This is a genomic window from Bacillus sp. FSL K6-1338 (assembly GCF_038006965.1).
In the GTDB taxonomy this organism is placed as follows: Bacteria; Bacillota; Bacilli; order Bacillales; family Bacillaceae_G; genus Bacillus_A; species Bacillus_A thuringiensis_S.
Genome location: NZ_JBBOWI010000002.1, coordinates 230687 through 346029 on the forward strand (window position 1 = coordinate 230687; position 115343 = coordinate 346029).

Sequence of the window (115343 nt, forward strand, 5' to 3'; positions counted from 1 at the left end):
TTTTTTCTACCTTGTTAAATGGGGCGGAACTATATGTATTAAGTGATGAACAGCGCTATTCAACTGTCGAATATGCTCAAGCCATTCAAGAAACTCAAGCAACTATTTCTGACTTACCAACAGTATTTTTCAATGAATTATCAACTTCATTAACTAAACTGGATAGCGAAAAGATACGTTCTTTAAGATTTATAATAATGGGAGGGGAAGCTGCATCAACAAATGCCATTAGAAGTTGGCAAAATACTTTTAAAAACCAAGTACAGCTGGTAAATGAGTATGGCCCTACTGAAGCAACCGTTTCAGCAATGTATTATTTCATACCAGTTTTAGAAGGCGACAATAATCTTTTAGGAAGCATACCAATTGGTATTCCTATTTCTAATACAAAGGTTCATATATTGAATTCATATATGCAACATTGTCCGGTAGGGGCTATGGGTGAATTATATATTGAAAGTTTAGGATTGGCTCAAGGGTATTGGAAGCAGGAAGAAAAAACAAAACAGGCATTTATTTCAAACCCATTTTCAGAAGACAATAGTAAAAGATTATATCGAACAGGTGATTTAGCAAGGTGGTTACCAAATGGAAATATAGAATTTATGGGGAGAAAAGATAAGCAGGTTAAAATTAGAGGGCACAGAATTGAATTAGGTGAAATAGAAGATGCAATGTTACAACTTGAGGGGATAAGTCAGGCTGTAGTAACACAAACGGAAGATGGAATGTTACTGCAAGCTTATTATAAAACAGTGGACGGTATAGGGATAGAGAAAAATAAGTTAGCTTTACATTTATCAAATGTATTGCCAGAATATATGGTCCCTAAATATTACTCTCATGTGTTAGAAATACCAATAACGGCGAACGGTAAAATTGATTTTGAAAAGCTGCCAAAAATAGAGTTTGGTTATGAGCAAAAAGATGAGTGTAAACTTAAACCTCAAACTAAAGTGCAAAAAGACATTGCAAAGGTATGGTCTGAAGTTCTAAACATAAAATCTATAGGTTTAAAAGATGATTTCTTTAATTTGGGTGGACATTCTTTAAAAGTTATGCCGGCATTAGTCAAATTAAAACCGTTATACCCTAACTTGAAAATTCAAGATTTCTTTAAGTATAGAACAATAGAAAAATTAGCCTCTCATATTGAAGAGATGGAAGGCATGTCGTCCAAGAAAGAGAAAAATATGAATGTAGCATGTATGGAAAATGAAACGAAAACGACTCCTGTTTATGAAAGAACTAAATTAGAAGAATGTGAGTTAGATCTGGTGAATTATCCAAACACAATTTTCCTTACAGGGGCAACAGGATATTTAGGAGCACATATTTTAGAACGATTATTACAGTTGCCATCTACGACTATTTACTGTTTAGTAAGAAAAAATGAGGATCAAGTAATTGGTGCAAAGTTAAAAGAAAGAATGGAGTTTTATTTCGGTAAAGAAATCCTTCAAAAGTTGAAGGAGAGAGTAGAATTAATTGAAGGAGATTTATCTTTGATGAATCTAGGTCTAGATTCAAAGCAAATGGACCATTTAAAGAATAGGGTAGAGTCAATCATACATTGTGGTGGAGAAGTTAGACATTATGGAGAACGTGAGCATTTTCAAAAGGTAAATGTTCAGTCTACAAAATACTTATTGGAATTAGCTAAGAACACAAATGCACGTTTTCATTATATATCGACTTTAAGTGTAGTAGGTCAGGCTGAAAGCGATCCAAAAGAATTTGAATTCTCTGAGTCTAATTTTGATAGAGGGCAAAATTTAGATAATCTGTACCTAGAAAGTAAGTTTCAAGGCGAGAAAATGGTCAGAGAAGCAATGGAAAAAGGAGTTCGTGCCACAATATACCGTGTGGGGAATTTAGTGGGTAACTCTAAAACAGGTAAATTTCAATACAATATTAATGAAAACGCATTTTATAGATTATTAAAAGGGATATGTCTATCTAGCATAGCTCCTGACGTCAATACGTATGTAGATTTAACGCCTGTAGACTATGGAAGTTTAGCTATTACTGAATTATCTTATAAGGCCAATACAGTAAATAAAACCATGCATATTTGTAATCCAAATCAGCTTAAATGGGACCAATTTATTAATAGTTTACAAGCTTTTGGATACGATATCCTGTTAATGAAACAAGAGAAGTATATAGAGAAGTTTTTTAATACGAATCTAACTACTGATGAACAGAAAGCTTTAGAGCTCATAATGCCTTTATTAGAATCTGTAGAAGAGCTATCAGTAGCTATACCATCTTGTTTATACACGCAAGGATATTTGAAGAATGTACATTGTTTAGAGCCAAATCAAGAGTATATCAATTTGTTATTAAATTATGCTATGAGTATAGAGTATTTACCATTAATTAAAGAACCAATACTGTTGTAGTATACTCTATCTATTTTGAGCAAAAGAAGGGTTTCACTTCGAAACTTTTTATTTAAAAATCTTAATTATTTGATTACAAAAAATAAAAGATTGTATAGCGGAGAAGTAATAATGAAAAAGAACCTGTTTTCTATGGAAAACAGGTTCTTTTTTTGGGGTAAAGATAACTTAGGGATACGGAAAAAATCCTTCCCAGTATGATTGGGATCGCACTATCGAGAATATAAATATGCAATTATGCATATTTATATTGAATATTTTTAATAATTTTAAAATCTAATATATAATTAAAAAGTTTTTAATGAATTGATAAGGAGATGCGAGTATGAAGAAAGTCATAGGACTTATAGTATCATTATTTTTATTATTCTCTACCTATGCACCAACATTTACAGAAGCAGCCGAAGTTTTAAATAAAGTAGGCTGGGTGAAGGAAAATGAGAATTGGTACTATTATCAAAAAGATGGAAGTAAGCAAATAGATAACATTATTTTAGATGGAATAGAGTATTCCTTTTTTAAAGATGGGAGGCTATTCCAAGGGAGAAAACAGGTAGGAAAAGACGATTTATATTATAGTGAGCCTGGTAAATTAAAGACTGGATGGAGTTTTTCTGCAACTTCATGGAGCTATTTAAAAGATGGGAAGTATGTAACAGGAACATTTACCTATCAAGGAAAACCATTTGAAATTAATAAGTACGGGGATATGGAAAAAGGATGGATTACTCTTCGTTCTGCTGTTAAAAGAATCTATCCAAAGCCAGAAACAAAATTTCTATTTAAATCTAAACCTGTAAAGGATGGGGATGTCTTAGAGGTCATTTCAAAGCAGGGGTTATGGTATCAGGTTAAATATCAAGGAGAAGTCGGTTATGTTCGGATATTTGAATCTGTTGTAATTGGTGAATCACCAGTTCGTTCATGGGATGTAACAAAAGAAGCAACGAATTTGTCTCATTTTATGATAACGGAGTATCATAAAGATCCTGAAAAATACTTTCCACCCAATATTCAAAAGAAATTTGATAAACAACTAGATAGTGATTTAGCTCTTCTTGCGAATGGATTAAAATGGATTGATCAATTAAAAGAAGCACTCTATTTAGATAATAAACAAGGATGGGTACAAGAAGAAGGGAAATGGACGTATTATAAAAAAGATGGGCAAAGAATAACTGGTTTCCAAGCAATTGATGGGAAACGTTATTATTTTGGTACTGATGGTTTTATGCAAACGGGATGGTTACATACAAATGGATCAGATTATTATCTGGGAACCGATGGTGTGATGCAAACAGGAGTCCAACATATTGACGGGAAAATCTATTACTTTAGTCCGTTAGGTTCTGTACAGTCAGGATTTACAAATGTTGAGGGGAAACCATATTATTTTGATGCTTCTCATGAATCAAAAAATGGTTGGATGAAGCAAGAATTTAATTGGTATTTACTACAGCCTTCAGGTGCATTACAAACAGGAGATTTTACATATAAAGATAAGAAATTCTCCTTTAATCAAGATGGAGAAATGGTTAAAGGATGGGTTACATTAGAATCCCTTGTTAAAAAAGTATATCCTGAGCCAGATTTAAGAAAAGCATTACGTGCAAAACGTGTGAATAAGGGTGAAGTGATAGAAGTAACTGGGAAAGTCGGTTCTTGGTATGAGGTTAATTATCAAGGAGAAAAAGGATATGTACGTATTCATGATGCTATTATCTTTGATCAGGAGGCTAAAAGTCCACTTACTTTGCTTGATGGGAAAGTAAAGATATTTGAAGGTGTATTAGATTATTTAAAAAGTGACGAACCATTCATAAATAACACGATTAAAATTTTAGAAGAATCAGAACAAGGGTTGTTAGATGCTGCAGAGAACTGGGAAAGTATTTCTAGGAACGTAAACAACGCAAAGCAAGATGTACAGTATAAAATGAAAGTGATTAAAGAATCACATGATAAATTGCAAGAATTAGTGAATGCAATGAAAGGTGACATTAAAAATTTAACGGTCACTCAAAGAAAAGAGCTATTTAAACTGCTTGGAAATACGAAAGAAGATGCTCTAGCGTATGGAAAAGAGTGGATGGGGTTTAGTGCTGATGTATATGTATCTATCCTGCAATATTATACATCCCTATATCAAAGCTATGCTTGGTATTATCAAACATTAGATGTGGTTGCGGGTAAAGCACTTGAAACCCAAAATGAGATTAATAAAAATATTCTTCAAATTGAGGAAAATCATCGTAAGTTAGCAGAAGGGCTTTCAGGTGTCGTTAAAGATTTAGGACCAGTTGTAGATAGTTCGATTCGTCTAAAACATTCTGTAGATATAGCGAAACCTGCTATGGAGGAACTTGTACAAGTAACAAGAAAAAACGCTCCAATCATTGCGAAAGACTTACAAGCATTGGATGCGAAAGTCCCAGGATTCTTCACAGATTTCAATATGGGAATAGATCTTGCAAATACATTTATGGACTCCGCTAATAAAATAGCAAGTCATAAAATTGATATACCTGCTGGAAGTATTGGCAGTATTGATTTAACAAATGCTTTCCGTGATTTTGGTGTTACTCCAGAAAAAATGAGAGAGCTTGAACAAGCTGATCGAGATACGACTAAATTCATGAATGTCACATTGGATGCATGGCCAATTATTAATGTGCCAAAAGAAATTATTCAATTGGTACAAGGCCATGAAATGGGCGAAAAAGACAAATACAAACCATCTGATTACGCCATTGGTGTTGCATCAGTACTAACAGGTGGGACTGTAAAAACTGTAAAAACTATCGGAAAGGTAGTTGGTACTGTTGAGGATATTGAAAAGAAAGCGAAAAATCTTGAGAAGGCTGCGAAGAATACAAAACATGAAGTGAAAATATTAGGAAGAGGTTCTACTGGTAGAACAACAGCTAATTCATTAGAAGAGCAACTTGCAATGAAAGAAGTTAAATCCAATCCGCAAGGAATAGTTTTAACGAGAATACCAATGACAGATCCTCGTTGGCCTAAAGAAGACGGATGGGTGAAAATGGCGCATAATGTAAATGGTGTAGAAATTCATTATGTTAAAAATACTAGAACAGGCGAATTTGATGATTTTAAGTTTAAAAATTAATTATTTGTTGATAGGAGCTTGTATATGAAGGTAATGTGTATAAAAAATTCAGGAGATACATTTTCAGAGGGTTTATTAAAACAAGGATATAATCCAGACTCGATTATAAATTTAGAAATCCAAAAAGAATATGTGGTTTATGGTATTAGTTCACTGAATGGAGAATTAGACTATCTAATCTTAGGTGAAAATGAAAACTTGCCTTCATGGTACCCAGCCGAATTATTTGAAGTATCTAATCCTTTACAACCTTTAGAATGGTATTTTGCGGATCATAAACATAGTAAAGCGACAACAATAGAATATATATGGGGTTATAAAGAATTAGCTTTAAATGATAGACATGCTCTTGGTTTAATGGAAAGAGAGAATAAAGATATTGAAATATTTTTAAAGCGTAAAGCTGAAATTGATGAATTTGAGGAATTGTAATAGTAAAGGAATGGATTAACTTATAAAAAACGTAGGAATTAAATATTTCTACGTTTTTTTGTACATAACATTTAAATAAACACCTTATTTTTTGAAAAAATTGAAGGATCAAATGGAGGAAAAATCTCAAGCAAATGCTTACTGATTGTGAAAGATTGCGCTTATATCAAGATACCAAATACATTATGAGTATCTACCTTAATAGAGATTATCTCATCGTATGATAATTTTCCACTTAATCTACCCGTATATTCCATTGAAATAATAGAACTATACGGGTGACCTTATTCTTGAATCATTTTTTGAGAGCCTTATTCAGATACTCTAGTAATTAAAAATAATAATATTTAAAATTGATTAAATGACAAAAGGTTTTTGATTATCAAAAGTTGGATTACTCTTTCCAATATCAAGAAGGTTTGGAGATTGATCTGGCGGCATGGCTTCTAAAATTTTTCTGTGGAATTTTTGGTAGTTCCCTTCAAATACCCCACTTCTCCATACTGATAATAAAGTTGCAGTGAATAATCCATTAAAAGCTCCATCTGCTGAAAGCTGATTGTCTTGGCAACCAGATATTAATTTAACCGAGCACTTTAATTCATTGTCATTTCTTTCATTAACTTGAGCCTTTCTTTCATGATAAATACTTCTATTTTTTTCAAAGGTTTTAGTTCTAATACCTAGCGGCATATATCGATAGGCTACATGTTTTACTGGATCAATATTGGAGAAATTATATAAATCGTAATGTTGAGCTTTAGTTATCGATCCACTATGACAAGAATCTGATAAGACAACAATTCTTACACCTTCCTTAAAAAGATGCCAAAGTGCATGAATTTCATCGTCTAGGAATTGACCATCATATAAACACCAAGTTTCGTCAAAACCGTCGGCTTCATCATTTTGTTGATCAGGAACACGCCCACCGTGTCCAGAATAAGAAAGGAAAAAAATATCTCCACTTTCTAAAGATGATGCTGCTTTTTTAACTTCATTAACAAAATTATCTATTGTAGCATTGGTTGTTAAGAGCGTAGAGGTATTATCATAACGTAATGATTTTGCAATTAATCCCATATCTTCAGCATCTGCTTCACAGGCAACTAAGTCTCCACTCCATCCTGAATAATGTTGTGGATCAACTGAATTTAATCCAATATGTAACGAGAATCCTTTAGGCACTTTATTCGACCTCCATTTATTAAAAAATTCCATACGGATATCTTATCCATTATTACTGAAGATATTCAGCTAAAAGTGACTTTTATAAATCAAAACGCTTAAGTTGTAATTTTTCATAGCCGTTCAGTTTTACGCTGATTGTTTTTTTATAGATATGTGCTTTTATCAATTCTTTTACTCTCACTTGCTATTTTATCAAGATTGTCATAATAAAGTCGTCTCTTTCGGGGAAGTTATGATTGTGATTGATCTACATACCAAATACAACACAAAGGTACTAAAGGTGAAAGCAAAGAGTAATGATTTATGTGAAACCAATCTAAATAGTGAAGAAATACGGACAGGGTTTATCCATTTACCATCAGGCCCCAGAGAAGTAAAATACTCGGTCGTTGACGGTCTTGCCATCTTTGAAGGTGATATTGTTCTTGGAACTGTGGCAGAAATGGAAACCCGGTCTAAAACCAAGGGGGTCGGCATCACAGGTGACCAATTCCGCTGGCCAAACGGAGTTATACCTTTTACTATTGATTCAAGTCTTCCCAATCAGCAACGTGTAACTGATGCTATTTCTCATTGGGAAAATCGAACTTTCATAAGATTTGTGCGACGAACCACGGAAACCAACTATGTTACCTTCAGACTAAGCGACAGTTGTTCATCTCGCATAGGGATGCAAGGAGGGGAACAATTCATAAACCTTGGCAACGATTGCAGTACAGGAAATGTTATTCATGAAATTGGCCATACAGTGGGCTTGTTCCACGAACAAAGTCGAGAGGACAGAAATAACTTTGTTAGAATTAACTGGGCTAACATAGAGACTGGAAAGGAGGGTAACTTTAATCAAGAAATACCAGTATCCGATGACTATGGCCCATATGACTATGGTTCAATAATGCATTATGGTACACATTTCTTTTCAAAAAACAACTTACCAACAATCGAGCCTTTAACACCTGGGGTTACCATTGGGCAGAGAAATGGGCTTAGTGATGGTGACGTAGCTACTGTTAACATGATGTATGGCCGGATGACAGAGTCTCAAATAGCAACTGTGTCCCGATTTACTGATCACCTCGATGTATTTTGGATTGGAAAAAACGGAGAGGTGTCGAGTACCTGGTGGGATAAAAATTTAAATAATGGTCGTTGGTTCAGTCCGTTTAACATTGCTCCAGCTGGAAGCGCTCAACAGGGGGCTGTGGCTACCGTATCCCGATTTGCTGATCACCTCGATGTATTTTGGATTGGAAAAAACGGAGAGGTGATGAGTACCTGGTGGGATAAAAATTTAAATAATGGACGTTGGTTCAGTCCATTTTCCATTGCTCCAGCTGGAAGCGCTCAACAGGGGGCCGTGGCTGCCGTCTCCCGATTTGCTGATCACCTTGATGTATTTTGGATTGGAAAAAAAGGAGAGGTGTCGAGTACCTGGTGGAATAAAAATTTAAATAATGGACGTTGGTTCAGTCCGTTTAACATTGCTCCAGCTGGAAGCGCCCAACCAGGAGCTGTGGCTGCCGTCTCCCGATTTGCTGATCACCTTGATGTATTTTGGATTGGAAAAAAAGGAGAGGTGGCAAGTACCTGGTGGGATAAAAATTTAAATAATGGACGTTGGTTCAGTCCATTTTCCATTGCTCCAGCTGGAAGTACAAGGGAATTTTCTGAATTAGCAAGAGAACAAAAAAAGTAAGTGTTAATGTTGATGAAGAGCTTTTAGATTTTGGTAATCAAGATTTTGTAGTTGAAGACTTAACTATTCCATTTTGGCAGGGTAATGAAAAAACACAATTAGATTTAAGAAAAGAATGAAACTTTTAATTTCCCGACTGAAAAAAGTAAATATATGATTGTGGTTGACCTTCTTATCGAATAAGTTAGTTAAATATTAACTAACGGTGCTTTAGTGAAAGAAGAATTTATTGATTTTAAGATTGAGATCATATTTTCGTTACTCAATTATAGGGCGCTTTAATGGAGCAACGAAAAAAGCCTAATTTAGATATTATCCCCTTTAGGTAGACAGTGTGAAAAAGACCATGTATACACATGGATGTTACACTATTACTTGGAGGGGATTTTTCATGGCCAAAAAAGGTACAACATTTAATACATACTCAAATGAGATAAAGTTATCAGCAGTTCAAAGTTATTTAAACGGTGAGGGAAGCTGCGATATGATAGCGGAGAAATATCAGATTAGAAGCTCTACACAACTTGAAAATTGGGTGAAAAAGTATAAAGAATGTGGTGAAATTACAGATACTCGTGGAAAAAATAGTGAAATGAAAGGTATACCGAACCCTTTAAAAGGCAAGCGGATTCATTTTAAAACTGTTGAAGAAGAGCGTGACTACTATAAGGCTCAGGTTGAATATTTAAAAAAGCAGTATCCAAATCTGTAAATGGAGGCGTACTAAAATATAAAGAACGATATCATATCATTGAATTACTAAAGAGAAAATATCCTATTATAATATGTCTTACTAATTTTGCAAATGTACATCGCTCAAGTTACTATAAGTGGGTTCATACAAAAAGTGTGAACAACACGCGACTAGAATCTGATAAACGATTAAAAAAGGTAATTCAATCTATTCATGTAAGCACAAAGAATATGGTTATGCACGTATGAAAATCGCTTTACAAGAAGAGGGTTATTTTATAAATCACAAAAAAGTATATCGATTAATGAGTAAGCTTAACATTCAGTCTATTATTCGGAGGAAGCGTCGCTTCTTTAAAGGGAATTATTCTAATACTTTTCCAAATGTTTTAAACCGTGAATTCAAAGATCGCCAGCAAAATGAAGCGCTTGTTACAGACATTACCTACCTACGATTTCAAGAGGGCTTCCGCTATCTTTCTGTTGTACAGGATATTTATAATAACGAAGTTGTTTCTTGGAAAATTTCCAAGCGTAATGATAATGAACTTGTATTAGATACAATTGAAATGTTGGCACAAAAAAAGAGATGTGCGTGGAACCATTCTCCATTCAGATCAGGGATTCCAGTACACATCTCATGCCTACAACAAACGACTTTTAGATTTAGGTATCATTGGCAGCCACTCTCGCAAAGGAAACTGCCATGATAATGCCTGTATCGAGTCATTTTTCTTCCATTTTAAATCGGAGCTGTTATATTTGAATTATTTTAAAACAGAAGCGGATTTAATACAAGCAATTGAAGAATATATTTACTTTTATAACTATAAACGTTTTCAAAAACGACTCAACCATCGAGCTCCGATAGAATATCGAATCTCGATGGCTGCTTAGTCTTTTTAATACTGTCTACTTGACAGGGATAAGACAATTTCTAAATTTTAATGAGAAATTGGGCTTTTTATATTTACTTATAGTGCAAAATAACTCCTAAAGTCACAGACTAATAATATCAAGGAAAGAATTTCTTCTCAATAGGGTACACTCTTTGGATACTTATTTCATAGTAAAGCAAAAAGCACCCACCATGGGTGTTTTTAAATTTATATATGTTTGTACTTGAACCGTTTTTTAATTCTTAACAATAAAATAGAATTTAAAAAGCGAAAATTATGAAATAAATCCACTCATTATACTAATGAATTGGCCAATCTTAGCTGCAACTTGGGAGCCATGAACGCCCATTGAGTTAATATCAGTTAAAGCCGCTTTTTCCCGTCTAAGAAGGGAGGGTTTTACAGCTACACCTTGCTCTATATTTTGTGCTACTTCTTCAACAAAATCTAAAGTATTCTCTTTAAGATCTGAGTTCTCTATAGATATCTCTTTTAGTAATTCTATTTAGTAGAACATTCCCCCGTATAGCATGATTATTTAGTCCTGATTCCATGCGTTTGAAGTTAAGATATATTGAAAAGATCCTATTAAGGATTCTTGTCAATTTCTCATTAGTTTTCAGTTTATTCGGAAATTTGTCGGTTTTAATTTTACAGTTTAGTGAAATAGTGGGTTTGAAGATAATATAAAGCGTCTGCAGGACAATAGTTATGGGTATAAGATGAAAATATTGTATGTGCATAGCGAAACATAACGGAAGGATAAACAGTACTGTAGCATATAGAACTTATTGGGTCTGTCTTAGGAGTCGTACAATGCATAATTGTAAGTCAGCAATCCTAGAAATAAGTTTGCCTTCGGTAGGAAGCGTTCCACTAACGATGTTCATACTCAATATTTTTTTAAAACGTTTGAAGGAATTTAGTTTATGTATATAACTTTATGAAGAATATTAAATCTGTAGCATATGTAATTCCTCTGGAATGAATTCACTTATAGATCCTCATCTAAACTAAAAAATTTCGTATATAACTTCATTTATGTTTAATGATTAAAAGCTCACCATAGATGATTTATAGAGAATGCAATTATAAATGCAAGAAAATCTAATTTAAAATTGAAAATTCGTTCTATTTTGGTTAGATATGGAATAAATGAATTTTATTTCTCAATATTCACTGTATGTCACTTTTTTGTTTTTTTCTATATGATATTGGAAAAAGTATGCTTAATTTTATGACATAAATCCCCTACATAATTATTACTCTACAAATTAATTTCTTAAAGAAAACTTCTTGTGAATATGTTACTAACTACATAAATTGTAATATTAACAGAATTATTACCAAAGTATTAGGTTTTTAGAATGAAAAATGAGTGCTCAAAATATCATTGAAATCCAGGAATAGAAATCGTAATTAAAATTTTTTGTTTTCTGTCAGGTATGTAAATCACTTTAGCTACTTTATGGGTAATTTCATGTGTTTTTTCTTTTGCTTAAGTTTATGAAATAAGAGTATTAGCGCTAAATATTGTAGCTAAGAGTATGTAAAGCATAGAAAATCCGAATTAAACAAAATAGGAGGAAAGTGAAAATGAAGCATCAAGATGATAGTAAAACTGGTTTGGAAATAGCGATTATTGGAATGGCAGGTAAATTTCCAGGTGCAAATGAAATAAACCAATTCTGGGATAACCTAAAAAATGGTGTTGATTCAATTTCTACATTTACTGAAGACGAGTTAATTAAAGAAGGTGTTAATTTAGATGTTTTACAACATCCTAATTTTGTGAAAGCAAAAGGGTATTTGGAGGAAGTAGAGTATTTTGACGAATCCTTTTTTGCTTATACACCTAGAGAAGCGAAAATAATGGATCCCCAAATCCGTATGTTACAGGAAACAACATGGGAAGCATTAGAGATGGCAGGCTATAATCCATTTGATTATGAAGGATTAATAGGGTTATATGTAGGAGCATCTACTAATTTTAATTGGATGAAGCACACGCCATTATTAAACAGTGATAGTGTGGTTGAGTTTTCAGAGGCAGGTACTCTTTCCTATAAAGACGCAATTTCAACGCTTACATCCTATAAGCTGGGACTTAAGGGACCGAGTTTTACATTGTATACAGCTTGCTCTACATCTCTTTTGAGCATTCATCTTGCATGTAGATCATTGTTAACTGGAGAATGCTCTATTGCAGCTGCAGGTGGAGTATCTATAACGTATCCTAAAAAGAATGGTTATAAATACCATGAAGGAATGACAAGTTCACCTGATGGCAAAGTACGTACTTTTGATGCAGAAGCCCAGGGTGCAGTTTTTAGTGATGGTGTAGGTATGGTAATACTGAAGAGATTAGAAGATGCAATTGCTGATGGGGATACAATCTATGGTGTAATTAAGGGATCAGCAGCAAATAATGATGGAGGTCGAAAAGTAGGCTATACTGCTCCGAGTGTTGAGGGACAGGCTGAAGTAATACAAGCAGCACATAGTTTTGCTGAAGTTGATCCTTCTACTATTAGTTATGTAGAAACGCATGGGACAGCAACGCCATTAGGCGACTCTATTGAAGTAGAGGCTCTAAAGAGAGCGTTTCAAGATGTGGACAAGAAATCTTTCTGTGCAATTGGTTCTGTTAAGAGTAATGTAGGTCATTTAGATACAGCTGCAGGGGTGACGGGACTTATAAAGACAGTTTTATCTATGAGACATAAACAGCTCCCGCCAACTTTAAATGTGAAGCGCCCTAACTCGAAAATTGATTTTATAGATAGCCCATTCTATATCAATACTGATTTGGTGAATTGGCAAAGTGAAGATAATGATCTTCTTCGAGCAGGTGTGAGTGCTTTCGGATATGGTGGAACTAACGTTCATATTGTATTAGAAGAAGCGCCTAAAGTTAAAAGTTCTGCTTCTACTAGAGAAAAAAAGTTAATGGTTCTTTCTGCTAGATCAAAAGAAGCTTTAAATAATGCTACAGTAAATATGGTTCAATATCTGGAATCTAATAAAGATGTTGAATTAGCAGATGTAGCATACACATTGCAAACTGGCCGTCGACCATTTCCGTATAGAAGAGCGGTCTTATGTAAGGATATAGATAGCGCCATAGACAATTTAAAAACAGTTAAAGATTTTCACGTAAAAACGCAAGAAAATCCAGATTTGATATTTGTGTTACCTAGCGAATACTCATCAATTATTGAGAATGTAAAAGAACTATACCAAAAGGAACCATTATTCTTACAAGTATTTGAGCGTAATATGACTGATGCCCAAATGTATACTGGAAAAGCATTGAAAGAAGCATTCTTTAAAGGAACAGATGATAGCTTGGTTGAAGATTTAACCTTCTTCGTCTGCTTGCAATCGATTATTGATGTATTAATTGAATGTGATGTACGTCCTTCTAACGTTATTGGTACAGGCCTAGCTGGAATGGTTTCAGATATTTATAATAAATCTCTTAAGCCAGAAGATGTCCTGAATCAATTAGTTGAGAACTATACAGAGTTACAGACAGAATGGACGCATGGAGAAAAAGTAGAACTTCTAACACAAGTTAAGGATGTAGATCCTAATTCTGTGATTGTACATATTGGAGAGTTGTTAAATTCTGAAATTAATAATAATCAGATTATTTTACGAAACGACTTGTTAGAGGTATTGGGACAAGCGTGGGAATTAGGGGTAGAAATTAATTGGAGTAAACTGTATGAAGAGGAATATAGTTTACGTATTGCCTTACCAACTTATCCTTTTGAGAAAAAACGATATTGGATAGATCCAGCTGAACAGCAAAATATAACTAATAGTGAAGAAACATCGATAAAGAAACGTTCTAATATAGCTGAGTGGTTCTATACTCCAGGTTGGATGGAAAAAGAAATTGTAGATGTAACTAAAGAATCTGCTAAAAGTTGGTTGTTATTTTTAGACAATGAGCATATAGGCTTAGCTCTTAAAGAAAAGCTTGAAAGAGATGGACATCGTGTTATAACAGTCGGTGTGGGTCCTTCATATAAAAAGATTAGTTTAAATGAATTTACAATATGCCCTACTGAACAAGAAGATTATTATCAGTTATTTAACGAGCTACAAAAACAAGAGTGTTTACCAGAAGAGATTGTTCACCTATGGAATGTGGATAATAAGGATTTAGGTATCAAGACCTTAGATACTGGATTCTATTCATTAATATCACTTGCAAAGACAATTAGTAAATTTAATTTACTTTATCCTATCAATATAAATGTTATGACGAATAATATGCAAAAAGTAGTAGGAGACGAGTCTATTATTGCAGAAAAATCTACTCTTTTGGCTCCTATAAAAGTATTTCCGCAAGAGTATCCAAATATTAGATGCCGTAGTGTAGATTTTATGTTGTCTGATAATGAAGAAGCATTAATATCAAACTTATATTCTGAAATTCAAACGGACATTATTGACACTGTAATAGCAATTCGAGATAACATTCGTTACATTCGAATTTATGAGCCTATACCTGATGAAAAAGTAAGTGAAATGCTAGTAATAAATGAAAATGAATCAGCTTCAAAAATACAGAATATTCGATCGGAAGGGGTTTATTTAATTACTGGTGGAATGGGAGGAGTAGGCCTTAAATTAGCAGAATATTTGGCGCGTACAGTAAAGGCTAAACTAATATTAGTTAGTAGAACAGCTCTTCCTGATCGTGAAGAATGGGATCAAATTCTTCAATCACAGATTGAAAATGAACAATTATGTCAACGTATTAACCATATTCAGAAGTTGGAGTCATTGGGAGCAAAAGTAATGACAGCTGTTGCAGATGTAGCTGATGAAGAGCAGATGAGAAACGTGATTCATCAGGCTGAGGCTAATTTTGGACACATAAATGGGGTAATTCATGCAGCAGGTGTCTTACGTGTTAAATCAGCTCAGTGTCCAATGGAAAAGATAAGTAGGATTGAATGTGAAGAGCAATTTCTTCCTAAAGTACATGGTGTGCTAGTTCTTGATAAGTTATTGAGTAATTATGATCTTGATTTTTGTTATCTTGTTTCATCACTTTCACCTATTTTGGGTGGATTAGGTTTTGTGGCCTATTCAGCAGCAAACCTTTACTTAGATAGTTTTTCAGACAAAGTGAGTAATACATCTAATAATCGATGGACCAGTATTAACTGGGGAGATTGGCAGTATACGGGAGCTCAACAGGTTAATAAAATATTCAATGCTCAAAGTATAGAAGCACTTGAAATGACATCTGAGGAAGGACAAAAAACATTCCAATGTGTGCTTGGTTTAAGTGGTTTAAATCAGGTAATTATTTCTTCAGGAGATTTAAATAAACGTTTTGATCAATGGATTAATCTGAATTCTCGTAAACGAATTTCTGAATTGGAAACTCAAACGAAAACGAGAGATAAGTTCAGAACTCAAGATGAAGTAGAGGAAATAATTATAGGAATTTGGAAAGAGTTTTACAGTGTTGATACTGTAAATGTAAATGAAAATTTCTTTGATCTTGGTGCAACTTCACTTCATATAATTCAAATTCATGAGAGATTAATTAATAGATTAGAAAAACAGATTTCAATTGGAGTTATGTTTGAGTATCCAAGTATTCGTTCTTTAGCGAGATACTTAAGTGGAGATAAGCAAAAGAATCAAGTTAAACATACAAAACGTTTTAATCGAAAAACGAAAGAAGATAACGATATTGCAATTATAGGAATAGATGGACGTTTTCCTGGAGCACAGAATGTAAATGAATTCTGGAATAATATAAAGTCTGGAACAGAGTCTATTCAATTCTTTACAGATGAAGAGTTAATTGAATCTGGTGTGAATCCTATGGAAGTAAAAAACCCTAATTATGTTAAAGCGAAAGGGTATTTAGAAGGAACTGATAATTTTGATGCTCCATTCTTTGATTATACACCTCAAGATGCATCTTTAATGGATCCGCAACTACGAGTATTTCATGAATGTGCGTGGTCTGCCCTTGAACATGCTGGATATAATATCGAGACATACCCGGGCCTAATTGGTGTATATAGTGGGGCATCTCCTAACTTATATTGGCAAGTGTTATCTACTCTTTCAGAGGCAAATGAACCAGCTGGGCAATTTTTAATTTCATTACTTAACGACAAAGACTCGCTTAGTACTCAAATTTCTTACAAATTTAACCTTAAAGGACCAAGTATGAATATCTTTACGGGATGTTCAACATCATTGGTGGCTATTCATAATGCAAGCCAAGCATTATTACAGGGGCATTGTGATATTGCTATAGCTGGAGGAATTACATTAACTCAACCTGAAAAAGCAGGTTATACCTACCAAGAAGGAATGCTATTTTCTTCAGATGGTCATTGTCGTCCTTTTGATGAAAATGCAAATGGAATGCTTTTTGGAGACGGTGTTGGGATTGTTGTTCTGAAGCCTTTACAGGAAGCTATAAATGATGGGGATACTATACATGCAGTAATAAAAGGAACGGCGATTAATAATGATGGGAATCGGAAAATTGGTTACACTGCACCTAGTGTAGAGGGCCAAGTAGAAGTTATTAAAATGGCGCAACATGAAGCAAATGTAGAACCTGAGTCCATTTCCTATATTGAAACACACGGAACTGCTACTAAACTAGGAGATACCATTGAGATCAAGGCGCTTAGTGAAGTGTTTAACACTAATGAAAAACAATCTGTACCAATTGGATCTGTTAAAGCAAATGTAGGCCATCTAAATGCAGCGTCTGGTGTTGCTGGTCTAATTAAAACGGTCTTTGCGATGAAAGATCAGGTTCTTCCGCCAAGTGTGAATTTCACAAAACCAAACACGCAAATTGGATTTGAAAAGACACCTTTTTATGTAAATCAACAATTAAATGAGTGGAAAGAGGATAATAAACCATTACGTGCAGGTGTTAGTTCATTTGGTATTGGTGGTACAAATGCACATATTATTTTGGAGGAGGCACCAAAGCTTGAAGCAACCTCAAATAGTAGACCATACCAGATGTTAATGATTTCGGCAAAATCGAAAGATGCTTTGGATCGTATGACTTTGAATTTAGGAAATCACCTTGAACAGAATCCTCATTTGAATTTGGCAGACGCTAGTTATACATTACAAATTGGACGTAAGGAATTCAAGCATAGGAGAGCTTTAGTTTGTTCCAGTACTCAAGAAGGAATTGAACAATTAAACCAGCCAGACGGAAGAAGAGTACAATATGCAAATATAAAAGAGGAACATCCTAAAATCAACTTCCTGTTTTCTGGGAACGGATCGCAATATGTAAACATGGGGTTAGAATTATACGAACAAGAGGCAATTTTCCGTGAAGCTATGGATGAATGCTTTGCAATCCTTCAATCTGTTACGAATGTAAACATGAAAGAAGTGTTATACCCAACTACTTTCAGTATTGATGAGGCAACGGAAAAATTGAAAATAATGGAATTTAGTCAACCAATTCTTTTCGCGTTTGAATACTCAGTTGCGAAACTATTAATGGGTTGGGGAATTAAACCTGAAGCAATGATTGGATATTCATTTGGCGAATATGTGGCTGCTTGTTTAGCAGAAGTATTTACTTTGGAAGATGCATTTAAATTAGTTGTAAAAAGAGGTCAGCTAATGAGTAGTCTTCCTGCAGGGGTAATGCTTAGTGTTCCGCTTCCAGAAGAGGAATTAATTCATTTAATTAATTCTTTTGAAAAAGAATATCAACATACCATTTCCTTAGCGGTAGTTAATGGTCCAGCTTGTATAGTTTCTGGGACAGAAGAAGCAATTGTAGATTTTGAAAATGAATTAAAGAAAAAGCGTTTAATGTGTATGCGAGTAACAATAGAAGGAGCAGCACATTCACACGAACTGGATTCAATTCTGGACGAGTATGCTTCCTATGTTAGTACATTGACACTTAGAGAACCTAAAATACCTTATTTATCAAACTTGACTGGTACTTGGATACGACCTGAAGAAGCAACAAACCCAGTTTATTGGGTAAAACATATGCGTGGAACTGTTCGATTCTCTGATGGAATTCAAGAGTTGAATAGCGACAATACAAGTCTATTCATAGAGATTGGTCCTGGAAATGACCTTAGTAGGCTTACTAGTCGCCTTTTAGACTATGAAAATGGTAATGAAAGAATATTTAATACGGTTCGATCTGTTCAACAAGATGTATCAGATATGTATTTCTTATTTAGTCACATCACTCGAATGTGGGTAACAGGTATTTCTATAGATTGGGAACAATTTTATAAAGATGAGAAGAGAAGACGTATCCCATTACCAATGTATTCTTTCAATAAAATATCTTATAAATTACAAGGTAATCCGTATGATTTAGGTCAAAAGCTTAATAGTAAGCAATCTAAAATTAGTAAGAATAACAACATTTCTGAATGGTTCTATACACCGCAATGGAAAAGTTCTACATTGTTTGAACCAAATCATGATGTGAATGAGACATGGATTGTTTTTGTGGATCAAGAAGGATTAGGTAATGAAATAGTTAAGGACTTATTAAATAAGGGGGAGAGAGTAGTTACAGTAGAACCTGGCTTTGCTTTTAATAAGGAGAATAACGATCGTTTCATTATAAATCCTGAAGAACGTACAGATTACGTTAAGTTATTGGATGACGTACAGGAAATATGTGGTTTACCTACAAGAATAGTTCATATGTGGGGAATTACGGATGAGGAAAGACAAGCCTCAATTGAATATGTAAATAGTAAACAAAACTTAGGATTCTATTCAATTTTTTACTTAACTCAGGCACTAGGAGACAAGAATATCTCTGATTCAATCTCAATTCGAATTATTACAAATGGTGTTCAACAAGTGATTGGTGATGAAGAATTAATTCCAGAAAAATCAACTGTACTTGGAACGTCATTAGTTGTTCCACAAGAGTATTCTTATCTTTCTTGTTCAAGTGTTGATGTTGTTTTACCTCTAAACAAAGAATGGAAGAGCAGGTTAATAAATCAATTAGTAGAAGAATGTCTTTCAAATACGAATGATAAGATGATTGCTTATCGAGGAAATAAAAGATTTGTTCAAACTTACGAGCCTTTACAACTAGAACAGCCAGCTAAAGAGAAACTGCCGTTACGAAAAAATGGAGTTTACCTTATTACAGGAGGACTCGGAGGTATTGGTACAATTCTTGCGAAACACTTGGCTCAAACTGTACAAGCCAACTTAGTTCTTCTTACACGTACAGGTCTGCCAAATCGTGATGAGTGGGATATGCATTTGAAGGAAAATACGATGTATTCGGACAGAATTCGTAAAGTTTTAGAGATAGAAGAAACGGGATCTAAAGTTTATGTACTTGCTGCTGATGTTACAGATCAATCACAACTATACGAAGCAATTCATAAGGCAGAACAAGAATTTGGAAAGATTAATGGTGTAATTCATGGTGCAGGTATTCTTGGTGGAAAGACTTTTAATTTAATTCAGGAACTTGAAAAAGAGGACTGTGAGGAACAATTTTCTGCAAAAATTTATGGTCTTCTTAATTTAGAAGAGTGTTTACGAAATAAAGATTTAGATTTTTGTGTTCTAATGTCTTCAATTTCAGCGGTCTTAGGTGGATTAGGTTATGTATCATATGCTGCTTCAAATATATACATGGATGTTTTTGCACAATATATAAATCGTTATTCCAACCTGCCTTGGATAAGTGTCAATTGGAGTGATTGGAAATACTGGGAAGATGAAGAAAAAGATATGCAGATAGGTGCAAGTGTACATGAATTATCTATGACACCTGAAGAAGGAGTTCAGGCTTTTAATATAGCACTGTCATGGAAACAAGGGGAAGTACTGATTCATTCTCCAGGAGAACTGCAAGCGCGTATTGATCAATGGGTGTTATTAAATTCTTTCAATGATGAGAAGGAAGAAGAATTAGATTCTACGTTATACCATTCTAGACCACAACTCTTGACTGAGTATGTAGCACCTCGTAATGAGGTAGAAGAAAAGCTTTCAAAAATTTGGAGAAATATATTTAAAGTTTCAGAAGTTGGTGTTCATGATGATCTTCTGGAACTAGGTGGAGATTCACTTAAGGCTATTACTATTGTTTCAAAAATTCATAAAGAGTTTAATGTTGAAGTTCCTATTAAAGAGCTCTTTACTCTATCAAATATTGAGAAACTAGCAAATTATATTTCAAGGGCAGATAAGAGTGAATTTGATGTTATTGTTCCAGCTGAACCTAAATCTCATTATCAGCTTTCTTCAGCTCAGAAGAGATTTTATGTATTACACCGATTGTATCCAGAAAGTACAGCTTATAATGATACTTCCGTTATTCTTTTAAATGGAAAATTAAACATTGAACGTTTAGAAAAGGCGTTCACTCAATTAATTAAGCGTCATGAGATATTTAGAACTACTATTGAAATGAAAAATGATAAACCGGTACAAATTATTCATGATCATGCTGATTTCCATATTACTCAAATTGAGGGCTTTGAATCTGAAGTGGAACAAATAATTAATGAATTTATTCGCCCATTTAATTTTAATAATGCTCCATATTTCCGTGTAGGGTTAATTAGATTGGAAGAACAAAAACATATTTTAATTATTGATTTACATCATATAGTAACCGATGGAGTTTCCTATGATATTTTTGTTAGAGATCTATTTGCGCTTTACTCAGGAGAGAAATTACCAAACTTAAAAATACAGTATAAGGATTACTCAGAATGGCAGCAGAGTGAAAAAGAAAAAGAAACTGCTCTCAAACATGAACAGTATTGGCTAGATCAATTTAAAGATGGTGTACCTGTCTTGAATATGCCTACTGATTATACAAGACCTGAAATATTAGATCTAAAAGGTAGTAAAATAACCTTTACTATTGATTCAAATGTTACCAAGAAAATTAAGCGTTTATTAGCAAAAGAAGAAACTACATTATATACGCTAATGCTCTCTGTATATAATATTTTGCTAGGTAAATATACTGGCCAAGAGGATGTTGTTATTGGTTCACCAATTACTGGTCGCCCGCATGCGGATTTACAAGATATTATAGGAGTATTTGTAAACATGTTAGGAATAAGGAACTATCCAAGAGCTGAACAAAGGTTTACTCAATTCCTATTTGAAGTAAAAGAGCAGGTCTTACAAGCATTTGAACATCAAAAATGTCAATATGAGGACCTGGTTAATCAATTAGGACTTCAGGGCACGTATAATAGGAACCCACTTTTCGATGTTTCATTTGTTATGCAAAATATGGATGCAGATCATATGTTTATCGATGGTTTAGAACTAAGGACATATGATCACGACTTTAAGCGCGCACAAATGGATTTATTGCTAAGAGTGGTTGAATTGGAAGATACAATTGAACTGACTATGGAATATGCAACCTCTTTATATACTAGGGATACGGTTCAAAAGTTATGTGAGCGTTATGTTGAGATTTTTGAACAAATTGTAGATCATCCTGAAATTTTATTAAAAGATATTTCATTTAAACAAGAAATTCAAGAACTGCAACCAGTTAAGGTATCAGTAGATTTTGGGGATTTTAACTTTTAATTGATTATTGTCAGGAGTGAGTAACTATGGTTGAACGAATAGCAAATAAAGATAAAGTAATTGCCGCAAATGAACGAATAAAGGAAAGAGAATTTTGGTTAGAAAACTTATCAGGGGAACTGGCTGACTGCCATTTCCCTTATGATTACCGGACATCAAACAAACAGGTGAATTTATCAAATGTTAACATAAAACTAAAAGAGGAATTGTCCGAGAAGATTTTAAAGTTAGCAAATGGATCAGATCTTCAGTTGCACATGATTCTTACTGCTGGACTTACCTTGCTGTTAAATAAATATACTAGATTGCAAGATATATGCATTGGTACACCTGTTTTAAAACAAGACAGTGATACTAACCTTATTAATACTTTGTTAGTTTTAAGACATGGTCTTGAGGAACATATGACATTTAGACAAATTCTCCAGCATGTTAGTACAGTAATGGTTAATGCTTTAGAACATCAAAATTTCCCATTGGAAAGTTTACAACCGGTTTTGAGTAACTACCTTCCAGAGGGGCGTAATTATCCGTTCCGTACTGCAATTTTGCTAGAGGAAATTCAAGATTTAAATTATTTAAGTGAGAGCAATGCTGAGATTATATTCTCTTTCCGTCAAGTAAATGGGTGTATAGAAGTTGATATGTATTTTAATGAGCATCTATACAAAACATCTACTGTTATGCGATTTGGTCATCATTTTATAGACTTGTTAGAGCAAGCTTTACTACAACCGAATACACCGCATATAGAGTTAGATTGGGTTAGTGATAATGATGTAAGAGAGTTAATTACATTTAATCAAACTGAGTTAGATTACCCGCATCATTTAACGGTGATACAGTTATTTGAAGAACAAGTCATGCATAATCCAAATAAGCTTGCTGTTTCTGATGACAAAAGAGAAATAACATACGCTCAATTAAAAGAAAAGGTAGATCTGGTTGCCAGTTCTCTACATAAAAAAGGAATTGGAAAAGGACACATTGTTGGCCTTATGATGGACCGATCAATTGATGCAGTAATTGCATTGCTAGGTATTTTAAAAAGTGGGGCTGCTTATTTACCTATTAACATATATTTGCCGTATAAAAGGATAGAGGCAATGCTAAAAGAATGTAAATCTCCACTTTGTATAGTAAAACCCGAAGTTATTAGTGAAGATTTTACAAGGGAAATCCAGGATTGTAGTATGGTAAGTTTTAATGAACTACTTGAAACAGAATTGGTTAGTTTCCCTTCAGTAAGTACACCTTACAATTTGGCATATGTTATTTTTACCTCTGGAACAACAGGTAATCCTAAAGGAATTATGGTTGAAAATCGTAGTGTTGTAAATTTAATATTCGGGTTAAAAAATGAAATATATGATAAATATAGTTCCTCTATGCGAATCGGGTTAGTTTCACCTTTTGAGTTTGATGCTTCAGTACAAAACATGTTTGGTGCGCTTTTATTAGGAAATAGTTTATTTATAGTACCAGAGGAAGCAAGAACTGATGGGCAGAAGCTAATGAATTTTTATCAAGAAAAGCAAATAAATATCGCGGATGGAACGCCGATGCATCTTCGATTATTAACTAATTTTATAGATGAAAAAATAGAATATTCATTTAAACATTTTATTATTGCTGGAGAGGAATTACCACCGAAATTAGCGCGGAAATTCCTTGGTTTATTTAATAAGAACTGCCAACCTAATTTAACAAATGCTTATGGACCTACGGAGACTACTGTAGATTCTACATGTTATCATGTTCAGCACGATAAGTTAGAACTTATGAATCAATTACCAATAGGACGACCTCTAGCCAATCAAAAAGTTTATATTATGGGTGATAACCAACAGTTACAACCCGTTGGAATTCCTGGAGAGTTGTGTATTTCAGGAGAAGGGCTAGCAAGAGGGTATTTAAATCAACCTAAGTTAACTATGGACAAATTTGTTCCTATACAAATCACCAAAACAGGTTCTTCTATTATAGATGACAAGGTATATCGTACTGGAGACTTGGCTCGCTGGTTACCAGATGGAAACCTTGAATATTTAGGCCGTATGGACGATCAAGTCAAAATTCGTGGATTACGAATTGAATTGGGAGAAATAGAAAAGCAACTATTACGATATCCTGAAATTGGTGAAGCTATTGTAATTACACGTAAAAAAGAGGGAGAAGATACTCCGGTTTTATGTGCATATGTTGTTATGAATTCTTCAGCTAAAGTAGAAGAGGTACGCCAATTCCTTAGAGAGTATTTACCTTTTTATATGATTCCTGCATACATCATCCCGATTGAGCAGTTTCCAATCTCATCAAACGGTAAAATAGATCGGAAAGCTCTTCCAGATCCAATTTGGGAGCAATCCACAGCTTTATTTATTGAACCACGTAATGAAATTGAACAAATGCTCTCTGAGATATGGAAAGTAGTACTTGGAATAGAGAAAATAGGTGTGAATGATAACTTTTTCGAATTAGGAGGTAATTCATTACAAATTACTTCTGTTGTTTCACACATATATAAACGTTTAGGTGTAGATGTACCTATACGTGAAATGTTTCAAAGGCCTACAATTATGCTATTAGCGGATTATATAGAGAAATATGAAGGGAAGAAAAATTATTCTCAAATTGAGATCGTACCTGATACAGAATTTTATCAAGCTTCTTCCTCACAAAAAAGATTATATATATTAAACCGCTTTGCTGGAATAGGAACTGCCTACAATATACCAGGTGCAATGTTAATAGAAGGTGAGTTTGATTTTATAAAGGCAGAACAATGTGTCAAAGAATTAGTGGAACGTCATGAATCATTAAGAACTTCATTCCAATTTATTAAAGGTGAACCAGTTCAATTTATTCATGATAGTTTAGATATTAGAATTGAACATTTATATAAATCTGATAGATCAACAATTGAAGAGTTAATACAGGAATTTGTTCGTCCTTTTCAGTTAGATAGGGCTCCACTTATGCGCGTCGGTTTAATGAAATTAGAATTCAATCAATACCTGTTACTTTTTGATCTTCATCACATAATAGCAGATGGAGTATCTTTAGCGAAGTTAGAAAAAGAGTTTATAGATTTATATTCAGGCAAAGCCTTAGAGCCTATAAAAATACAATACAAAGATTATGCCAATTGGCAAACCAACCGTTTACATGATGAAGGGCTGAAAGAAATTGAAGAGTATTGGGTAGATAAGTTTAAAGGTGAGTTACCAATTCTTATGTTCCCAACCGATAAGCCACGTGGGCTAAATCAAACTTTTGAAGGTGATAGATTAGTATTCCATCTAACACCTGAACTTTCTAATAAATTAAAATCCTTTGCGGATGAAAGAGAAGCTACTTTATATATGGTACTTCTTTCGTCACTAAATATAGTATTGCATGTGTATACGCAACAGGAAGATATTATAGTAGGTTCTCCAATTGCAGGAAGAATTCATCATGACCTTGAGCCTATCATAGGTATGTTTGTAAATACTCTACCTATGAGAAATCATCCTAAAGCGGAAAAGACGATAATTCAATTCTTAAATGAAGTAAAAGAAAATGCGCTAGAAGCATTTCAATATCAAGAATACCCATTTGATGAGTTAGTAAATAAGTTAGACATGGCTTATCATACTAATCGAAATCCTGTATTTGATGTCATGTTAGTAATGCAGAATATCGGAAGAACATCAGAAAAAATAAAAGATATTACATTTAAATCATACGAAATTAAGCATCAAGCTTCAAAGGTAGATATGAGTATAGAAGTATTTCCGGAAGAAGAGGGTCTGCGATTAGAATTGGAATACGCGACAGGACTATATTATCCGCAAACTATAGAGCGGTTTATGATGCATTTTATAAATACGCTAGAGTGGATGGTAGCTAATCCTGAAGCGAAAATTGAAGAGGTTAATGTTTTAAGTAAAAGTGAATCCACAAGGATGTTAAATGAACTTAATAATACAAAATTAGATTTTACTCAGGGTAAATTAGTTCATCAATTTTTTGAGGATCAGGTTGAAAATAAACCAGAAGAAATCGCAGTTATTTCAAATGATATACCGTACAGTTATTCGTATATCAATAATCGAGCAAACCAGCTTGCTCGTATTCTTAGACAAAAAGGTGTAGATCAGGAAACTAAAATTGGTATCGTTGTGGAAAGATCCGTAGAAATGATTATAGCTATATTTGCTGCGCTAAAATCTGGAGCTGCATATGTACCAATTGATCCTGAATATCCAAAGCGTCGAATGGAACATATTTTAGAGGATTGTAATCCTCAATTTGTACTTACAGAATCTAAATACGTAGGTGAAATTCCATTTGTAGGAGAGATTATTGATTTAAAGCAAGAAAATTTGTACGTTGGTGATACAAGCAACCTGGAGGTTACTGGAAAACCAAATAACTTAGCTTATATTTTATACACTTCCGGTTCTACAGGTAGACCAAAAGGAGTCATGATTGAACATTGTAGTATTGTGAATTTCTTATTTTCAATGTCTCATTTATATCCTATGGATGAATCAGATACGTATTTACTGAAGACACCTTATATATTTGATGTATCTGTTCTAGAGTTGTTTGGGTGGACCATAGTAGGTAGTAAATTAGTAATAATGGACAATGGGGAACATCGAAACCCAAGAGCAATTTTAAGAACTATAGATAAATATGATGTGAAATTATTAAATTTTGTACCGTCTATGTTTAGAGCTTTCGTAAATACACTTAATAATGAAAATTGCCAGGTTTTAAATAAAGTGAAGTATATATTACTTGCGGGTGAAGCTTTGACACATGAGGTGGTTAATAAGTTTAAAAAGCATCGACTATCGACTCAAATAGAAAATATGTATGGTCCTACTGAGGCGACAGTTATCGCAAGTACGTTTTCACTTCAAGAAAGTGAAAACTATAATACTATTCCTATTGGAAAGCCTATTCCGAATGTAAGGCTTTATATACTTAATCAAAAACAGAGACTTCAGCCTATTGGCGCGGTAGGAGAGCTGTATATTGCGGGAGAAGGGCTTGCAAGAGGATATGTAAATCAAATGAGATTAACTGAAGAAAAGTTTTTACCAGACCCATTTGTAAAAGGGGAGAAAATGTACAGGACAGGAGATCTTTCACGCTGGTTACCTGATGGGAATATAGAATTCCTCGGTAGAAATGATGAACAATTAAAAATTAGAGGATATCGAATTGAGCCAGGGGAAATTTTAGATGCTTTATCTTCACATCATGCAATTAAAGAAGCAGTGATAGTAGACATTCAAGATGAAGATGGGCAGAAAAAACTTGTAGCTTATTTCGTAGCAAAATCACTTGTATCCATTTCTGATTTGAAATTGCATCTTGCGAAATTAGTTCCGAGTTATATGATACCTACTTTCTTTGTTGAAGTTGAAAACATACCATTAACACCAAGTGGAAAGGTTGATCGACATTCCTTACCTTCACCTAGATCTTTACCTAAGAATGAGGAGGAGAGTATGATGTCTCCTAGTAATGAGTTAGAATCTCGTTTGGTTGAAATATGGAAAAGTATATTGAAGATTGAAGCTGTCGGTGTAGAGGATGATTTCTTTGACTTAGGAGGAAATTCTCTACTAGCTATTGAGCTTGATCTTGCTTTAGAAAACGAGAATCTTAATACGGACGACTTAGTCGCATATACAAAACGCAATATTAAACAACTAGCTGCTTATATAGCAGAAAAGAAAAAAAATTAGTATTACTTCATATTGTAAACACGACTTTTAAGAGTTTAAATTTACACTTGCTATACTGTGGGATTAAAGGAGCTTTCCCTCTTAGCTTTCTAGAATGTTAGTGTTTATTCTGGTGACTATGAGTTAGGGAATTCTCCTCCCTATTATAGAATGATTAAAATAAAAAAGTGATTCGAGAAATAAGATTCTTTATATGAAATACGTTAATAATAATGGATAGCTTTTTAAAGAAGATATACATATCTCTGTCAACTTAGTATAGAGAAATAACCAAATTACAATAGTTTTTCCTGTTGGTAAAAATATAGAGGTGAGTAAATGGGAAATTATACTTCTTCAATCTTATATGATGTAGAGCCTTGTAAAAGTTCTGAACAGAATTGTATTGATGATGTAATTGCTACGTTAGCTAATTGGTTTAAGCGTAAACATTATTTAATGTACGCTAGATTATGGGATTTTGGTTTTTCTCCTGTCGATAATGGAAATCTAGGGGATGGTTTATATACAGAGTCTGGTTATTTTGTAAGTGATTTAGAAAAATATCATGGTATAAAAAGTACTATATTTGATACAGATTCATCCGATGAAGGATTTGAAATTATATTAGAACAATTATACTCGGGATTTCCTGTGGTGGTAACCATGAATGCATACTGGCTTCCTTGGGATGAGAATTATCTAAAAAATCATATTGTTCATTCATTTGTTATTGTAGGATATGAGCCCGAAGAAGACTGTTTAATTATTACCGATCCATATTTTATGGTTAAAAATGCACAACTTTCAACAGAACTTTTTTATAAGGGTTATCAAAAAGTAAGTACTTTAAAAGTTACTGAAGATGAAATCACAGACATACAATCGATTACAACCGATTTGTCAAATTGGATAAAACATATAAAAGATGAAAAACATATTTTTTCACAAATGCACCTTTTTGCTACGAAACTAATAAGTAGGTTTGATTTAAATAAAGAGACAGATGGATATTTAGACTTTAATGATGTTCCGTTATTCTCACATTTAGGTCAAGTTGTAGATGGCCGAGTAAAGTTTTCAAAAATGCTTTCGTTTCTTGGTGAGCGTTATCACTCGGACTTCCAAACTATCGCTGAATCTATGAAGACAGCAGCTGCCAATTGGGGAGTAATTCGTGGATCATTGATAAAAATGCACTTAACAAAATCAGTAACTAAAGAAGGAATAGTAAACATTTCAGATAAAATTCACCATGCTGCAGAATACGAGCAAAATTTAGCTGAACAAATAATGATATTTCTTTTTTCTGTTATAGAAGGTAATACAAAGAATGTAATTATAGATTCTTCTCCATCGATGGAGACTACTAATTATGTAAAACCACTCGATGATATGGAGAGAAAGCTAGTTGATATATGGAAAGAAGTTATAGGTAATCCTTGTATTGGTGTGGAAGATAATTTTTTCGCACTTGGTGGTCATTCCCTTCATGCTACTGTAATCAACGCTAAAATATGGAAAGAATTTAATGTGCAATTATCATTAGCAAATCTTTTTGAGTATCCAACAATAAGCACTTTAAGTCATTTTATTAAAAATTCAAAAGAAAATAGGTTGCAAGATATAGAAATAGTACCGGAATCTGAGGTATACCCGGTTTCATCGACTCAAAAAAGAATGATGTTATTACAAGAGATGGATGGGGCACAGATGACATACAATGTACCAAGTTGTTTTATTCTTAAAGGAATGGTGGACCGGAAAAGGATAGAATTAGTCTTTGAAAAGCTTATTAAACGCCATGAAATACTCAGAACACAGTTTGAGTGGCAGGGAGATCAGTTAGTACAGAGAGTATTAGAACAGGTAACATTTGAGCTAGAAATGATAAAGGTAGAGTATAAAGAATGGTTGCAACCATTTAATCTTTCTAAGGTTCCGTTAATGCGGGCTGGACTAAAGGAGTTAAAAGATAATAGTTATTTACTTGTAATTGACCTTCATCACATCATAACAGATGGCGTGTCTTTAAGTATATTTATGCATGATTTTAAGGCCCTATATGCTGGGGAAACATTGCCGGAAAATCGTTTGCAATATAAAGATTATGCTGTGTGGGAACAAAAATTATTATCTTCTAAAGAATTTGATATCCATGAGAAATACTGGGAAGAATTATTCTCAGGGGATATACCAGTTGTTGAATTACCATATGATCGAGGTCGACCACCTGTAAAGAGTTTTGAGGGTGAACAATATAATTTCCAAGTAAACAAGGAAATTACTCGGAAAATAAAAAAAATAGCACTAGAAACTGATACGACACCTTTTATGTTACTTATGGCTACCTTCACTATTTTTCTGTACAAGCATGGGGAACAAAAGGATGTCATTATAGGATCACCAGTTGCAGGTAGGCCGCATGCTGATCTGTTACCTCTTATGGGGTTGTTTGTAAATACAATTGCATTACGTTATCAAATAAATCCAGATCAATCTTTTATTAATCACTTGAAAAAAGTGAAAAACGATACGTTAGAAGCTTTCGAACATCAGGTGTATCCATTTGATCAGTTAGTGGAAAAATTAGATCTTTCTAGAGACTTAAGCCGAAGTGCTTTATTTGATGTCATGTTTGTATTACAAAATTCGGATGAAAAACATACAGTTGTGGATGGATTAGAAATTAGCACGGAAACAAACACAGATACACTAACAAGTAAGTTTGATTTAACTCTTATTGCTGAAGAAAATAAAGATATATATGAATTCGCTTTTGAATATGCTACATCTTTATTTGATAAATCAACAATAGTAGAATTTGGACGGCGATTTAACCTTCTATTAGAAGAAATAACAACTCATCCTAATGTTAGTCTAAAAGATATTCAAATGTTAACAAGTGAGGAAAAAGAACTTGTTTTATCTGCGACTCAGGAGAAAGAAAAAATAAAAATAGAGACTGATTTTAATTGGGATATAGGTTAATTGATTTCCCAGGTCTCAGAAGGAGTAATTACATGGATAATCATGAAAAAATACGTCAATACATTAAAAAAAATCTTATTATTTTTAATGCAGAGGAAACTATTGTTGCTAATGATGACAACATATTTGAAAAAGGTTATGTAAATTCGCTCTTTGCTATGCAAATGTTAAATTTCATAGAAACGGAGTTTGATATAGTAGTAGATAATGATGAACTTGATATTATTAACTTTTCTACTATTAATAATATGGTTGATCTAATTAACAAAAAGAAGAATGGGAATTTCACAGTATGAGTAATGCAGAAGAGATTCTGGGAGTAGTTGATGAGTTTGCGGAAAAGAAGCTTCGGCCTCGAGCAAGTGAGTTTGAAAGTAATGAAGAGCTTCCCTATGATGTGATACAAGAAATCTCAAGTTATGGTGTATTGGGTGCAACGATACCAAAAGAATATGGTGGGCTTTCTCTTGATTCTTTAGATTATGGTCGTCTTACTGAAATCATTGGTAAAGCTTGTAATTCGGTTCGTGAATTACTTACAGTTCATGTATCTTTAGTAGGGGAGTCAATTAAAAGGTGGGGGACTGAAGAGCAAAAGAGAAAATGGTTGCCTGAGATGGCAAAGGGGAACCTATTATTTTCATTTGCCCTAACTGAGCCAGAGGTTGGTTCTGATGCAAAAGCTGTTGGAACTTCTTATAAACAAGTTAATGATCATTTTATTCTTAATGGGCACAAAAAATGGATTTCTTTTGCTGACATTGCGGATTGTTTTTTAGTTTTTGCGTCTAGTGAGGGAAAAGTTAGCGCTTTTATTGTTGAACGGTCAATGACGGGTGTTTCTACAAATAAAATGAGTAAACTGTTAGCAAGTAATTCCTCGCATATAGCTGAGATTCATTTGCAAGATGTAAAGGTACCAGCTGAAAATTTGTTAGGACCAATTGGGGGTGGATGGAGTTATGTAGTTAACACAGCTCTTGATCATGGTAGATATAGTATTGCCTGGGCGGGAGTAGCCATTGCTCAAGAAGCACTAGAAGCAATGGTAGCTTATTCAAGAAGAAGAAAACAAGGAAATAAATATATATGTGAATATGAAGCAATTCAAACAATTTTAGCAGAAGCAAGTGTAAATATAAAAGCAGCTCGTTCGTTATGCCAAGAGGCTGGGAAAAAGCGTCAGGATAGACATACTGATGCTGTAATTGAAACAACCATTGCAAAATATTTTGCCTCAAAGATGGCTATGAAGGTAGCCACAGACGCTGTCCAAGTGTTTGGTGGAAACGGGTTTTCAAGAGAATATCCTGTTGAGCGTTTATTTAGGGAAGCAAAGGTTTTAGAAATTATTGAAGGTACCTCGCAGGTACTTCAGCCAATTATTGCGCAGCATGCACTTCACACTTGTTCTCAAAAGGGAGGACTTTTAAGAATATGATTTATGAATTGGTAAAAGAAAAGGATGAATTCAAACAAATATCACCACTTCTCGTTGATTATAAGAACCATCCAATACTTAATGGTATAGCTCATGGTTACAATAAGGGACATATTTATGTGGATAATCCTAATAACCCTAGATGTGCACTTGTATGGGCAGAACAAGAAATTTTTTATTTATTAGGTGATCCTACAAGTAATTTTGTTTCAAGGCTACCAACTTTTATTAAAGAAGTAATTGCACCTGAGGCTCAGCAGATAGGGGATGACTTTTTTCAGGTTGAATTATTACCCGAATCAAAATGGAAACAGGTTGTCGAGGAACAATTGCAAATGTTTATTCCTAAACCTTACACTCGAGTAACATTTACTTTTGATCCGGAGTCTTATAATAAGTTATCTAAACCTAATATGCCTGATGAGGTAACGGTGGAACGTATTACAATCGACATGTTATCAGATAAAAAGTTCGCAATGGTACGGGATGATATTGTTGATTTTTGGGAGTCAACTCAGGATTTCATCCGAAATGGATTTGGTTATGTAGTAATGGTACATGAACAAGTTGTAACTAGTTGCTTATCGGTTTTTGCAACAGATACTGATGTGGAAATTGGAATTAATACTTATGATTTATTCCAGCGAGGTAAAGGGTATGCTTGGTTGGCTGCAAGAGCATTCTTGGATGACTGTTTAAAACAAGGAAGAACACCACATTGGAAGACAGAGGATTTTCGTATTCCATCTATTAAACTAGCGGGAAAAGTTGGATTCACAAATCTTCAAACCTATACAGCTTATGTGTTTCCTTATAACGAATTAGATAATTTCGTTTTTACCGCATACCATCAACTAAGATACTATTCAGATTTTAATAAAGCTAGTGAGTTTGTACAAAAAGCTCGTACTATAGGAGATTTAAATGCATGGCATCACTTTTTACTTTCATGTGGTTATTCATTAATTGATAGAATCGATCTTTCGTTAAAGCATATGAATCTTGCACTGGATTTAGGATGGAATGATGTATCAGATATTCGCTATGTAGTTGATTTAGTGAATTTAAGAAAAACTGAAGAGGGACGAGCTTTATTAGATAGAGTTGAAGATAGCTTAAGATGAAAAAAAGGGAGATAAAAAGATGAATATTGTATTTATGTTTCCTGGCGTAGGATCCCATTATTCTGGAATGGGTAAGTACCTTTATGAAAACTTCCCTGTAGCACGTGAGATATTTGAAGAAGCAAGTGACACTCTAAAAATAGACATGGCTTCCCTTTGTATGGAGAAGATATACAAAGCTGACCTTGAAAAGTTACAAAATTCACAGACTGCTTTAGTAACAACTAGCATGGCAGCTTTTCGAGTTTTTGAACAGGAAATAGGCAATAAACCAGAGGCAATGATTGGATATTCTTTGGGAGAATATACAGCTCTATGTGCTTCTGGAGCAATTGCATTTTCAGATACCTTAAAATTAGTACAAGAACGTAGTACGATTTTGAGTAGCTATGCATTGACTATAGATGGAACTATGGCATGGGTTAACAATCTTCCTCCAAAAATTGTTGAAGGTATTTGTTCAGAATTGTTAACCAAGGGACAGGAAGTATATATATCGGCTTATGACACTCCAAATAAAACATCAATTTCTGGTACAAACTCTGCGGTTCAGTTAGCTTGTGAAATGGTAGTAGAGCATGGGGGAATTGCAATCCCCCTTAAATTAAGTGGGCCATTTCATTCTCCTATGATGCAACCTGCTGCTGAAAAATATAAGAGTGTACTAGAAAATATAGATATGAAACAGCCATTAGTACCTGTCATAGCGAATCATGATAGTTCAATGTATAAAGGTGTAGAAAATATAAGAGAAAACCTTTACTTACAATTAATAAAGTCTGTGAAATGGTTGGACATGATTCACTATCTAATGAATCAAGGGTCTATGAAAGCTATTGAAATGGGACCAAAGGAAGTCTTGAAGTATCTTCTGCAAGCTATTAACCCTGCTATATCGACATTTAATTATGAAAGGGAGAAAGATATCCTAAATACAAAAAATTCTTTTACATTACAAGAATCTGATTATGAAGAAGTTATATCAGGGTGTTTAACTGTAGTTGTAAGTACAAAAAATTATAATACAGATTTAAGTGATTATCAGAAAAAGGTAGTACTCCCATTTCAAAAGGTCCAAAGTCAATTGGAAGAAAAAATTAATTCGGGGTATTCAGTGGAGAAAAGTGATGTAGAAGAAGCAATCCAAATGATGAAAACAGCACTTACTGAAAAACAGATTAAAGAGAGAGAACAAAAACGTTACCTGCAAAGAGTTCTTCAATGTAAAAGTTTTTAGATATAAATTATAAATATATTAAGGGAGCGATGATGGATAAATGTTCAAGAAAATTGGTATTGTAGGTGCTGGAACAATGGGGATCGGCATGGCAGTAGATTTAGTACTGCATGGTCTAGAAACGGTATTAATTGATGTTACAGAAGAGCAGTTAGAAATAGCGGAAGAGAAAATATTAGAGACAGTTCGCTTTGCTCCTCTAATTAATAAAGCATTTCCTAGAATGCATAAGGAAGAAGTACTTTCGTTAATAAGTAGCTCTACTAATCTTGATGAAGTGGCTGAATGTGATTATATAGTAGAAAATGTTCCAGAAAACTGGCAAATTAAAGAGCCGATCTATAGAAGATTAGATGAGATATGTAAAAAGGATACAATTTTTGGAGTCAATACGTCTTGTATCTCAATAACAAAAGTAGGAGGAGTAACAAAGCGTCCAGATAAAATAATAGGAATGCATTTTATGAATCCGGTATATATGAAACCATCTATAGAAGTTATTAGAGGGTATTTAACTTCAGATGAAACGGTCGAAAAAGCTCAATCTTTCCTCAAACAATTAGATAAAGATGCAATTGTGGTTAATGATCAGACTGGGTTTGTTTCTAACCGTATCTCCCACTTATTCATGAATGAATCGGCTTGGGTCGTAATGGATGGTGTAGCAACACCTAAACAGGTAGACGATATATTTAAAAAATGCTTTGGACACACAATGGGTCCATTAGAAACAGCAGATTTAATTGGGTTAGATACAGTATTACATTCTTTGAATGTACTTTATGAGGAATATCAAGATCCAAAGTTTAGATGTTGTCCATTACTTAAAAAGATGGTGGATGCAGGTGAATGTGGTAGAAAGAGTGGTAAAGGTTTTTACGCTTATTAAAATTAAAAATTACAAATAGGGGTGTATAAAATGCAAGATAAAAATTTAGAACAAATTATTCATATGTATATTCAAGATCATGTAGGTATTGAATTTAATGATGATACTGAGATTTTTGAAGAAGGATTAGTTAATTCTTTATTTGCAATCCAATTGATGACTTTTCTTGAAAAAGAATTTGCCATAAAGGTAACTATGGATGACTTAGATATGGATAACTATAAGTCTGTAAATTCTATTGGTAATTTTATAAGAAATAAGCAAATGGTTCGGTAATGGACATGAAACAATACTTAGAGCCATCTCAATATAAAATGTATCAGAATTTTTCGGATTTTGTTTGTGAATATATAGAACCTCATGCTAATAGTTGGGAGATTGAACAAGGCATTCCATCAGACATAATAAAGACTTGTGCTAAAAATGGTTATTTAGGTGGAACACTTCCAGCGGAGTATGGTGGATTAGAATGGGATTATGTAACGTATGGGTTATTTACTGAAGCGATAGCAAGAGGTAGTGTCTCTCTTTCGGGATTATTTAATGTCCATACGATGGTAACAGAAACGATTTTAAAATGGGGAACAGAAAATCAGAAAAATCAGTGGTTACCATTACTTGCATCTGGTAATCAAATAGCTGCATTAGCTCTTACTGAACCTGGAGCAGGATCAGATTTAAATATGATTAAAACGAACTTCGATCAACACGGGGATAAATTAATCCTTAATGGAGTGAAGAAGTGGATCACTTTTGGTGCAGCTGCTGATGTGTTTTTGGTATTTGGAAAACTAAATGGTGAACAACCAATTGCCTGTTTAGTACCAAAAGATAGTGTGGGTGTAAATGTTACTCATATAAGAGACATGCTTGGATTTAAAGCTGCATATTTGGCAGAAATTGAATTCAATAATGTAGAAATACCTTTAGAAAATATCATTGGTAGACCAGGATTTGCTTTTACTTACCTTGCACCGTATGCTTTAGAATTTGGGCGTATTTCAATTGCCTTTGCTGCTCTTGGTGTATTACGTACTTGTTTAGAAATATGTGGGAATCATGTATTACATAGAAGTGCATTTGGTAACTCTCTAATTGATCATGGCATGATTTCACATATGATTACGGATATGGGAGTAGATTTAGAAGCTTCTATACTACTTAGTTTAGAAGCTTGTAAGGCCAAAAATGAGCATCGAGCTGATGCTACTGAAAAGATTATGATTGCAAAATATTTTGCATCGCGCTCAGGTACAAGGCATTCAACGAATGCTGTACAGATTATGGGAGCACTTGGTTGTAATGATAATTATTCAATATCAAGGTGCTTTAGAGATTCTAAAACAATGGAGATCGTTGAGGGGAGTAATCAGATTCATCAGCTATTACTTGGTAAGGGATTTGCTAAAAAAGCGAAACGTGCCATTGAAAAAATACCTGTAACAAAAGGAGTGATACAACCCGGATGAGTACATGTATACAGAAGCTGTTTGAAGAACAAGTAGTCCGTACGCCAGATGAGGTTGCTGTTATCTTTAAAAAAGAAACATTAACCTATAAGGAATTAAATGAAAAAAGTAACCAATTAGCTCGTCTTTTACGTGAAGGTGGAGTTGGTCCAGATACAGTTGTAGGTATTATGGTAGAGCGATCTATCGAAATGGTTGTCGGAATTTTCGGGATATTGAAAGCGGGCGGAGCATATCTTCCGCTTTCCCCGAATCATCCATCATCACGATTACAATTCATTATAGAAGATAGCGGTGCTAAATTAATACTTACGCAAAAGCAAATCCTACATCGTTTTCAAGATAGTTTGAAAGCTGATATGTTGGCTTTAGATTCGATTTCCTATGAAGGAAAGAGTCAAAATCTAGAGTGTATTAACAAACCCTCTGATCTTGTGTACGTAATATACACTTCCGGTTCAACCGGGAAACCTAAGGGTGTTATGATTGAGCATTCGGCCTTAATAAATCGAATTGAGTGGATGCAAGAGGCTTATCCAATTAGTTCAAAGGATACTATATTACAAAAGACCCCTTATACATTTGATGTATCCGTATGGGAGATGTTCTGGTGGGCCATAGTTGGAGCCAAAGTATGTATTCTTGCGCCGGGGATGGAGAAGTTTCCACAGGCTATTATTGAGACAACTGAAAGTAATGACGTGACAATCATGCATTTTGTACCATCTATGTTAAGTGCATTTTTACACTATCTTGATGTGACAGGTGAAACTAACCGAATAAAATCGTTGAAACAAGTATTTGTTAGTGGTGAGGCACTACTGTCTCAACATATAAACCGTTTTAACAAGCTGCTAAATTTCTCTAATGGTACACTTCTTACTAATCTGTACGGACCTACTGAAGCAACCATTGATGTGACTGCTTATGATTGTCCGACACATGAGATTACAGAAGGGAGCGTTCCAATAGGGCGACCAATTAAGAATATTGAGATGTTTGTTGTTGATAAATATGGTAATAAACTTCCGGAAGGCCATATAGGAGAATTATGTATCTCAGGTATAGGATTAGCACGTGGATATGTAAATAGGCCGCAATTAACGGCAGAAAAGTTTGTACAATATTCCCTTGATACCCGTATATATAAAACCGGTGACTTAGCTTTAATAAGATCGGATGGAAATATTGAGTTTCATGGAAGAATTGATTTTCAAGTTAAAGTTAATGGGCTTCGTATTGAGTTAGGAGAAATAGAATCGTGTTTAATGTCTTGTGAAGGAGTTTTACAATGTGCGGTAATTGTAAGACAAGAATCTGAGATGGTAGTTAAGTTAATAGCTTTCTATGAGTCAGAAAATGATATTGAGTTAGAGAGGTTAAAAAAATATCTACGCTTATTTTTACCAGATTATATGATACCTAACAGTTTTGTACGTGTAAATGAAATGCCATTAACGGATAGCGGAAAGATAGATAGAAAAGTACTTGCCTTATTAGGTTCCGATAAATATTCCCACCATACCACACTTGTAGGAGGTTCTGTTAATGAGGAAAGCAGTAAAGATTCATAAAGAAGATATTGAAGATGTAATCGCCCTTACACCAGTGCAGGAAGGTATTCTTTATCATTATTTGAAAGAACCCGAAGGAAAGCTATATCATGAAGAACTTCGACTTTGCTTAACTGGAAAAATTAATATTCCAAAGTTTGAAGAGGCGTGGAATTATGTAACGCGGGAAAATGAAATGCTGCGTACAATTTTTCGATGGGAAAAAGTTAAACAACCTGTACAACTTATACTAAAAGAGCATACTCCGAACATTATTTATAGTGATGGCAAAGTATCTAATGATACAGAAAGCTTTGATTTACAAACAGTTCCCTTTTCTATCGAACTGTGCCATTTGAACGAAGGCGAATATGAAATGGTTTTACGTCATCATCATATTTTGTTTGATGGTTGGAGTAATAGTATTATTTTACAAGAGTTTATTAAGGTATATCGAGAGTTAATAAAGGGAGATGTACCATCATCTATAAATAAAAAGAAATTTAAAGAATATATACTATGGCAACAAAAACAAGATAAATCAAAACAAAGGCTTTTTTGGGAACAATATTTAAATGGATTAATTGAACAAATAAATTTATCCAATAAAAATTCTAATCAACTAAAAAAAGCAAAAACATATGTAAAAGAGATAGATAAAGAGCGAAGTGATAGATTTCGAAGTTTTGCAAGTAATCAAGGTGTAACATTGGCTACATTATTCTATACAGCCTGGGGTCTATTATTACAAAGGTACAAAAATTCAGAGGACGTAATATTCGGTACAACAGTATCTGGGCGTTCAATTCCAATGCACGGTCTGAGTGAAATGGTAGGTTTATTTATAAATACACCACCACTTCGTGTAAGTGCTGATGGGAGAATGACTGTTTCAGATCTTTTACAAAGAATTCAAAGTGATGTCCAAAGAAGAACTGAATATGAAACGACTCCAATTGTTGATTTAAACGTGTCATTTGACACTATTATGGTAGTTGAGAATTATCCTCTTGATATAGAAAAGCTGAAAGAAATTGATGAAAGTGTAAGAATTTCAGGTTATGAAGTAAATGAAATGACCAACTATGATTTAACCGTCTCAATAGAGTGTTTCGATTCTATTAAACTTGCAATGATGTGGCCTGAAGATGTATTTGATGAATCCATTATTACCAGTATAACTAACCATTTTATACAGCTATTAGATTCAATGCTTTTAGATGAAGGACAACCAATACAAACTCTTAAAATGTTAGATGAGGCAGAAGAAAAGTTTTTGCTTCAAGGTGGTCAAAATCAAAGTGCTACATTCCCACACACAACACTTCATCAATTAATTGAGATGCAAGCTGAAAAGCATCCTGAGAGAGTGGCACTTATATTTGAGAATAGTGAGATGACTTATGGAGAGTTGAATGAGCGTGCGGATAAAGTGGCATTTGCTCTTCTAAAAGAAGGTGTAACTTTAGATTCTCCAGTAGCTGTAATGTTGGATTACTCATTTAATATGATTATCTCTCTACTTGGTATTTTAAAAGCAGGTGGGGCTTATGTTCCAATCGATCCTGATTATCCTCAGGAACGAATTGATTTTATTCTTCAAGATAGTGGTTCGAATGTAATAATAACCTCAAATTTATTTGAGGATAAAGTTAAATTTGATAGCACAAAGCTTTTTATTGAAGAACTCAATGAGACACCTATGCAAGATTTCGAGAGAGTAGATGTTGCCCCAAATAATTTAGCATATGTCATTTATACTTCTGGAACAACAGGACGTCCTAAAGGGGTTATGATTGAACATAGTAATGTAATACAACTTGTCATGCATCAACCAAATAGTTTTAAATTCTCTAGTGATGATGTGTGGTTACTATTTCATTCTTTCTGTTTTGATATGTCAGTTTGGGAGATATTTGGATCACTTACTTATGGTGGACGTCTTGTCCTGGCAACAAAAGAAACAATCCGTGATACGTATAAACTTGCCCAGTTGATTGCAGATGAGGGAGTAACGGTATTGAATCAAACTCCATCTGCATTCTATGTTTTTCAACAAGTAGTTGAAGAGATGCCTAAACTTGCTTTTAAAATTAGGTTAATTACATTTGGAGGGGAAATGCTGAAGCCAGGTTTACTGCAAAGTTGGTTTAAGCGTTCACCTAATACGGTCATAGTAAATATGTATGGAATAACTGAGACGACAGTACATGTTACTTATAAGGAAATTGGAGAAAAAGAAATGCACAGTAATCTTAGTGCTATAGGCGTGCCTCTTCCTACGTATTCGTGCTATGTATTTGACAAACATATGAATCCTACACCTAAGGGAATGCAAGGGGAACTTTATGTTGGAGGGTATGGAGTTGCGCGGGGATATCTAAATCGTCCTGAACTAAACAGTGAACGTTTTATACAGAATCCTTATAATCCAAGTGAAAGATTATATAGATCAGGAGATTTAGTCCGTATTCTTGAAAATGGCGAAATGGAGTATATAGGTCGTAGTGATCATCAAGTGAAGATACGTGGTTATCGAATTGAAACAGGAGAAATAGAACATCATTTACAACAGCATGCGGATGTGAAGGAAGCGGTAGTTTTATCTATTGCTTTTGGAGAGGAACAAGAACTGTGTGCTTATATACTAACTGATCAAGATATATCTCAAAATGAATTACGTTATTATCTTACTGACAAAATACCTTCGTATATGATACCTATGTATTTTGTACTTTTAAGTGAAATGCCATTAACTACGAATGGAAAAGTTAATCGTCGTGCTTTACCTAAGCCTACTAAGTTAGTACAACCAAATGATTTACTAGATGAGCTTGAAACAACGGTAGCTGATGTTTGGAAGGAAGTTTTGGGGGTAGAAAAAGTAGGGTTGTATGATAATTTCTTTGATGTTGGAGGGAACTCCTTAAAAATGGTTCGATTGTTTTCTCGTTTACGAAGCAAGTTTGAAAAAGAACTTACAATGCCTATGTTATTCCGATACCCAACGGTTCATGATCAAGCTTCCTACTTTAGAAGTGATAATGCTATGGAACACCAACCTGAAGAAGTTAAGAAAGAAAATCTTTTATCTATGAATAAAAATGATGTAGCAGTGGTTGGTATGGCGGTTCGTATGCCAGGCGCTTCTAATCTTAAGCAATTCTGGTCAAATTTAGAACAAGGGATAGAATCCATTCGAACATTTACAGATGAAGAGCTTAGTGAGATGGGCATACCAAAAGAAGTGATTCAAAAGCCTAATTATATAAAATCTAAAGGGTATTTAGAAGATGTAGATGCATTTGATAATGAATTTTTTGATTACAGTCTAAAAGAAGCTGAAATGATGGATCCACAACTGCGTATACTTCATGAATGCGCATGGGAAGCACTAGAACAAGCAGGTGAGGTTAATTCTTCTCATATGAATACAGGAGTTTATGTTGGAGGATCACCAAATTTCCACTGGCTTCGTTCTATTGCTAGTGAATCTTCTAATACATTAGAAGATTTCCAAGCAATGTTGTTAAACGAAAAAGATTTCTTTGCTACTCGATTGGCTTATAAATTAAATCTAAAAGGACCAGCGATTACAGTACAAACTGCTTGTTCTACCTCCTTAGTTGCTATTCAAAACGCATGGGCAGATCTTATCGATGGACGATGCGATATAGCTTTGGCCGGGGGAGTAAGTATAACTTATCCAACAAAAACAGGATATTTATATGAAGATGGTATGATTTTCTCACCAGATGGTCATTGTCGAGCTTTTGATAAGGATGCTCAAGGAACAGTGGGTGGAAATGGTGCTGGAATTGTAGTACTGAAAAGGTTGGAGGACGCTCTTCGAGATGGAAATTTAATACATGGAGTTATTAAAGGAGCTGCAGTAAACAATGATGGGTCCAATAAGGCTGGATTTACAGCGCCAGGGGTTGATGGACAAGCTGCTGTTATAAAATCGGCTCATGAAATAGCTGGTGTTAAGCCTGAAGAAATCTCATATATAGAAACTCATGGGACTGGTACGCAACTAGGTGATCCTATAGAAGTAGAAGCATTGAAGTTAGCTTTTGGTAAGCAAGAACCAGGTAGAGTTTTAATTGGATCAGTGAAGACGAACATTGGACATTTAGATGCTGCAGCAGGAGTTGGAGGATTTATAAAGACGGTCTTAGCTTTGAAAAACAAGAAAATTCCGCCGAGCCTTCATTATAATAACCCAAACCCTAGCATTGATTTTGGAAAAAATCCGTTTCGTGTAAATACGGAACTTATCCCATGGAAAGAAGAGGTAAGAAGAGCAGGTGTTAGTTCGTTTGGGATGGGTGGAACTAATGCACATATAGTGTTAGAGTCTGTTCCTGACAATGCTAAGAATTTTGAAAAACAATCTTGGAACTTATTAACTGTTTCAGCAAAAACAGAGGAATCCTTAGATAAAGCTACTAACGGTCTATTATTGCATTTGAAGGAGAATCCAGAGATATCACTATCTGATACAGCTTATACATTACAAAAAGGTCGTCGTGAATTTCCATATAGAACTGCTGTAGTTGCTAATGGATTAGAGGATGCCATAGAAAAACTTGGTGATACGGGACTAGAGAAAACAAACGCAATGGAGAGTAGACCTTTAGCCTTTCTTTTTTCAGGTCAAGGATCACAGTATATCAATATGGGTAGAGATTTATATGAAAATGAACCTGTATTTCGTGAACACGTTGATCAAGGTTTAGCCTTACTCTCAAATTGGTTAGATATAGACATGAAAAATATTTTGTATCCTACAAAGGAGACAGAGGATAAAGCAACTGAACAGTTAAATAGAACTTCAATGACGCAACCTCTACTATTCACTATTGAATATGCATTAGCCAAGCTTCTAATGAATTGGGGAGTTTATCCAAGGGTCATGTTTGGCCATAGTATTGGTGAGTTTGTAGCAGCTTGTTTAGCAGAAGTAATGTCTTATGAAGATGCATTACATTTAGTAATGATTAGAGGGAAGTTAATGAATAGCGTACCAGAAGGCGCTATGCTAAGTGTAAATTTATCTGTTGAAGAATTAAAAACCTATATAACAGAGGATGTAGATATAGCAGCTATAAATTCCTCTCAACATTCAGTAATTTCTGGTACTGTACTTTCAATCAATAAGATTGAGGAATTACTTTTAAATCATGGAGTAAAGACAACGCGTCTATTTACTTCGCATGCTTTCCATTCTCGAATGATGGATGAAGTTCTAGATGCATTTGAGCAAGCTGTAGGAAATATAAAATTATCAAGTCCTAAAATACCTTATATATCTAATGTTACAGGTGAAATGATTACAGCAAATCAAGCCACATCACCTTCTTATTGGGCACAGCATCTACGAAGTACTGTTCAATTTTCAAAGGGATTATCTGAAATTTTTCATTTGAAAAATGTAATTTGCCTTGAGATTGGCCCAGGTAATGCATTATCAACTTTTGTATTAAAACATTTAAATAGAAGTAAAGATCAATTGGCTTTAAACATGTTACGTCATCCTCTGGATAAATCAAATGACTTCGAGCATTTATGCAAGCAAATGGGACGGTTATGGATGCAAGGTGGAACTATAAATTGGAATACTTTTAATAACAGTGAGAATAAAAGGTTATTAGATTTACCAACGTATCCTTTCATGAAAAAACGATTTAAAGCTGATCCATTTTTTAATACTCAATCTCAGAGTTTAACTCAGGAAACAAGAGGCCATAATAAACAGGCTAATATTAAAGACTGGTTTTATTTGCCTTCTTGGGAACGCAAAACATTAAAATCTATACAAATAAAGAAAGAACAAAAATATAAATGGCTTATTTTCAATGATCATCTAAATCGATTCAATCGACTGATAGAAAAATTAAAAAGAGAAGGTCATGATGTAATTGAAGTTAAAACAGGTGGTATTTTCTCTGAAAAATCCGACGGTTTATATACGATATGTCCATCTCAAAAAATGCATTATGAAATGCTATTTTCAGAATTAGAACAAAAAGATTTATTACCAAATAAGATTATACATGCTTGGAGCTTTAATCCAGTTAATGAGGTTATTCTCGATCAAGAGAGAATTGAACGATCAATGGATGAAGGATATTATTCGTTACTTTATATTGCACAAGCAATTGGGAAAATTAATTATGAGGGAGCATTACAGTTAAACATTTTTACTGACCGTATGTTTGAAGTTACAGGTACAGAGCTGAACTTAAAGCCAGAACAAGCTACAATTCTAGGCTTTTCAAAAATATGCAATCTTGAGTTTCAAAATATAAAATGTCGTACCATTGATATGGATACAGATTCTCAACAAATGTTTGAAGAAGCGGGTTTAATGGAGAGTTTTGTGGATTCTACTGATATAGTTATAGCTTATCGAGGACGTCATCGATGGGCGCAAACGATTATTCAAAGTCCTTTTGAGGAAGAAGATGTAGAAATTGATAGATTACGAGAGAGTGGCGTCTATCTAATTACTGGTGGACTTGGTGGAATTGGATTTGAAATTGCAAAAGATTTAGCTAATAGAGTACCAAATGTCAAACTTATATTGATTGGCCGCTCAGAGTTCCCACCTCGTAATCAATGGGAACAGTACCTAGAAAATAAAGACGAGCGTGTAAGCCGAGTTATTTCTGATTTGTTGACAATGGAGTCTCAAGGTGCAGAATACATGATCCTAAGTGCTGATGTTTCCAATCAAGATGATATGAAACAGGCAATTGAAAAGGCTAAATCTCGTTTTGGTTCTATTAATGGCGTAATTCATGCAGCAGGTGTTGCTGATTATCTAGGTATTATGATGAATCGGGAAAAAGAATCTAATAATAAAATTTTAGCTCCGAAAATTAAAGGTACACTAGTGCTCGATGCTTTATTAAAAGATGAACCAATTGATTTCTTCGTATTATGTTCATCAATTGGTAATGTGGCGTATCATATGAAATTTGGTCAGAGTGGTTATAATGCAGCGAATGAATTTTTAGATGCATTTGCGTTTTATAAGCGGGCTCATGATGGAGTGTTCACTGTAGCTATTAACTGGCCAGATTGGCAAGAGGTGGGTATGTCACTTAAGTCTGCTGAAATATGGGCAAAGCAATTTAATATGGATATGGAAAGTGTATTACATGATGGTGTAACTGTAGAAGAGGGCTTAAAGGTATTCCGTAGTATTATCAATAGAAATCAACAACAAGTTGTGGTTTCTCCAATAGATTTACATTGGAAACTTTTAAATGGTGCCAACTATTATAATGAACTATTGGAAAAAGGAAGTAAGAATAGATTAAAGCAGAATCGTTCAGATGTTTCAACAACATATAGACCACCAACTAATGAAATTGAACAACAATTATACGAATTATTAAAAGATATGTTTGGAATCGAAGAAATAGGAATCTACGATAATTTCTTCGATCTAGGAATGAGTTCTTTAGATCTTGTTCGTATTAATGTGAAATTAAAAGAGGCCTTTAAACGAGACTTACCTATAGTTGTTCTTTATGAGCATACGTCAATTAAATCTCTTGCTAAATATTTAAGTAATCAAGAAGTAAATAACAATTTAACAAATAAAAAAGAGCTATTGAAAGCGAAATCGGTTATGGAAAATACATTATCTGCTTTAAAAAGTAGAAAGTAGTAAAGGGAGGGGAACAACATGATTAATAAAGAAGTAGTTCCGTCAAAAGTTGAGTTTTGCTGGGGATTACCTGTTATTCCAACACCACAAACAAAAGAACTTCTAGAGGAATATGTTAATCAAGCTAAAAGAGCTGAGAATAATAACTTTGACTCGGTATTGGTTTCGATTGCACCAACATCTGTTGATCCAATGATAGCAGCGTCTATGATTGGAATGAATACGGAGTTTGTAAAGATTTTGGTTGCGCAAAATACAAACCAGATGCTTCCTACCGTAACAGCAAAAGCATTGAATACTTTAAATAGTTTAATTGGTAATCGTGCAGATATTAACATTGTAACTGGAAGTGCCTCGCTTGTCCTTGCGCGTGATGGATTACCAGAACCGCACCATGTTCGATATGCTAGGACAAAAGAATATATTGAGCTGTTACAACAATTAAGACGAGGAGTAACTAGCTATAAAGGTGAGTTTTATCAAGTAGAAAATACTGATATTTATCCAAAGGAAGATCTCTCTCGAAGTGCCCGCTACTTTGTAGCGGGGTCCTCCGAGGAGGCAATGAGAGTAGCTGCAGAGTATGGTGATGCTTATATACTTTATGCAACAGACCGCAAAAGTCTTAGAGAACACTATCAAACAGTTAATAATTACGCTAAGCAATATGGGCGCGAGAAAATTCCAGGTGCTATTTTAGTAGACATCATTGCTCGTGAGACTTCAGAAGAAGCATATGAAGAGGCATATGAATTACTTGAGAGAACACCAGCAGCCTTAAAGAGAATGACTAAGCTATTTTTAGATAATGCAGATTCTGTTGGACTTCGCCGATACAAAGATTTAATTACAAAAGATAGTATGTGGATAGATGATCATCTTTGGGGAGGTCTAAGTTTAGTTAACCCATCTAATTCAATTTCTATAGTTGGTAGCTATGAGGAAGTCATCTCGACGTTAACTGATTTTTGGGAAATAGGGGCAAATTATTTTCTTATTACTTCTCAGATTAGTGAGCATGAAATTGAACGTATTGGTCAAAATGTTGTGCAACCATTTAAAAAGAAAATTGAAAAGTTAATCCAAGTTAACTAAAAGAGGGCTAAAAATATGAAGTTAAACATATGGTTGAAGTTTATCATTTTAATGACCTTAATAGTACTCCCTTATCGACAGGTGGAAGCACAGGAAACGGTACAGTTTAATGAGAAGAAAATACAGAAGCATATAGAAGAACAAATATCTCAAGCGGGTATTCCTGGACTTTCAGTAGTAATTGTAAAAGGAAATGAAACGATTTATAAGAAGAATTATGGCTATGCCGATACAAACAAAAAACGTCAAGTTACGAATGAGACGCTTTTCGAGCTAGGTTCTACTTCAAAAGCTTTTACGGCATTAGCTGTATTGCAGCTAGAAAAAGAAGGGAAAATTAAACTTAGTGATTCTTTAACTAAATATGTTTCATGGTTTGAAATGGAGTATAAAGGCAAACCTTATGAAATTACACTTTATGACTTATTACACCATACTAGTGGAATACCGGAAAAGGCCATTGGATATATTCCTATAACCAATGGCAAAGATTCTATTGAGAAAACGATTAGGAATGTTATGCCAATAGGACTAAACCGAGAGCCGGGTAGCAGTTTTGAATATTCTACGGTTAACTACGATCTATTAGGCTTAGTAATCGAGAAGGCAACTAATCAATCATTTGAAAGATATGTTCAAGATCATGTGCTATCAAAGTTGGATCTATTGAGTACATACGCTGGACGTGAGATGGCCCCATTAGATAACATGGCCCAAGGTTACAAGCGTAATTTCTTACAATCATTACCCTATGACGCTCCTAATTATAGGGGGAATACACCGGCTGGATATTTTATTTCAAATATAAATGATATGGAAAGATGGTTAAAATTACAGCTTGGGGTTGAAAAGCCTAGGATGTTTCCGGAGGAATTGATTAACGATTCTCATAAAGCGAATAGAAAGGTTGCCCCAGATAGCAATGGAGCTTCATATGCAGCTGGATGGGAGGTCTATCAAAGTGGTGGAGGGGAAATTTCACATGGTGGAAGTAACCCAAATTATTCATCGTATATTGGTTTCCGTGATGAGGAACAGATAGGGGTCGTAGTATTAGCAAATCTGAATAGTAATTACACTTACTATATCGGTAGCAGTCTTTTAAATATGATGATAGATAAAGAAGTTAAACCGTTACTCTATGATGAATATAAGAAAACGGATCAAATAGGAACAGCCTTATTTGTGATCTCATCTTTGTGTTTACTAACTTTATTGGTCATGTTATTTCATTTAATCAGGGAGATTATTTTTAGAAAAAGAAAATTTATATTACCAACGGGAAAAAAATGGTTACATATGGTATTAGTTGTTGCGATATATGGGCTAATGATTTATGCACTCTATCAACTACCAAATCTCTTGTTTGGAGGGCTTCCGTGGGCATTTATAAAAGTTTGGGCTCCTTCAACTGTTGTACTTGCAATATATGCAATTGCTGGGGTGGGTTTGGCCTATGTTATCCATACATTCTTAAATCTTTGTTTTCCAAGACAAAAGGGAAAGTCGCTTTTGACTTTAATTGTTTTGGGATTAATATCAGGATTTGGTAATGCCTTTCTCATTTTTGTGATTAATGAAACGTTTGTTAGAGCAAATAATTTGGAAAATGGCTTGTTATTTTACTTTGTACTTGGAATCGTTATGTATGTCTTTTCACAACGTATTATTAGAACTAGCATTGTATCGTATACAAACGAGCTAGTTTATGAAAAAAGGATGGAATTAACAGATAAGTTGTTACAGACTCCTTATTACAAATTGGAGTTGATTGAGAAGGGACGAATAGAGGCGACATTAAATAACGATACGGAAGTTATCTCTCGTTCTCTCAATCTATTAGTTACTGCTGGAACAAGTTTATTAACGTTACTGTTTTGTTTTCTCTATCTTGGTGTAATGAATATGTATGCCTTTTTACTATCCTTGTGTATCATCTTTATTACTGCAGGGGTATATTCTCTGATCGGACGACAAGCAGATAAAGTTTGGAATGAAACAAGAGATATTCAGAATGTATATTTCCGTTTGATTGGTGATCTAAGGCATGGTTTCAAAGAGCTTAGGCTTCATACTGGAAAACGAAACGATTTTCGAGAAGTTATGAATGAAAGCTGTAATAACTATCGTGTTAAACGAACGATAGGAGATATTAAATTTGCAAATGTGTTTGTTCTGGGAGAACTATTATTCATTTTTGTTATTGGTATTGTAGTTTTCGTATTTCCAGAAATTTTTGTTAATATGCCAAAAGAGACGATAAGTAACTATGTAATTGTTTTTCTGTATATGACAGGTCCAGTTAATGAAATACTGGGCGGTATCCCTCAGCTCGTAAATGTACGTATTTCTTGGCAACGTATTCAACAAATGGTGAAGAGTGTAGATCATATAAAGGCAAATGAGCAAATTGCAACAACAAAAGAGTACTTAGATGTGCCAATTTGTTTGCAGCTACAAAATGTAAGTTATAAGTATAAGAATAAAGATGGAGATTTTACTGGTTTTGGTATTGGTCCAATAGACATGGAATTTAATTCTGGAGAAATAGTCTTTATTGCTGGTGGTAATGGGAGTGGAAAATCTACTTTATCAAAACTGATTACTGGGTTATATGAACCTAATGAAGGTAACGTTTTATTAAATGGAAAAGAAATAGCTCCAGAGGAATTGAATCAATACTATTCAGCTATCCTGAGTGATTTTCATGTTTTTGATAGGCTATATGGAATTAATACAGAAGGAATGAAAGCAGAAATCGATCATTATTTAGAACTTCTCCAACTGAGTGACAAGGTTGGCATTGAGAATGGGCGCTTTACTACTACGCAACTATCAACTGGACAAAAGAAAAGGTTGGCATTGCTGGTTACGTATTTGGAAGATCGACCTATACTTTTATTTGATGAATGGGCAGCGGATCAAGATCCTGGTTATAGACGCTTCTTTTATGAAGAATTGTTACCTCAAATGCGAGCGAAGGGTAAATGTATTATTGCTATTACTCACGACGATCAATATTTTCATTTGGCAGATAAGCTTATAGTGATGGAGATGGGAACTGTGAAAATGAATAAAACAAAGGAGGCATTATTATGAGTAAGGAAATTAAATGTGTTGTTTGGGACTTAGATTGTACAATTTGGGATGGTGTTTTATTAGAGAGTGGTACGGTTACTTTAAAACCTGGAATTTATGAAATTATATGTGAATTAGATCGACGTGGAATACTGCAATCAGTTGCTAGTAAAAATAACTACGAAGATGCAATAGCTAAATTACGGGAATTTGGAATAGAAGAGTATTTTTTATATCCGGAGATTCATTGGAACTCTAAATCTAGTTCCATTGAGAAAATTAGAAAAAATTTAAACATAGGTATTGATACTTTTGCGTTCATTGATGACCAACCTTTTGAATTAGAAGAAGTACAGAGCGTTCATAATGATATTCTGTGTATACATGTAAATGAATATAAGTCGTTATTAGACTTGCCACGACTACAACCAAAAAGAATTACAGAAGATTCAGGTCGTCGAAGACTGATGTATTTAGAAAATCTTAAGAGAACGAAGGATGAAGAAGAATATGAAGGCCCAAAAGAAGAATTTTTAGCTTCACTTGGGATGAATTTTGTGATTAGTGAGGCTCGTGAGGAAGATTTACAGCGTGCAGAGGAGTTAACAGTACGTACGAATCAATTAAATTCGACTGGTATTACCTATGATTATGATGAATTAAACTATTATCGTAATCATCCAGATTATTTATTATTAGTTTGTGAGTTATCAGATAAATATGGCTCCTATGGGAAGATTGGTTTAACACTTGTAAAAAGGACGGAGGAAGCCGACTGCCTAAAACTTCTTCTCATGTCTTGTCGTGTAATGTCCCGTGGCGTTGGTACTATACTCCTTACATATCTAATGGAAAGAACAAAACAGGCAGGTAAACGCTTTTTGGCTGAGTTTAGACAGACTGACCGTAACCGTATGATGTTTGTTACGTACCGATTAGCTGGATTTAAGGAAACTAGCAACGAAAATGGAATATTAATTTTAGAACATAATCTTGAGAATATAAATCCTTATCCTCACTATATTAATATACAATTTCCGGAAACACCAACGGATGTGGATAGAGGGGAAGTGGAAATATGCAACAAACAATTGTAAAGCATTCTCTTACGCATCCACAAAAAAGAGTTTGGTATAATGAACAAATTTATCCAAACACATCTATGTATAACATCGGAGGGATGGTTCTTATTAATGGGGAAATTAATTTTACAATTTTAGAAAAAGCAATTCAATTATTCATTAAGAAAAATGATGGTTTACGTCTACGGATTTTTCAACAACATAGAGAACCCCACCAATATATATCACCATTTGAACCTACACCAATACGTTTAATTGATTTTTCTAATCATCATAATCCAAGTTTAGAAGCTAGAAAATGGGCCCAGGATGAATTTCAAAAACAAATTCCACTTGAAGGAGGCCCTCTGTTTGAATTTGTGCTCTTGAAAATAAGTGATGTAGAAAGCTCCTATTTTGTTAAGTTTCATCATATTATAGCTGATGGTTGGACAATCCAACTTATGACGAGTCAAATTATCGATTTTTACTCTAAGTTAAAGAATGATGAGCATATAAATGATACGGTTGAATCTACTTATCTGTCTTATTTACAAGCAGAGGAGAAATATCTGGAATCCCCTCGATACGTAAAAAATAAGAATTATTGGAATGAGAAATTTATGAATCTGCCAGATTTCTTTTTATCAAAAACATCTCATTCTCTAGAAGGGAAACGAAAGATATTTTTAATTGAAAAAGAAAAATCGGTTGCCCTACAGTCTTTTATACAAAAACATAGAATATCTATGAATACATTATTTTCAACCTTTATGCTTATTTATATTCATAAAATGTATGATCAATCAGACATTATCATTGGATCTCCTGTACTAAATCGTTCCGGTGTACTAGAAAAGAAAATAGTAGGTATGTTTACTAGCACAATGCCGTTACGGTTAAATGTGGATGAAGATGAGAGTGTTCTATCTTTCATTAAAAGAGTAAATCATGAAATAAAACAATGTCTATTTCACCAGCGTTATCCTTATAACTTATTGGTAAAAGACTTGCAATTGACTAGTAAAGGATACGATGGTTTATTTCAATATAGTGTGAATTACTATAATACAAAACTTAAAAATACTATTGATGGATTTTCTTTAGAAAACGTGGAGTTTTACAGTGGTTACCAAGCCTATTCATTGCAGTTAGTTATTAAGGAATGGGCAGATGAAGGTTTAGAAATTCAATATGATTATAAAGTCGCGGATTTTGAAGAAGATCAAATCAATTGTATGCATGAGAGGTTTTTAGCTTTAATAGAACAAGTTTTACGTAATGAAGATCAATCGATAAAAGAATTATCTTTGTTATCGGATGATGAGCAAAAGTTTATGTTAGAGAAATTTAACAATACAGCTGTTGTGTATCCGAAAGAAAAAACTATTCAAGAATTATTTGAAGAACAAGTAAAACAGACACCAGAAAAAATAGCAATTCAACATGCTGATAGATCAATGACTTATCTTGAATTAAATAAGAAATCTAATCAGTTAGCAAGAAAGTTACGAGAAAAAGGAGTCAAAAATGGTCAAGTCGTGGGTATACTAGCTAAACATTCACTTGAGATAGTAATTGCAATTTGGGGAGTTATTAAGGCTGGAGGTACATATTTGCCTATAGATCCTTCCTACCCAGAGGACCGAATTCGTTATATTTTGAATGATAGCGGCACAACATTACTTTTAACTGACTATACAAATGAGGGTAATTTAGAATATTTAGGTGAGAAAATTAATATATGTGATCAGAAACTTTATGAAGGAGATAATGCCAATCTAAACCTAGTAACTGCACCAAATGATCCAATATATATAATTTATACCTCTGGAACCACGGGGAATCCTAAAGGAACTGTAATCACTCAACATGGATTGGTTAACTATATTTCCTGGGCTAAAAAGAACTATATTAGTAGTGAAAATGATGTTTTTGCATTATATTCATCCGTTTCTTTTGATTTAACAGTAACTTCAATATTCACTCCTTTAATAAGTGGTTTATTGTTAGTAATATATCATGATAATGAAGATGAGTTTATTTTGTCAAAAATACTCAAGGAAAATGTAGTAACAGTGTTGAAAGTTACGCCTTCACATTTAGTATTGTTAAATAACTATTCACCCCCAAGAGTTTCATCTCTTCGCAGATTGATTGTGGGTGGAGAGGATTTGAAAACCTCAGTCGCCGAAAAGATATATGATCTTTTTAGCGGTAAAGTTGAAATAATTAATGAATATGGACCAACTGAAACTGTGGTTGGATGTATGATTCATCGTTATGATCCAGATCTAGATCGAAGAGCATCCGTACCAATTGGTACACCAGCTGATAATGTTCAAATATATTTATTGAATAACAATCTTCAGCCGGTTCCTATTGGTGTAAAAGGAGAAATTTATATATCGGGTGATGGGGTAGCTAAAGGTTATTTAAATCGTCCGGATTTAACAGCGCAACGTTTTTTATCCAATCCATTTATTTCGAGTGAGAAGATGTATCGAAGTGGTGACTTAGCTGTCATGTTGCCAAATGGATTAATTGAGTATCAAGGACGGATGGATTCTCAAGTGAAAGTTAAAGGATATCGTATTGAAATAGGGGAAGTTGAGAATGCACTGTTACAACACAAGTCTGTTAAAGATGTAGTAGTGGTGAATTGGCAAGGTGAGGATAATTCAAATCATCTAGTTGCTTACATTGTTTTGAAAGACAGTGTTCAAAATATAGAAATACGCAGTTTTATTTCGCATATGCTACCAAGTTATATGATTCCTTCATTTTTTATCTATATGGATCAGCTACCGCTTACTATTAATGGAAAGGTAGATCGTCAAGCGTTGCCAGATCCGATGTTAAATAACGGTTCTAATCATACTCATTTAGAAGAAGTAGATGAAGATGTTACTGGAATGGTTAGTGAAGTTCTCAAGGAAATATTACAGACTGATAGAATCGAATTGCATAGTAATTTTTATCGTTTAGGTGGAGATTCTATTAAAGCGATCCAAGTGAGCGCTAGATTACAAGAACTGGGATGGAAAGTTAGAGTTAAAGATGTACTAAATTATCCAGTTGTAAGTGAATTGGCAGCAATGTTAGTTAAACAAAAAGATGTTACAGTCTCACAAACATTGGTAACAGGAAAGGTAGAGCCTACTCCTATTATGCGTTGGTTCCTTGATCAACAGTTTAAGAACCCGCATCATTGGAATCAATCGGTATTACTGTCTTTGAAGAAGCCGGTTAAAGAAGAATATGTTAATAAGATGTTAAATACGATCATGCATCATCATGATTTGTTACGGTTAAGGTATGAGGATAAGCAGGATTACTTCTATTATGACGAAGATATGTCCATTGTTGATTCTAAGGTTACCATGTTTGATTTTTCTGAAATTCCAATTGAAATGGCTTTGAATCAGGTTCATATAAAAGGTGAAGAGTTAAAAGGAAGTTTAAATTTGAATGTAGGATCATTATTTAAAGGGGCCTTATTCCAGCTTTCAAATGATCAACAGTTGTTATTATTAACTGCACACCACCTTATTGTTGATGCTGTGTCCTGGCGTATTTTAATTGAAGATGCAAACCGATGTTTGAATAGCTTGTATTTAGGAGAAGTTCCATCGCTACCATTAAAAACTAACTCTTTCCAAGATTGGTCTGAAGCTTTAAATAGTCGAGGAGTTAATTTAGTACGTGCTGAATTAGATTATTGGGAATCCATAGATAACATGCTAGATAATAATTTTCAAATTAATAGAGAAAAAGAAAATAGTACTGTTGAAAGTTGTACGACTCTTACCTTTACATTGAATGCAGATGATACAAGAAAACTATTAACTACTGCAAATGTGCCTTACAATACACAACCAATGGAGTTGTTACTTGCTGTGTTGACAGAAAATTTAGGTAAATATACAAACCAAGATCAAATTAAATTTGAGTTAGAAGGTCATGGTCGAGAGGAATTATTTGAACATCTTGATATTTCACGTACAGTAGGGTGGTTTACAACGATGTATCCTATTGTATTACAAGTTTCGCATAATATTGCTAATCAAATAAAGAGTGTTAAAGAAGAGGTTCGTAAAAGACCTAATAAGGGAATTGGATATGGAATTCTTAAAGAGAAGTTTCCTTCTTGCAAAGATTTAACTCAAAATATAATTCGTTTTAACTATTTAGGAGAGATAGATAATTCTCTCGGGGATGGATGGTTTACTATTGTTGATTATCAAAGTGGCAGTGAACAATCAAAAGATAATCATATTACTGCATTATTGGATATTGTGGCCATGGTTAAGAATAAAAGCTTAGAAATTCATGTGACATTTAGTACAAGTCATTTTCAAAAGAATTTTGTAGAAAATTTATTTTCAGATTATCTAGAACGACTACAGACATATATCCAATCCTGTTGTCAAATGCAAACAAAAGAATTTACTTCATCAGATTTTGAAACCTTAAACCTTAGTGATGAAGAAATTGATAATTTGTTTGATTAAACAACTATTTGATGAAAATTTTATTTAATAAAGGAGAAGTCACTTGAGAAAATTAATGAAAGATTTATCGCCAGGATTGAATAGTAACAAATATTTGGTTTGTGTTCCTTATGCTGGGGGCTATTCGAATTCTTTTTTACCTTTAAAGAATTATTTACCGAAAGATATAAAACTTATTTCATTTGATCCTCCAGGCCATGGTCCTAATCTTTCTCCACTAGTTGATAACATAGATGATCTTGTTAATTTATATTTAATGGAGATGCAACCAATTTTAGAGGGAGAGGTTACATTATTTGGCCATAGCATGGGAGGAATTATAGTTCACCGTATGGCTCAAATTTTAGAAAGTAAGGGTATAAATCCTAAAAATGTTATTATCTCTGCTATGAATCCACCGGAAATAAGAAGAAAAACAAATCATTTAGATGATAAAGACTTTATAGATTATATAAAGTCTTTGGGAGGATTACCGGATGAAGTATTACAACATCAGGAGCTTTTAAACTATATCCTTCCAGTTATTCGATCAGACTTTCGTGCCATTGAGAATTATATAAATGATGACACAACATTGTTGAAAGCGCCTCTATATATTATTAGTGGAACAACAGACTCTAATTATACAGTAAAAGGGGCTAAGAAGTGGGTAGAATGGGGCAATGAGGTTCATTTTCTAACAGTTAATGGTGGTCATATGTTTTTACTACATCAAGCTGACATCGTGGGCGAGTTAATTATGAAAATACTAGATAGGGTAAAATCTGTGAAGTAAAAAAATTAAGAGATGTATCTGAGTAAGAGAAAAGTGCATTTCTATGCTTTATGTGGAACTTCTATCGTTAAAGTAGCAATCTAATTGGTCGTCATTGGGAAGTTTTATTACTGAGGAAGAGAACTCCCAATGACGAGTATGATTGTGCCCCCTCATGATAAAACGGATAGGTCTATGGGGAACATAACCACTAAATATGTAGTATTTAGTATCAATATCATAGAGAATGGTGGGAAGAAAAAATGCTTGATAAATTTACCCAGCAGGTTTTATTATCTAGTGAAAAATTTAAAAAAGAAAAAGAATATTGGTTAGACAAGTTATCAGGTGATGTTGAGTTAAGTAGATTTCCTTGTGATTGTCTGTCTTTAAATAATATTCAGGCTTCTAAAGAAAGTTATTATTGTCAATTCCCATCGGATATTGCGAAGAGAGCTGTAGCAATTAGCAATAATTCTGATATGTTACTGTACACTATTTTATTATCAGGTGTGAAATATCTCTTAAGTAGATATACCGATAAGGATGATGTAGTAATTGGAATGCCAGTTTTTAAACAAGGTCAAGAAGAGACGGTTTTTCAAAACAACTTTTTATTATTACGTACTCAAATAAATCAAGAAGATAATTTTAAAGAAATAATATATAAAATTAAAGAAACAATTTTAGAGTCAAATGAACATTGTCATTTTCCTTTTAATAAACTTACTCAATTATTAAGTCTAGATGGAGAGAGTAATAATCTTCCCTTATTAAATACAATAGTAATGTTAGATGATATTCATTGTTATGAGAGTACAGATAAAATAAACTCTGATATGGTTATTAGGTTTATGAAAAATGAAGAACAGTTAAAGGTTCAAGTGGATTACAACTCTACTTTATATAGTGAAGGATTAGTTAGTAGAATAGTTAATCATTTATATAATATTTTAGATATATTAATGAAAGATCCAAATAAATCTGCAATGGATCTAGATGTAATGCCTAAAACAGAAAAGAATCAAATATTATTTGATTTCAATCATACGACTAGAGTTCATAAAACATTACTTTGTGAGACTGTAACAGCTCCTCAATTATTTGAAGAGCAGGTAAAACAGAATCCTAATCAAATAGCGATTGTATGTAATGGAAAAGAAATTACATATAAACAATTAAATATAAAAGCTAATCAGTTGGCGAGAAGGTTATTAGACCAGGGAGTTAAAAGAGAATCCATTGTTGGTGTGATGATGGAACGCTCTATTGAGATGATTGTAGGCATATTAGGTATCTTAAAAGCGGGTGGGGCGTATTTACCGATTGATACCGAGTTACCAAAACAAAGAGTGGAATATATGCTGACAGACAGCGGGTGTTCACATGTACTAACATATCAAAACTCTATTATAAAGGGAGTAGCATTTCAAGGTAGTGTAATAAATCTAATGGATATTCCTTTTGAAGAAGAACAAGTAGAAGATTTGCAGATAACGATGGAACCTCAAAATTTGGCATATGTTATTTATACATCAGGTTCTACAGGCCAGCCCAAAGGGGTAATGATTGAACATCGTTCCTTAACTAATTTTTTGTGTGCAATGTATGAGGACTTCTCTCAAGATATAGGGATAACTGATAATGTACTATTCTCAAGTAGTATTTCTTTTGATGTTACTATATTTGAAATATTTGTCCCATTGGTATATGGAGCAAGAATGACTATTTATCAAGGTGAGAAGTTTGATGTACCAAAACTTGTACAAGTCATTCTTGAGGAACAGGTCACGTTAGCATATATTCCACCTACCTTATTAAATGAAATATATGATTATTTTGTAAGGGCGAATCAGAAGATATCGTTAAATAAACTTTTCGTGGGAGTAGAACCAATTAAAACAGAATTACTTGCAAAATACGATCATCTATTTAGGGGGAACCTCCAAATATTAAATTTATACGGACCTACAGAGGCTACAGTCTGTTGTACATCTTATCAATATGAGAGGGATAAAGAAATTACAATACAAAACGTACCAATAGGTTCGCCATTGTTAAATACTAAAATTTATATATTGGATTCATTTCACAGGCTACAACCTATAGGTGTTCCAGGAGAAATATGTATTTCTGGCATAGGGTTAGCTAGGGGATACATCAATCGAAAAGAATTAACAGCAGATAAATTTATTGATCATCCATTTGAACATGGTGAGAAATTATATAAAACAGGAGATATAGCGAGATGGCTACCTGATGGTAACATAGAATACTTGGGACGAGTTGATCATCAAGTGAAAATAAGGGGATATCGAATAGAACTAGGTGAGATAGAAGCAAGTTTGTTAAAATATGAGACAATCAAAACCGCCGTAGTAATACAGCGAGAAGATGAAAGTGGAGAAAAGTATTTATGTGCATACGTAGTTACAGAAAAAGATATTCCTATTCCAGAGGTAAGAGCATATTTAGCAACCAAGTTACCATATTATATGATACCTCAACAAATCATATCCATTCAAAACATACCGTTAACACAAAACGGAAAAATAGATAGAAAAAAATTACCTCAACCTATTAATAATTTGAAATCTAGTCATCTAGAGCCGACAAATTCTACAGAAAGAAAATTAGTTGAGATTTGGAAAGATGTATTAGGAATACAAAGGGTAGGAATACGGGATAATTTTTTTGAGATAGGTGGTCATTCATTAAAGGCTGCTAGGCTAATTTCTATCGTTAATAAAGAATTTAATGTGCAATTATCTATTAAATCCCTATTTAAGTTTCCTATTTTGGTTGATTTTTCAAAATGTATATTAGAAATGGAAAAAAGTAATTATATTTCCATAGAACCTGTAAAACAACAAGAGTATTATTTAGCTTCTACGTCACAAAAGAGAATGTTTATAGTAGATCAATTCGAAGATGGTACAAATACAACTTATAATATGCCCACAATACTTAAAGTAGAAGGGGATATTTGTAAAGATAAGTTTGAAAATATATTTCAATCTTTAATTGAGAGACATGAAATATTAAGAACTTCTTTTCAAATTTTAGATGGGGAATTAGTGCAGAAAATTGAGCCTAATGTAGATTTCAATATTGAATACGTTCATGTAAATGAAAAAGATGCGGATTATTTAATACATGAGTTTATAAGTCCATTTGATTTATCAAAACCTCCATTATTAAGGGTGTTGCTTTTAAGGATAGCAGAAGAAAGACATATTCTTGTAGTAGATATGCATCATATAATATCTGATGGTTTATCAATGGGGATATTAATAAAAGAGTTTGTAGAATTGTATAAAGGAAATGAGCTTCCAAAATTGAGAGTGCAGTACAAAGACTATGTGATTTGGCAAAATGGACCTTACTATAAGAATCTAATTAGTGAACAAAAGAATTATTGGTTAACAACTTTAAAAGGAGAACTCCCGGTTTTAAATTTTCCAACCGATTTTCAAAGACCGACTATACAAAGCTTTAAAGGTAATGTTTGTTCTTTTAATTTGGGAACAGATTTAACTTTTAAAGTAAATAAGCTAGCAACTGAAACTGGTACCACGCCATATATGATTTTATTGGCCATTTATAACATACTTTTATCTAGATACACAGGTCAAGAAGACATTATTGTAGGTTCGCCTATTGCTGGAAGGTCTCATTCTGATACTAATCATATGATTGGTATGTTTATTAATACTTTAGTAATGAGAAATTATCTAGAAAATGACGATGAGTTTATTGAGTTTTTGAGTAGATTAAAACTCAATACATTAGAAGCTTATGAAAATCAAGACTATCCTTTTGAAGAACTATTAGAAGGTTTAGACTTGCATAGGGATACAAGTAGAAATCCATTATTTGATACCATGTTTGTTTTTCAAAACATGGATATGAATCCAATATCTATTGGTGAATTAGAATTTACACCGTATCCGTTTAAGCAGTCAGTTTCAAAATTTGATTTGTCATTAGTAGCAACGGAAATAGATAATAACATTCATTTAAAAGTAGAATATAGTACTAAGTTATTTAAAGCGGAGACAATAGAAAGGTTAATGGTACATTTTACAAATATAGTTGAGGAAGTAACTAATAACCCTAGAGTACGATTGCGTAATATTAATATGTTATCTATAGAAGAAGACCATTGTATTATGAATGAATTTAACAAAAAAGAGAATTCAAATTCTAATCATTTATTAGTGCATAAAATGTTTGAAGAACAAGTAAAACGGAACCCTAATCAAATAGCCGTTGTATGTAATGAAAAAGGAATTACATATAATGAATTAAATATAAAAGCTAATCAGTTGGCGAGAAGGTTATTAGACCAAGGAGTTAAAAGAGAATCCATTGTTGGTGTGATGATGGAACGCTCCATCGAGATGGTTATAGGTATATTAGGTGTCTTAAAAGCAGGTGGGGCGTATTTACCAATTGATACCGACTTACCAAAACAAAGAGTGGAATATATGCTGACAGACAGCGGGTGTTCACATGTATTAGTACATCAAAACTCTATTATAAAGGGGATAGAATTCCAAGGTAATGTAATAGATCTAATGGATATGTCTTTTGAAGAAGAACCAGGAGAAGACATGCACATGATGATAGAACCTCACAACTTAGCGTATGTTATTTATACATCAGGTTCTACAGGACAACCTAAAGGAGTAATGATTGAACATCGATCCTTGACTAACTTTTTGTGTGCAATGTATGAAGATTTCTCTCAAGATATAGGGATAACTGATAACGTTCTATTCTCAAGTAGTATTTCTTTTGATGTTACTATTTTTGAGATATTTGTCCCATTGATATATGGCGCAAGAATGACTATTTATCAAGGTGAGAAGTTTGATGTATCAAAACTTGTACAAGTCATTCTTGAGGAACAGGTTACATTATCATATATTCCACCTACTTTATTAAATGAAATATATGATTATTTTGTTAGAGATAACCAGAAGATAGTGTTAAATAAGCTACTTGTGGGAGTAGAACCCATTAAAACAGAATTACTCGCAAAATACGATCATCTATTTAGGGGGAACCTCCAAATATTAAATGGATACGGACCTACAGAGGCTACAGTTTGTTGTACATCTTATCGATATGAGAGTAATAAAGAAATTAAAACACAAAACGTACCGATAGGTTCGCCATTGTTAAATACTAAAATTTATATATTGGATTCATTTCATAGGATACAACCTATAGGTGTTCCAGGTGAAATATGTATCTCTGGCATAGGGTTAGCTAGAGGATACATCAATCGAAAAGAATTAACAGCAGATAAATTTATTGATCATCCATTTGAACGAGGTGAGAAACTATATAAAACAGGGGATATAGCAAGGTGGCTACCTGATGGTAACATTGAATACTTGGGCCGAGTCGATCATCAAGTAAAAATAAGGGGATATCGAATAGAACTAGGTGAGATAGAAGCGAGTTTGTTAAAATATGAGACAATCAAAACGGCCGTAGTAATAGATCAAGAAGATGAAGCTGGGGAAAAGTATTTATGTGCATACGTAGTTACAGAAAAAGATATTCCTATTCCAGAGGTAAGAGCATATTTGGCAACAAAGTTACCACATTATATGATACCTCAACAACTCATACCAATTCACAATATACCATTAACACAAAATGGGAAAATAGATAGAAGCAAGTTACCAAAGCTAAATACAATGAGCAATAGTAATTATGTACCACCAAGAAATGAAATAGATAGTAGTTTAATTGATATTTGGAGTAGTATATTAGGCGTAAATAATATTGGTATAAATGATAATTTCTTTGAATTAGGTGGTCATTCTCTTAAGGGATTAAAGTTATTCGAAAATATCAAGAGAATGTTTAATGTGCAACTGCCATTAAGTTTATTATTTCAAAAGGCTACTATTGAACAATTAAGTGATGTAATAAGTAGGAATAAAGGAATAGACAGTGAGTGTTTAATTCCAATTCAAAATGGAACAAACAAGGATAGTCAATGGTTCATTGTTCATGGGCAAGGCGGGGGTATATTAAACTATTATGATTTGGCTAGAGAATTAGGAGAGAATAAGACTGTATATGGGTTACAATCTATAGGATATGATGATTATAGATTTCCAAACTTATCTGTAGAGGAAATGGCGGTAAGATATATAGAAGAGATTAAACAAGTAAAAAAGGAAGGGCCATATACCTTATTAGGATGGTCTTTTGGAGGGATAGTTGCATTTGAAATGGCTAGAAAATTAGAAGAACTAGGTGATAAAGTTAGTTTTCTAGGTTTACTTGATGTTCATCCTATTGAACAAGGTAAGGAGATTCTTAGTTTAAATATTAGGAATGCATTTGAAGAATTGGAAAAATTCAATGATCAGTTAGGGATTGAGAAAAATAGTTTTGAGCAAATGAGTGAAGAACAATTAATAGAATCTTTACTGAAAAAATTTACATTGAATGAAAATAGTTGTCAGCAAAATTTTGAAGATCCAATGATGAATAAGTTAAAAGTAATGATAGCTAATAGATATGCATACCTAAAATATAATTGTAAACAAAAAATAAAAGCAGATATCTTTCTATTTAATGCATCTATTAATGACATTCACCCACTAGTAGATTATAACAGATGGAATGAATATACATCAGGGGAAGTATACGCTTTGCAAGTGCCAGGTTCCCATCTGAGTATGTTAGAGAAACCGCATATTCATGAATTGGTAAAGAGTATAAAAATGAATTTTAAACAAATGCTCTTATTAGCACATGTAAATAAGTGAAATATTATTTAAAATTGTACACTATTAGTTTTCTAAAAGTCTCATAAATTCGTGTATAACATATTATGAGACTTTTTTCTTTGAGCCCATTCAATAATAAATATAAAGAGATTGGAAAATAAGTGGAAAATATGAATGTGAAATAGAATATTATCCTCTGAAAATGTTTTTTACTATCAAAAATAAATAGGAATTGTTCATTGAGAGTTTTTAAATTTATATAAGATGTTAGGTGGGAAGGAAATAATGAATATATATAAGGTACGTGTGCCAGGAAATATAGAACATAATATTATGCAGAAACTTATGCGTTTGGTCTCAAAAGAAAAGCAGATGAAAATACAGAAATATAAAAGAAAGACCGACCAATATAGCGCCTTAATTGGAGATATTATAATAAGATATTTAATTACTACAAATTTCTCAAAAGAAAATAAAGATATTAAATATAAATACAATGAATATGGAAAGCCTTATGTTGATGAGTTAAATAATTTTCATTTTAATATATCACATTCCGAAAGTTGGGTTGTTGGAGCTATTCATGAGGAAGAAGTAGGAATAGATGTAGAAAAAGTCCGGCCCATAGATACTACAATGATTAAAAATATTTTTACTGAGGAAGAATTTAATTATTTAAATTCATTAAATGTAGAACAACAATTAGATGTGTTTTATGAATTATGGACTATAAAAGAAAGCTTTGTTAAATGGATAGGGAAAGGACTAACTATACCTTTAAACTCTTTTGTTATTAAAAAAAATACAATATTTTATGGTGACATGCTATCTAATGAGGTTTATTATAAAAAGTTTACTATTGGTAAAGATTATAAGCTTTCTTGTTGTGCTTCTTTAGATAGTTTTCCAGAATCAATAATTGAAATTGACTTTGTTGATTTGTGTAATTACTTTATAGAAGATAAGCATTCTTACATAGTTTAAAATGATCGATATTTCCTTAAGGAAAGAAAATTTTTGGAAATTTAATTTTGAAAATTATAAAAGCAAAAATCTGAATAAGTAATTAAACTTGCTGGAGATGCAATCATTTTACGCTTAATAGATTACTTTGTGTATATATTAGTATGTCATTCATTGTTTGTTTACTTAGATCAATGGTTGCAATAACAATTGTTAGCGTTATAGCTGTAACAATTAAGAGGTTATCATAACTAAAAATAGCGAGCCAGTAGAAGGAGTATATCTCTTTTAAAGAGGGCTCTTTAATGACTGCAGCAGTAATTTGTATCTAAACTGACAATCCGGAAAACGATATTTTTGAATGGGTGGATTTTTTAGAAGTGGGCTATAAAAGAAACAGCCAACATTGTATGTATATTATTAGTAAAAAAGATAATTTGAGTATGAATTGACAGAAAATTGATAAAAGAATTGAGAAAGCTGAAAATTCAGTATTTTGAGTATATTTTTAGCGTTGTAGTGTGTAATATATTCAGCAGAGCTATATCATAAAAAATAGGAATATAGACTAACAATAGAATTATATGTAAGTATTTATGAGTAAAAATAGTATTCGAGTTCATATAGGCTATATATCAACTGCTATACATTAGTTTAAAAACAAATGTAGAAAAGTGTGGTAATGGATCCACATAAATTATATTTGCAATCTATTATGTTTTACCTTAGCTGTTTAATAGTTTTGATTTACATATATGTGTAAATACATTTTTGTTACAGGCACTTATTCAAAAGGGAGGTAATATAATAATGGCTATTCGAAAACATTTAATTACTCTTGAGGATCTTACTGATAGTGATATTAACCAAATTGTAACTCGTGGGGTAGAGTTTGCCACAGGTAAATCGCAACCTAATCACATATTAGCGGGAAATATAATTGGGATTTACTTCCGTAAAACATCGACTAGAACTCGATCGGCATTTTCTGTTGCAGCATTAAAGATGGGTGCACAAATTGTATCGTATGGTCCAAATGATTTGCAAGAAAATACAGGGGAGTCTATAGAAGACACTACTCAAGTACTTTCGCGAATGCTGGATGGACTAGTAGCAAGAACTGCAGATAGTCAAAAAGAAATGGAAAAACTGGCATCTCAAAGTCGTATGTCAGTCATTAATGCAATGAGTGCGGAAGAACATCCAACACAAGCGCTAACAGACCTAACAACAATGAAACAAAAATTTGGTGAAATAGCTGGATTACGGGTTTTATATATGGGAGAAGGTAATAACAGTGCGGCAGCTCTAGCTCTTTCTTTATCTCGTTTTCCAGGTACGGAGTTATATCTTTTTACACCTGCTGGTTATGGAGTGTCTCCGAGTGTGCTTGAAAAATCAAAAGAATATGCACGATTTTCTGGTGCTAAAGTTGTAGAATTTCATGATATAAAAATGTTACCTAGTGAAGTGGATGTTGTATATACAACAAGGTGGCAAACAACAGGGACAAGCAAAATAGATCCTTTATGGAAAGATGCATTTAATCCATTTGCAGTGACAGAGAGAATTTTGACTTTATATCCGGAAGCTACTTTCATGCATGACCTCCCAGCACACCGGGGGGAAGAAGTAGCAGCAACAGTTATTGATGGACCGAAAAGTATTGTATTTACCCAGGCCGAAAACAAGCTAAATAGTGCTATGGCAGTACTTGAATGGTGCTTAGCTTATCGATACTAAAGAATCTAGCATTTATTGTCTTTCAGGTATAAGTTCTATTTGAAATACATTCGAAAGAACATTTACAACTATTTATCTTTAATTATTTTTTTAGATTTTAACCAAGAAAGGAAGCAAATTATGCTCAAGAAATTAGAGAGTTTAGAAAGGGTAATCGGCAACACACCTATGATTAAATTAGAGCATGAAAAGATTAATCTGTATGCGAAACTAGAATATTACAATTTAATGAATAGTGTTAAAGTACGTGCTGCTTACCATATTTTAAAATCAGCAATAAGTCGCGGTGAAGTGACTGAAAATTCTACGATTATCGAATCTTCATCTGGTAACTTTGCGGTTGCTCTTGCTACTCTTTGTAGGTATATCGGCCTGAAATTCATACCAGTTATTGATCCAAATATTAATGATAGTTATGAGAATTTTTTGAGAGCAACTTCCTATCAAGTAGCTAAAGTGGATGAACGAGATGAAACAGGTGGCTATTTATTAACGCGTTTAAATAAGGTGGAAGAACTTTTAAATACTATTCCTAATGCATACTGGACAAATCAATATAATAATGCTGATAACTTTGAAGCCCATTATCAAGGAATTGGTGAAGAAATATCTAATGATTTTAAACAGTTAGATTATGCCTTCATTGGAGTGAGTACTGGAGGAACTATCGCTGGGGTATCTACACGATTAAAAGAAAAATTTCCTAATATTAAAATTATTGCGGTAGATAGTCAAGGGTCCATTATTTTTGGTGATAAGCCACGTAAACGGTACATACCAGGAATTGGTGCCAGTATGATACCTGGTATGGTTAAAAAAGCATTGATTGATGATGTAATGATTGTACCGGAGGTCCATACTGTTGCAGGTTGTTATGAGCTATTTAATAAACATGCAATATTTGCTGGTGGATCATCAGGGACTTCATATTATGCAATTCAAAAGTATTTTGAAAATAGGGATGTTCAAAATACACCTAATGTTGTTTTCTTGTGTCCTGATAATGGACAAGCTTACACATCAACTATTTACAACGTAGAATGGGTAGAATGGCTTAATACACAAAAATCAGTAGAAGACCAATTAGTTTCTTTATAAAAATGATATAGAAATGAGGAAGCAATTATGATGTATTTAAATACTAAACATATCAATGAAATGGGTGTTAATTGGGAAGAAACAATAAATGTCATTTCAAAGGCAGTAAAAAGTCTTGATGCAGAAGATTTTTCTCAGCCAATTAAGCCATACTTACGTTTCGATGATCCGGCTAATAGAATTATTGCTATGCCAGCTTATATTGGAGGAGAATTTAAGGTTTCAGGAATCAAATGGATAGCTAGTTTTCCGAAGAATATTGAGAAAGGTATTCAACGTGCTCATTCAGTTACTATATTAAATGATGCTATGACTGGAAAACCATTTGCGACACTTAATACAGCGATGGTCAGTGTAATACGAACAGCTTCTGTTACAGGGTTAATGATTCGAGAGTTTGCCAAGTTAAGAGATTTAAATAATGTTAAAGTTGGAATTATTGGATTTGGACCTATTGGTCAGATGCATTTAAAGATGGTAACTGCCCTATTAGGCGATAAAATCGAAAGTGTTTACCTATATGATATTAATGGAATTAAAGACGAATTAATTCCTGAGGAAATTTATTCTAAAACTCAAAAGGTTAATGCATATGAAGAAGCCTATAATGATGCTGATATTTTTATTACTTGTACTGTTTCTGCAGAAGGTTATATTGATAAGAAACCTAAAGATGGGGCGCTACTACTCAATGTTTCTCTTCGTGACTTTAAGCCTGATATCTTAGAATATACAAAATCCCTAGTTGTTGATAATTGGGAAGAAGTCTGTCGTGAAAAAACTGATGTTGAAAGGATGCACCTTGAAAGAGGTTTACAAAAAGAAGATACAGTATCAATTGCTGACGTTGTAATCCGAGGAGCACTGCAAAACTTCCCTTATGACAAATCAATATTATTTAATCCAATGGGTATGGCCATATTTGATGTAGCCATTGCTGCTTATTACTATCAAAGGGCTAGGGAAAATGAAATTGGTGTTTTATTAGAAGACTAGTAAAATTATTAAAACGCAGTTTGAAATAATTGTCTAATATCCGCTAAATATTGGTAAACACGACTAATCATTATAGTAAATTAGTTATTTGATAAGCTTAGAATTTATGTAATTATTTGAGGAGCTGTTTTTATGAGTGAAATTATTTCGGCCTTAGATCTCTTACATCCCAAGCAAATTCGCTTTCATGAATCATATGAACACAAACGATTGGAACAAATTTGTCGTGTAATGGAAAGCGAAGGTGTTTTACGGAACCCTCCCTTAGTATCTGAGCTTAGTGATGGTAATTATCTGTTACTTGATGGTGCCCATCGTATGAAGGCTATGATGGCATTAGGTTGTAAACGCGTTGCTGTACAGGTAGTACCTGATGAAAAAATAAAAATTCGTGCTTGGAATCATTTATTACCAATGGGGGAATGGGTAAATAATTTAAAGAAAGAACCTACAATAATTTGGTCAGGTAAGATTATTGCTAATAAACGTTTGCTTGCAAAAATTACAGAAGCAAATAAACAAGTACATTTTTTATATGCAAGGGATTTAAATAGCGATTTATTTAATCATTTAGAGATATGGCATCGTATTGTCAGCTTATATCAACATGAGTATACGGTACGCCGTCATTCAAATGATACTGAGGTCTGGCCTCATTCAAATGAAATATTGATGAGTTATCCAGAATACTCGTTGATGGAACTGAAAAAGGTAATTGAAGCAAAGTTTTTAATGCCAGCGGGAGTTACTCGTACGACGCTTAGTGGTCGGTTATTGAATTTACGTATACCACTTCATATATTGCGTACGGAAGTATATCCTGCTGGTGAATGGGAAACGTTATGTGGAAATTGGTCAAAATGTTTACGCCTTTATGACGAGCCAATATATGTTTATGATGCTTAATATATTGTTTAATGATTATGATGTATATTTTTTATTTATTTGTAAAAATTTCATTATATGATTTATATTAATTCAAAATATTTTTATTATGTTATAAAAACTTTTTGAATTAGTATTTAAGACTAATCTAAGAGAGGTTTGTTATCGGATGGGGTAAATATTACCAAAAAAAATAAAGTGGAGATCTCTAAAAAATTAAAAACTTTCTTGGGTGATCAATATTCACTTGAATTAGGAGATTACATAAGTTTTGAGATACTTGAATTTATAATAAAAGAATTAAATCCACATTTTAATCTAGCTACAAAAAATAGGTTGGAAAATCTCTTAAAAAATATAGAGAAAGAGATATATAGCGAATTAGTTTCACATGAAAATAACAAGGTATAGGTAATATTATATGTATTTAAATGTAGAATAGTATAAACCTATATCTACATAATGTGTTGTTATTAATTTGGTAGAATTGCGAGGATCAAGAGAGTTGATGATATACAATTTTTAGAAGAGATGGGATTGTGAAGTGAATATACTTGCAATTTCATCTTTTTATTTTTAACATGCTTTTTGCAATGCATGATTAAAATTTTCTGACGAAGCATTATACTATTAAAAAAAGAATTGATTATCCTATTTTATGGTAAAATATTCTTGAGTTATATCTGCTGAAAATCTATTTTTTACAAGTTTAATTAATATTCTTAATCGTTATTCAGGTATTAGAAGAATTATTTAAATTATTAAATAGCATTGATTATTAATAAATTTATAAAATTTAAAAAATATTAGCTTGAAAAATAGCCTTTAAATTTTAATGATATAGTAAGTGAGTCTCCTTTAATTATATTAATATAGTTAAATATCCTATTATTTTATTTTTCTATAAATATATCTTTTTTTTATTAACATTTAATGGTATATTGTTTTTAGATAATGTTGTGGTAAATTATTGAATTTATAACATCATTTTCAAAAAAATAAAAGGTAGGTATTGAAATGGAAACTGAAAAATATTTACAAGTCGTAGAAGATGAAGAGATTGAACAATTAGTTGGTGGAGCAGGACCTGGTTGGGTTGAAACTTTAACTAAAGATTGTCCTTGGAATGTGCCTGTAGCATGCGTCACGATTATGGGACAAAGAATTTGTAAAAAATGCTACTAATAGTTAAAGAGAGTAAGGCGAAAGGCCTTACTCTCTTTAATGAGAATGAATTTCTAACTGTTTCTCCTACCTATAAAAAGAAGAGGTTATTATGAAAAATAATTCACATGGAATTTTGAATACAATAGATAATGGATCACATTCTTTAGTAACAAAAGAATATCTAGAAAAAAATTTTGTTATCTTTTTAGAGGATTTTTCATGTAATGATGTCATTAAGAATGACGAAAACTATAACTTTCAAAAAATAATACAAACATATGTAGTATTCTTTAAAAATATGATGTTAAATAAAATTGATTTTTTTGGTAATGTTAAGAAGGTTTCTGAATGGATAATGCTTGATTTAGAAAAAAGACTATACCAAGTATTAAGGCCATCCTTAATTGTATACATAAATAAACTTAGGGTAGAAAATGCTTTAAGAGGAATGGATACCAATGAAGAATATAAGTATTTTACAAAGAACTTCTTTCATTTTAAAAAATTTTATATGAATTTTTTTAAAATATTACCCGTATTAAACGAAAAAATTTTTACAATCATTGAAAATGAAATAAATTATATGATTTGGTTACAAGGTGCTCTTGAAAAAGATCAAAAAGAAATTCATAAAATGTCGGGTTTTAATATTATGCATGTAGAAAAAGTTATTAACCTAGGTGACTACCATAATAATGGAAAGAGAACAATTCTTTTAGAAGATAAATTTAATAATAAGGTAATTTTAAAACCAGTCGATTTGAAAAATTCTATACTATATCATAGTTTAATTAATCAACTGAATAAAGATTTAAATACGGATATCTTTATTCCGCAAGTAGTTAATAAAAGAAATTATGGATATATGGAATACATTAATCATGAATCATGTGAATCTAATGAGCAAATTAAAGATTATTATTATAATTTAGGTGTAGTGCTTTCGGTAATGTATTTGATTAATGGAAGTGACATACATAATGAAAATATCATAGCTAAACAATCCTCACCAGTCATAATTGATTTTGAGACATTAGGAAGTACATTAAATCCAAGTGTTACTGAAGAAACCAGTAGTTTTATATTATCTAATTCAGTATTAAATTCTAGAATGCTACCTATAAGGTTTAGTGGAGGTAGGGAGGTAATAAGAGATTACAGTGCAATTGGGAGAGTAATGAAGACTTTGGTAAAAACAATTAAAATAAAAAATGAATTTACATCGAATCCAATTGAAATAAGAGAAGAGACAATAGTAGAAGATACAGTTCAGAATTTACCATTTTTTAACGATGATATATATGAGTACGATAATTATATAAATGATATTATTAAAGGTTTTGAGAATGCATATAACTCAGTTTTAAAAAACAAAGAGGAATATATGCGTATATTAAAAAATAGTGTTTCTAAATGGAATTATCGAAAAGTATATCGAAATACTAAAGTCTATACCCTTTTATTAGATAGACTAAATGTTCCGGATTTATTAGAGAATAAATTAAAGACCATAAAATATTTGCGGAATATTCTTGAAAAAAATAAATACTTGGCTACTAGGAAAGATATTATTCAAAAAGAGATAGAGGCATTATTAACCTATGATGTTCCATATTTCTTTAATAAGTATGAATGGGAGTCTTGCGAAAGTTTATCAAGTAATGAAATAGATCTAGAAATAAAATTTAAAAAAATTTCATATGCTGACTTTTTATTACAAAGAAAAATTATAGAAATATCCCTTTCTAATCAAAATGATAATCTATATAAGCTGAATACAGTAAAGGAAACAATTAATTTTCGAACTAATTTACCTACAAATAAAATAAAGGAAGCAATTACAGGGAAAATTCTTGATGGCAGTTATATATCAAAAGACGGTTCTGTAGATTTTATTGGATTAAAAACAAATTGGCAAGGGGAGCTTGAGATAAACCATTTGAATAGTGGAATATATGATGGATTATTAGGAATAAGTTCATTACTGAGAAATAATGCTGATCCTAATCAGATTGAAATTATAAATAAAATCGAACAAAAAGCCCTGCAAGAAATATTAAACAAAAATAAAAATAATTATGGTTTTGTAAATGGTGTTAATGCAATTATTTCTTACTATTTAACAAATTCACCACATATTACATCTATTGATGAAAGATTGATCTTGCAAATATTTATGGATGTCAACTCTGATATTGAAAAAGGTAAATATAGCGATAAGCATTTTGATATATTAGGGGGGTCAGCTGGTCTAATTTTAACGGCAGTTAAGTTCTATCAAATTAATCCTAATTATAAAATATTGCTTAAAGTGGCTGAAAATCTCGGTGACTACATTGTCAATAATATGCAAACACATAATGAATTTGTATATTGGAAAGCTCACGATACTCTAAATTTAGAGGATTCATTAAAGGGGTTTGTTCATGGATTATCAGGACAACTTCTCGCATTTTATAAGTTAAAAGACATATTAAAAACAAATAAGTACGATAGAGTAATACATGGTATACATAAAAGTGAGAAAATGAGTATGAGTGAATATGAGTATACAGATAGCTGGTGTAAAGGGTTTAGTGGAATGGGAATATCGAGAATTAAAATTTTAGAGTCGTATCAAAATGAAGATATACAATCAGATTTAATCTTTTTTAAAAAACAAATCTTAAGTACATTACATGAAAATAGTGATTATTGTTTATGTCATGGTTTAATGGGGAAACTAGACTTTTTATTGGAGTTAGAAAATAGAGGTATGCTAGAGCGCAATGAAAAACAAATTGTTATGAAAGTAACAAATAACTTTTTGAATAATTTTGATATAGAAGATTTTAATCCTCATAAAATCGCATTATTTACAGGGCTAGGAAGTATTTTGTATTTTTTACAAAGGTTAGAGGATAATAAACTAAATAGCATTTTATACTTTAATGCCTAGAATAGGTGATAAATATGTTAAGGAAGAAAATTAAATTTATACCGCAAATGACATCTTTTGATTGTGGGCCTAGTTGTCTAGCAATGATTATGCATTATTATGGTTCAGCAGTACAAGCTTCGGAAATTAGAAATAGTAAAATTATCAATAAAAAATCGGCATGGAGTTTGTTGGATATTAAAAAAGTTAGTAAATCGTATGGACTTTCTGCAACTGCATATAGGATAGAAAATATAACTGATTTACAAAGGATACAAAAGCCGATGATAGCATTTTGGGGCTTTAATCACTTTGTAATTATTGAAAGGGTTAAAGCAAATAAATTTTATATTGTAGATCCTAAGGCAGGGCCGATGATAATTGATATAAGAAGTTTTGAGGAAATGTTCTGTGACTATATCCTAGTAATAGAAAACAAAAAAGATATACAGCCAAATACTAAAAGGCGTGAAAAACATATATTACTTAGATATATTGATCATTTTGTATCTCCTAGCCAGATTGTTTTATTAGCACTATTAGCATTGTTAGCACAAATCTCAATTCTTGCTTTCCCCTTTATTTTGAAAAAGTTTATGGATATTTTGAATGCTTCAAAGGAAGTGGATGTAAGATACCTTTTAATTATTTTGGGAAGTTTAATCGTTGTTATAGGGATAAAATCTATAACTTCTATTATAAAAGTAAACTTTCAGAAAGAAATTGATAGAAAAAGTACAACAAAAGTTTTTGAGCATATGTTTAATACCCCCATAGAAAAAATTACTACACGTCATGCAGGGGATTTAAATGTAAGAATCATGAGCCTAGAATCAATACGAGGATATATTTTAGAGGATCTAATTGAAATGATTATATCAATAGTAGTTATCATTCCATTATTGATGTATCTATTATATACTGAGACTTTTTATACTTTAATATTGATGTTTTTTATTGCTAGTTCCCTATTTATTAATATTTCCTTAGGGAAATTCATATATAATGCTAATTTAGTCGAAACGTATTACCTAGGAGAACATAGAGGGAAAATTAATGAATCATTAAAAGCGATGTATTATGTAAAGGCTACAGGGATTTTTTCTAGAATTAAATCTGTATGGCAAAAAGATTATAATAAATACTTAGATACGGTACATAAACGAGCGCTAAAACAAAATGCTTTAGAATCATTTAATAGTTCCCTATCAACAATATTTATTATCATAATGCTTGCTGTAGGATTTTATAATTTTAGTAAAGGAGAAGGGGATTTAAGTAATATTTTCTTCTTTATTGCTATATCTAGTATTATATTTTCTCCGGTTTCAACAATTATAGGATCAATTTTAAATTGGAATTCAGTTAAACCACTTTTATTAAGAACTTTAGATATCTTGGAAGAGGAACTAGAAAAAGATGGATCGGATACTAAAGTAAACATTCTTAGAGGATCGATTCAATTTAATAATATTTCGTTTAGTTTTGATGACAAAAAAATAATAGAAAACTTAAGTTTGAACATTAAAAATAACGAAAGTATTGCTATTGTTGGAGAAAGTGGCAGTGGTAAGTCCACTTTAGCTAACTTATTATTAAAATTGCATACTCCCGATAAGGGTAATATATTAATAGACGATAGAGATATTAAAGATTGGAACAGTGAGGAACTAAGAAAAAATGTAGGACTAATGACTCAGGATGGAGTTTTATTTAGAGGAAGTTTATCTGAGAATTTATCTTACTTTGATATAAATTATGATCCTTCAAAAATCCAGGAGTCTATTGATAAATTGAATCTGAGTAATTATATTCAATTTCAAAGTATAAATGATATTTTAATCTCAGAGGGAGGAACAAATTTCTCCGGTGGCCAAAGACAAAGGTTGGCTATGTTACGATTGTTCATGAAAGAATATCCGATTCTTATTTTGGATGAACCAACTAACCATTTAGATAGGGAAACGGCAAATGCTGTTATTGAAAATATATTTGCCATACCATCCACTAAGATTATTATCACTCATGATGAAAATATTTTAGAGCGTGTAGATAGAGTTTATGAACTTACTGATAAAAAATTAAAACAACGAGAAATATTTTCTAAATCCAAATTGCAAACATTAGGTAAAGGGTAAATAGAATATCTAATAGATCAAGAATTTAATAGATACTTACTTTTATTTGAGAATAAGAAAGTGAGGAACAAAATGAAATTAGCAATCCAAACTAAAAATTTAACAAAGTCTTTTGACAATCAATCCATTGTAAGGGATTTAAACTTATCTGTTCCTGAAGGAAGTTTATATGCTTTTATTGGACCAAATGGTGCAGGAAAAACAACAACAATGCGAATGCTATTAGGGTTAATTCCATTAGATAAAGGAACGATATTATTTAATAATAAAGATATCAAAGATTGGAAAGAAGAATTATTTGAAAATGTGGGTTGTTTTATTGATTCACCTACCTACTATCCTAATTTGACAGCATATGAAAATTTAGCCTATGTACAAAAAATGATTAATAAGCCTTTAGATGAAATAGACAGAGTATTAAAAATTACAGGAATATATAAAGCAAAAGATAAAAAAGTGAAAGATTTTTCTTTAGGAATGAAACAAAGGCTAGGTATTTCCTTTGCTATTCTTAATGATCCTAAAATACTAATTCTTGATGAGCCGACAAATGGATTAGACCCAGAGGGAGTACACGAGATAAGGCGCTTATTACTTCATTTAGTAAAAAATGAGGGGAAGACAATATTTATTTCTAGTCATAATTTAGCTGAAATTGAAATGATAGCAGATCACATAGCATTACTACATAAGGGTAACTTACTCTATGAAGGGAATTTAAACAGTATTATTACTTCTAGAGAATATATTGTTCATGTTAATGACACTACTGCCACAGAAAGGATTTTAAATACAGAGGATATACCTTATAGCATAGAAAAAGAAGGGGTATTCAAACTAATGATAGATCAAAATAGTGTTCCTAATTTAACCAGAATATTAATTGAAAATGATATAGATATTTTTGAAGTTAGCCCTAAAAAGCTAACATTAGAGGAAGTATTTTTATCTTTAACTAAACAAAAGGAGTTACTATCATAATGCAATTTATCTTTAAAAGTGTGAATAGTGAGATGAGGAAAATTGGTGGGAGAAAATTATTGTTATTTTCTTTGTTTTTTTCATTATTATCAAGCTTTTTGTGTATAAGTTATTTTATTTTTAACAAGAATAATCCCGATATGTTTCAATCTACCAATCTTATAGCAATTACAGTAAACTTTAATACACTAACATTAAGCATTTTTTCTGCTTGTATGTGGTATTTTATCATTTCTTCTGAAAATAAATATGGTACTTGGGCCATTATCTATACAAAGCCAATTTCAAAATTTAAATTATTGGTAGCTAAAAATTTATTGTTTATACTGTTTTATTTAATCTTTAATATTTTAAATTTTTCAGTTATGGGTATCTATATTTTTATAAATGGATATGAAATATCTATACTTTATTTTTTGAAAATGTTGATGCTTTGTACAATTCTATCTTTAGCAATACCATATTCTCAATTACTTTTTCATTTGATTATAAAAAAGGGAATTCTTGCGGCGTCCTTGTCAGTTATTTGGATTTTTTTTAGCGTAACTTATGGATTATTTCCTGTAGTATTCACAAAGACATTTCCAATATTTTATGCATTGAATATAGTAAGTGATGTAATGATGAAAGAAACAACTATTTTAATATATCTTGCAAGTTCTTCAATCTATATTTTAGGAATTATGTTATTAGCTGTGAGTTTTAAATATTATACATATGAATAATAAAGGGTGAAATAAGTGGGTATATTAGGTGAATATAAAAAAAGTCTTCATAATGGATTGTATATCCTGTTACTAGTATTTCTGTTGATACCAATTAGTTTTCAAATCTTTCTAACTGTATCATCTCAATCAAAAGATGGCGTTTTCATGCATATAGCGATTCTAAGTCTTTTTTGTAGATTATTTTTACCTATTGCAATAGGTCTATTAGTGTCATTTTCTTTTGTAAACGAGTTCAGAAGAAAAGGATATATGTCTGCTATTTATCACGGAATCACTTTAAAAACTATATTAAGTAATAAGTTTTTGTTTTGCTTAATAATTACTTTTGGTTATTTAATATGTGCTTTAGTCATAACTAGTATACCTATAGTATTAACGGTTGATAATCTTGGGACTGTTTATCAAAGATTAATTTTTTCTATACTTTTTATGGTGATTAGCTCTTTAACTATTGTGAATTTACATTTTTTAATAAATATAATATTTTATAAAATCCCGTTACTTTCATTATTAGTAGGGGTTATAGGCGGGTTGGGTAGCTTTTTTATCTCTCATACAAACTATTGGATACTGTTTCCTTGGTCATATCCAATTATGAGTCTTTATATCGATAGCATTGAACCAAAACAGTTGTATATTATTCTTATTGTATATCTATTATCATTACTAAGTTGTATATTTATTATTAAAAAATCAATGCAATGGAATTAAAGTTAAATTAAGAAGAGTGGTATTATTAATAATAAAGCGTGTTGTAGTTGCTATAAGCTGTATCTCGATACGTTAAGTGAAGTAATAAGACAAGCTGATTAAGTATTATTGAATTCAAAGAAGTTAAAATATGAAGAATGTAACTTATGTCTGATACAATATCTATTAAAAATTCACCATATGAAAAAGGTAGCTGTACAAAAGTACAGCTACCTTTTTCACAAAATTATTCGTATACAAGAACAATTTTAGCGTAAACTTGCGCTTAATGGCACTTGAGAATAAACTGTGAAACTGTTACCATAAGTACCGTGTTTAGAAAATGAGGAAGAAATTGAACCGTTCCAACTTTTGTAGGTAGCTCCAGATGTATCTGTTCTTAGAAGTACGTTTGAAAAACTAGCTTGGCTAAAAGAATTACGTCCAGTATCTTCAACGCCCTGAACCATTTTTACTGGTTCGTATTGAGAAAATGAGCCATATACAGGCTGATTTGCATATCTAGGGATTCCATTTACATACATAGTAACCGTACCATTGCCGTTATTAATTATTTTAATGTTTACTCGATCACCATCTTTAATTGATGTATCATATTGTGTGTTCCAATACTTATTGTTTTGACCTGATTCATTATATCCTGAATTAAGAAACACTTTATATCCACTTGGTGTTTTTGAAATACCACCTTCAACTTTAGATGCTCCAATACCTAAGTACCAATTCACATATCCATCCTTAACAACAACCGATTTTGGTAGATTTATATCAGCTGTAATTCCAGTATAACTACTATTTGTAACACTTTTTACAGCACCTTCTGTAGCTGCAAAACTTGTAGTTGAAAACATTGATAGAGAAATTAGAAGTGAGCCGACTAGATACATCATTTTTTTCTTACTTTTCCTTAATACTTGATTCATTTTTAAATCCTCCTTATTTTTAAGTATTAAATTGTATTGAAAGTTGGCCAACTAACTACGACTTACAAACCAAAGATACATTAGGTTTAATTTAATGTATATATTTTCCTGTCATAAGTCATTGAAATGTCAAATAAATTAGATGTTTCATATTTATCAATATAGGGGGAGTTGACAGTATGAAGTGTTATGTCTATTTAAAATAAGAAGGCTTTGTTAAAAATAAGATTAAAGCTTATAAATTTGTTGGGTATAATATGTATTACGATTTATTTAGGAGAGATAAATATGGAAGGAATACAGGGGGTTTTTCAAAAGATATATCTCAAATTTTGAGAAATAAAATAAAAACACATGAAATAAATTAATTGTTTGTGTTAAAGAATTTATTGGAATAGTTCGTAGGTAAAGGGAAATATATGATTTAAAAGGCGTAGAATTCCTATATAAAAAGAAGAAAGGGGGTCCAGCTATGGAAAAGAAAAGATCAAAGTTAAATAATGTAACTATTAAAGGGGGTATAGGGACATTAAAAGATGAAAATGAATGTTTGCGTATGGAAATCGATTATTTAAAAAAGTTAAAGGACTTACTTCAAAAAGAGAAGAAATTACAGAACAGGACTAAGTGGAAGTTTTAGTCTACCATTCTACGTACAATTATAGTAACGAGAATAGTCCGAAACAAATCTGTTTCGGACTAAGGGTTCAATATTTTATCCATTGTATTCAATGTTTTTTATGAAAAGCTTGAATTTTCTGATTTTTAAACTAAGAATAATGTATTACATTAATCAATAGATACTTCTACAGAGACACTAGGTATTGTTGGTGCTGGTGTATCTCCACCATTAGAAGATTGTTGAGGTGAATGTAAACTATTCATGCCACATGCTAATGCACTTATTACTACCATACTTAATACAATCTTTTTTATTTTTTTCATCACTTTAACGCTCCTTTTTTCAAATGTTTCTTACCAGCATTACTGCTAATATAGAAATATTTGCTTGCCTTAACATGGTTATCTGCCTCATAAAATTGAAGTGCTAAAACCTCTGCATATTCTTTTACACAATCCCACATTTCTTCTTTTTCAAAATAAGAAATTGCATCAGTCACTACTTTTTCTAGTTTAATTCTAGGTAATTCTGTGAGTAGTTCATTTAATACTGCAAAACGGTGCTTATATTCCTCATTTCCTGCTTTATTCGTATAGTTTATTCCTTGCTCGATATATGATTTAGCTGTTTCAATGCCTTCTAATTTATAATATGCTCTTGCTAAGACAAATAATGCTTTAAAATGATTCGGTATTTTATTTATAATTTCAGAACTTTGTCGGATCGCCAATGGATATAAATCTTGAATATTATATAACCAGCCTAAATTGTAACGTGCTCTTAATAATAAATGTTCTTCATCATACTTATTAAAAACATCAATAACCGTATTGAGACATTCTTCCGCTTTTTCAAATTCTCTTAGATCTATACATGCTAAACCAAATACATTGTCGCATAAAGCAATATTGATTCCATAACCTACATGGTCTAGGTATATTTCTTAGGCCTTTACTACATGCTGAATCGCTTCAAATGGTTGATAAGATTGATAACAGTAAGTTGAAACTCTATATTCAAACTCGGCTTTTTCTATTTCGTTAGGTATATAGGGTAAAAGTTTCTTTGCCTTTTCATAATGTGTTTTCGCTTCATTATAATTTGCTATAATTGTAAAGTGGATTGCCTTAAAGAAATGATAATAATAAGATAAAAATAAATATTCCTCTTCGATATTAGGGGGTTTTTCTATATTCTTAAAGGAATCTTTTGTAATACTCACTCCATCTACCAAGACTTTATATCTAAAATCTAGTAGTGAGTAATAAAATGATAAATATGGATCAGTTTCTATTACTTTTAAGCTTTCTTTTACTTGTAGATGTGTTTGTTTTGCTTCTTTTACATGATATAAACGAATTTTTTCATACCATTCATTTAATAATTCCATCAATTGCTTATTACTTTTTTCTTGAACAGTCATAATATCCCCCTTTTCTCTGTAAAGGCTTAATCTGATAATAACAGGAAATAGATAGCTTATATGTAACTACGATTTTTTTTATTAATAATAAGAATATTATGAATAATTAAGATATCCTTATTCTATTGATATAGTCAATTTGTTATAAAACAGACCGTCTGTAATAGGCGGTCTGTTGTTTGTTATGGTCGGCGACTGCTATTCTTTTACTCATCTCATATTATATTTAGTTTAAGAATTGAGAATAGAAGAATAGGATTAAAAAAATTAATGTTTTGCCAAATAATTTATTGAATAGACTTAAAGGGATAAACAGCTCTCCTATGGTAAGGCTTTTGAGTTTATTCCTGTTTGGGTTTTTTAACAACTCTTTAAATGTTCGAAAGTTTATTTTATTAACGAAAGACCAATTTGGCATAGCTTTTGTATCTGAATCTATTTTGAAAATGATATGAATACTATGTGGGTGAAAGCCGCCTATACTTAAAATAAGCATAAATCCTAAAATAATGAACCAAGTCATTTTCTAGCGCCTCCTTGCAGTATTTAATATTAAGATATTATTAAGGTTGAGGAAGTGTGCTATTGTCCTTGAAAAATATTGAGAAATTGTTGAGGAAACGATGAGAATGTTGCAATGCAATTAATCGTAGCGTAGTTAACTGTGCTTGTCCTGTTTTTTTGTAAAAAAGGAAAAGAGAACAGTTGCGTAGACTGTTCTCTTAAGGAGCGGAAGCGCTGAACATTTTTCAATGACAATGATTCAAGCCTTCCAATTATAGTGTGTGCAAATAGTTACAATTCATACTACAAGGCAGCTGTAAATTATTCATACATTAAAATTACTTTATTATAGAGGGAGTGTATTACAAAGTACAAAGAGCACTTTTCAAAAGTGCTCTTTGTACGGCGTACATTAGGACTTGAAAGAGGCATCATTGCAATACGAAAGGAGATATCTATATACAACATATGAAGATGATTTGAAAAGGTGATGATAAAAACAAAAAGAACAGTAAGGATGTACCAATTGCTCAGATTAAGGGGAATTGGAGAGGGAGGATTTATATTGTTAGGGAGATTTTTGGATGCTATTCCTATTATAATATTGATACACTATTGAGGTGATTAATAAGAGTGATGTCGAAGCGTTTAAGAGAATAGTTTTCTCATCTCGTGCTTTTTGCCAAGCCTGTGGGCACGTTCCTATTTTATTTTTACGGCTGGGAATGTCACGGTCAAAGTTAAAGTGCTTTCGACAAAAGAACAAATTAGGCTATTGGAACAAAGTAGTTCTGATTATATTAAACTCATTAATACACTGGTATCTGAAATGGTTGAAGTGAAAAAAAGCACGAAGAAAAATACAAAGGATATTGAAGTCAACCTTCCAAGTGTAGTTAAAAATCAAGCGATTAAAGATACGAAAAGTGTGTTTTCTACAAAAGTGAAAAAGAGTAAATATAAAATTGTTTTGATTCTAAAAAGACCTGTTTGTGTGTGGAATAACCAAAACTACTCATTTGACTTCACACACATTTTAATCCCCTTTGTTGGTGAAGAGGGGAGAAATCTCTCTTCTTTTTTGTTCCATGTAAAGTTCGAAGGTGACTTAAGGGGTAAAAAGGTGGATATGTATTAACAAAAACATGTTTGTTCACTTTCGGTAATTTCTAGAGATATTTTTTTAGGGATAGAATATTATAAGTTCGTAGAAATTGACTATATTACAGGAGCATCCACGCTGGGATATAACGGAGAATTAGAGAGTAAAGTAGGATTTGAAAATATTGTGAAAAAGTTAAAAAACACTATTCCTTCCTTTAATTTGCAAGAAAGAATAGCGTATTTATTTTGATAAGATTAACAATATAATATAAAGTTTGAAGATTTTCGGAATTAATCCAGAAATCTTTTTCTTACTTCTGGTGACGGTAACATACAATGTTCTTGTTTACCAAACCATCGGTATCTATTTTTTGCGAATTTTTCATAGCAAAAGTTTCGAATTGGCCTCGGAATTAATATAAAAAGAGTGAAAATCTTCCATATACCTTTCAAATTTCTACAAATGTTTAGTATGGCATCTGATTTAATATAACTATTATTTTTATCTATTAATACTATGCTGTCTATTGTTTCGTCTATTTCATACCTTTTTAATAATGTTTTACCTAATGCACTTTGAAGCGATGCAAATTGAAAATATCCTTTAGGATCCCTCTTAATAATGAATTGAATACTCTGATTACAGAAATTACAATCACCATCAAATAATACAATGCTCTTCATAATTTTCTCCTTCCTATAATTATTGGCATTTTATTTAATTATTACCAATATATATTATTTTAGTTTAAAAATTAAGAATAAACAAACTAAAAGGTAAAAAATATCTTAATGCTATGAAAGAATCTTAAAAATTCTAAATATGGGTTTATATATGTTTGCAATTATAGTGGTAATATGTATTGTGAACAACATATTACCATAGTACAAAGGGGAGAGTATTAAAATTATTCAATAAATTTGTAGTGATAACAATAATTTAACATAAATATACAAAAAAGAGGAATTAATCTAATTATTCCGGAAAATATTTTTTTGCCTACTTCAACCTTTTTAAAATTTCTTGAAAGGGTATATTATAGTTAATAGTTTTGAACTAACCCCACTTTCACTTCGTTTAGAAGTGAGGGATTCCTAAGTAAAGAGTTCTATCGAACTCTAATTGATTAGGCTAACCCCGCAGTCCTTGCGGTTAGAAGCCTTATCGCTTCATTTTTTAGATTGATACTTGCGTTAATATCCCTATCATGGTGTGTACAACAAGAAGGACAGCCCCATTCACGTAGGTTTAGATTTTTAACGTCTTTATTTTGATATCCACAACAAGAACATAATTGGCTGGAAGCAAATGTTTTCGATACGACAATGACTTGTTTGCCATACCATTTTGCTTTGTATTCTAACATGGATCGAAATTGCGACCAAGATACCTCACTAATTGCTTTTGCTAACTTATGATTCTTTAACATATTCGATACTTGCAAATCCTCTATACCGATAACATCGTGGTTTTTGATGATTTCAGTTGAAATTTTGTCCAAGTAATCTTTTCTAGCATTGGATATGTATTCATGAATTCTAGCTACCTTTACTCGTTGTTTATTCCAGCGAGAACACCCAATTGTTTTATTGATTAGAATTGCTTGTGCCTGATTTGGATAGATACGAAACTTATAGGCTTTATTAATCATTATTTGATTCACCTCCATTTCGGTATATGACTATTATACACCGAGCATACATTCGATAGGTAGTGGAGTAACACTTTCTGTATGTCGAACAAGGGATGGCTTCCTGCCATTCCTTGTTCGAAGCCAATTCATCTCCCGCCTACTCACTGGGCTGTGACCCTTCACGCTCCTTGAGGAAGGAGTCTTCTTGGCTAAAATGATAAAATTTAAATTTAGATATTAATAAACATGAAAGTATTGTGATTACTGGAAAAAGTGGTAGTGGGGAATCGCCTTTAGTTGATTTGCTATTAAAAATACTTGATCCTGATAATGGTGATATTTTAATAGATAGGCAAAATGTTAAACAATAGAAGAGTGATGAATTTAGAAAGAAAATCGGGTTAATGCTTCAAGATGAAGTGCTCTTTAGAAGGGATTTTGGGGAATTTAGATTATTACGATATTAGATATAATCATTTAAAAACACAAAATTCTATTCAAAAATTAAATCTAAGTAATTATATTCAATTTCAAAGAATAAATGATGTTGTTATATCCGAAGATTGAATGAATTTATCGGATGGACAAATATTAGTTATATTATGTGTATTATTGAAAAATATCCCATTTTAATTTTAGATGAACCTACTATTATTTAGATGGGGAAACAGCAGATTATGTAATTAATAATTTATTTCATATTCCTTAAACCAAAATTATTATTACTCATAATGAAAAGATTTTGTAACATGTAGATAAGATTGATGAACTTACTGAAGGACATTTGGAGCAAAAAGATATAGATTTAAAATATAAAATAATATGAATAAGATAGATATATATATAGCAGCACTATTTTGTTGGTCAATACCAACAACTTTAAAATAGCTAAAGAGAAAATAACCATCTTATTAATATGTAATTAGTATTTTTACTTCAGATAATAAAGAATATAATAACATGTTCTCAATCAGTTCTTTTATCGGCCGAGTTAATTTGTTTTCCTCCTTAATGATTTCACATATGCCGTCAAATTGTGTTGTTCATGCTGCAAAAGGAGTTCATTTTACCATATTATCAAGCTGAGGGTCCTAGCTATATGAATGTCTTTATCATTTTACATATATATAGTTTCTCATAGTGAGTTTAGGTGTTAATAAATAAGATATAAAAAAGACCTGACATAATAATATCAGATCTTTTTTATATCTTACTTTACACCAATTGCATCATAAGCCTTCGTTACTGCCTGTACTTCTTTCGAGTTCTCACCATATAAATCTTTTGCTGATTGAATTGCAGCTTGACGCATCATGCTAAAGTTCGAATTTGCTGTTAAATATTTTGTAAGTGCACGATAATAAATTTTCTCCGTTGCTTCGCGGCCAACGCCTTTTACTGATACTCCATAATGTGTTCCGCCTTCAGCAATTAAATATGCCGCTTTATTGTTTATACTACTGTTAATATGAACACCACCGTAATCCAACTCACCAGTGTAAAGCTTGCTGTAATGATCTGGGTAATGATCTGGAAAATCATGCATTGGACTTGGTGGAATTGAAATTGATGTTGGGTCACTTAAAGAGCGGAGCGCATCCCCATCGGTGTCTGGTGTATAAATATCCTCACCAAGCTGCCAGTCATCACGGTCTACCATCGCTCCAAAAATATCAGATATAGATTCGTTCAGTGCACCTGGTTCGTTTTCATATACTAAATTCGCAGAATGCTCTGTTACTGCATGCGTTAACTCATGAGCAATAACATCTAAACTTGCGGAGTACGGTAAGAATATTTCGCCATCCCCATCCCCATATAGCATTTGTCTTCCATTCCAAGCTGCATTGTTCCATTGATCGCCGACATGAACAGTTGAAATTAATTTTGCCCCTTTATTATCAAACGAGTTACGGTCAAATGTTTTTTTGAAATAATCGTATACTTTTGCTGTATTTACGTGGGCATCAACTGCAGCTTTATCCTGGAACATTTTTGATTCACTTACTACTTCCCAACCTGTGAAGCGAGATCTTTCCCATTCCTCATACAGCCATGGTACAGAGGAATTTCTTGCGTCAAGAGTATGAATTCCATTCCCTCGTGTACCATCCAACAAATGATATGAACCTGTTTTATTTTGCTCAATTTTAAATGAAGTTCTTTGTCCGAGTACGCCATAACCGAAGCCTTCCATATGATCGATTGCATTATATTTATTGATAACATTTCCATTTGTCGCATTAATGAAATAATGCCAATATCCTGGTTCTGGCTTAGAAATAGAAGCTTTTACTAAATATGATAAGTAGTAATTGCCGTCTTTCTCATATACAAATAAATCTTTTTTGATACTATCGTAATCCTCTACTTTTCCAATTTCTTTCTCGATATCTGCTTTTGCAATTTTCTCAGCTTCTTCTTGTGAGATGTTGGGTTCAGCTGGGATGTTTTTACCAGCCACATCAGGAACAACCTGTCCAAAAAATGCTTTTACATTGTTATTTTCATCAAGTGCAATCGTTTGATCCGATCCATAAACGGGCACATTGTTATGCGTCTCAACTAATTTCACATGCGTTGTATTTGTCTTTTCATCTTTCTCTTCAGATACAATTTCAAAGTGCTTTTCCATATTTCCTGCTAATTTAAACATTTCTTTCTTACTTTTTAAATACTCGAACACCGTTTCTTTTTTATCTAGTCCTTTCGGCGCTTTCCACTCTTCCCCAATATAAGATGGTGTCTGGAATTCTTGGTTGTATTGAATTTTTTGTTCTGCTGCATATGTACGTGGCGTACCTAATGTCGCAAATGTCCCTAAAGCCATAGATAAAGCTAGTGTTGAAGATAAAACTTTCTTTTTCAAAAATAACACTCCCCATCCCTAATTTCACATATTCCATTTTTTTGCATATATCTATCTTTTTGACACTTTTATATAATTCTGAATATGATAATAATAACCTCTGAATAAAACTTTAGAAAATTAATACAGAAAATTCTAATAATTGTTATATAAAAAAGTCCACTTATTTTTATAAGTGGACTTAAAGATAATATGTTTTTATATTAACCTTCAATCGTTTCAACAGTACTTTCAAAATAATAAAAGAATAAGTTGGGATGCTGTATGTAATGGAAGGCGCATGTGTAGTATTAAGTGGTGGAAATATCGTGAAATATGATATAGAAGAACGTCCGGAATGTAGCAAGTTAATTAAAACTCTGTATAGACGATCAATGGGATATGAAGGACCTAATCTTTACTATTGGTGTTATCTGAAACGTGTGAAGAAGAAAAGGAAATGCACGTGCAAAAATAAAAATCCCAGCACTTTAAGCAGAGATTTAGAGAAGAAAATTTGTTGCAATTGTCGATTCCATAATAATAACTGTTAAGAATTTAATAGTATAATTTATCATTTTAGCCAAGAAGACTCCTTCCTCAAGGAGCGTGAAGGGTCAAAGCCAAGTGAGTAGGTGGGAGATGAATTGGCTTTGAAAAAGGGATGGCAAGGAGCTATCTTAATTGTTCGACATACATAAAGTGTTACGTCACTATCCATTGAATGTACGTTTGGTATATAATAGCCATACATATAAAGCAACTAACTCCTGTGCTTGATATTTACTTTTTCGTTGTACAAATCCTTTTTCTTTGACTAGGTTTTATAGAACATGAGGAGACATATGCTGCTGTAATTCTTCAGCAATCGGTTGAAGTTCGTCAAGAATCGAAAGAGTCATAAAGAAAAAATATGCCATCCTTTCCTATAATTCCACAGAAAGGATAACGTATTTTTTACTTTATGGGTAGTGTAAAACCTTAGATTGATAGCGATGTGATAATGCCCCTTTTTTAGATTCATACTATCATTATGTACAAGATTAGGAGATTACTTGTAAGAGTCCTGGGATGACTGCAACCGTGCTGTGTTATAATTCTAAAGTACTGACATTTCATGTAGGACTTATAGATGTCGGTTTGACATATGAAATGTAAAATCAATCCGTCATTTTGAAGGTTCAGGCTACCAATATTTAAACTATCATTCGAACTAAAAGAAGTACAAGGAGGAAGGTATATCTATTAAGATAGTGAGATATACCAAATTAGAAATGAACATTAAATTTAATAAAAAAGTAGTAGCATTCACGGCAGGATTAACGGTATTATCTTCACCATTGGTATCGTTTGCAGAGGAACAACAATCAGTAAACAATAAGCAATCTACAAGCCTTCAAGTGCAAGAGAACACAGACCAAATTCAAACAACAGATGAACAGGCTTTAAAAAGTATTGAAGCTAGTTTTGAAGAGGTAGACGGACGTGGTGGAGGTACTGTCGACAATAAGAAAGCAGATAGTCTTCAACGCTCAGAGGGTATTCATGAAGAAACAGGCACATTAACTGTTCCTAACAATTCAAACAGAACAAAACGTAGTCTGTCTCCCATATCACCTAGCACCTCTAGTACAATAAACGGTGTTCCATTCACTGAATGGATTGTTCCAGCAGGTAACGATAATATTCGTCCTCAAAACTACATGAGTCCAAAGTATATTACAATTCATGAGACTGATAATACAAGTGTAGGAGCAGGTGCTAGAAACCATGCTCAATACCTATATAACCAAGCAGTAGGGAACACGGACCGAGCTGCATCGTGGCATTTTACAGTAGACGATAAAGAGATTTATCAACATCTACCATTAAACGAGAACGGATGGCACGCAGGAGACGGTGATGGTCCAGGTAATAGAGAATCTATTGCAATTGAAATTGCAGTTAACAGTGACGGAAACTACAGTAAAGCGGTAGATAACGCTAAGAAACTTGTAGCTTATTTAATGAAAGAAACTGGTGTACCGTTAAATAATATTGTAAAACACCAAAAATGGAGCGGTAAAATCTGTCCTGCTAACATGATTAATAATGGGCAATGGGATGTATTCGTAAATAGTGTTGAGGGGTATTATAATAATCTTTATCAACCAAAAGATGACATTACAGGAGGTTGGTATGAAGAAGCTATTCGAGAGTTAAATAGAAGGGGTATTATGATAGGGGAAGGAAACGGGGTTTTCGCACCCAATAGAGCGATAACAAGAGCCGAATTTGCTCAATTAATCTCTAACTCTCTAAACCTGCCAGCGGGAGATGCTTCATTTAAAGACCTAAACGATGCAAATTCAACTTTACGAGATGGTATTAAACGTACTGCAAGTGCAGGTATCATTCAAGGTAGAGGAGATGGTTATTTTGACCCAAACACACCTATTACAAGAGAAGAATCAGCAATTATTGTAAACAAGGCTTTACAGTATAAAGGTATATGGGGACCAGTTGTAAACCTACCATTCTCAGACAAAGACCAAATTAGCTATAAAGAAGATGTACAAAGATTGTATGGCTTAGGTATTGTCAAAGGTAAGGGTGAAAATCAATACGACCCTAAAGGAACAACAACTCGTGGTGAAACAGCAACATTCATTCTAAATATGCTACAAGTAATTGAAAATGGTAGTGTTGAAAAGGTAGTTGGAACGGCTCAAATTAATGGTATTGGGGTAAATGTTCGAAGCGGGTCAGGTACAAACTATTCTATTGTTAGAAAGACAAGTAAAGGCGAAAAAGTTACAGTATATGAAGAAAAGAATGGTTGGCTAAGAATTGGAACAGGTCAGTGGATTTATTATGACTCTAGTTATATCGATTATAACAGATTATAAAAGACTAAATACTTAAAAGAATAGGTCATATTTGGATATATAACTTACTCTCAGGTTGTGAAGAAGACTTTCTTCACAACCTGTTTTTGTGACTGGCCCCTCTATTACCTATCAATACTGATGAAAAGAGGAGAAGGAGAGATTCATTATGGTGCTGGAATTGGGAAATCATCGTAATTAGCGTGTATGCAATTAGAGGCTAATGTTTTTGTGATAATTAAGCAGAGGTCACTATACATACCCATCCAGCCCATATTATGAAATACCTTAAAACGAAAAAATGAGCTGTATTGTTACAAGTTAGCACAAAATTTCGTTCTGAGGGTACTATAAAACCTTCGCTTGATAATAAAGAGATAACATTAACTTTGTTGCCTAGAATTGCTTGTGCTAGGTGTGGGTAGATTCGAAATTTATAGGCTTTATTAATCATCACTTAATTCATCTTCATTTTGGTATGTTTCTTCTTGGTTAAAATCATAAAAAATGCAAAAAGAACTTGTAGGCATCACTACAAGTTCTTTTTTTGATAATATAAAAAGGTGAAACAAACTATCTCATTACTCGTAACAGGGAAACTATCTTACTTAAGACTTGGTTTCATTATATAACAAATATCAACATGCTTTAATGCGTGAAAATTATGTGAATTAGCGAGCGAAATTTTATCTTCACTCTTAAAAATTCCACTTATTCATTTTTCCCCTTATATCAATGTTGAATAGATTAACAATATTTGCTAATAGGATGAGAATACATTAATATAATGTAATATAAAGTAATTTGTATGAAAGAAGGATAAAAATTACATATAACTAATTGAACGTTTAGCCGATGATTATTGGAGTAAGTTAAATAATGAATTACGTTTTATATATGAATCTTTCCGGGGAATAAGATACGTAATTAAGATATTTGATAGAAATAGAGTGCGAATAATGACAGAGACGCTAACTTTGGGGTGACACTAATCAACTTGAAATGTTATGGCGTTATACAAGTACTATAGCCAAAAAGTGATCTGTAATGAATATCAAAGAGGCTTACGCAAAGTTATATAAGAGTCTATGTGCGTATGGGAAGAATAGCGTTTATAGGGAGAAGCATAAGGAGTCAATTCAATATATGTAACGGGGGAATAATATTATGAAATTTAATACGAAATTATTAAACAAATTACTTATATTAAGTGCAACGTCTGTTTCAATTTTCAGTGCCTGCTCTGTAAAGGAAGATGGGGATTACGATCCATATAAGAAACAAGACTCTATAGAAGTCGCAAAGGTCGAAGAGGAGAAGTCTAATCCCCCTAAGATCGAAGGGGAGAAGTCCAATCCGCCTAAGGCCAAAGAGGGTACAGAAGAACCTAAGAAGAAAAAAAGGTACAACAAGTGGAGGAATCTAAGAATAAAGATGAGGAAACCAATGACAAATATCCGCATTATAAAGATGTGCATGAAGACGGATCAACAGTATCACTAGAACAGTATAATCAAATCAAGGTTGGAATGCCTGCGGACAAAGTCATAGAGATAGCAGGAAAGCCTGGATCCAGCGAAACAACTAAATTGTTCTCTATCTACATATATTTAGGTCACGGTGGACACGGTTCGATGACTATAAAGTTTGATTCTAATAGAAATGTAACGAACAAAGAGCAAGATGGTCTTAGCAATACTGCAGTTAAAGATGAGAAGGCTAGCAAAGAACATGAAGACCCTAATCCTGAATCTGTTAAGAAATCTAGTGCTATAATTCCAAACGATTTTTGCGGACATGGACATGACGAAACGAAGGAGCTAGCGCACGACTGTGAAAAAATTACTGATAAGAAGGCATATAGAAGATATCAACTACAACAAAAGAGAGAAGAGCGAAAAAGACAAATTAGGGGCGAAGAACAGGAATTAATTGATTACGATCAGGGGGATGCAGCTTACAAGGAGCAGCAGCGTATATACGAAGAAATACAACGTAGAACAGAAGAAAGGGAATCGATTGACTACGATTACGATCAAATTAGAGCTGTTAACAAAGAAAGGCAGCGTATGTACGAAGAAATACAAGAGTGAGATGAAGAAAAAGAGTGTAAAGTGTAAACTAAAAAAGCTAAATGGTACGAGGAGTATATTTCATAGATAGGAATTTGAATTATTGAAAAATCAAAATATGGAAGAGTAAATAAAAGACGCTAGTTGGCGTCTTTTATTTATCATTATTAGTAAAACTTCACTGGTGATTACTATTAATATTATAATATTTGATCTTGGAATTAACTTATTAGATAATGCTTATTGATTGTATAACATCTGACAAATGACTAAAGATAATAAAAAAATTCTTGATACAAAAATCTAAATTGTATAATATATAGGTATATTGTTATTGTTGAATTCCGTTTATTCCCACGCCTTATGTGTTGTGGTTGAGTTGCAGAAGCAAGTTGTGTTCTTGTTTCAATTTTGAAAGGGCTTCTTTGAGCCGATTAGTGCATATATGGCTTATTTTGTTATGCACATTTTTAATCGACTTGAAGAAGTCCTTTTTATGTTGTTTTCAAGTTGCAGGTGGGATTATTTATGATTCATAACAAAATGAAATAAAATAATGTTTGAATAGTATTAGTTGATCTAAAAGAGTAATCTAAAGAGCCGGATGATATATTGATTGATATAGATAAGTTATTAGGGAGTGCAAATGAAGAACTACGATATAAATCATGTGATGGTAGTTTATACAGGGGAAAAGGAAGAACTAAGTGATATGAATACTTGGAGCTTCCTTTTTTATTGCAATTAGAAATCTGGTAGATGATTATGCATATAAAAATGATTTAGCGGAAAAATTTTATTTAATTTCAATACATAGAAGAAAAAGAAAAAAACAAATTCGTAAAGGGCTAGTTTAAGTGCGATTCATTTGAATAATTGAGAGGGGAAATGTATTGGTGAAACGTCTTGTTTCTTGCTGACCAAGGGAATGCAGGATGATTAGTAAGGAGTAAGAGCGTATTACTACTCTCACAAAGGAAATTACATTAGAAAAGGGTCTGTCAGTGTTTACAATTTATTTGTTACATCGGTCTAAAAGAATTTGGATGGAGAAGTAAATGCTAAGTGAGAACATGAATGACATTTCTAGAACTTGAACAATTGTGCTTTTTGTTAATAGTGAAAATCAGAAGTAGAAGAGGCACAAGCGTTAAAGTGGACTGCAAAAGTGACAGAAAGAGAACAAGGATTAACGTTATTTATAAAGATATCTAATAAGAAGTGCTATCGGATTTATACAGAAGGAGGGATAATACCAGAAAATATATGAATGTATATAAAATTTGAGGTGAATCCACCTATTTTCTATACATTAGTTGAATCAAACAATAGATGACTAGGGGGTGTATAACATCCATTTCCCAGTTAAATTTTCTTAGATAAATAGCATGAAATACAGTATGTTCTCACTCATTTGTATAAGGATAAAATAGCCTTTTATTTTTATGCAAATGAGTGAAATAGAACGATTCACCATATAAGAATATTCGACTATAATGAAACACTGTACGTCATTGTAATATTAAGATGTTTTAAGATTAAAGTGATTATTAGTCATAAAATATGAGTTTCGAGACCTCAGCAAAATATTGCAATGCTTTATATACATGAGATTGTAAAAATTATTTTATTAAAATTACTGGAGGCTGATGAAATATGATAATAGATCATATAAGCAACAATGTAGTAAAAAAATTGGAACAAACGGTGCGCTATGAAAAGAAACAGGTACAGGTATTACGTGTAAGTAAAAGTAGTTCTAATATGCACGCTTACATGATTTTCCCAGAATTCTCAGAGGTTAAAATTTCAAATACTGAACTGGATGAATATATAGAAAATCTATCAACAAGTCTGAAATATGTCATTGATCGCAAGTTAAGTCTACAAGAAATTGAAAAACAAAATCATTCTTTCATTATGACATGCGCAGTCGAGGAAGATGGTGTTATAGATGATGAAACGATTCATTTTAATACGACGTATGTTAAGCCACCTACACTTGCGAGTAAGGTATTTAAGCTAGTGTGTGGTTTAGAAAATCGTTTGAATAGCTTAAAAGAGTTACATATAACAGTATTAAATAATAATATTAATCGAATTGAAATAGAGTTTTATAATGAAAATGAAACATATGTAGCAGTAGAAAAAGAAGAAATTGCAAATGCGATTATGGGGGCATATACAAAAGCCAATATCTATTATTCCGCAGATCTCCGTTATGTTGCAGAAGGAAATGAAATCAAATTAAAGAGCATTAAGCCAAAATTAGCGGGTGATGTGTTGTGAAGCGAGAAAAAGGGATGATTGGAGTTTTATGTACATTTGTTTTTATGATCCTAGTACTCATACCTTTACATACAGCTCATGCATCTGTAAAAGTGGATTTTAATGAATTGAAAGGAAATGATGTTTCTTCATCTTTTAACGAAGGATTAAACAATCGAACAAAAACGACAGAGAAAGACGATTCATTTGGGTCATCAATTATACAAAAAGTTGAGGGTATGTATGCACCAGCTTTTAAAGTAGGGGTAAATATCTTTTCTATCTCTTTCATATTAGGTGTTATTGTCATGGTTATGGCGTTAATTACAAAGAATGGTCAATGGATGAAATGGGCAACAGGGAGTATGATTTTCTCGTTCGTTAGTATGATGGCAATGAGATTAAGTGTATATTTCTTATTTAGTTCGGATGTATTTTCGTTTATGAACATTTTTACGGATTTTTTAGACCTGTTTAAAGCAACAGCACTTATTTTTACACCCTTTATGTTAATTGCAGGAATTCGTTTACGAAGAATTCATGAGAGTACAAAACAACCTGAGTATTATCGTTGGTCTAATCGCGTTATAACGGGATCTTGTTTACTATGTATGTTAGCCGTACTGGCTCCATGGTTATTTGCGAATATGTAAAGAAATATATATAGATGCAAAAGGTACTGAATGTTCATTCAGTACCTTTTATCTACCCATCTGATTTTTCCTTTCATATTCTGCAAATATCTCCTCTGATATAGGGGATAATTCGTTCGATTTTTAATCGTTTTTTGTTGTAAAGGATTTCCATTTGTAGAATGAACACTCCTCGTAGTAGAGCTGGTATGCCTACAAAACAGACAAGGAAGATAGAAACTAAAATAATATTTAAATTAGAAATTCATACCTCGTGTTTAATAATAACTTAATTTATTTTGATAGGAGTGCTTGTTTTGAAAAGAAATCCAGAATATACCACTTTACGTAATTCTATCTTGATAGGTTGGCTGCTCACAATTATTGTTATGGGCTTATCTATCTATTTTTCTTCTATTGTATATTTACTAATTGGATGTTTCATTTTGTCATTGAAATATGGATTAATGGGCACTATAAAGAATGTAGAAAAGCGTTTGCCAACCTGGGCTAATTTTGGAGTGATTGAAAAACCAGTGAATCGGAGGGTGACAAGACCATTTCAATTTCGGGGCGGACTCATTGTTTTATTAGCATTAGGATTCATAGAGATGGTGATAAAAGGTTTATGTATCTCATATTATATTTTAGGATTAGAAACCCATGTATATCGTTTAATGCGTAGAAACACAAGAATGTGAAAAGGGGACTTATATTATGAAAGTATTAATATTTGAATTAATTCTAATTGTGCTTCTGATACCGATAAACATTATGGTAAAAAAACATGCTCCAAAATGGAAAGGAAGAGCTGGAGAAAAGATGGTAAAACGTATATTAAGAAAATTAGATCACGAAAGGTATTGGGTGTTACATGATGTGACGGTTCATACAGAGTATGGTGATACAACTCAAATTGACCATATTGTTATCGCAGAAACAGGTATATTTGTTATAGAAACGAAGAACTACGAGGGCTGGATTTATGGAAGTGAGAAGGCAGCAAGATGGACAAAAGGTATTTTTAGAAAGAAACACTCTTTTCAGAATCCATTTAGACAAAACTATAAGCACATGAAAACAATTGAATGGGTGATGGAACAACAGCTGCCGTGTATTTCTATTGTAGCGTTTCATCCAAAATGCAGCCTAAAAAGAGTAAATGTTCATTCTAAAGATAAACATGTCCTATATTATAACGATCTAAAGAAATGTATCGAATCCTATATTGATGTGAAATTAACAAAAGACGAGGTCGAGCATATTTACCAGACTATTTTGCAAGCAAATATTACTGATAAGGATACTGAAAATAAACATGTGAAGTATTTACAGAATAAGTTCGCTAAACAATAAGAAACGGAGCAAGGAACAATGTTATATATAATAGGATTTTTGGTAATCATCGTAGTAGTTATTCGTCTTAACGTGAAGTATTACCAGTTAAAAGGTAATCCAAAAGATTTTGTGATGAAAAAGAAGGATTAAGGATTTATTTTAGAAATAGAGGTAATAGAATACATATATTATTTTAGCCATCACCAAAGGTTATAAGAACCGTTTTACGATCGATAAATACATACATTATTATATTTTATTAATTAATTTAAGTGATATAATAAATAAAAATAAACAGGAGGTTTAGTTGTGAAAGAAGTGTTAGATGTAGAAACGTATTTAAAGAAAATGAAGAATCAGAAAATAAATTATGATAAAGTATTAAGAAAAATGATTAATGATTGGGAAGCAAGGAACGAAAGACCAAAAGTGTTACTTCATTCATGCTGTGCTCCTTGTAGTACTGCTTCATTGGAATTTCTTGCAGAACATGCAGATATTACGGTTTTTTTCTCGAATTCGAATATTCATCCGAAAAGTGAGTACATGCGACGCTCTAATGAACAAAAGATCTTTGTAGAAAAGTTCAATGATCGTACTGGGCACACAGTAGGATTTCTTGAGGATGACTACCGTTCAAATGTATTCTTTAAAATGGTAAAAGAAGAAGGTTTGGCAGAAGAGCCAGAAGGCGGGCTTCGTTGTTCAGCTTGTTTTGATATGAGATTGGATCGTTCAGCTGAGGTAGCACAAGAAAAAGGTTTTGATTACTTTGGGAGTGCCATTACTCTTTCTAAAAATAAAAATAGTCAATTAATAAATGAACTTGGAATCGGTGTGCAAAAAAATTATGATTCGCGTTATTTACCAAGTGATTTCAAAAAAAGTAATGGATATCAACGTTCAATTGAAATGTGTAATGAATATGATGTTTTCCGTCAGTGTTATTGTGGATGTTCATTTGCAGCAGAGAAACAAGGTATAGATTTAAGATCGGTGAACAAAGATGCAATACATTATCTGAAAGAAAATAATCTTAGTTTAAAAAAATAGATTTAATGGAGAGAAATTCGATATAAGATTAACCTATGATTTACAAACGAAACGCATTATGTTTCTAAAGGAAAAACGTAAAAAGCTAAAATAGTTCGGGAATAACTCCTTACTGGTTAAAGTTCTAGAGAAGAAAAAACCAATAAGGAGTGTTTTCTTAATCTCGCATTGCCCCTGCCTCTCGGGAAGTCATTGCTCCTTGTCCTGCTCTTACATCATTTTGAATTTCTTGTTTCACTTTTTGTGCATCTGTTTTAGCAAAATCTGGTTTCATAACAGAACCAGGACTTTTTATAGATTTTTTACGATCTTGCATACAAACCCTCCTCGATTTAACATTTAACAATCTTATTATTTACAAAAATACACTCGGTATACTCCGAGTAGTATAATGTTTATTGAAGAAAAAATTGATTACTATAAGGTGATAGAGGAACATAGGGAATAACAATCTTGCATTAACATCTCTCTCAAAAGTTTAGAGAAATATCTGCCAGAAAAACGCCTTTCTCTCTGTAGAAATATAAAGGAAGAATAGTGTTTTTTTATTTTGGATACAATAGTCTAATTATGTAAATAACCACTTGTTAAGGTTATTAGTAAAAGTGGGATCCAGGAATGACTAAATAGGGCATCTAATATATGAAAGTTTTAATGGGATTGAGTTTTATGTTTGGTTGTATTTTCATTACATCAGGAAATGCTGAAGCTGCATCGGGAGGATGGTATAAAGTTACAGCTGCAGGTAACAATTGTAAAGATAGGGTAAATACTGATCAAACTGAATATAAGCCCAATAATAAAACCGTAGGCATGCAATTAGAGGTAGAAGGAAATTGTAGTAACATGTATTATGATACGGCTTTATCAGATAGAGACCTAGAGTCTGTAGCACATGATACAACTGTTGGAAGTTTTTCTTCGAAAATTCCAATAAAACAACTAAAAATAGGTAATGTTCGCGAAAAAGAAACTACAGATATTATAGTTCAATTATACAAAGATGCCGCTCATACACAGCCTATAGGAAAACTAATTTCAAATAATATTATAATTTATCCTAGGTAACCTATAAACATACTATATAAATGGGCTACTTGGAAATTGAAAATAGATAATTATATAATCAGAACAAAGGAATACCTTATAATAAAGGATACCTTTGTTTTGATTATAATATTAAATTTAATAGGGCTTCTTTACCCATCGGCATTTAACTAAAGCGAAATTGTAAACCTAAAATAACATTATCCTTTCCTATAATTCTACAGAAAGAAAAGTGTATTTTTTACAAAATGTATGTGATGTCACGAATAATTAAAAAGTTATTCAATAAAAAAGCTAACTGCCGCATTTAAACATATTGAAAGTAACTAATTTAGTTATATATCAATCAACCGCGTCCAGCTTGGAAAGATGGATATAGCGACATACCACCATCAGCAAACAGTGTAATACCTGTTACATAGCTCGCTTGTGAAGAAGCAAGCCATGCTGCTACCGCTGCAATTTCTTTCGGTTCTCCGATATATCCCATAGGAACCATACTTTCAACATCGGCACGTTTTTCTGGATCCGCAAATTTTTCAGCATTAATCGGCGTATTCATAGCACCAGGCCCAATATTATTTACACGGATTCCTTTTGGTGCATATTCTAGTGCTAATGTTTCTGTCATTAGCTTAACGCCACCTTTACTTGCTGCATAGTGTACAAATAATGGCCATGGAATTTGCTCGTGAACGCTTGACATATTAATAACACTACCTTTAATATCATGCTCAACAAAATATTTAATTGCTTCCCGGCTCCCTAAGAAAGCCCCTGTTAAATTCGTAGCAATTACCTTATTCCAATCACTTAATGGCATGTCATATGAAGGTACTGAATTTTCAATACCCGCATTATTAATCATGACATCCAGTGTACCAAATTCTTTCACAGCAGATTTAACGAGATTGATAACATCTGATTCAACTGTTACATCTCCTTTTATCGCAATCGCTTCTCCACCTGCTTGTTTAACTACTTGTACTACCTCATTTGCTTCTGATTCGTTTGAATAATAATTAATTACAACTTTGGCTTGTTCTTCTCCAAAACGAATTGCCATCGCTCTTCCTAATCCTGTGGATGCACCCGTAATAACAACAACTTTCCCTTTTAAATCTGTATACATAATTTTTTCCTCCTTTTTATCCTTTAGCAATTCCTAACATAATGCCAGCTGCAATAATGAAGATAATTCCAATGACAATCGCAATAAATTGTCGTTTTGTTTTCTTTTCACCTAATATAAAAATTCCACCTAAAGTTGAGATCACGATCCCCATTTGGGAAAGGGAAAAGCTTGTTGCCACCCCTACACGCGGCTGGGAAATAAATAAAAACATATTTCCTGCTGCCCAAATTAAACCAGGAATAATATTGCGAATCGCATATTTATTAAATGGTTGATGCTTAAAGGTTAGTAGAATTCCACCTAACACCATACCAATGGCTTGTGGTAATAACGCTGACCATCCGTCTATACCGAATAGGCGGATAATTACCACATATACTAAGTAACCAAGAGTTGAAATTAATAACATCACAATCCCTTTTTTGAAATTTCCTTTTTGTTCATCGTTTTTCTCCTCTTTCCTTTGGAGAGATGTGAGAACGATTCCGATTATGATACAAAGAAGTGCCAGAACACCTAATACAACAGATGTTGTTGTTGACCATTCATGAAATACAATGACCCCAAATAAAGTAGTCGAAACTAATTGCATCCCTGTTGAAATAGGCATTGTTTTAGAAACCCCAATTAAATCAATACTTTTCAATTGATTGGCTTGTCCTAATGCCCAAAATAGGCCAGATATAATCCCGACAATTATCATCACGGGCGTCAAAACGGGTTTTATAAAAATATAAACACCGATAGAAAAAACTAGAGCGCCAAGGGTAGTTCCAAGTATTTGACTGTAAGGACCGCCTCCTAGTTTAACGTTGAAGAGTACAATACTTCCCCAAAATAATGCTGGTAAAATCGCTAATAAAATATCCATTTTTTCTAACCTTTCTAAAACATATTTATTAAGTTGAATGCTTGAACGAGATAGTATCTTTGTGTCGAGGGAATTATTTTAGAATAAGAGAAATTTTTCGTTTTTCTACCCGTAATATTTGTTTACCCAGAATAAAAGAAAAATAACATCATGTTGAAAAAGAAAATAACTAGCACGAAATAAAAAAAGTTATTAGAAAGAATATGACCAATACAATTTCAAGTTTTGAAAATAGGAATAATGGAGAAAAACTTGCTGCAAAATTAAGCTATGTTATACAAAAACAACGCATTATGTTTATACATGAGAAAAAGAAATAATATCGTAAAATCTTTAATTTCGTATATAAAATTAATAAGAAGTATGATATGATGAAAGTAACAAAATACTTCTAAAACTATCTTGCAAAAGGACACACCTACGCATACATATGCGATAGGTGTGTCCTTTTTTATTTGTTTTTAAGATTTCAAGACTGAAAAGGGTGATGTATATTGTGTACCAGTAATATAGCATCTACTAATGTTTCTTTTGAAAAATTGAAAAGTCAGGAAGAGAATGAAAAAAACATAGTGTCAATATGCCCGAATTGTAAGAAACGCTCATTTAGAGTACTTTATAATGATTATCCAAAATGGATACAGTATTGCCTATGTTGTAATTATCGAGAAGTAAATACAATAGAGAGTCCGTTTGTTTATTAGATGTAGCTATTTACGTATTTTGATTAGGAGGAAGAATTTCCGATATGAAAATATGAATTAAGGCTATTTGTATAACATCATTTGTATTTCAAATGACAGCATGTAGCAATTCGACGCAAACAAAAAATAATTCGAGACCTGCCCAAGCAGTACAAAACGGAATACAACAGTACGTAGAAGGGAAAGGTATTGTTGATATTCCAGGGAATTATAAGGGGAAATTAAAAGACTTAGAGACCGTTAAAGGGAAGGTATTACATATAAAAGACGGAGATACAATAGACGTAAACGTAAAGGGGCAGAAACAGATGGTAAGGTTACTGTTATTAGATACCCCTGAGTCTGTATCTCAAAAAATTCCACCACAAAAGATGGGAAAAGAACCATCTTCCTTTTTAAAGAAACAGCTAGAAGGGAAAAGTGTAACATTTGTTTATGATCGGGGACCAAAAGAAGACAAATACGGTAGAAAATTGGCTTATGTATTTTGCGATGGAATACACATCAACGAATTAATGGTCAAGTCGGGTTATGGGATTATAGCCTATATTTCTAGACCTAATACTACAATTCTATCTGAAATGAAAGAAGCAGAAAATGAAGCAAAAGAATCAAAGGTTGGCGTACGGAGCATTAAAGGCTTTGTAGATGAAAAGAACCAGCATTATAACCGTAAAGATGCAGCTTAACACCCTAACCCATTGCAATACAAATATTTGTGTAAAATGGAGGTTTTTTGAATGAATGAAAACAAAAGAAATATGCTCTTATCCTTTATCATTTCAATTTTATTTATTTTCGCGAGTCTATTGCCATTTAGTAATAATGAATATGTGTATGTTATCTCCAAAATTGGTGCTGCAGCAGGTGTAATAAATATTGTGATGATGAGCGTTTTCTTGTATTTTCAAAGCAAAAAAACGGGACATTTATTAAATTGGTAATTAAAGCTAAATAGTTTTCCTTACTCATATCCTTTTAAGTTTGGTAAGGAAAGCTGAAAAGGAGTGTGAAAGGTGAGTCAAGTACCTGGATTTTTAAAGTTTGTTTTAGCGAAAGAAAGACGGTATGTATATTTAGTTGTAGGAGAAAAGAAAAACAAAAAAGTACATACACACATGGTATATAGATTTGGTTCGCTAGAAAAAGCATTAGAAACCATGTACGAAATGCGTGGTGATTTTGAAAATCTTTTCCCTCTAGAATTAAAAGAGAGGGGATACGACTGAGAAGATATCAATGATTGGATACTTTCTATTGAAACAGGGTACTCGAAACACGGAAATAAACTAGTCATATACTAGCAAATGTTTTGTATTTAAAAAAATAGGTGAGGAAAAATAAGATGTTGATCATTCAAAAGTATCACATTGTAATTGCTTGGACGATAGCTACTTGTGCAATGTTAATTAGTTTGTTTTTTAGTGAATGGATGAAGCTGCCGCCATGTGATTTGTGCTGGTACTAAAGAATGGCCATGTATCCATTAGTATTAATATTGGGGATAGGGATATATATAGAAGATTCGCACGTAAGCACGTATGCATTTTCATTTGCGTGTATTGGTTTAATGTTATCTGTATATCAAATTACAATTCAAGCGTTTCCTAATAGTGAGATGCAGATTTGTTCAGTAGGAGTTTCTTGCACAAAAGATTACTTAAATTTATTCGGTTTCATCTCGATACCTATGCTATCTTTTGTTTAGCTATCATAATACTTCTATATATTAAACCTGAGAGAGACAAAAGATTAAACAATACAGTGATTATGAACAATATGTTCGAATAAACACAAAATACCTATAAATAGATAAAAAATAAAAAGAGTTAAAAAAGGAGAAATAAAAAATGACAACAATGCAAGTAAGTAATGAAATGTACAAAATTCCAGAGGCGGATATAGAACTATTAAAAATCATGGCCCATCCAGTTAGATTACAAATTGTGAAAGAGCTAGAACGCCACAAAATTTGTAATGTAACACAGTTAACAGAGCTATTAGATGTGCCTCAATCTACCGTATCTCAGCATTTATCTAAAATGCGTGGGAAAATTCTTCGCTCAGAAAGAAGGGGATTAGAGATGTATTATCATATTGTGAATTTTAAGGCATGTCAGATTGTCGGAGTATTAGGTCTTTAATTTTAACTCGAAATAGGATGATAGTAAGAGTGTTGTTAAATATAGCTGCAAAAGCTGATGTACTGCAGAATAATAAATTCAGAAGCGTAAAGTCTAGTCTTCTAATAATGGAGGAGCTGACTGTGTTGAAAAATTGATATAGGAGTTACTAAAAAAGAGTGCAGTACATGTGCATTCTTTTTCTTTGTGCCATAGCTAAAATAGGTAAAGTATTTTGTTTTGCTATGCGAAAACGATATTTTTGACTTTTTAAGCAAAGAAAATATTTAGTTTACTGATTTGTATAGTTAGAATTAAAGTTTAGAATATTCTGTGTCAACATTATCAATTTACTATAGTTTCCAATTATGTAAAGATAGAATTGATTATAATTTTCCGTAAATATTAGATTGAAAACTATTATAAGGGGAATTTGAGTATTTATAGCTTGTTTATAAACGATGATTGGGGGATACAGACAATAGGGTGATCAAGTACTGGTAGAATTTATTAAACGAAATGAGGTGACTTTAACTTGAGAGAAATTGCGAAAAAAGTACAAATGTTACGTTTACAGGAGGAGCATTCTGGGCGTAAGGCAGACGCAAAACAGTATTCTTCCAAGCGATGTATAATAGAAAGAGAGGGTATTAATTTAGAAAAAAATAGAGTTAAAAAACGAACTCAAAAATTTCAAACGTCAGAAGAAAAATGGGACATAAAATGTAAAAAAGCAGTACAATTATTTAATCAAGGAGAGGAATATCCAACTATTGCAAAAAATCTGAGGTGCAATGTGAGTAGTTTGTATAGAGAACTTAAGAAACGGGGCACATTACAAACACCAAAGCAGGTAGCAGTATCTAAATCATTAAAATCACCTATAACATCAACACGAACAAAAAAAACAAATTTTGAGAGATATAAAGAATATTATATGTACAAATAGAAGAATTCATGGCTATAAATCTATACTTAATTCTTTAGTGTTAAAAAGCTCAGATTATAAAAGGTACAATGAAAAAATGCATGTTTAGCAGCAAATCTTCTTACAGTATTGATAGAGCATCTTTTTATTTTTTAGGATATTTTTAAATCTAACAAATATTGAAGGCTATTACCTGTTGCTTAGATCAAAAAAATATTCTTAAAACTAAATCCTTACTTATATTTGTTGAGTAGTTGGTTAAGAAGAGGTTTTTTTGCAAATGCTAAAATAAGGATACTTTGTCCAAAGCAAAAGAATCCCCATGTCATAAAGGATTCTTTTAGGAGAGTTAGAGAGATGTTGTCACTTGACTCATATTGATTTTACGATAAAAAGAAAGAATATTCAATTTTATTATGTATTTCTCAATATATTTCTTTTATTTTTATATTATAATTAATTCTTTTTATTGATGTATATCTTTCTGTGGTGAATCCTTTTAATAAGGATTCCTTTTTTAGTGCCTCATATATTAATAATGAGCCACTAGAGTTTAAGATAGTTTATACAACAACTATTGAAATTGCTTGATTATAGGGGAATTGTTGATTTCTATTGCTGGGGATCAGCCCTGAAAATTTATCTACAGTAATAATGATTACAGGTATTCTAACTCCGTTGATTAGAAAATTTGTTATTACTTTTGTGTCTCTATTAATTTTTTATAAAAAGTTTTCTTGTGTATACATCTATATTCTCTTACTCTTTTTAAACATTTTAATCTTTTTAAGTTTCTCTTATAGATGTAAAAGGTTTGGTGTAATTATAATGTTTTTAAATATAGTAGATTTTAAAGATGTTATAAGTGGGGTTCTTATAAAAAAAAGCCCTCACAATGAAGTGAAGACCTTTATTCATTTAATATCCGTCAGTATGGCTATGAGTGTATTATGCGATTTTATCCTCGCTAAATTAAGAACTTAACCACCATGATTTCCGTGAGCATATTGAATAACATCAATAGCTTTATGTGTTTCTGTAGGGGATTGGGCACCAAACATTAAAGTAAAAATAGTAATTACACCAACTAAACCGAGAATTGTCTTTTTCATTTTAATGCCTCCTTCTCAATAACTTTTTTTCCTGCCTGAGAACATGAATAGAAATAATGACTTGCTTTAATATGGTTATTCTCTTTATAAAATGCAGTAGCAAGATATTCTTCGTATTCCTTAATGAATTCGAAAAGTTCTTGCTCTTTAAAATATGATACGCCTTTTAACACTGTCCTTTCAAGTGCTTCGGCAGGAAAACCTCCATTCATTGCATCTAATATTTTAAAATGGTGAAGATACTCTATATTTTCAATCTCTTGACAAACGGAATATCCTTTTGCTATAAGATCTTTGGCAACGGAGTGATTTCCTTCCTTCATGTGTTCCCTTGCCTCAATAAAAAGTGCCTTATAATTGTTAGGCATTTTTTGATTTACTTCTGAAAGATATCTAATAGCTAATGGCGAAAGGTTTTGAGTTGCATACATTAATCCTAAATTTTGGCGCACCATTAAAATAAATTGCTCTTCGTCTATTTTTTGGAACATATCCATTGCTTTTGTAAAATATTCTTCAGCGAGCTCCCATTCTCTCAAATGAGTACAAGCTAAGCCTATAAGATTATCACAGAATGCTACATTGATCTCATACTCAGCATGTTGACCAAAGATTTCTTTTGCCTCTGATACTTTTTTATAAGATAAGAGTCCTTGATATATGTCATAATGGAAAGCTCCAACTTTATAATAAAATTCCGCTTTTTCCAATTCATCAGGAATGCAGTCTAAAAGTTTTTCTGCGCTTTCATAACTCTCTTTTGCAATTTGATATTCACCAATAGTAGAGGCATGAATCCCTTTGAAAAAGTGATAATAATAAGCTAAGAAATTATCTGTAGGCATATCAAAAGCCTCAACTTTTTCAAAGCTGCTTTTTGAAACGCTTAAATTATCAATTACAAATTGATATCTAAAATCTAGTAGTGAGTAGTAGAGTAATAAATCTGGATCTTCTTTAATACTATAAATCTTAGAATCAATTATTTCTTTTAATTGATGTGCATTATCTATACGCCTTGAGCGGATTTCAAGATACCAATCGTTTAATAGCTTTGTAATTTCATTATTCCCCTTAGCTGAAACCATCATTATATATTCCCCCATCCCATAAAAGTCTACTAATGTTATATATTACCATTGTAGCAAAGTATCCAGTTCATTTAATTGTATTATACTTATTTTTCAATAAAATTCAGAAAAATAAGTTAATTATGATAACCCAATTATATTTGATCCATAAATGTTCCCAATTAGATATAATACATCAAATAAATATCAAATTTATTTCTCAATATAACAACTTTAAGAATATGATATTATTTTAATGCAAAGTCCCTTTTGTGCAATGAGATAGTAGTACCCAAACAATAGCCCACTGGTACCAGTGGGCTTTTCTTTTGTTTTTACATTTGTTATAATTTCCTTAAAGGTATTTCAATGTTGCTGTACGTATATAATAAAAGAAGAGATGCGTCAACATCTCTTTAAGTAACTGCTACCGCAAGGTGATCGGTTACTAAAAATTAATTTTTGCGTTTTTTAGAAGACCGCCCACGCTTTGCTGGCTTAGGGGTGGTCTTTTTCTGTTTTTTAGAAGTAACTTTTTTTAATCAAAAAACTACGATCTCTCGGACAATAGTTTTGGATACTTCTAATAATATTTGAAAAAGAATGTCCATTCGGTCACCTCCTTTCCCTATAAATAAGAGAAAGGATCGCAACCAACCACCCTACAATATACAGTTGTTCTTATTCTATCATACTTATACAAGCTCACCAATATAAAATAACCCACCTATTTCCGTAGGTGGGCTTTATCTTCATTACACAATATCAAAGTATACTCTCTTTTTCTCGTAAACTTTATGCAATTATACATATTCGTAAAAAATACACTATATAAATATTACATGTAGTAAAATATAAATTGTGGATACATTCTATAAAGCAGATTCTTTTGAAAGACGTAACATATTGATCTCAAATCTCTTGATATTTTGTGAACTAACAATCTGGTGTAAATAGAAGATTCTGTTTTATAGGATGTGTTTACACGTATAACAAAGGGGTAATACGTGTATATTTATATAAAATTAAAGTGGTTCAAGTCGGAGGAAGACACCTTAGGGTGTCTTTTTTTGTACATTAAAAAACTCACCATCCAACAGAAATGGCGAGATCCTTATATATTATTTCATATCTTGTTTTCTCTAATGCTTTTCTTCTTAATTAACCAATAACTGCATTATACGTTATATAAGCTAAAATGTCTGAAAGGTTTACTCTGATAAAATCCAAATGACTACAAATATTCCTGTAACTGCCGCACCTCCAAGAAATCCTACCAATATTTTTCCTTGAGTACCATTAACAATTTCTTTTAATTCTGCTTTTGCTTTTTTCTTATCTTCTCCTGTTGAAAAGAGATAACTAATAAAATATACGACTACTAAAAATAGTGACGCGATTACCTCTATCATGACTTATGTACCTCCCTAATATATGTTAACTATTAATTAACCAATAATTTCCTTGTACATTATATCAGTTAGGGTACATGGAAGTATAACAAATTATTTGCATAACTTATTTTATTAATCGATATATTAAAAAGAGACACCGAATAATTCCTTAGCGTACAAAATTCGCGTTATGTTGGAGGGACCCCATGCCCATCAAGCTATTATTTAGAAGTGCTCCCCAAAACGAAAATTTAATTATTTTACAGTTATTTATGAGAATTCAACTCATTTTCTTCGTTTTGGGCAACTAGTTTCATTAGCTTGATGGGCATATTGGTGGAACCCCGAAATGGACATTTGAATAAATAATGCCTTCCTTAAAATAACCTTAATTAAAACATAGTTTTGATAATATATGGAAAATAAATGGTGCAATTTTTGGGTATAACCTAAATAAAATTTATTTTAGAAAAGGGGTAGAAGGGAAATGTTCCAGAAGTTCAAGTTTTATTTAATGAGCATTTTAATTAGTTCAATGTTAGGAGGAATTATTATAGGTGCTAATTTCTTAGACCATAACATATATAATTTAGTTGCAGGTAAAGAATATCATTTTAATATGTGGTCTTCTATTATTATATTTAGTGTTGTATTTATTTCGGGTTTCTCGTACGCGTTGAAGAAGGGGCCAGATATATTTGTTAATCATTAAACCAATAGCAATTATTGTAGGCGCTGCCGTGATCTGGGTGGGGTCTTGTTTGCTGTTAAGGAAAGATAACAAAACTAAATTTCCTTAAAATGAAAAAAACGCCATCCTTTCCTATGATTCTATAGAAAGGATAGCGTATTTTTTTATTTGAGGGGAGAACTTTGTTTTATTATATTCTATATTTCAGTTAAAAAAATTTTTTAAAAATCAGTACGTTTATATATTCTCACCGTTAAGAAGTAAGAACCGATAAATATAAGCATGGTAACGATTGAAGCAAATGTAATTATTTGATTAGTAGTAAATTGATTAGTAACGCTATATACAAGGTCGGTAATATTTACATATGCCTCAATTGGTCTCCATAAAACAACACATACAGGGAAAATAATGCTGACAGTAGCCATCAAATATTTATTGGTGAAGCGATAGAAAAATGGTAAGTAGATAGACGTAAACAACATGACAGTAAGAACACTAACCACAATAGTCTGTGGAGTTTCAATTTCAACTCCATAAGTCGGGGATGCAACTTGAATTACTGCTTGTATCAATAATGAGAATAGAGCTACTAAAATTGTAAACAACACTGTACCAATATATTTTGACATAATAATTTTATTTCTACTATAAGGCAGGCTATTAATAAATTTGTGACTATTATTCTTTTCGTCATAATAATGTAGATTTATCATATAAGAACCAGCCACCAAAACGACTATGAACCCAAAACTTCCAAACGTCCCTATAAAAAAGCATATACCAAGTAGATAGAGTAAGATCAATAATTTTTGCAATCTAAAATCCTTTAATATTAAATTATACATATTGAACATTCCCCTTTTTTGTATAGTACATAATATCTTCTAATGTCGCTTCTTCAATTAATACATCATTCCCTAATTGCGTACGTGAATGGCTGACGTTACTTGTGAGTGCTTCAAACCCCATGTTTGTTTCACGAATCCCGATTAATTGTTCTCTGATTTTAGGCGTAAGCAAGGATTTATCCCCTTTTACAGTTGCATATTCTTCAGAAATACTATGTATATCTTTTTGAAACACAATCTCACCATTATGAATAAATACAATATAATCAGCAATACGATCTAAATCAGTGGTAATATGTGTGGAGAAAAAAATTGTTTTATCTTGATCGACCATTAAATCATAAAGGATGTCTAAAAGTTCCCTTCGAAATACAGGATCGAGTCCAGATGTCGGTTCATCCATAAGTATAAATTCGGCATGGTGTGAAAGTGCAAACGCTAGGGAAGTCTTCATTTTCATCCCTGTAGACATCTCTTTCATTTTTATGTTAGTCGGTAACTCAAAGCGCTGTAAGTAGGATTGGAACTGATTTTCATCCCATTTTTTATACGCTGGAGCAATGAATTTTTTCAGTTGATGAATTGTCATATCTTCATAATAGATATTGTCATCGTATACGAATCCTATACGCTCTTTAATAGAAACTTGGTCCTTTTGATGATCTTTACCGAAAACTGTGATATCTCCGCTATCCTTGCTAATAAGATCCATAATAAGTTTAATTGTCGTACTTTTCCCAGCACCATTTGCGCCAATAAATCCCGTTACAAACCCCTTTTTGATGTTGAATGATGCATTTTTTAAAGAAAATCCCTTATATGTTTTTGAAACATTTTTCACTTCTACAATGTTCTCCATATTTATTCCTCCTCATAAATACGATTAATAATTTGTATTAACTCATCCCTTAATAAATGATTAGTCTTACTCTCTCGAACGATTGTACTGAACTTTTCACGTATTGGATCACTTGGTTCATCCGCACGTTGTTTCTTTGTTTGTTTTGCAACAAACGAGCCTTTCCCTACTATAGAGTAGATGTAACCCGCTTTTTCAAGTTCTTCGTACGCCCTTTTTGAAGTAATAACACTTACCTTCAAGTCTCTTGCTAATGAACGCATAGAAGGTAACGAATCATCTACTTTCAATGTTTTATTTGATATTTGTAATATAATCTGATCAATGATTTGTTGATAAATAGGCGACTTAGACTTATTAGATAGTAAGATTTTCATGATTCAACTCCTTGCCTCTTAAATGCTTATGAACACATTATACACAATGTATACAATATATACAATATATACATTTGGAACGATGTTGATTTTTCATATAGGATACCGTCATATTGATATAAAGGCGTTATCCTTTCCTATGATTTCTCAGAAAGAATAACGCCTTTTTCATTTTAGGAGGATATTGTCTTGTTAGCTTAATAGCGATGGGGTGCTACCCCTATATATCTGAGAAAAGTACGATTGAGGTAATTGACGATGAGTATCTAAATGGAGAAGTGTTAGATGAACTCCAGCAGGGAGAGGATCATAATTTGTTTGCGGTAAAAGGGGACAAAAGAGACGTGTTGTAGCAGTAAGAGATGGGATGATGTTGAATGGAGAGACCTAAAGTTATTGAATAACGAAATTTTGAGTAGTACAGATACAATAGAAGGATGGGGAATCGAAATATCAACATCACGTAAAAGAATACACAATTTTTCAAAAGGCTCAATCCATAAAATATATTCGGTTTGAATATATTTTATGGCATTTCCAAACTTTTTGGTATCAGAGTAATACTTAAGTTGTCCTTCTAAGACTGATATACTACCTTACCTCTTAAAGCATCTTTCCTAAAAGCGTATGAGTATTCTTGAGGATTAATGCTTTTTATCAAATAGTGTCACTTCCATTCAAATATTAGTAAGTACATTATATCATATATTTCCTGCGACTCATTTATTCGTTAAATAGGAATTTAACGAATAAACTGGTGATGAAAGCCTATCTCTACTATAGCGGCAGTTTATTGAATTTTTAAGTTTATAATTAATAGACAGTTTTAGTTATGGAAATTTAAAAGCCCTGTCTTTAAAGAGAGGGCTTTTAAAAAAGGATGACAGTTAACAACTGAAGGTACCACCATATTACCATTATTGGGATTATTATACCATATTTTCATATTGATAAATAATTTATGTTATAGAAAGTTTGATGAGGAGAGAATCCTTGTAAATTTTAAAATAAGGAAAGCAAATATTGAATTTAAAGTTATGTTTAAAAAGGAATGGAATTATTCCTTTTGCTTTGCAACGTATATTAAGCATCATTCAAAATCATGTATAGGTTATAATATGAATAAATATAGTGTGACTAGAAAATTTCAAGACACCAATTCATTGGAACGGTAAAAACTGTTTTCGGAATAGGTGTCTTTTTTGTATTAAGTACAATATATTTTCTCAACAGGAAAAATTGTAATTATCTATAAGTATTACTTATAAGGATAATAGGAAAATGGAAATTAATAATAAAGGAGAATGCGAAATGTTAACAGTAATATCTAATAATGACCTAGCTAAAATACGCGAAGAAGATGTAGATGTAATAAGGGTAATGGCACATCCGGTTCGATTAAAAATTATAAGTGAGTTAATGCATCATAAAATGTGCAATGTTACAAGGTTAACAGAAATATTAAAACTTCCACAATCCACTGTTTCACAACATTTAGCAAAGTTAAAAGGAATTGTAATACGTGCAGAAAGAAAAGGATTAGAGATGCATTATTATATTGATAATAATAAAGCTCGTCAGATTGTAGAAATTTTAAGTCTGTAGATTAATCATACGTAAAAGTTTCCTATTATAAAGGAAACTTTTTTCTATGTTAATCAAAATATAATCAGTTATAAAGAAATATGATATTTGGAACGAGTGAATTTTAGAATACTATATTGGAATGTAAGTTTTTAATTCGAGTTATGGAACGTATAATTTTTCAGTAAGAAAGGAGGGGAGTATAAGAAAGTCTAGGAAATGTAACAACTTCTTTATAAATTTAGTAATTACACTATAGTGTTATTTAATGTGATTAAGATAAATAATTGATTGAAGTTATGTATATTTAGCTTTTATTTATCATTTTAGCCAAGAAGACTCCTTCCTCAAGGAGCGTGAAGGGTCACAGCCCAGTAAGTAGGTGGGAGATGAATTGGCTTCGAACAAGTGATGGCAGGAAGCCATCTTAATTGTTCGACATATAGAAAGTATTACTCCACTACCTATCGAATGTACGTTTGGTGTATAATAATCATATACCGAAATGGAGGTGAATCAAATAATGATGAATAAAGCCTATAAGTTTCGTATCTATCCAAATCAGGCACAAGCAATTCTAATCAACAAAACGATTGGGTGTTCTCGCTTTGTATTCAATCATTTCCTATCCTTATGGGATCACGCATACAAAGAGACAGGAAAAGGCTTGACCTATGGTACATGCTCTGCCAAACTACCTGCCATGAAGAAAGAGCTTGTTTGGCTAAAAGAAGTGGATAGTATTGCGATTCAGTCGTCTGTTCGCAACCTTGCGGATGCTTATACACGCTTTTTCAAAAAACAAAACAGCACACCGCGCTTTAAATCTAAGAAGAACAACGCACAATCTTATACCACAAAACAAACAAATGAAAACATTGCCGTTGTAGGGAACAAAATAAAGTTGCCGAAACTAGGACTTGTTCGATTTGCCAAAAGTCGCGAAGTAGAGGGACGTATTGTAAATGCTACAGTTAGACGGAACCCTTCTGGTAGATATTTTGTGTCACTATTAGTTGAAACAGAAGTACAAGAACTTCCGAAAACACATTCTTACATTGGAATAGATGTAGGACTAAAAGATTTCGCTATTTTGTCAGATGGAACACACTATGAAAATCCGAAGTTTTTCCGATCATTAGAAGATAAGTTGGCGAAAGCACAGCGTGTTCTTTCTAGAAGAATGAAAGAATCTTCTCGCTGGAATAAACAACGAGTAAAGGTAGCTAGAATTCATGAATACATATCAAATGCTAGAAAAGATTACTTGGACAAAATTTCAACTGAAATCATCAAAAACCACGATGTTATCGGTATAGAGGATTTGCAAGTATCGAATATGTTAAAGAATCATAAGTTAGCAAAAGCAATTAGTGAGGTATCTTGGTTGCAATTTCGATCCATGTTAGAATACAAAGCAAAATGGTATGGCAAACAAGTCATTGTCGTATCAAAAACCTTTGCTTCTAGTCAACTATGTTCTTGTTGTGGATATCAAAATAAAGACGTTAAAAATCTAAATCTACGTGCATGGGACTGTCCTTCTTGTCGTACAAACCATGATAGGGATATTAACGCAAGTATCAATCTAAAGAATGAAGCGATAAGGCTTCTAACCGCAAGGACTGCGGGGTTAGCCTAATCAATTAGAGTTCGATAGAACTCTTTACTTAGGAATCCCTCACTTCTAAACGAAGTGAAAGTGGGGGTAGTTCAATATTGGTAATTTCATGTACCGTATTTAATAATAAATCCAATTGGGAAGAAGTGAACAAGGATGAGCTTCCTGCAAAAGCGAAAGAAAAACTTGCTGCGAAATAATAAAAAGGATTTGGTCTTAAAGGTCAAATCCTTTTCTGTTTTCAAAATCTTCTTCTGAAATGAATATGAATCCATATCTTTTAAATTGAGCTGTTGTTACGCTATAACTAGTTTGTTTATTTCCACTAATTACATAAGTCTTATCGTTTTTGCACCAGAACCGATAACCCTACATTTATCTGCCCATTTGGTTAAGGCATCGAATAGACCTAACGTATACCACTGCGATTTCTGATAAATTACATGTAGAGCTATCACTCAATATAACAAAAATGTAATGTTAATGAAATGTAATTCCACCGATACTATTAATGAAATTATATAAAATGAAGGGGAGTTAAAGAATTTTTATAATGAAAAAGGAGAAGTATTAATGCGAAATATATTAAGTGTAGAAAAAATCGAAAAATATTATGGTAATAAAGATAATGTAACAAAGGCTATAGATAATATTAGTTTTAAGATAGATGAGGGAGAATTTGTTGGGATAATGGGGCCTTCAGGAAGTGGCAAAACTACATTGCTTAATTGTATATCAACGATTGATAATGTTACTACGGGAAAAATAATGATAAATAATAGTGACATTACTCGGTTAAAATCAAAGTCACTAGATAAGTTTAGACAAAATGAATTAGGGTTTGTATTTCAGGACTTTAATTTATTAGATACCCTTACTGCTTATGAAAATATTGCTCTAGCGTTAACTATAAAAGGTGAGGCAAGTTCAAAAATTGATGGGAAAATACAAGCGGTTGCGAAATATTTAGACATTGAACAAGTATTAAGCAAATACCCTTATCAAATATCAGGCGGACAAAAACAAAGGGTTGCTTCGGCAAGAGCTATCGTAACAGATCCATCTTTAGTACTTGCAGATGAACCAACAGGATCGTTAGATTCTAAATCAGCTAGATTATTACTCGAAAGATTTGAAAGTCTTAATAAGGATTTAAAAGCTACAATACTTATGGTTACTCATGATGCATTTACAGCAAGCTATGCTCGTAGAATTCTTTTCATTAAAGATGGAAAAATATTTATCGAGTTGGTAAGAGGGAATGATTCTAGAAAAGAATTCTTTACTAAAATTATCGAAGTTATAACCCTTCTTGGAGGTGACGATAATAATGTACTCTAAGATTGCTATTGGGAATGTAAAGAAAAGTTTTAAAGATTATGCAATATATTTCTTAACACTAACACTGGCTGTTTGTATATTTTATAGCTTTAACTCAATAGAATCACAAAAGGCACTTATGGAAATTAACGCTTCAGATAGAAAGTATGTGCCTACAGTAATGAACGCTATCTCAAATGTGTCAGTATTTGTATCTGTAATATTAGGTGGTTTAATATTGTATGCAAATAATTTTTTAATTAAAAAACGTAAAAAAGAATTAGGAATCTACATGACTTTAGGTATGGGGAGAAGAAACATATCCAGAATATTAGTAACAGAGACATTTCTAGTTGGCGTTATATCTTTAGTGAGTGGACTTATAATAGGTATTGGAGTATCGCAGGGGTTATCTACATTTGCATTAAAGCTATTTGACTTGCCCATCAATAAATATAAATTTACAATTTCAACAGGTGCTATAGGTAAAAGTGTATTATACTTTGGAATCATGTTTTTACTTGTTATGTTATTTAATGTATATGTTGTTTCTAAATACAAAATAATTGATATGTTAACAGCAGGTAGAAAAAACGAAGATGTAAAAT

General features: G+C 32.5%; 71 protein-coding genes and 10 pseudogenes (2 of these 81 running past the window's edge). 60 read left to right on the top strand and 21 right to left on the bottom strand.

Annotation, left to right across the window (positions count from 1 at the left end):
• The 3 genes from NZ044_RS28150 to NZ044_RS28160 all read left to right on the top strand — a co-directional run.
• Positions 1–2405, top strand: partial view of a non-ribosomal peptide synthetase gene (locus NZ044_RS28150; RefSeq protein ID WP_340950123.1) — the 3' portion only. It extends 5206 nt beyond the left edge of the window; the window shows 2405 of its 7611 coding nt (coding positions 5207–7611); its start codon lies off the left edge, out of view; it ends in the stop codon at positions 2403–2405.
• A 325-nt stretch (positions 2406–2730) separates the two neighbouring features.
• The gene (locus NZ044_RS28155) at positions 2731–5535 is read left to right on the top strand and encodes an N-acetylmuramoyl-L-alanine amidase family protein (protein WP_081359139.1); all 2805 of its coding nucleotides are present in this window, start codon (positions 2731–2733) and stop codon (positions 5533–5535) included.
• Between the two features lie 24 nt (positions 5536–5559).
• The gene (locus NZ044_RS28160; RefSeq protein WP_074789953.1) at positions 5560–5967 is read left to right on the top strand and encodes a hypothetical protein; all 408 of its coding nucleotides are present in this window, start codon (positions 5560–5562) and stop codon (positions 5965–5967) included.
• A gap of 357 nt (positions 5968–6324) precedes the next feature.
• Here NZ044_RS28160 and NZ044_RS28165 read toward each other — a convergent pair whose 3' ends face one another.
• Positions 6325–7155 carry a caspase family protein gene (locus NZ044_RS28165; RefSeq protein ID WP_074789951.1) on the bottom strand — a complete coding sequence of 277 codons (831 nt, stop codon included), beginning with the start codon at positions 7153–7155 and terminating at the stop codon, positions 6325–6327.
• A gap of 235 nt (positions 7156–7390) precedes the next feature.
• Here NZ044_RS28165 and NZ044_RS28170 point away from each other — a divergent pair, with 235 nt between their 5' ends.
• The 34 genes from NZ044_RS28170 (at position 7391) to NZ044_RS28335 (ending at position 77760) form a co-directional block, all read left to right on the top strand.
• Positions 7391–8854, top strand: coding sequence for a M12 family metallopeptidase (locus tag NZ044_RS28170; protein ID WP_340950124.1), 1464 nt, complete (start codon positions 7391–7393; stop codon positions 8852–8854).
• A gap of 391 nt (positions 8855–9245) precedes the next feature.
• A complete protein-coding gene (locus NZ044_RS28175) occupies positions 9246–9566 on the top strand; it encodes a helix-turn-helix domain-containing protein (protein WP_074789949.1) in 321 nt (106 codons plus the stop codon).
• Between the two features lie 226 nt (positions 9567–9792).
• Complete coding sequence (locus tag NZ044_RS28180) at positions 9793–10257, top strand: IS3 family transposase (RefSeq protein ID WP_139195736.1); 465 nt, start codon at positions 9793–9795, stop codon at positions 10255–10257.
• Positions 10139–10444 (top strand): IS3 family transposase, encoded by a 306-nt coding sequence (locus NZ044_RS28185; protein WP_175463794.1) that lies wholly within the window; start codon positions 10139–10141, stop codon positions 10442–10444. Before NZ044_RS28180 ends, NZ044_RS28185 begins: the two co-directional genes overlap by 119 nt.
• Positions 10445–12042: 1598 nt before the next feature.
• Positions 12043–22053, top strand: a complete 10011-nt coding sequence (locus tag NZ044_RS28190) for an SDR family NAD(P)-dependent oxidoreductase (RefSeq protein ID WP_340950125.1) — start codon at positions 12043–12045, stop codon at positions 22051–22053.
• A 26-nt stretch (positions 22054–22079) separates the two neighbouring features.
• Positions 22080–27803 (top strand): amino acid adenylation domain-containing protein, encoded by a 5724-nt coding sequence (locus NZ044_RS28195; RefSeq protein ID WP_340950126.1) that lies wholly within the window; start codon positions 22080–22082, stop codon positions 27801–27803.
• A gap of 318 nt (positions 27804–28121) precedes the next feature.
• Positions 28122–30773: a condensation domain-containing protein gene (locus NZ044_RS28200; RefSeq protein WP_340950127.1), complete on the top strand. Its 2652-nt coding sequence runs from the start codon at positions 28122–28124 to the stop codon at positions 30771–30773.
• 32 nt (positions 30774–30805) lie between these two features.
• On the top strand, positions 30806–31069 hold the full coding sequence (locus tag NZ044_RS28205; protein WP_000368639.1) for an acyl carrier protein: 264 nt from the start codon (positions 30806–30808) through the stop codon (positions 31067–31069).
• A complete protein-coding gene (locus NZ044_RS28210; RefSeq protein ID WP_000063355.1) occupies positions 31066–32214 on the top strand; it encodes an acyl-CoA dehydrogenase family protein in 1149 nt (382 codons plus the stop codon). The genes NZ044_RS28205 and NZ044_RS28210 overlap by 4 nt, the downstream gene beginning before the upstream one ends.
• A complete protein-coding gene (locus tag NZ044_RS28215; protein WP_016078368.1) occupies positions 32211–33338 on the top strand; it encodes a GNAT family N-acetyltransferase in 1128 nt (375 codons plus the stop codon). The genes NZ044_RS28210 and NZ044_RS28215 overlap by 4 nt, the downstream gene beginning before the upstream one ends.
• Positions 33339–33357: 19 nt before the next feature.
• A complete protein-coding gene (locus tag NZ044_RS28220) occupies positions 33358–34575 on the top strand; it encodes an ACP S-malonyltransferase (RefSeq protein ID WP_340950128.1) in 1218 nt (405 codons plus the stop codon).
• A gap of 40 nt (positions 34576–34615) precedes the next feature.
• Complete coding sequence (locus tag NZ044_RS28225) at positions 34616–35464, top strand: 3-hydroxyacyl-CoA dehydrogenase family protein (RefSeq protein ID WP_000473347.1); 849 nt, start codon at positions 34616–34618, stop codon at positions 35462–35464.
• A gap of 30 nt (positions 35465–35494) precedes the next feature.
• Positions 35495–35740 (top strand): acyl carrier protein, encoded by a 246-nt coding sequence (locus tag NZ044_RS28230; RefSeq protein ID WP_001152970.1) that lies wholly within the window; start codon positions 35495–35497, stop codon positions 35738–35740.
• Positions 35740–36933 carry an acyl-CoA dehydrogenase family protein gene (locus NZ044_RS28235; RefSeq protein WP_340950129.1) on the top strand — a complete coding sequence of 398 codons (1194 nt, stop codon included), beginning with the start codon at positions 35740–35742 and terminating at the stop codon, positions 36931–36933. Before NZ044_RS28230 ends, NZ044_RS28235 begins: the two co-directional genes overlap by 1 nt.
• The gene (gene zmaJ / locus NZ044_RS28240) at positions 36930–38507 is read left to right on the top strand and encodes a zwittermicin A synthase ZmaJ (RefSeq protein ID WP_098578151.1); all 1578 of its coding nucleotides are present in this window, start codon (positions 36930–36932) and stop codon (positions 38505–38507) included. Before NZ044_RS28235 ends, zmaJ begins: the two co-directional genes overlap by 4 nt.
• Positions 38482–46170: a non-ribosomal peptide synthetase/type I polyketide synthase gene (locus NZ044_RS28245; protein ID WP_340950130.1), complete on the top strand. Its 7689-nt coding sequence runs from the start codon at positions 38482–38484 to the stop codon at positions 46168–46170. The genes zmaJ and NZ044_RS28245 overlap by 26 nt, the downstream gene beginning before the upstream one ends.
• An 18-nt stretch (positions 46171–46188) precedes the next feature.
• Complete coding sequence (locus NZ044_RS28250) at positions 46189–47265, top strand: LLM class flavin-dependent oxidoreductase (RefSeq protein WP_016078374.1); 1077 nt, start codon at positions 46189–46191, stop codon at positions 47263–47265.
• Between the two features lie 15 nt (positions 47266–47280).
• Positions 47281–50364, top strand: a complete 3084-nt coding sequence (locus tag NZ044_RS28255; protein ID WP_340950131.1) for a cyclic peptide export ABC transporter — start codon at positions 47281–47283, stop codon at positions 50362–50364.
• Positions 50361–51440: an HAD-IIIC family phosphatase gene (locus NZ044_RS28260; RefSeq protein WP_000031543.1), complete on the top strand. Its 1080-nt coding sequence runs from the start codon at positions 50361–50363 to the stop codon at positions 51438–51440. Before NZ044_RS28255 ends, NZ044_RS28260 begins: the two co-directional genes overlap by 4 nt.
• Positions 51422–55918 (top strand): amino acid adenylation domain-containing protein, encoded by a 4497-nt coding sequence (locus tag NZ044_RS28265; protein ID WP_340950132.1) that lies wholly within the window; start codon positions 51422–51424, stop codon positions 55916–55918. Before NZ044_RS28260 ends, NZ044_RS28265 begins: the two co-directional genes overlap by 19 nt.
• Positions 55919–55961: 43 nt before the next feature.
• Positions 55962–56693: a thioesterase II family protein gene (locus NZ044_RS28270; RefSeq protein ID WP_001228849.1), complete on the top strand. Its 732-nt coding sequence runs from the start codon at positions 55962–55964 to the stop codon at positions 56691–56693.
• Positions 56694–56935: 242 nt separating this feature from the next.
• Positions 56936–63472 (top strand): amino acid adenylation domain-containing protein, encoded by a 6537-nt coding sequence (locus NZ044_RS28275; RefSeq protein ID WP_340950133.1) that lies wholly within the window; start codon positions 56936–56938, stop codon positions 63470–63472.
• Positions 63473–63718: 246 nt separating this feature from the next.
• Positions 63719–64417, top strand: coding sequence for a 4'-phosphopantetheinyl transferase family protein (locus tag NZ044_RS28280; RefSeq protein WP_097890282.1), 699 nt, complete (start codon positions 63719–63721; stop codon positions 64415–64417).
• A gap of 789 nt (positions 64418–65206) precedes the next feature.
• Positions 65207–66139 carry an ornithine carbamoyltransferase gene (locus NZ044_RS28285; protein ID WP_340950134.1) on the top strand — a complete coding sequence of 311 codons (933 nt, stop codon included), beginning with the start codon at positions 65207–65209 and terminating at the stop codon, positions 66137–66139.
• Positions 66140–66259: 120 nt separating this feature from the next.
• Positions 66260–67237: a 2,3-diaminopropionate biosynthesis protein SbnA gene (gene sbnA / locus NZ044_RS28290; protein ID WP_136804477.1), complete on the top strand. Its 978-nt coding sequence runs from the start codon at positions 66260–66262 to the stop codon at positions 67235–67237.
• 27 nt (positions 67238–67264) lie between these two features.
• Entirely contained in the window at positions 67265–68233 is a 969-nt protein-coding gene (sbnB, locus tag NZ044_RS28295; protein WP_136804476.1) for a 2,3-diaminopropionate biosynthesis protein SbnB, read from the top strand.
• Positions 68234–68443: 210 nt separating this feature from the next.
• A complete protein-coding gene (locus NZ044_RS28300) occupies positions 68444–69139 on the top strand; it encodes a ParB N-terminal domain-containing protein (protein WP_229145108.1) in 696 nt (231 codons plus the stop codon).
• 138 nt (positions 69140–69277) lie between these two features.
• A complete protein-coding gene (locus tag NZ044_RS28305) occupies positions 69278–69529 on the top strand; it encodes a DUF2164 family protein (protein ID WP_136804475.1) in 252 nt (83 codons plus the stop codon).
• Between the two features lie 606 nt (positions 69530–70135).
• Positions 70136–70303 carry a type A2 lanthipeptide gene (locus NZ044_RS28310; RefSeq protein WP_016090584.1) on the top strand — a complete coding sequence of 56 codons (168 nt, stop codon included), beginning with the start codon at positions 70136–70138 and terminating at the stop codon, positions 70301–70303.
• Positions 70304–70394: 91 nt separating this feature from the next.
• On the top strand, positions 70395–73223 hold the full coding sequence (lanM, locus tag NZ044_RS28315; RefSeq protein WP_170264829.1) for a type 2 lanthipeptide synthetase LanM: 2829 nt from the start codon (positions 70395–70397) through the stop codon (positions 73221–73223).
• Positions 73224–73237: 14 nt separating this feature from the next.
• Positions 73238–75340 (top strand): peptidase domain-containing ABC transporter, encoded by a 2103-nt coding sequence (locus NZ044_RS28320; RefSeq protein ID WP_016090586.1) that lies wholly within the window; start codon positions 73238–73240, stop codon positions 75338–75340.
• 72 nt (positions 75341–75412) lie between these two features.
• On the top strand, positions 75413–76321 hold the full coding sequence (locus NZ044_RS28325) for an ABC transporter ATP-binding protein (protein WP_098607837.1): 909 nt from the start codon (positions 75413–75415) through the stop codon (positions 76319–76321).
• Positions 76321–77046 carry an ABC transporter permease gene (locus NZ044_RS28330; protein WP_021728630.1) on the top strand — a complete coding sequence of 242 codons (726 nt, stop codon included), beginning with the start codon at positions 76321–76323 and terminating at the stop codon, positions 77044–77046. The genes NZ044_RS28325 and NZ044_RS28330 overlap by 1 nt, the downstream gene beginning before the upstream one ends.
• A 15-nt stretch (positions 77047–77061) precedes the next feature.
• The gene (locus NZ044_RS28335; RefSeq protein WP_021728631.1) at positions 77062–77760 is read left to right on the top strand and encodes a hypothetical protein; all 699 of its coding nucleotides are present in this window, start codon (positions 77062–77064) and stop codon (positions 77758–77760) included.
• A 248-nt stretch (positions 77761–78008) separates the two neighbouring features.
• On the opposite strand, the gene NZ044_RS28340 is transcribed toward NZ044_RS28335, so the two are convergent.
• Complete coding sequence (locus NZ044_RS28340) at positions 78009–78683, bottom strand: hypothetical protein (protein WP_021728632.1); 675 nt, start codon at positions 78681–78683, stop codon at positions 78009–78011.
• A 472-nt stretch (positions 78684–79155) separates the two neighbouring features.
• On the opposite strand from NZ044_RS28340, the gene NZ044_RS28345 reads away from it, so the two are divergent.
• A complete protein-coding gene (locus NZ044_RS28345) occupies positions 79156–79323 on the top strand; it encodes a hypothetical protein (RefSeq protein WP_170264828.1) in 168 nt (55 codons plus the stop codon).
• Positions 79324–79472: 149 nt separating this feature from the next.
• Here NZ044_RS28345 and NZ044_RS28350 read toward each other — a convergent pair whose 3' ends face one another.
• The 3 genes and pseudogenes from NZ044_RS28350 to NZ044_RS28360 form a co-directional block, all read right to left on the bottom strand.
• Positions 79473–79628, bottom strand: coding sequence for a Phr family secreted Rap phosphatase inhibitor (locus tag NZ044_RS28350; RefSeq protein WP_170264884.1), 156 nt, complete (start codon positions 79626–79628; stop codon positions 79473–79475).
• A pseudogene (locus NZ044_RS28355) lies at positions 79628–80728 on the bottom strand (response regulator aspartate phosphatase). Before NZ044_RS28355 ends, NZ044_RS28350 begins: the two are co-directional and overlap by 1 nt.
• A 226-nt stretch (positions 80729–80954) precedes the next feature.
• Positions 80955–81251, bottom strand: coding sequence for a hypothetical protein (locus tag NZ044_RS28360; RefSeq protein ID WP_088346263.1), 297 nt, complete (start codon positions 81249–81251; stop codon positions 80955–80957).
• A 690-nt stretch (positions 81252–81941) separates the two neighbouring features.
• On the opposite strand from NZ044_RS28360, the pseudogene NZ044_RS28365 reads away from it, so the two are divergent.
• Positions 81942–82283 (top strand): annotated as a pseudogene (locus tag NZ044_RS28365) (RNA-guided endonuclease TnpB family protein); the annotation flags it as partial.
• 344 nt (positions 82284–82627) lie between these two features.
• Here the strand turns inward: NZ044_RS28365 and NZ044_RS28370 are convergent.
• Positions 82628–83020, bottom strand: a complete 393-nt coding sequence (locus NZ044_RS28370; RefSeq protein WP_021728638.1) for a thiol-disulfide oxidoreductase DCC family protein — start codon at positions 83018–83020, stop codon at positions 82628–82630.
• Between the two features lie 443 nt (positions 83021–83463).
• A complete protein-coding gene (locus tag NZ044_RS28375) occupies positions 83464–84006 on the bottom strand; it encodes an RNA-guided endonuclease TnpB family protein (RefSeq protein ID WP_277515191.1) in 543 nt (180 codons plus the stop codon).
• A 221-nt stretch (positions 84007–84227) separates the two neighbouring features.
• On the opposite strand from NZ044_RS28375, the gene NZ044_RS28380 reads away from it, so the two are divergent.
• Entirely contained in the window at positions 84228–84341 is a 114-nt protein-coding gene (locus NZ044_RS28380) for an ATP-binding cassette domain-containing protein (protein ID WP_021729497.1), read from the top strand.
• A gap of 399 nt (positions 84342–84740) precedes the next feature.
• Here the strand turns inward: NZ044_RS28380 and NZ044_RS28385 are convergent.
• The 3 genes and pseudogenes from NZ044_RS28385 to NZ044_RS28395 all read right to left on the bottom strand — a co-directional run.
• A pseudogene (locus NZ044_RS28385) lies at positions 84741–84995 on the bottom strand (hypothetical protein).
• A 185-nt stretch (positions 84996–85180) separates the two neighbouring features.
• A complete protein-coding gene (locus tag NZ044_RS28390; protein ID WP_170265040.1) occupies positions 85181–86839 on the bottom strand; it encodes a M4 family metallopeptidase in 1659 nt (552 codons plus the stop codon).
• Positions 86840–87561: 722 nt separating this feature from the next.
• Positions 87562–87720 (bottom strand): annotated as a pseudogene (locus NZ044_RS28395) (IS4 family transposase); the annotation flags it as partial.
• A 372-nt stretch (positions 87721–88092) separates the two neighbouring features.
• Here NZ044_RS28395 and NZ044_RS28400 point away from each other — a divergent pair.
• A complete protein-coding gene (locus tag NZ044_RS28400) occupies positions 88093–89706 on the top strand; it encodes an S-layer homology domain-containing protein (RefSeq protein ID WP_170265038.1) in 1614 nt (537 codons plus the stop codon).
• A gap of 367 nt (positions 89707–90073) precedes the next feature.
• On the opposite strand, the pseudogene NZ044_RS30925 reads toward NZ044_RS28400, so the two are convergent.
• A pseudogene (locus tag NZ044_RS30925) lies at positions 90074–90142 on the bottom strand (helix-turn-helix domain-containing protein); the annotation flags it as partial.
• A gap of 710 nt (positions 90143–90852) precedes the next feature.
• Here NZ044_RS30925 and NZ044_RS28405 point away from each other — a divergent pair.
• The 3 genes and pseudogenes from NZ044_RS28405 (at position 90853) to NZ044_RS28415 (ending at position 94678) form a co-directional block, all read left to right on the top strand.
• A pseudogene (locus NZ044_RS28405) lies at positions 90853–91778 on the top strand (hypothetical protein).
• Between the two features lie 1635 nt (positions 91779–93413).
• Positions 93414–94046, top strand: coding sequence for a hypothetical protein (locus tag NZ044_RS28410; RefSeq protein ID WP_170265034.1), 633 nt, complete (start codon positions 93414–93416; stop codon positions 94044–94046).
• A complete protein-coding gene (locus tag NZ044_RS28415) occupies positions 94043–94678 on the top strand; it encodes a hypothetical protein (RefSeq protein ID WP_000817900.1) in 636 nt (211 codons plus the stop codon). Before NZ044_RS28410 ends, NZ044_RS28415 begins: the two co-directional genes overlap by 4 nt.
• Before the next feature lie 48 nt (positions 94679–94726).
• Here NZ044_RS28415 and NZ044_RS28420 read toward each other — a convergent pair.
• Positions 94727–94919, bottom strand: a pseudogene (locus NZ044_RS28420) (hypothetical protein); the annotation flags it as partial.
• Positions 94920–94974: 55 nt separating this feature from the next.
• Here NZ044_RS28420 and NZ044_RS28425 point away from each other — a divergent pair.
• The 3 genes from NZ044_RS28425 (at position 94975) to NZ044_RS28435 (ending at position 97048) form a co-directional block, all read left to right on the top strand.
• A complete protein-coding gene (locus tag NZ044_RS28425; protein WP_340950135.1) occupies positions 94975–95358 on the top strand; it encodes a hypothetical protein in 384 nt (127 codons plus the stop codon).
• Between the two features lie 16 nt (positions 95359–95374).
• Positions 95375–96013, top strand: coding sequence for a nuclease-related domain-containing protein (locus NZ044_RS28430; RefSeq protein WP_098505779.1), 639 nt, complete (start codon positions 95375–95377; stop codon positions 96011–96013).
• Positions 96014–96313: 300 nt separating this feature from the next.
• Positions 96314–97048, top strand: a complete 735-nt coding sequence (locus tag NZ044_RS28435; protein WP_031303436.1) for an epoxyqueuosine reductase QueH — start codon at positions 96314–96316, stop codon at positions 97046–97048.
• Positions 97049–97205: 157 nt separating this feature from the next.
• On the opposite strand, the gene NZ044_RS28440 is transcribed toward NZ044_RS28435, so the two are convergent.
• The gene (locus NZ044_RS28440) at positions 97206–97364 is read right to left on the bottom strand and encodes a hypothetical protein (RefSeq protein ID WP_170265030.1); all 159 of its coding nucleotides are present in this window, start codon (positions 97362–97364) and stop codon (positions 97206–97208) included.
• Between the two features lie 326 nt (positions 97365–97690).
• Between NZ044_RS28440 and NZ044_RS28445 the strand changes: the two genes are divergently transcribed.
• The gene (locus NZ044_RS28445) at positions 97691–98116 is read left to right on the top strand and encodes a hypothetical protein (protein ID WP_277515207.1); all 426 of its coding nucleotides are present in this window, start codon (positions 97691–97693) and stop codon (positions 98114–98116) included.
• 325 nt (positions 98117–98441) lie between these two features.
• Here NZ044_RS28445 and gdh read toward each other — a convergent pair whose 3' ends face one another.
• Both gdh and NZ044_RS28455 read right to left on the bottom strand, forming a co-directional pair.
• Positions 98442–99227 (bottom strand): glucose 1-dehydrogenase, encoded by a 786-nt coding sequence (gdh, locus tag NZ044_RS28450; RefSeq protein WP_170265026.1) that lies wholly within the window; start codon positions 99225–99227, stop codon positions 98442–98444.
• A 16-nt stretch (positions 99228–99243) separates the two neighbouring features.
• A complete protein-coding gene (locus NZ044_RS28455) occupies positions 99244–100101 on the bottom strand; it encodes a RhaT/GlcU family sugar-proton symporter (RefSeq protein WP_098505781.1) in 858 nt (285 codons plus the stop codon).
• A gap of 796 nt (positions 100102–100897) precedes the next feature.
• Between NZ044_RS28455 and NZ044_RS28460 the strand changes: the two genes are divergently transcribed.
• The 6 genes and pseudogenes from NZ044_RS28460 (at position 100898) to NZ044_RS28485 (ending at position 103877) form a co-directional block, all read left to right on the top strand.
• Complete coding sequence (locus NZ044_RS28460; RefSeq protein WP_340950136.1) at positions 100898–101494, top strand: thermonuclease family protein; 597 nt, start codon at positions 100898–100900, stop codon at positions 101492–101494.
• A 51-nt stretch (positions 101495–101545) separates the two neighbouring features.
• The gene (locus tag NZ044_RS28465) at positions 101546–101749 is read left to right on the top strand and encodes a hypothetical protein (RefSeq protein ID WP_001004894.1); all 204 of its coding nucleotides are present in this window, start codon (positions 101546–101548) and stop codon (positions 101747–101749) included.
• A gap of 72 nt (positions 101750–101821) precedes the next feature.
• Positions 101822–102109: pseudogene (locus NZ044_RS28470) on the top strand (hypothetical protein).
• Between the two features lie 41 nt (positions 102110–102150).
• Positions 102151–102596 (top strand): annotated as a pseudogene (locus NZ044_RS28475) (disulfide bond formation protein B).
• A gap of 59 nt (positions 102597–102655) precedes the next feature.
• The gene (locus NZ044_RS28480) at positions 102656–102949 is read left to right on the top strand and encodes an ArsR/SmtB family transcription factor (RefSeq protein WP_000210392.1); all 294 of its coding nucleotides are present in this window, start codon (positions 102656–102658) and stop codon (positions 102947–102949) included.
• A 514-nt stretch (positions 102950–103463) separates the two neighbouring features.
• Positions 103464–103877: a hypothetical protein gene (locus NZ044_RS28485; RefSeq protein WP_098505783.1), complete on the top strand. Its 414-nt coding sequence runs from the start codon at positions 103464–103466 to the stop codon at positions 103875–103877.
• A gap of 959 nt (positions 103878–104836) precedes the next feature.
• On the opposite strand, the gene NZ044_RS28495 is transcribed toward NZ044_RS28485, so the two are convergent.
• The 3 genes from NZ044_RS28495 to NZ044_RS28505 form a co-directional block, all read right to left on the bottom strand.
• Positions 104837–104968, bottom strand: a complete 132-nt coding sequence (locus tag NZ044_RS28495; protein ID WP_000751016.1) for a hypothetical protein — start codon at positions 104966–104968, stop codon at positions 104837–104839.
• On the bottom strand, positions 104965–106059 hold the full coding sequence (locus NZ044_RS28500) for a response regulator aspartate phosphatase (RefSeq protein WP_340950137.1): 1095 nt from the start codon (positions 106057–106059) through the stop codon (positions 104965–104967). Before NZ044_RS28500 ends, NZ044_RS28495 begins: the two co-directional genes overlap by 4 nt.
• A gap of 1190 nt (positions 106060–107249) precedes the next feature.
• On the bottom strand, positions 107250–107450 hold the full coding sequence (locus NZ044_RS28505) for a hypothetical protein (protein WP_098505786.1): 201 nt from the start codon (positions 107448–107450) through the stop codon (positions 107250–107252).
• Between the two features lie 469 nt (positions 107451–107919).
• On the opposite strand from NZ044_RS28505, the gene NZ044_RS28510 reads away from it, so the two are divergent.
• Positions 107920–108144 carry a hypothetical protein gene (locus NZ044_RS28510; protein WP_340950138.1) on the top strand — a complete coding sequence of 75 codons (225 nt, stop codon included), beginning with the start codon at positions 107920–107922 and terminating at the stop codon, positions 108142–108144.
• Between the two features lie 200 nt (positions 108145–108344).
• Here NZ044_RS28510 and NZ044_RS28515 read toward each other — a convergent pair whose 3' ends face one another.
• The 3 genes from NZ044_RS28515 to NZ044_RS28525 are packed head-to-tail and all read right to left on the bottom strand — an operon-like array spanning position 108345 to position 110210.
• A complete protein-coding gene (locus tag NZ044_RS28515; RefSeq protein WP_340950139.1) occupies positions 108345–108971 on the bottom strand; it encodes an ABC-2 transporter permease in 627 nt (208 codons plus the stop codon).
• A complete protein-coding gene (locus NZ044_RS28520; protein WP_098505789.1) occupies positions 108964–109833 on the bottom strand; it encodes an ABC transporter ATP-binding protein in 870 nt (289 codons plus the stop codon). Before NZ044_RS28520 ends, NZ044_RS28515 begins: the two co-directional genes overlap by 8 nt.
• Before the next feature lie 2 nt (positions 109834–109835).
• Positions 109836–110210, bottom strand: coding sequence for a GntR family transcriptional regulator (locus NZ044_RS28525; RefSeq protein WP_098505790.1), 375 nt, complete (start codon positions 110208–110210; stop codon positions 109836–109838).
• A 209-nt stretch (positions 110211–110419) separates the two neighbouring features.
• Between NZ044_RS28525 and NZ044_RS28530 the strand changes: the two are divergent.
• The 5 genes and pseudogenes from NZ044_RS28530 to NZ044_RS28550 all read left to right on the top strand — a co-directional run.
• Positions 110420–110729 (top strand): annotated as a pseudogene (locus NZ044_RS28530) (helix-turn-helix domain-containing protein); the annotation flags it as partial.
• A 792-nt stretch (positions 110730–111521) separates the two neighbouring features.
• Positions 111522–111815 carry an ArsR/SmtB family transcription factor gene (locus tag NZ044_RS28535; RefSeq protein ID WP_098505791.1) on the top strand — a complete coding sequence of 98 codons (294 nt, stop codon included), beginning with the start codon at positions 111522–111524 and terminating at the stop codon, positions 111813–111815.
• Between the two features lie 502 nt (positions 111816–112317).
• Entirely contained in the window at positions 112318–113436 is a 1119-nt protein-coding gene (gene tnpB, locus NZ044_RS28540) for an IS200/IS605 family element RNA-guided endonuclease TnpB (RefSeq protein ID WP_340950141.1), read from the top strand.
• 552 nt (positions 113437–113988) lie between these two features.
• On the top strand, positions 113989–114756 hold the full coding sequence (locus NZ044_RS28545; RefSeq protein ID WP_098578597.1) for an ABC transporter ATP-binding protein: 768 nt from the start codon (positions 113989–113991) through the stop codon (positions 114754–114756).
• Positions 114746–115343, top strand: partial view of an ABC transporter permease gene (locus tag NZ044_RS28550; protein WP_340950142.1) — the 5' end (the start) only. 1385 nt of this gene lie beyond the right edge of the window; only the first 598 of its 1983 coding nucleotides appear in the window; it begins with the start codon at positions 114746–114748; its stop codon lies off the right edge, out of view. Before NZ044_RS28545 ends, NZ044_RS28550 begins: the two co-directional genes overlap by 11 nt.

Coding starts and splice junctions, on each gene's coding strand:
- NZ044_RS28410 (WP_170265034.1), top strand. CDS start 93,414: ATGATAATAGATCATATAAGCAACAATGTAGTAAAAAAATTGGAACAA.
- NZ044_RS28285 (WP_340950134.1), top strand. CDS start 65,207: ATGGCTATTCGAAAACATTTAATTACTCTTGAGGATCTTACTGATAGT.
- NZ044_RS28255 (WP_340950131.1), top strand. CDS start 47,281: ATGAAGTTAAACATATGGTTGAAGTTTATCATTTTAATGACCTTAATA.
- NZ044_RS28320 (WP_016090586.1), top strand. CDS start 73,238: ATGTTAAGGAAGAAAATTAAATTTATACCGCAAATGACATCTTTTGAT.
- NZ044_RS28325 (WP_098607837.1), top strand. CDS start 75,413: ATGAAATTAGCAATCCAAACTAAAAATTTAACAAAGTCTTTTGACAAT.
- NZ044_RS28225 (WP_000473347.1), top strand. CDS start 34,616: ATGTTCAAGAAAATTGGTATTGTAGGTGCTGGAACAATGGGGATCGGC.
- NZ044_RS28275 (WP_340950133.1), top strand. CDS start 56,936: ATGCTTGATAAATTTACCCAGCAGGTTTTATTATCTAGTGAAAAATTT.
- NZ044_RS28545 (WP_098578597.1), top strand. CDS start 113,989: ATGCGAAATATATTAAGTGTAGAAAAAATCGAAAAATATTATGGTAAT.
- sbnA (WP_136804477.1), top strand. CDS start 66,260: ATGCTCAAGAAATTAGAGAGTTTAGAAAGGGTAATCGGCAACACACCT.
- NZ044_RS28180 (WP_139195736.1), top strand. CDS start 9,793: ATGAAAATCGCTTTACAAGAAGAGGGTTATTTTATAAATCACAAAAAA.
- NZ044_RS28370 (WP_021728638.1), bottom strand. CDS start 83,020: ATGAAGAGCATTGTATTATTTGATGGTGATTGTAATTTCTGTAATCAG.
- NZ044_RS28155 (WP_081359139.1), top strand. CDS start 2,731: ATGAAGAAAGTCATAGGACTTATAGTATCATTATTTTTATTATTCTCT.
- NZ044_RS28245 (WP_340950130.1), top strand. CDS start 38,482: ATGAGGAAAGCAGTAAAGATTCATAAAGAAGATATTGAAGATGTAATC.
- NZ044_RS28215 (WP_016078368.1), top strand. CDS start 32,211: ATGATTTATGAATTGGTAAAAGAAAAGGATGAATTCAAACAAATATCA.
- gdh (WP_170265026.1), bottom strand. CDS start 99,227: ATGTATACAGATTTAAAAGGGAAAGTTGTTGTTATTACGGGTGCATCC.
- NZ044_RS28460 (WP_340950136.1), top strand. CDS start 100,898: ATGACAGCATGTAGCAATTCGACGCAAACAAAAAATAATTCGAGACCT.
- NZ044_RS28205 (WP_000368639.1), top strand. CDS start 30,806: ATGGATAATCATGAAAAAATACGTCAATACATTAAAAAAAATCTTATT.
- NZ044_RS28465 (WP_001004894.1), top strand. CDS start 101,546: ATGAATGAAAACAAAAGAAATATGCTCTTATCCTTTATCATTTCAATT.
- NZ044_RS28265 (WP_340950132.1), top strand. CDS start 51,422: ATGCAACAAACAATTGTAAAGCATTCTCTTACGCATCCACAAAAAAGA.
- NZ044_RS28455 (WP_098505781.1), bottom strand. CDS start 100,101: ATGGATATTTTATTAGCGATTTTACCAGCATTATTTTGGGGAAGTATT.
- NZ044_RS28260 (WP_000031543.1), top strand. CDS start 50,361: ATGAGTAAGGAAATTAAATGTGTTGTTTGGGACTTAGATTGTACAATT.
- NZ044_RS28195 (WP_340950126.1), top strand. CDS start 22,080: ATGGTTGAACGAATAGCAAATAAAGATAAAGTAATTGCCGCAAATGAA.
- NZ044_RS28200 (WP_340950127.1), top strand. CDS start 28,122: ATGGGAAATTATACTTCTTCAATCTTATATGATGTAGAGCCTTGTAAA.
- NZ044_RS28235 (WP_340950129.1), top strand. CDS start 35,740: ATGGACATGAAACAATACTTAGAGCCATCTCAATATAAAATGTATCAG.
- NZ044_RS28210 (WP_000063355.1), top strand. CDS start 31,066: ATGAGTAATGCAGAAGAGATTCTGGGAGTAGTTGATGAGTTTGCGGAA.
- NZ044_RS28310 (WP_016090584.1), top strand. CDS start 70,136: ATGGAAACTGAAAAATATTTACAAGTCGTAGAAGATGAAGAGATTGAA.
- NZ044_RS28510 (WP_340950138.1), top strand. CDS start 107,920: ATGTTCCAGAAGTTCAAGTTTTATTTAATGAGCATTTTAATTAGTTCA.
- NZ044_RS28345 (WP_170264828.1), top strand. CDS start 79,156: ATGGAAAAGAAAAGATCAAAGTTAAATAATGTAACTATTAAAGGGGGT.
- NZ044_RS28230 (WP_001152970.1), top strand. CDS start 35,495: ATGCAAGATAAAAATTTAGAACAAATTATTCATATGTATATTCAAGAT.
- NZ044_RS28480 (WP_000210392.1), top strand. CDS start 102,656: ATGACAACAATGCAAGTAAGTAATGAAATGTACAAAATTCCAGAGGCG.
- sbnB (WP_136804476.1), top strand. CDS start 67,265: ATGATGTATTTAAATACTAAACATATCAATGAAATGGGTGTTAATTGG.
- NZ044_RS28330 (WP_021728630.1), top strand. CDS start 76,321: ATGCAATTTATCTTTAAAAGTGTGAATAGTGAGATGAGGAAAATTGGT.
- NZ044_RS28360 (WP_088346263.1), bottom strand. CDS start 81,251: ATGACTTGGTTCATTATTTTAGGATTTATGCTTATTTTAAGTATAGGC.
- NZ044_RS28400 (WP_170265038.1), top strand. CDS start 88,093: ATGAACATTAAATTTAATAAAAAAGTAGTAGCATTCACGGCAGGATTA.
- NZ044_RS28430 (WP_098505779.1), top strand. CDS start 95,375: ATGAAAGTATTAATATTTGAATTAATTCTAATTGTGCTTCTGATACCG.
- NZ044_RS28190 (WP_340950125.1), top strand. CDS start 12,043: ATGAAGCATCAAGATGATAGTAAAACTGGTTTGGAAATAGCGATTATT.
- zmaJ (WP_098578151.1), top strand. CDS start 36,930: ATGAGTACATGTATACAGAAGCTGTTTGAAGAACAAGTAGTCCGTACG.
- NZ044_RS28495 (WP_000751016.1), bottom strand. CDS start 104,968: ATGAAAAAGACAATTCTCGGTTTAGTTGGTGTAATTACTATTTTTACT.
- NZ044_RS28520 (WP_098505789.1), bottom strand. CDS start 109,833: ATGGAGAACATTGTAGAAGTGAAAAATGTTTCAAAAACATATAAGGGA.
- NZ044_RS28350 (WP_170264884.1), bottom strand. CDS start 79,628: ATGAAAAAAATAAAAAAGATTGTATTAAGTATGGTAGTAATAAGTGCA.
- NZ044_RS28340 (WP_021728632.1), bottom strand. CDS start 78,683: ATGAATCAAGTATTAAGGAAAAGTAAGAAAAAAATGATGTATCTAGTC.
- tnpB (WP_340950141.1), top strand. CDS start 112,318: ATGATGAATAAAGCCTATAAGTTTCGTATCTATCCAAATCAGGCACAA.
- NZ044_RS28440 (WP_170265030.1), bottom strand. CDS start 97,364: ATGCAAGATCGTAAAAAATCTATAAAAAGTCCTGGTTCTGTTATGAAA.
- NZ044_RS28280 (WP_097890282.1), top strand. CDS start 63,719: ATGAATATATATAAGGTACGTGTGCCAGGAAATATAGAACATAATATT.
- NZ044_RS28220 (WP_340950128.1), top strand. CDS start 33,358: ATGAATATTGTATTTATGTTTCCTGGCGTAGGATCCCATTATTCTGGA.
- NZ044_RS28505 (WP_098505786.1), bottom strand. CDS start 107,450: ATGATAGAGGTAATCGCGTCACTATTTTTAGTAGTCGTATATTTTATT.
- NZ044_RS28445 (WP_277515207.1), top strand. CDS start 97,691: ATGAAAGTTTTAATGGGATTGAGTTTTATGTTTGGTTGTATTTTCATT.
- NZ044_RS28375 (WP_277515191.1), bottom strand. CDS start 84,006: ATGGAGGTGAATCAAATAATGATTAATAAAGCCTATAAGTTTCGTATC.
- NZ044_RS28515 (WP_340950139.1), bottom strand. CDS start 108,971: ATGTATAATTTAATATTAAAGGATTTTAGATTGCAAAAATTATTGATC.
- lanM (WP_170264829.1), top strand. CDS start 70,395: ATGAAAAATAATTCACATGGAATTTTGAATACAATAGATAATGGATCA.
- NZ044_RS28525 (WP_098505790.1), bottom strand. CDS start 110,210: ATGAAAATCTTACTATCTAATAAGTCTAAGTCGCCTATTTATCAACAA.
- NZ044_RS28175 (WP_074789949.1), top strand. CDS start 9,246: ATGGCCAAAAAAGGTACAACATTTAATACATACTCAAATGAGATAAAG.
- NZ044_RS28160 (WP_074789953.1), top strand. CDS start 5,560: ATGAAGGTAATGTGTATAAAAAATTCAGGAGATACATTTTCAGAGGGT.
- NZ044_RS28170 (WP_340950124.1), top strand. CDS start 7,391: ATGATTGTGATTGATCTACATACCAAATACAACACAAAGGTACTAAAG.
- NZ044_RS28535 (WP_098505791.1), top strand. CDS start 111,522: ATGTTAACAGTAATATCTAATAATGACCTAGCTAAAATACGCGAAGAA.
- NZ044_RS28250 (WP_016078374.1), top strand. CDS start 46,189: ATGATTAATAAAGAAGTAGTTCCGTCAAAAGTTGAGTTTTGCTGGGGA.
- NZ044_RS28500 (WP_340950137.1), bottom strand. CDS start 106,059: ATGATGGTTTCAGCTAAGGGGAATAATGAAATTACAAAGCTATTAAAC.